The organism is Microcoleus sp. bin38.metabat.b11b12b14.051 (assembly GCF_013299165.1).
Classification (GTDB): Bacteria; Cyanobacteriota; Cyanobacteriia; order Cyanobacteriales; family Microcoleaceae; genus Microcoleus.
Window position 1 is genome coordinate 1 of sequence record NZ_JAAFKD010000002.1, and the last position, 115,343, is coordinate 115,343.

The 115,343-nt window shown below is 45.9% G+C and carries 88 protein-coding genes and 1 pseudogene (1 of these 89 running past the window's edge); 45 read left to right on the forward strand and 44 right to left on the reverse strand.

Features of this window, described 5'->3' with window-relative positions:
- Positions 1–720: 720 nt before the first annotated feature.
- Positions 721–996 (forward strand): peptidoglycan-binding domain-containing protein, encoded by a 276-nt coding sequence (locus QZW47_RS02605; protein WP_293123433.1) that lies wholly within the window; start codon positions 721–723, stop codon positions 994–996.
- Between the two features lie 344 nt (positions 997–1,340).
- Complete coding sequence (locus QZW47_RS02610; RefSeq protein WP_293123436.1) at positions 1,341–1,613, forward strand: peptidoglycan-binding domain-containing protein; 273 nt, start codon at positions 1,341–1,343, stop codon at positions 1,611–1,613.
- A gap of 259 nt (positions 1,614–1,872) precedes the next feature.
- Here QZW47_RS02610 and QZW47_RS02615 read toward each other — a convergent pair whose 3' ends face one another.
- The 3 genes from QZW47_RS02615 to QZW47_RS02625 form a co-directional block, all read right to left on the reverse strand.
- Positions 1,873–5,265 carry an ATP-binding protein gene (locus QZW47_RS02615; protein ID WP_293123439.1) on the reverse strand — a complete coding sequence of 1,131 codons (3,393 nt, stop codon included), beginning with the start codon at positions 5,263–5,265 and terminating at the stop codon, positions 1,873–1,875.
- Between the two features lie 577 nt (positions 5,266–5,842).
- Positions 5,843–9,118, reverse strand: a complete 3,276-nt coding sequence (locus QZW47_RS02620) for a response regulator (protein WP_293123442.1) — start codon at positions 9,116–9,118, stop codon at positions 5,843–5,845.
- Positions 9,119–9,316: 198 nt separating this feature from the next.
- The gene (locus tag QZW47_RS02625) at positions 9,317–10,354 is read right to left on the reverse strand and encodes an aliphatic sulfonate ABC transporter substrate-binding protein (RefSeq protein WP_293123445.1); all 1,038 of its coding nucleotides are present in this window, start codon (positions 10,352–10,354) and stop codon (positions 9,317–9,319) included.
- A gap of 318 nt (positions 10,355–10,672) precedes the next feature.
- On the opposite strand from QZW47_RS02625, the gene QZW47_RS02630 reads away from it, so the two are divergent.
- Positions 10,673–10,972 (forward strand): hypothetical protein, encoded by a 300-nt coding sequence (locus QZW47_RS02630; protein WP_293123448.1) that lies wholly within the window; start codon positions 10,673–10,675, stop codon positions 10,970–10,972.
- A 48-nt stretch (positions 10,973–11,020) separates the two neighbouring features.
- Here QZW47_RS02630 and atpC read toward each other — a convergent pair whose 3' ends face one another.
- From atpC to QZW47_RS02645, 3 genes are all read right to left on the reverse strand, one after another.
- On the reverse strand, positions 11,021–11,428 hold the full coding sequence (gene atpC / locus QZW47_RS02635; protein WP_293123451.1) for an ATP synthase F1 subunit epsilon: 408 nt from the start codon (positions 11,426–11,428) through the stop codon (positions 11,021–11,023).
- Positions 11,429–11,619: 191 nt separating this feature from the next.
- Positions 11,620–13,077: a F0F1 ATP synthase subunit beta gene (gene atpD, locus QZW47_RS02640; RefSeq protein WP_293123456.1), complete on the reverse strand. Its 1,458-nt coding sequence runs from the start codon at positions 13,075–13,077 to the stop codon at positions 11,620–11,622.
- Positions 13,078–13,209: 132 nt separating this feature from the next.
- The gene (locus QZW47_RS02645; protein WP_293123461.1) at positions 13,210–14,013 is read right to left on the reverse strand and encodes a PEP-CTERM sorting domain-containing protein; all 804 of its coding nucleotides are present in this window, start codon (positions 14,011–14,013) and stop codon (positions 13,210–13,212) included.
- Positions 14,014–15,419: 1,406 nt separating this feature from the next.
- On the opposite strand from QZW47_RS02645, the gene QZW47_RS02650 reads away from it, so the two are divergent.
- A complete protein-coding gene (locus QZW47_RS02650) occupies positions 15,420–17,540 on the forward strand; it encodes a filamentous hemagglutinin N-terminal domain-containing protein (RefSeq protein WP_293123464.1) in 2,121 nt (706 codons plus the stop codon).
- A gap of 54 nt (positions 17,541–17,594) precedes the next feature.
- On the forward strand, positions 17,595–24,131 hold the full coding sequence (locus QZW47_RS02655; protein WP_293123467.1) for a CHAT domain-containing protein: 6,537 nt from the start codon (positions 17,595–17,597) through the stop codon (positions 24,129–24,131).
- A gap of 290 nt (positions 24,132–24,421) precedes the next feature.
- On the opposite strand, the gene QZW47_RS02660 is transcribed toward QZW47_RS02655, so the two are convergent.
- From QZW47_RS02660 to QZW47_RS02670, 3 genes are all read right to left on the reverse strand, one after another.
- Positions 24,422–24,892, reverse strand: coding sequence for a hypothetical protein (locus QZW47_RS02660; protein ID WP_293123470.1), 471 nt, complete (start codon positions 24,890–24,892; stop codon positions 24,422–24,424).
- 316 nt (positions 24,893–25,208) lie between these two features.
- The gene (gene ligA, locus QZW47_RS02665) at positions 25,209–27,578 is read right to left on the reverse strand and encodes an NAD-dependent DNA ligase LigA (RefSeq protein WP_293123473.1); all 2,370 of its coding nucleotides are present in this window, start codon (positions 27,576–27,578) and stop codon (positions 25,209–25,211) included.
- A gap of 138 nt (positions 27,579–27,716) precedes the next feature.
- On the reverse strand, positions 27,717–28,697 hold the full coding sequence (locus QZW47_RS02670) for an Npun_R2479 family HD domain-containing metalloprotein (protein ID WP_293123476.1): 981 nt from the start codon (positions 28,695–28,697) through the stop codon (positions 27,717–27,719).
- 419 nt (positions 28,698–29,116) lie between these two features.
- On the opposite strand from QZW47_RS02670, the gene QZW47_RS02675 reads away from it, so the two are divergent.
- Complete coding sequence (locus tag QZW47_RS02675; RefSeq protein ID WP_293124382.1) at positions 29,117–30,865, forward strand: alpha/beta hydrolase; 1,749 nt, start codon at positions 29,117–29,119, stop codon at positions 30,863–30,865.
- 179 nt (positions 30,866–31,044) lie between these two features.
- Positions 31,045–32,127: a photosystem II q(b) protein gene (psbA, locus tag QZW47_RS02680; RefSeq protein ID WP_293123479.1), complete on the forward strand. Its 1,083-nt coding sequence runs from the start codon at positions 31,045–31,047 to the stop codon at positions 32,125–32,127.
- 274 nt (positions 32,128–32,401) lie between these two features.
- Here the strand turns inward: psbA and msrA are convergent, their stop codons facing one another.
- From msrA to tmk, 3 genes are all read right to left on the reverse strand, one after another.
- Positions 32,402–32,866 carry a peptide-methionine (S)-S-oxide reductase MsrA gene (msrA, locus tag QZW47_RS02685; protein WP_293124384.1) on the reverse strand — a complete coding sequence of 155 codons (465 nt, stop codon included), beginning with the start codon at positions 32,864–32,866 and terminating at the stop codon, positions 32,402–32,404.
- A 170-nt stretch (positions 32,867–33,036) separates the two neighbouring features.
- Positions 33,037–33,996 carry a DNA polymerase III subunit delta' gene (locus QZW47_RS02690; protein ID WP_293123482.1) on the reverse strand — a complete coding sequence of 320 codons (960 nt, stop codon included), beginning with the start codon at positions 33,994–33,996 and terminating at the stop codon, positions 33,037–33,039.
- Positions 33,997–34,320: 324 nt separating this feature from the next.
- The gene (tmk, locus tag QZW47_RS02695) at positions 34,321–34,989 is read right to left on the reverse strand and encodes a dTMP kinase (RefSeq protein WP_293123485.1); all 669 of its coding nucleotides are present in this window, start codon (positions 34,987–34,989) and stop codon (positions 34,321–34,323) included.
- Between the two features lie 105 nt (positions 34,990–35,094).
- On the opposite strand from tmk, the gene QZW47_RS02700 reads away from it, so the two are divergent.
- On the forward strand, positions 35,095–35,442 hold the full coding sequence (locus tag QZW47_RS02700) for a hypothetical protein (protein WP_293123495.1): 348 nt from the start codon (positions 35,095–35,097) through the stop codon (positions 35,440–35,442).
- Positions 35,443–35,534: 92 nt separating this feature from the next.
- Here QZW47_RS02700 and QZW47_RS02705 read toward each other — a convergent pair whose 3' ends face one another.
- Positions 35,535–38,297 carry a cation-translocating P-type ATPase gene (locus QZW47_RS02705; RefSeq protein ID WP_293123498.1) on the reverse strand — a complete coding sequence of 921 codons (2,763 nt, stop codon included), beginning with the start codon at positions 38,295–38,297 and terminating at the stop codon, positions 35,535–35,537.
- A gap of 496 nt (positions 38,298–38,793) precedes the next feature.
- Between QZW47_RS02705 and QZW47_RS02710 the strand changes: the two genes are divergently transcribed.
- Positions 38,794–38,997: a DDE transposase family protein gene (locus QZW47_RS02710; protein WP_293123501.1), complete on the forward strand. Its 204-nt coding sequence runs from the start codon at positions 38,794–38,796 to the stop codon at positions 38,995–38,997.
- Positions 38,998–39,088: 91 nt separating this feature from the next.
- On the opposite strand, the gene ctpC is transcribed toward QZW47_RS02710, so the two are convergent.
- Both ctpC and ispG read right to left on the reverse strand, forming a co-directional pair.
- On the reverse strand, positions 39,089–40,444 hold the full coding sequence (gene ctpC / locus QZW47_RS02715; protein WP_293123504.1) for a carboxyl-terminal processing protease CtpC: 1,356 nt from the start codon (positions 40,442–40,444) through the stop codon (positions 39,089–39,091).
- Between the two features lie 388 nt (positions 40,445–40,832).
- Positions 40,833–42,056, reverse strand: coding sequence for a (E)-4-hydroxy-3-methylbut-2-enyl-diphosphate synthase (gene ispG / locus QZW47_RS02720; RefSeq protein WP_293123507.1), 1,224 nt, complete (start codon positions 42,054–42,056; stop codon positions 40,833–40,835).
- 228 nt (positions 42,057–42,284) lie between these two features.
- On the opposite strand from ispG, the gene QZW47_RS02725 reads away from it, so the two are divergent.
- The 8 genes from QZW47_RS02725 (at position 42,285) to QZW47_RS02760 (ending at position 45,718) form a co-directional block, all read left to right on the forward strand.
- Positions 42,285–43,640, forward strand: coding sequence for a serine/threonine-protein kinase (locus tag QZW47_RS02725; RefSeq protein WP_293123510.1), 1,356 nt, complete (start codon positions 42,285–42,287; stop codon positions 43,638–43,640).
- 64 nt (positions 43,641–43,704) lie between these two features.
- A complete protein-coding gene (locus QZW47_RS02730) occupies positions 43,705–44,121 on the forward strand; it encodes a hypothetical protein (protein WP_293123513.1) in 417 nt (138 codons plus the stop codon).
- Complete coding sequence (locus QZW47_RS02735; RefSeq protein WP_293123516.1) at positions 44,121–44,603, forward strand: hypothetical protein; 483 nt, start codon at positions 44,121–44,123, stop codon at positions 44,601–44,603. The genes QZW47_RS02730 and QZW47_RS02735 overlap by 1 nt, the downstream gene beginning before the upstream one ends.
- On the forward strand, positions 44,536–44,694 hold the full coding sequence (locus QZW47_RS02740; RefSeq protein WP_293124386.1) for a type II toxin-antitoxin system HicB family antitoxin: 159 nt from the start codon (positions 44,536–44,538) through the stop codon (positions 44,692–44,694). Before QZW47_RS02735 ends, QZW47_RS02740 begins: the two co-directional genes overlap by 68 nt.
- Entirely contained in the window at positions 44,681–44,905 is a 225-nt protein-coding gene (locus QZW47_RS02745) for a hypothetical protein (protein WP_293123519.1), read from the forward strand. Before QZW47_RS02740 ends, QZW47_RS02745 begins: the two co-directional genes overlap by 14 nt.
- Before the next feature lie 12 nt (positions 44,906–44,917).
- Complete coding sequence (locus QZW47_RS02750) at positions 44,918–45,160, forward strand: YgiT-type zinc finger protein (RefSeq protein ID WP_293123522.1); 243 nt, start codon at positions 44,918–44,920, stop codon at positions 45,158–45,160.
- Between the two features lie 136 nt (positions 45,161–45,296).
- Complete coding sequence (locus tag QZW47_RS02755) at positions 45,297–45,545, forward strand: SpoVT/AbrB domain-containing protein (RefSeq protein WP_015174616.1); 249 nt, start codon at positions 45,297–45,299, stop codon at positions 45,543–45,545.
- A gap of 26 nt (positions 45,546–45,571) precedes the next feature.
- Entirely contained in the window at positions 45,572–45,718 is a 147-nt protein-coding gene (locus QZW47_RS02760; protein ID WP_293124388.1) for a type II toxin-antitoxin system PemK/MazF family toxin, read from the forward strand.
- Positions 45,719–45,928: 210 nt separating this feature from the next.
- On the opposite strand, the gene QZW47_RS02765 is transcribed toward QZW47_RS02760, so the two are convergent.
- Positions 45,929–46,144, reverse strand: coding sequence for a prevent-host-death protein (locus QZW47_RS02765; RefSeq protein WP_293123529.1), 216 nt, complete (start codon positions 46,142–46,144; stop codon positions 45,929–45,931).
- A 193-nt stretch (positions 46,145–46,337) separates the two neighbouring features.
- Between QZW47_RS02765 and QZW47_RS02770 the strand changes: the two genes are divergently transcribed.
- Positions 46,338–46,526 carry a hypothetical protein gene (locus tag QZW47_RS02770; RefSeq protein WP_293123532.1) on the forward strand — a complete coding sequence of 63 codons (189 nt, stop codon included), beginning with the start codon at positions 46,338–46,340 and terminating at the stop codon, positions 46,524–46,526.
- A 225-nt stretch (positions 46,527–46,751) separates the two neighbouring features.
- On the opposite strand, the gene QZW47_RS02775 is transcribed toward QZW47_RS02770, so the two are convergent.
- Positions 46,752–48,230: a bifunctional orotidine-5'-phosphate decarboxylase/orotate phosphoribosyltransferase gene (locus QZW47_RS02775; RefSeq protein ID WP_293123535.1), complete on the reverse strand. Its 1,479-nt coding sequence runs from the start codon at positions 48,228–48,230 to the stop codon at positions 46,752–46,754.
- Between the two features lie 129 nt (positions 48,231–48,359).
- Here QZW47_RS02775 and QZW47_RS02780 point away from each other — a divergent pair, with 129 nt between their 5' ends.
- From QZW47_RS02780 to QZW47_RS02805, 6 genes are all read left to right on the forward strand, one after another.
- Entirely contained in the window at positions 48,360–48,749 is a 390-nt protein-coding gene (locus QZW47_RS02780; protein WP_293123538.1) for a pentapeptide repeat-containing protein, read from the forward strand.
- Between the two features lie 144 nt (positions 48,750–48,893).
- Positions 48,894–49,598 carry a DUF547 domain-containing protein gene (locus QZW47_RS02785; RefSeq protein ID WP_293123541.1) on the forward strand — a complete coding sequence of 235 codons (705 nt, stop codon included), beginning with the start codon at positions 48,894–48,896 and terminating at the stop codon, positions 49,596–49,598.
- Positions 49,599–50,266: 668 nt separating this feature from the next.
- A complete protein-coding gene (locus tag QZW47_RS02790) occupies positions 50,267–51,670 on the forward strand; it encodes a DUF2157 domain-containing protein (RefSeq protein ID WP_293123545.1) in 1,404 nt (467 codons plus the stop codon).
- Between the two features lie 268 nt (positions 51,671–51,938).
- Entirely contained in the window at positions 51,939–52,634 is a 696-nt protein-coding gene (locus QZW47_RS02795) for a GDYXXLXY domain-containing protein (protein ID WP_293123548.1), read from the forward strand.
- Between the two features lie 280 nt (positions 52,635–52,914).
- Complete coding sequence (locus QZW47_RS02800) at positions 52,915–54,039, forward strand: hypothetical protein (protein ID WP_293123551.1); 1,125 nt, start codon at positions 52,915–52,917, stop codon at positions 54,037–54,039.
- 96 nt (positions 54,040–54,135) lie between these two features.
- Complete coding sequence (locus QZW47_RS02805; protein WP_293123554.1) at positions 54,136–54,915, forward strand: hypothetical protein; 780 nt, start codon at positions 54,136–54,138, stop codon at positions 54,913–54,915.
- A gap of 117 nt (positions 54,916–55,032) precedes the next feature.
- Here QZW47_RS02805 and QZW47_RS02810 read toward each other — a convergent pair whose 3' ends face one another.
- The gene (locus tag QZW47_RS02810) at positions 55,033–55,686 is read right to left on the reverse strand and encodes a class I SAM-dependent methyltransferase (RefSeq protein WP_293123557.1); all 654 of its coding nucleotides are present in this window, start codon (positions 55,684–55,686) and stop codon (positions 55,033–55,035) included.
- 100 nt (positions 55,687–55,786) lie between these two features.
- Here QZW47_RS02810 and hemH point away from each other — a divergent pair, with 100 nt between their 5' ends.
- The gene (gene hemH / locus QZW47_RS02815) at positions 55,787–56,950 is read left to right on the forward strand and encodes a ferrochelatase (RefSeq protein WP_293123560.1); all 1,164 of its coding nucleotides are present in this window, start codon (positions 55,787–55,789) and stop codon (positions 56,948–56,950) included.
- 209 nt (positions 56,951–57,159) lie between these two features.
- Here the strand turns inward: hemH and QZW47_RS02820 are convergent, their stop codons facing one another.
- On the reverse strand, positions 57,160–57,771 hold the full coding sequence (locus tag QZW47_RS02820) for a DUF4126 domain-containing protein (protein ID WP_293123563.1): 612 nt from the start codon (positions 57,769–57,771) through the stop codon (positions 57,160–57,162).
- Positions 57,772–58,179: 408 nt separating this feature from the next.
- Between QZW47_RS02820 and QZW47_RS02825 the strand changes: the two genes are divergently transcribed.
- The 4 genes from QZW47_RS02825 to QZW47_RS02840 all read left to right on the forward strand — a co-directional run bounded on the left by QZW47_RS02825 (position 58,180) and on the right by QZW47_RS02840 (position 63,026).
- Complete coding sequence (locus QZW47_RS02825; RefSeq protein ID WP_293123566.1) at positions 58,180–59,466, forward strand: Glu/Leu/Phe/Val dehydrogenase; 1,287 nt, start codon at positions 58,180–58,182, stop codon at positions 59,464–59,466.
- A 423-nt stretch (positions 59,467–59,889) separates the two neighbouring features.
- Complete coding sequence (locus QZW47_RS02830) at positions 59,890–60,447, forward strand: COP23 domain-containing protein (protein ID WP_293123570.1); 558 nt, start codon at positions 59,890–59,892, stop codon at positions 60,445–60,447.
- Between the two features lie 31 nt (positions 60,448–60,478).
- Positions 60,479–61,264 carry a serine protease gene (locus QZW47_RS02835; protein ID WP_293123572.1) on the forward strand — a complete coding sequence of 262 codons (786 nt, stop codon included), beginning with the start codon at positions 60,479–60,481 and terminating at the stop codon, positions 61,262–61,264.
- Between the two features lie 103 nt (positions 61,265–61,367).
- Positions 61,368–63,026 (forward strand): trypsin-like peptidase domain-containing protein, encoded by a 1,659-nt coding sequence (locus QZW47_RS02840; protein ID WP_293123576.1) that lies wholly within the window; start codon positions 61,368–61,370, stop codon positions 63,024–63,026.
- A gap of 251 nt (positions 63,027–63,277) precedes the next feature.
- On the opposite strand, the gene QZW47_RS02845 is transcribed toward QZW47_RS02840, so the two are convergent.
- Positions 63,278–64,798 (reverse strand): serine/threonine-protein kinase, encoded by a 1,521-nt coding sequence (locus QZW47_RS02845; RefSeq protein WP_293123579.1) that lies wholly within the window; start codon positions 64,796–64,798, stop codon positions 63,278–63,280.
- Positions 64,782–64,904, reverse strand: coding sequence for a hypothetical protein (locus QZW47_RS02850; RefSeq protein ID WP_293123582.1), 123 nt, complete (start codon positions 64,902–64,904; stop codon positions 64,782–64,784). Before QZW47_RS02850 ends, QZW47_RS02845 begins: the two co-directional genes overlap by 17 nt.
- 89 nt (positions 64,905–64,993) lie before the next feature.
- On the opposite strand from QZW47_RS02850, the gene QZW47_RS02855 reads away from it, so the two are divergent.
- Entirely contained in the window at positions 64,994–67,387 is a 2,394-nt protein-coding gene (locus QZW47_RS02855; RefSeq protein WP_293123585.1) for an ATP-binding cassette domain-containing protein, read from the forward strand.
- Between the two features lie 22 nt (positions 67,388–67,409).
- Here the strand turns inward: QZW47_RS02855 and QZW47_RS02860 are convergent, their stop codons facing one another.
- From QZW47_RS02860 to QZW47_RS02885, 6 genes are all read right to left on the reverse strand, one after another.
- Positions 67,410–68,504, reverse strand: coding sequence for an SUMF1/EgtB/PvdO family nonheme iron enzyme (locus tag QZW47_RS02860; protein ID WP_293123588.1), 1,095 nt, complete (start codon positions 68,502–68,504; stop codon positions 67,410–67,412).
- 4 nt (positions 68,505–68,508) lie between these two features.
- Positions 68,509–68,991 carry a hypothetical protein gene (locus QZW47_RS02865; RefSeq protein WP_293123592.1) on the reverse strand — a complete coding sequence of 161 codons (483 nt, stop codon included), beginning with the start codon at positions 68,989–68,991 and terminating at the stop codon, positions 68,509–68,511.
- A 59-nt stretch (positions 68,992–69,050) separates the two neighbouring features.
- Complete coding sequence (locus tag QZW47_RS02870) at positions 69,051–69,269, reverse strand: helix-turn-helix transcriptional regulator (RefSeq protein ID WP_366930794.1); 219 nt, start codon at positions 69,267–69,269, stop codon at positions 69,051–69,053.
- Between the two features lie 228 nt (positions 69,270–69,497).
- Entirely contained in the window at positions 69,498–72,980 is a 3,483-nt protein-coding gene (gene nrdJ, locus QZW47_RS02875) for a ribonucleoside-triphosphate reductase, adenosylcobalamin-dependent (protein ID WP_293123596.1), read from the reverse strand.
- Between the two features lie 204 nt (positions 72,981–73,184).
- Positions 73,185–73,472, reverse strand: coding sequence for a hypothetical protein (locus QZW47_RS02880; RefSeq protein WP_293123599.1), 288 nt, complete (start codon positions 73,470–73,472; stop codon positions 73,185–73,187).
- Positions 73,473–73,703: 231 nt separating this feature from the next.
- Positions 73,704–74,048 (reverse strand): DUF4394 domain-containing protein, encoded by a 345-nt coding sequence (locus QZW47_RS02885; protein ID WP_293123602.1) that lies wholly within the window; start codon positions 74,046–74,048, stop codon positions 73,704–73,706.
- A 630-nt stretch (positions 74,049–74,678) separates the two neighbouring features.
- Between QZW47_RS02885 and QZW47_RS02890 the strand changes: the two genes are divergently transcribed.
- The 4 genes from QZW47_RS02890 (at position 74,679) to QZW47_RS02905 (ending at position 80,023) form a co-directional block, all read left to right on the forward strand.
- On the forward strand, positions 74,679–75,485 hold the full coding sequence (locus QZW47_RS02890) for a sigma-70 family RNA polymerase sigma factor (protein ID WP_293123605.1): 807 nt from the start codon (positions 74,679–74,681) through the stop codon (positions 75,483–75,485).
- Positions 75,431–77,065, forward strand: a complete 1,635-nt coding sequence (locus tag QZW47_RS02895) for a tetratricopeptide repeat protein (protein ID WP_293123608.1) — start codon at positions 75,431–75,433, stop codon at positions 77,063–77,065. Before QZW47_RS02890 ends, QZW47_RS02895 begins: the two co-directional genes overlap by 55 nt.
- Positions 77,066–77,957: 892 nt before the next feature.
- Entirely contained in the window at positions 77,958–79,091 is a 1,134-nt protein-coding gene (locus tag QZW47_RS02900; RefSeq protein ID WP_293123610.1) for a carboxylesterase, read from the forward strand.
- A 473-nt stretch (positions 79,092–79,564) separates the two neighbouring features.
- On the forward strand, positions 79,565–80,023 hold the full coding sequence (locus QZW47_RS02905) for a hypothetical protein (RefSeq protein ID WP_293123613.1): 459 nt from the start codon (positions 79,565–79,567) through the stop codon (positions 80,021–80,023).
- 659 nt (positions 80,024–80,682) lie between these two features.
- Here QZW47_RS02905 and QZW47_RS02910 read toward each other — a convergent pair.
- Entirely contained in the window at positions 80,683–81,723 is a 1,041-nt protein-coding gene (locus QZW47_RS02910) for an ABC transporter permease (protein ID WP_293123617.1), read from the reverse strand.
- A gap of 357 nt (positions 81,724–82,080) precedes the next feature.
- Positions 82,081–82,593 carry an adenine phosphoribosyltransferase gene (locus tag QZW47_RS02915; RefSeq protein WP_293123619.1) on the reverse strand — a complete coding sequence of 171 codons (513 nt, stop codon included), beginning with the start codon at positions 82,591–82,593 and terminating at the stop codon, positions 82,081–82,083.
- Positions 82,594–82,789: 196 nt separating this feature from the next.
- Between QZW47_RS02915 and QZW47_RS02920 the strand changes: the two genes are divergently transcribed.
- Positions 82,790–83,956 carry a pyridoxal phosphate-dependent aminotransferase gene (locus QZW47_RS02920; protein ID WP_293123622.1) on the forward strand — a complete coding sequence of 389 codons (1,167 nt, stop codon included), beginning with the start codon at positions 82,790–82,792 and terminating at the stop codon, positions 83,954–83,956.
- Between the two features lie 252 nt (positions 83,957–84,208).
- Here QZW47_RS02920 and QZW47_RS02925 read toward each other — a convergent pair whose 3' ends face one another.
- A complete protein-coding gene (locus tag QZW47_RS02925; RefSeq protein ID WP_293123625.1) occupies positions 84,209–84,982 on the reverse strand; it encodes an RNA polymerase sigma factor SigF in 774 nt (257 codons plus the stop codon).
- A gap of 567 nt (positions 84,983–85,549) precedes the next feature.
- Positions 85,550–86,392: a photosystem II manganese-stabilizing polypeptide gene (locus QZW47_RS02930; RefSeq protein ID WP_293123628.1), complete on the reverse strand. Its 843-nt coding sequence runs from the start codon at positions 86,390–86,392 to the stop codon at positions 85,550–85,552.
- A gap of 155 nt (positions 86,393–86,547) precedes the next feature.
- Here QZW47_RS02930 and QZW47_RS30085 point away from each other — a divergent pair, with 155 nt between their 5' ends.
- Positions 86,548–87,156 (forward strand): hypothetical protein, encoded by a 609-nt coding sequence (locus QZW47_RS30085; RefSeq protein ID WP_366930795.1) that lies wholly within the window; start codon positions 86,548–86,550, stop codon positions 87,154–87,156.
- Positions 87,157–87,239: 83 nt separating this feature from the next.
- On the opposite strand, the gene QZW47_RS02940 is transcribed toward QZW47_RS30085, so the two are convergent.
- From QZW47_RS02940 to gyrA, 6 genes are all read right to left on the reverse strand, one after another.
- Positions 87,240–88,859, reverse strand: coding sequence for a calcium-binding protein (locus QZW47_RS02940; protein ID WP_293123631.1), 1,620 nt, complete (start codon positions 88,857–88,859; stop codon positions 87,240–87,242).
- A gap of 205 nt (positions 88,860–89,064) precedes the next feature.
- Entirely contained in the window at positions 89,065–89,343 is a 279-nt protein-coding gene (locus QZW47_RS02945; protein ID WP_293123634.1) for a hypothetical protein, read from the reverse strand.
- On the reverse strand, positions 89,327–94,813 hold the full coding sequence (locus QZW47_RS02950) for an ATP-binding sensor histidine kinase (RefSeq protein WP_293123637.1): 5,487 nt from the start codon (positions 94,811–94,813) through the stop codon (positions 89,327–89,329). Before QZW47_RS02950 ends, QZW47_RS02945 begins: the two co-directional genes overlap by 17 nt.
- 166 nt (positions 94,814–94,979) lie before the next feature.
- Entirely contained in the window at positions 94,980–95,963 is a 984-nt protein-coding gene (locus QZW47_RS02955) for an AEC family transporter (protein ID WP_293123640.1), read from the reverse strand.
- A gap of 277 nt (positions 95,964–96,240) precedes the next feature.
- Positions 96,241–97,536, reverse strand: a complete 1,296-nt coding sequence (locus QZW47_RS02960) for a ribonuclease D (protein WP_293123644.1) — start codon at positions 97,534–97,536, stop codon at positions 96,241–96,243.
- Positions 97,537–98,164: 628 nt separating this feature from the next.
- A complete protein-coding gene (gyrA, locus tag QZW47_RS02965; RefSeq protein WP_293123647.1) occupies positions 98,165–100,873 on the reverse strand; it encodes a DNA gyrase subunit A in 2,709 nt (902 codons plus the stop codon).
- 520 nt (positions 100,874–101,393) lie between these two features.
- On the opposite strand from gyrA, the gene QZW47_RS02970 reads away from it, so the two are divergent.
- A complete protein-coding gene (locus QZW47_RS02970; RefSeq protein ID WP_293123650.1) occupies positions 101,394–102,317 on the forward strand; it encodes a histone deacetylase in 924 nt (307 codons plus the stop codon).
- Here QZW47_RS02970 and QZW47_RS02975 read toward each other — a convergent pair.
- Positions 102,314–102,475, reverse strand: a complete 162-nt coding sequence (locus QZW47_RS02975; protein WP_293123653.1) for a hypothetical protein — start codon at positions 102,473–102,475, stop codon at positions 102,314–102,316. The genes QZW47_RS02970 and QZW47_RS02975 overlap by 4 nt on opposite strands.
- Before the next feature lie 181 nt (positions 102,476–102,656).
- Here QZW47_RS02975 and QZW47_RS02980 point away from each other — a divergent pair, with 181 nt between their 5' ends.
- The 3 genes from QZW47_RS02980 (at position 102,657) to QZW47_RS02990 (ending at position 105,282) form a co-directional block, all read left to right on the forward strand.
- Positions 102,657–102,845: a hypothetical protein gene (locus QZW47_RS02980; protein WP_293123655.1), complete on the forward strand. Its 189-nt coding sequence runs from the start codon at positions 102,657–102,659 to the stop codon at positions 102,843–102,845.
- A gap of 603 nt (positions 102,846–103,448) precedes the next feature.
- Positions 103,449–104,471, forward strand: a complete 1,023-nt coding sequence (locus QZW47_RS02985) for an ATP-binding cassette domain-containing protein (protein ID WP_293124394.1) — start codon at positions 103,449–103,451, stop codon at positions 104,469–104,471.
- 379 nt (positions 104,472–104,850) lie between these two features.
- Positions 104,851–105,282: a hypothetical protein gene (locus QZW47_RS02990; protein ID WP_293123658.1), complete on the forward strand. Its 432-nt coding sequence runs from the start codon at positions 104,851–104,853 to the stop codon at positions 105,280–105,282.
- Positions 105,283–105,468: 186 nt separating this feature from the next.
- Here the strand turns inward: QZW47_RS02990 and QZW47_RS02995 are convergent, their stop codons facing one another.
- The gene (locus QZW47_RS02995; protein ID WP_293123661.1) at positions 105,469–105,756 is read right to left on the reverse strand and encodes a YggT family protein; all 288 of its coding nucleotides are present in this window, start codon (positions 105,754–105,756) and stop codon (positions 105,469–105,471) included.
- Between the two features lie 16 nt (positions 105,757–105,772).
- Between QZW47_RS02995 and QZW47_RS03000 the strand changes: the two genes are divergently transcribed.
- Positions 105,773–105,964, forward strand: a complete 192-nt coding sequence (locus QZW47_RS03000; RefSeq protein ID WP_293123664.1) for a hypothetical protein — start codon at positions 105,773–105,775, stop codon at positions 105,962–105,964.
- A 6-nt stretch (positions 105,965–105,970) separates the two neighbouring features.
- On the opposite strand, the gene QZW47_RS03005 is transcribed toward QZW47_RS03000, so the two are convergent.
- Positions 105,971–106,294, reverse strand: a complete 324-nt coding sequence (locus tag QZW47_RS03005) for a hypothetical protein (protein ID WP_293123667.1) — start codon at positions 106,292–106,294, stop codon at positions 105,971–105,973.
- Positions 106,295–106,458: 164 nt separating this feature from the next.
- Positions 106,459–106,827: a YkgJ family cysteine cluster protein gene (locus QZW47_RS03010; RefSeq protein WP_293123670.1), complete on the reverse strand. Its 369-nt coding sequence runs from the start codon at positions 106,825–106,827 to the stop codon at positions 106,459–106,461.
- A 176-nt stretch (positions 106,828–107,003) separates the two neighbouring features.
- On the opposite strand from QZW47_RS03010, the gene QZW47_RS03015 reads away from it, so the two are divergent.
- The 3 genes from QZW47_RS03015 (at position 107,004) to QZW47_RS03025 (ending at position 108,278) form a co-directional block, all read left to right on the forward strand.
- A complete protein-coding gene (locus QZW47_RS03015) occupies positions 107,004–107,267 on the forward strand; it encodes a hypothetical protein (RefSeq protein WP_293123673.1) in 264 nt (87 codons plus the stop codon).
- Between the two features lie 34 nt (positions 107,268–107,301).
- Positions 107,302–107,955: a Uma2 family endonuclease gene (locus QZW47_RS03020; RefSeq protein WP_293123676.1), complete on the forward strand. Its 654-nt coding sequence runs from the start codon at positions 107,302–107,304 to the stop codon at positions 107,953–107,955.
- A gap of 179 nt (positions 107,956–108,134) precedes the next feature.
- Positions 108,135–108,278: a photosystem II reaction center protein Ycf12 gene (locus QZW47_RS03025; protein ID WP_293123679.1), complete on the forward strand. Its 144-nt coding sequence runs from the start codon at positions 108,135–108,137 to the stop codon at positions 108,276–108,278.
- Between the two features lie 628 nt (positions 108,279–108,906).
- On the opposite strand, the pseudogene QZW47_RS03030 reads toward QZW47_RS03025, so the two are convergent.
- Together QZW47_RS03030 and recJ are read right to left on the reverse strand one after the other, a co-directional pair.
- A pseudogene (locus tag QZW47_RS03030) lies at positions 108,907–110,275 on the reverse strand (IS4 family transposase).
- 327 nt (positions 110,276–110,602) lie between these two features.
- Positions 110,603–112,690, reverse strand: coding sequence for a single-stranded-DNA-specific exonuclease RecJ (gene recJ / locus QZW47_RS03035; RefSeq protein WP_293123681.1), 2,088 nt, complete (start codon positions 112,688–112,690; stop codon positions 110,603–110,605).
- A gap of 231 nt (positions 112,691–112,921) precedes the next feature.
- Between recJ and QZW47_RS03040 the strand changes: the two genes are divergently transcribed.
- Positions 112,922–113,827 carry a bestrophin family protein gene (locus QZW47_RS03040; protein ID WP_293124396.1) on the forward strand — a complete coding sequence of 302 codons (906 nt, stop codon included), beginning with the start codon at positions 112,922–112,924 and terminating at the stop codon, positions 113,825–113,827.
- 164 nt (positions 113,828–113,991) lie between these two features.
- Here the strand turns inward: QZW47_RS03040 and lnt are convergent, their stop codons facing one another.
- On the reverse strand, positions 113,992–115,343 hold the 3' portion of the coding sequence (lnt, locus tag QZW47_RS03045; RefSeq protein WP_293124398.1) for an apolipoprotein N-acyltransferase. Its footprint extends 295 nt past the window's final position; 1,352 of the gene's 1,647 nt are visible here — the last part of the coding sequence; its start codon lies off the right edge, out of view; the stop codon is at positions 113,992–113,994.

Here is a 115,343-nt window from a genome sequence, read left to right on the forward strand (position 1 = left end):
ACATTACGAAAGTGATGGTGTGCAGGGGTTTTGACCCATTTTAGCTGCATTGCTTGCACTTTTTGAGGATTAAAACGAGCCAACGTCTCTTGCTGTAAGGGTTTTAGGCTTTTTCAGCAAGCCCTACTTACTACTGCTAAAGTTTGCAGCACGAACGGCAGAGTCAGCGCTAAACGGAGGGGTACGCTACTGTAAAATTTGGCGATCGACCGGATATTTTTTTGCATTAATATAATAAATAATAGCTTGAGTGTTCAGGGGTGCAGCACAAATCTACTGATTCTTGCATTTGAGCGCAATTAGTAATTAGTTCCAGCTAATTGTCGATCGCGAATTCTGCTAATATTAGCTCTCCCGGATGCGTGATGTGATAAAAAGCACCGATTCAAATATGGCTCAATTCCACAATCACAAGCATTGTACCTCATGCTAAAAATCTCCGCTACACAATTCTTTCCTGCGACTTTAGGCGATCGGGCGATCTGTCCCGCAATCTTTAACTAAATCAACCCCTCATCCCTCCAGCTCCAGCATCCATTTGTTACATTCATTAAATTAGGCCAAAAATCCGCCCCCAACTTCCTTGATTCTGTCACTCATTTGAGTTACCTCAGACAAGCGTCACCAGAAAAAGCGACTGTGAAACCGCTTTCGCTCCCAGCTACAACTGGGGAATAGCAGGTTCAAACGACTTGCCAACCACTAATCCCCAACAAAATCATGCAAAGCACAAACGAAATTCAAGCTCAATTACCTCAGTGTTCTTCCTTGCCCACACTGCGACGCAATAATAATACCACCGCCAATAAAGACGTGCGCTATCTCCAACAATCGTTAGTTAAAAAAGGATATTCCCTATCAATTGATGGATTATTTGGAGCCAAAACTGAAGCAGCAGTCATCGACTTTCAAAAGAAAAAAAAGATTGCTGTTGATGGCATTGTCGGTCAGCAAACTTGGAATTACTTAGACGCTTGCGCTCCCACCGGTTGTTAAATCCAACTTAACTAATCTTGGACGCACGGCTAGCAATCACCGATTTTTTTTACAAAAATACTAGGTTCGATCTACGTAAAAACGGTAAATCACCTGGCTTTTGCTTCTCAATAGTGCGTCTGGGACAGTTAACATTTTTTGCCAACTTCTCTGCTTTCAAACGACTTGCACACCACTAATCATTCATGTTTAAAAAGCAAAAAAAGATGGTGTGGATGTTGTCGGCGAGAGAACTTGGAGTCAATTAGGAGCTTGCCACACAGGCGGATGTTAAATCACTTAACATTTTTACCTGTTACTGTGCTTTTCAACAAACTTGCAAACAACCAAGGTTAAATCAAATTATGCAAACTACAAACGCGATTAATCTCGAATTACCTTCTTGCCGCTATTTTCCCCTACTCCAACGCAACGATGCAGTCACTCAAAATGAGGATGTCCGCTACCTCCAACGACTGTTGAATGTCAGCGGAGCTTCGCTAAATACTGATGGAGCTTTCGGCGCCAAAACCCAGCGAGCAGTTATCAATTTTCAACAGGAACAAAAGATAGCTGCTGATGGCATTGTCGGTCAGAAAACTTGGAATAAATTCGGGGTTTGTAGCACTGTATTTTAAACTTTGTACAACCATATTTTGCACTTAGTAGGGCGTGCAGTGCGCGCCCTATTTTTTATAGCAAGTGCGCCAAACGTTGGGGGCGTCTTAAATTGCCAAAATTGCGATCGATTGCTTTTCTCCTCGATAACTACAACCTTCTTCCTACCATAAGAGCGACTTGTGTGGCTTCGGCTTCGCGAGCTTTATATCCTTTACATTTGTTACATCCCGTATATTGTACGTTGGCCCAACTTCCTTGTTCCTTAAAGGAAGCGACTTATTTCTCCGTCCAAGCTTCCACCCCAGACCACCCCTCCGGCGATCCGTACATTCGATATTTGCGAGCGCGTTTGAAGTAGAGCATTGCTACTCGATCATCAGGATTGATTTGTAAAATGTTTTGAAATATTTTTTGGGCAGCCACAAATTTTTGTTGGTAGTAAAAATTTAGACCTTCTTGAAAAATCTCGGCAGTTTCCTGCTTGAGTGCAATACTTTTGTCTGTTTCTGTATCGTAAATTTCAAACACCGACACAATATTGGTCTTTCCTTTCACTTTTACGCGATCGACAAATCTGTAGTTATATGTTTCTGGATCGTCGAGGCGATCGATTATTGCACCGCTAACCAAAATTCCCGCCCCGTACACTTTAGTCAATCCTTCCAAACGAGACGCCAGATTCACCGCATCAGCAATCACCGTACTTTCCATCCGCTCTCGCTCCCCAATTGTACCCAACATCAAATTGCCCGCGTGCAAACCAATGCCGATCGCGATCGGAAACAAACCGTTTTTTTCTCGCTCCAGGTTAAAAATATTCACTTGTTTTTGCATATCAATTGCCGCTCGCACACCATCGGATGGAAATGTGGGAAACAAAGCCATGACTGCATCCCCAATGTATTTGTCAATAAACCCATTATTTTTCCTAATTGCAGGACTTACCTTACCCAAGTAACTATTAATAAATGCAAAATTATCCGCAGGTTTCATCTGTTCTGAAATCGACGTAAACGAGCGAATATCAGCAAATAGCACAGTCATATCCCTTTCCTGATTGTCGCCTAGTTTTACTTCCACAATACTAGGCTTTTGCAGCAAGCTTAGAAAATCGTGCGGCACAAACCTACCGTAGGCGGCATTCAGTTTAGCCAGACGAATTTGCGTGTTAATTCTCGCGACCAATTCCTTTTTAATAAAAGGTTTAGTTACATAATCATTTGCTTCTAAGTTAAAAGCTTCCACCAAGTCGTTAGTTTGATTTTTTGCCGTCAGCATCAGAATCGGCATTTCTAAAGGCGAGTATTTTTTTCGCACTTCTCGACACACTTCATAACCAGTCATGTGCGGCATCATTACATCGAGTAAAATCAAGTCTGGCTTCAATCCTGTTTCAATCAGATTTAAAGCTTCTCTGCCGTTGCTAGCTTGAGTTATGTAATAGTTTTCTATAGAAAGATTGTTGGCGATTACTTGAATATTAATTGGTTCATCATCGACTACTAAAACATGGATTCTTTCACTTTGTTTCAAATTATTTTTGCCTAAAATAGGATAATTGATTATAGATGATTGGGGAGCGAATCCAGCAATTAAAATCGCAGATTCCTCAGTTAAACGCGGCTGTATGCTGCTAAATTCTGCTTGACTCTCAGCTACGGGCAAAGTAAACGTGAATTGCGAACCGGCGCCTACAGTTGAAGAGACTGAAAGTCTACCTCCGTGCAATTCAACTAATTGCTTGGCAACGGCTAACCCTAAACCAGTGCCGCCATATTCTCTAGAAGTGGAACCGTCGGCTTGCTCAAAAGATTCAAAAATTCGCTGTAATTTATCTTCTGGAATGCCAATGCCGGTGTCGGATACAGTAATGGCTAATTGCGAATTCAGCGGTGATTTTGGGTTTCCCGTTACTAATTCGGCTGAAATTGCAACGGTACCGCTTTCTGTAAATTTAATCGCATTGCCGATTAAATTATAAAGTATTTGTTGCAAGCGATTTTCGTCGGCTGCTATGGGGGGCAATTCCGGAGCGACTGAGTTAATCAATTGCAATTTTTTTTGAGCCACCAATGGCTGGGACAAGGTAATAATTACAGAGACTATTTCTCGGACACCGACGGACTTGATTTGCAGTTCGATAGTTTTGTGTTTTAGCTGAGAAAAGTCTAGAATATCGTTAATTAAAGAAGACAATCTTTTTCCTGACGACGCAATCAAACCCAAGTTGAAATTTGTTGTTTCTAGCAGTTCTCCCGTAGCGCCATCTATTAAAGATTCTGCAATCCCAATAATGCCGTTGAGGGGAGTGCGAAGTTCGTGAGACGTATTGGCTAAGAATTCGTCTTTGAGTTTGTCAAGTCGCTGCAATTCAGTATTTTTAGTTTCTAGGGCAGTAAAAGATGCTTGCAGTTGTGCTGCCATGCTGTTAAAAGCCGCGGCAAGTACGCCCAACTCGTCGGAGCGATCGAGCTTGACAGTTCTGTCAAATTGTCCTTCAGACAAAGCTATTGCGGCATCTTTTAGCTTTAAAATAGGTCTGATAATCCAGCGAGAAGTGAGGATTCCTAGAACTGTTGCCATTCCCAAAGCCGCCACACACAGCAGCACGGTAGTGCGGTTGTTGGCGTGAATTTGTTCCATAAAGTCGGCTTCAGGAACCACGACAACAATCAGCCAGTCTAAACTTTTGCCGTCTTTGAAAGGCAGGACTTTTAGAAATTGGGGTTTGCCGTTTATTTCAAAACTTAGCTGCTGCGGGTCTTGAATTCGGTAAAAATCCTGAAATTGAGTGGCTAAGTATTTAGCTGTAGCTTGAGTTACTGTATCGGTACTTTCTGTGACGTTAAACAGTTCTTTTTTATCGTTGCGCGATCGGAATGGTAATTCTCGACTGGAAGTTGCCAGTAGCATTCCATTCTTTTGAATAATAAATGCCTGACCTGATTTGCCAATGTTGAGGCTATTTAAAAAGAAACCGATGCTATCGAGACGCAAGGCTGCGATTAACACTCCTTCTAATTGTTTTTCGCTATCGTAAACTGGCTGGAGAGCGCTGAGGATTAATGTTGGTTCTAAGAAGGATACATACACCGAACTCCAGGTTGGTTTAGCTTCTAAAGCGGCATAGCTATAGGAAGGATGCTCTCGAATATCAAAGTTTTTGACAGTGGCTGCTACTGATGCGCGATCGCCCCGATCATTCGTATTGTAGGAATAAAAATCAAAATTTGTAGATGGCCCGGATGCGTTAATCAGTAAAGTGCCATCTGACATCTTTTCTCCGGTGCGGTATTCCCCATCCTGATTGCCTACAGACGTAAAATTTATGTAAGGATATAACTGCACTTGCCGCCACAAATACTTTTCCCACGCTGACAAATCTTTCATGTTCACAAAACCCAGTTTCACTGAATCCAGCTTGCTTTGATTGATTTGGTGCGGAGTTTCTAGATAACTTTTCAAATTTTGCTGGATGCGATTGCTCACCTCACCCATCAACTGATCCGCAAGGTCATTTACCGCTTTTTGAGAGTTCCTAAAGGATAAATATCCTACAATTCCCACCGCAGCAAATACTTGCAACACAAACGGAACTATGAGTACAGTTTGCAGCGTTGCTTTTCCTGAAAGTTTGGCAACTAAGCGCTTGATAGAAAAAGTTGACATAACATTAATTTAGGGTGAAAAACACAGTTGACACTAGATCGAATTTGCACCGCTTTGAAGTATTGTAAAGGATTTTGTACAGGCAGAAAACTTATATCCTGTCGAGCAGATTAACACCACGCCCACGGTTGGTAGTGCGTCTTGGCGTCCGCTATGCGGCTGCGGACGCCAGGACGTACTACAAACAGTTTTTGTTATTGTAATCGACCGGACATGATATTACACAGGGAATGTTTGGTGCTCGGTTCCTGGCTGAAGCCATGTCAAACCCCATATTTTTTAGATGAGCGGGCTGATTTTTGACATGGCGTTATGCAGTACATTCGAGTTGGAAGTCATAGCATTTCAAATTTGAAATTTTTCAGGGAATGACTTACTGCATAAGGGGTATAAGTTACCCCACCGCTGCATTTTTTTGAATTGGTATCAAAAGTAGCCTATTCTAGGGTGTGAGTTTCCGCGAAACTGCCAACTTTGGTACCTCATATTTCGACCTGAATATATTATGCCTGAGTCCAGTGATAAAAAACCAGATAAACAGGTAACAATTTTTGGCATCAGCTTGATGTTACTTTTATTACTTGTTGTCTAGAGCTTCTATGCCCGACCACCCCTCTGACACTCCATACATTCGATTTTTCAGAGAGCGCTGGTAGTAGAGTGCTGCTAACTTATCTTGAGGATTAGTTTCGCAAATCTTTTTGAATATTTTTTGGGCTTTACTAAAATTTTTCTCGAAATAAAGCTCCAAACCTTTTTCAAAAGCCGCGGCAGTTTCCTGCTTGAGGTCCATGCTTTGTTGTGTTTCTGCATCATAAATTTCAAACACCGAGACTACAGATTTTTTTCCTTTTACTGTGACTCTATCTACAAATCGGCACAAATATTTTTCTCGATCGCCCAAATGCTCTAAAATTGATTCGCTGACTAGAATTCCCGAGCCGTAAACCTTAGTCAATCCTTCCAAACGAGAGGCGAGATTCACCGCATCAGCAATCACCGTACTTTCCATCCGTTCTTGCTCGCCAATCGTACCCAACATTAAAGTACCGACGTGCAAACCAATGCCGATCGTAATTGGTGCGTAATTGCTTTGTTGTCGGTGCTGGTTGTAAGTAATAACTTGTTTTTGCATTTCCACTGCCGCCCGAACAGCATCATCTGCCGACTCAGGAAATAGTGCCATAATCGCATCACCAATATATTTATCAATCACACCATGGTGAGCGCGAATTACTGGACTGACTCTGCCCAGGTAACTGTTGAGAAAATTAAAATTTTCTTGGGGAGTCATCGCTTCGGAGATAGTCGTAAATGAGCGAATGTCAGAAAATAAAATTGTCATTTCTTTCTGAATTTGATCGCCGAGTTGAACATCAAGAATACTTTCGTGTCCCAAAAATCGCAGAAAGTCGTGGGGGACAAATCTACCGTAAGCTGCATTCGTTTTTGTCAGACGGATGTGAGTTTTGATTCGGGCCATCAATTCATTTTTGAGAAACGGTTTAGTTAAAAAATCATTAGCTCCTGCATTGAAACCTTGTACTAAGTCAGATACTTGATTTTTGGCGGTTAGCATCACTATTGGCAATTCGCTAGCGGCGAATTTCTCCCGAATTTTCTCGCAAACTTCGTAACCAGTCATCCGCGGCATCATGATATCTAGCAAAATTAGATCGGGCTTGTAGCCTCTGTCTATAAGCTCTAAAGCTTCTCTACCGCTGCTAGCTTCGGCGATTTCATATTTTTCTAGGAGTAAGTTGTTGGTCAATACCTGAATATTCACACTTTCGTCATCTACAATCAATATTTTTACCAAACTGTTTTGTTGGCGTTCTCGGTCGGCGCTCGTACTGTTATTATTAAAACTTACTGTAACTGTTTCATTAGTTGTTAAGTTGCGATCGTTGGCTCTAGAAAGTAAGGACTGCCGCACCGTTGCGGGCAAAGGCTGGTTATCGACATACTGATTTTGAGAAATTGGCAAACTAAATGTGAAATGCGACCCAACGCCGAGTTCTGAAGATACATGAATTTCACCACCGTGTAGTTCGACTAACTGCTTTGTCACTGCCAAACCTAAACCGGTTCCTCCGTACTCTCTGGCTGTGGAACCGTCTGCTTGTTCAAAAGATTCAAAAATGCGTTCTAATTTATCTTCAGCAATGCCAATTCCGGTGTCAAATACCGTAATTTGCAGTTTTGATCTAACAATTAAAGATTGCAGTTTACCCGTTACTGAATTTAGCTCATATGCCAAATCAGGGGATGTTAATGTGATAGCATCAGCGGAAATTTGTACAGTACCAACATCTGTAAATTTAATAGCATTTCCAATCAAATTATAAAGGATTTGTTGCAAGCGGTTTTCATCGGCATCGACTAAGGGAATATCGGCAGGAACTGCATTAATCAACTGTAGGTTTTTGGTACCAATTAGAGGTTGAGACAAAGTTACCACGATATCGACAATTTCTCTGATGCCGACGGGCTTGATTTGCAGTTCAATGTTTTTGTGCCTGAGCTTTGAAAAGTCGAGAATATCGTTGATGAGATTGGTCAGTCTCCTACCGCTAAATGCAATCATTTCTAAATTAGAAATTGTTGCTTCTGGCAATTGTCCTGTAGCGCCGTCGATCAAAGACTCAGTTAACCCGATAATTCCGTTAAGTGGGGTGCGAAGTTCGTGAGAAGTGTTGGCTAAAAATTCGTCTTTGAGTTTATCAAGTCGCTGCAATTGGGCATTTTGATGTTCTAATTTGGTAAAAGATACTTCCAACTGACTGGCCATGCTGTTAAAAGCATTTGCTAATTTTCCGAGTTCGTTAGATGCCGCAATATTTACCCGAGTTTCAAACATTCCGCTACTCATTTTAGTAGCTGCGGATGTCAGGGATTTTAAGGGATTTGTGATCGATCGCGCAAAAGCGACTCCCAAGCCCACGGCGACGAGGGCGCTGGCGGTGGTAACTGCACCCATGACGTAGATGAGCGATCGCACCGGAGCGTAAGCTTCGGCTGTAGGTAGCTCTACCACCACCATCCATTGTACCCGACGGACGATCGCACCGATCCCCATCACTTCCTCCCCGCGCCAGCCTCGATAAACCAGGGGAGATTGCGTCCCCGAAGCCACAGCTAATTTGGATAAATCTCCCACAAACGATCGCCCTTTCAAATCTTGCAGCAAATACGGATTAATCTTGGTTCCGGGTTGGGAAATCAGCACCGAGCGGCGATCGAGAACGTAGCTGTATCCAGTTTTTCCCACTTGCGCCCTAGCCGCAATTTGAATTAAAAAATTGAGACTAACTCGCGCAAATAATACGCCAGCAACTTGATTTTTACTGTCGCGAACTGGCACAGCTAAGTTAACAACATTAACCCTTGTCTTCAGATCGACATCTACGGGACTAACATAATTTTTAGCCTGCCCTAACGTCTCCCAAAATACAGGTGCATCTCCCGAAATTCCCGCTAAACTCAAGCTAGATATCGAGAAAGATTCGTAAGGAGACATCACCTGTACGACTTTACCTTTACTGTTAAAAATTCCCACCACTTCGTAGGCGCTGTTGCTGTTGATTAATCCTTCAAGAATGCTGCGCTGAGTTTCAGCATTAAATTCTGTTAAACCGCGCAATTCTGACAAATAATTGAGTTGGCGCTGCAAGTTATCCAAATAAGCGCTAATTTGGGCAGCAGCAGCTTGCGATCGCTCGTACTGAAGCTGTTTTGTCTGTTCTATTTGTGCGCGAAAGCTGAGGTAAGCTAACGTACTTCCCGCCATCAATACGCTTGCCACAACAATCGAGACAAAACCGTAACGCAGTTGATTGGCAATTGAAGACATTTGATTCTGCCACTTAACAGTTTGAACTTTTTCTCTAGAATACACCCAGTTGTATTTTGAATACTGGCGCGAGCGCCACCGCTGATTTATTGCTACCTCTGCTCGATTTCGGGTTCGAGCTCGCAACCGCCAAAAGGTTAGAAATTTTTGAATAGCCCTTTTCCCACGAGCTCGATTCCTGCTGACTTCTAACTTCAGCTATAAATCTAATTTTTGTTTCCACAGGGCATCTTCAATCCAAATGCGATCGGAAAGAATTCCCAACCGAAAGAAAATTTCAGCAATCCGCTGCTGTTCTTCAACAGCCCTGTCTTGAATTGGCAGCAAATCGTAGCTGCGGCTTTTACTTAATATTATAGCTGTGGTTCTTTTCATTCCGGTTCTAGTGGTGATAAATTCCGCTGCTCGCTCTGGATTTTGAGTTATCCAGTTACCCATCTGTCGCGTTTCTTCCATTACTGTTTTCACCAGCTCGGGAAAGTCGCTAGCAAAAGAGCGACTTGCAAAATAGAAGTTTCTGTCATTAATCACCCCCTCGCTCTCAGCCAAAAAATGAACGGGGACAGTTTCTTGTAATTTAGCTAAAAACGGCTGCCAAATTGCCCAAGCATCCACCTCCCCTCTCAGAAATGCTTCCTGAGCTTTTGGCGGAGACAAATCGACAAATTGGGCATCTTGTAACTGCAAGCCACCTTGAGTTAACGCCCGAATGAACAAATAATGAGCTGCGGTTTTTTTAGTTGCTGCTATTTTCTTGCCTTTGAGATCCGCCAGACTCCGAATAGGAGAATTGTCAGGAACTATGATCCCAATGCTTCCAGGCAAACCTGAGTCATTACCAATATAAACAAAAGGTACGCCGTCTGACTGGGCAAAAATCGGCGGCGCGACTCCCGCATAGCCCAGATCGATTTTTCCTTTTCCTATTGCTTCTAAAATTGGCGGCCCGGCGATAAATTCCGTCCATTCTACATACCAACCCATTTTTGATAAACGCGCTTCCAAAGAGCCTTTAAATTTGAGATAAAACAGCGCTCCCAAGGGCTGATGACCGATTCTGACAACTTTTGTTAAGTTTGAGGAGGAATTTTGGGTTTTTGCTGTTAAGTTATTTGTCAGCTCCAAGCCGCAACTAAAGAGAGCTAAACTCAAACAAAAAAATAGCATAAATTGCCACAGACTTGTCCGAGCAAAAGGCTTGATAATATTTTGAATTAAATGCGATAATTTAAACATATAGCCGAGTCTCAGAAAGATGAGGTACTATCCGGAAAACCGGGCATAGGGCATAGGGCATAGGGCATAGGGCATAGGGCATGAGGCTCTCCTCACTTTTTTGAGAACCCCTATAGTTTTCCTGTGGCTGTTGAAAGATAGTCAAAGTAGGTTTTGCACAAATAATTTTCCAGATTTATTTGAGATGAATTAGATTATTCGGCTAACTTCTTGGTGTTTAAAATGTCGAATTAAAAAAAAATATTCGGCAGGCTGTCCCTGAAATTAGCTGCACAATTAAGCTATATTATACCAGATTTCAGGAAAGTAAGAATTGCTATGGCTGACTCTATTGCTGATCGCTTGGAACAATACACGATAAAAAGACCTCAGGAAGTTCTAATCGTCAAGGCCCAAATTGATGGGGAATTCGACGAAATTGCTATTTTTAAAGGCTTTTCTAGCTCCCTGGTACGATCGACCGCCAGCGATCCTGAGGTTCCTGTTTTACCGTCGGGCGCAGAGATTCTGAGTGTCGATCGGCTAGAGAGTCCCTACAATCCAAATAACCCCCGCTATCTTCAGCAGGGGCTATCTTGGGAAACAATGGGATCGCTATTGTCCGAGGCCGGAGTTTAGCACTCACAGCACGAGGGACACAACATTGTTGTGTCCCTAGGGCGATCGCTACAGCGTACCGCCAGCAGCTTGGAAACGAGCTCTCGCGCGTTTGATTGCTTGCTTAGCTTGAATTTGCTCTTGCAAAGTGCCGCTAGCAGACTTGTCCAAACGAGCTTCTGCTTCGGCGTAAGCAGTACGAGCAGCTTCTTTATCAATCGTTTCGCCTATTTGGGCGCCGTTGACAAGAATAGTAACTTTGTTTTCTTGGATTTCAGCAAAGCCGCCCATCAGAGCAATAGACACCCATTCCTTACCAGGACGGACGCGCATCACTCCAGTATCCAAAGCCGTCAACATCGGAGCGTGACCGCTCAAGATACCCAATTGGCCAGTCGTGCTTGGCAGAATTACTTCTTCAGCATTAGAATCCCACACAGTTTTGTCTGGGGCCACTACGCGCACAGTTAATGTCATAAATAGCGAATTGAGAATTGGGCATTGGGCATTGGGCATTGGGCATTGGGCATTGGGCATTGGGCATTGGGCATTGGCCAAACAGGGCATTGGGCATTAGTTATTTGTTAGTTCCAATAACTCATTACCAATTACCCATTACCAATTACCCATTACCTATTACCCATTACCTATTACCCATTACCTACTTTCTACTTAGCGTCAGCCTTCATTTTTTCAGCTTTGGCGATCGCCTCACTGATATCGCCAACCAAATAGAAAGCTTGTTCCGGTAACTCATCAAGTTCGCCAGCCAAAATCATTTGGAAGCCCTTAATGGTATCAGCCAGCTTGACGTACTTACCGGGGGAACCGGTGAATACTTCCGCCACAAAGAACGGTTGAGACAAGAAACGTTCGATTTTGCGAGCGCGAGAAACGGTCAAGCGGTCATCTTCAGACAGCTCGTCCAAACCCAAAATCGCAATAATATCTTGCAATTCCTTGTAGCGTTGCAAAATAGACTGCACCTGACGCGCCACACCGTAGTGTTCTGCGCCTACAATGCTAATTTGCAACATTGTGGAGGTAGACTCCAGGGGATCAACAGCCGGATAAATACCCTTGGCAGCCAAACCGCGAGACAACAAAGTTGTAGCGTCCAAGTGAGCAAAAGTCGTAGCCGGCGCTGGATCTGTGAAGTCATCCGCAGGTACGTACACAGCTTGAACCGAAGTAATCGAACCTTCAGTAGTCGAAGTAATCCGTTCTTGCAAGTCGCCCATGTCTGTACCCAGAGTCGGCTGATATCCCACAGCCGAAGGCATCCGACCCAACAGAGCCGATACCTCAGATCCCGCTTGCACGAACCGGAAGATGTTGTCAATGAACAAGAGTACGTCTTGCTTGCTGACATCGCGGAAGTATTCGGCCATCGCCAGAGCCGACAGGCCCACGCGCATCCGAGCACCAGGTGGCTCGTTCATTTGACCGTATACTAGGGCAATTTTCGACTTGCTGCGGTCTTTTTCGTCAATAACCCCAGATTCGATCATTTCTTTGTAAAGGTCATTACCTTCACGGGTGCGCTCGCCCACACCGCCAAACACGGACACGCCGCCGTGAGCCTTAGCGATGTTGTTCACGAGTTCCATCATAATTACGGTTTTGCCGACGCCTGCGCCGCCGAACAAACCGATTTTACCGCCGCGACGGTAGGGAGCCAAGAGGTCGATGACCTTGATCCCTGTTTCAAACACCGAAGGCTTGGTTTCTAGTTCGGTGAAAGCCGGCGGGTTGCGGTGGATGGGCATACTTTCGGAAGTATTGACCGGGCCGAGGTTATCTACGGGTTCGCCGATGACGTTAAAAATGCGGCCGAGAGTCGGGATGCCGACGGGAACTTGGATCGCTTTCCCGGTATCTACTACTTCCATGCCGCGCATCAAGCCGTCGGTGGTACTCATGGAAACTGCACGCACTTGGCTGTCTCCGAGGAGTTGCTGAACTTCGCAGGTAACAGAAATGTCTTGACCTGCTTCGTTTTTGCCGGCGATCGTAATAGCGTTATAGATTTGGGGCAGTTTGCCGCCTGGGAATTTTACGTCTACAACTGGCCCGATGATTTGGGTGATGTAGCCTACGTTCGTTTTTGTTGCGGTGGATACCATGAATAGTGCCTTTGTTAGGATGCTATTTTTCCCGTTATGGAAAAAGTCTTAACATTTAGAAATGCTATTTCTCACAGTACCACTGAACTGACGCACTATTTAGATTTGTATGGAGATGCTTAAGGGTCATTTTTATGGTTGGTGATGTCGCTTTTTTTTCCCGCGAGCAGCAGCCAAAGCCCCGATCCCCATCATCGTGCCGAACACTGTGACAGGTTCGGGTGCCAACTCGGCCGACACGGTGAAGTCTTGGAAGTCTCGGTCATTTGCTCCTCCGGCATCGTCGAAGGAGACTCTTGTACCCCGAACCAGTTGGGCCATTGTGACTGATGAAAATTGCTCTGGGCCTTTACCGCCGTTGACGTTTGTAAATGAGTCGGTGGAGTTGTAGTCTAGCTTAAAGTCCCCAAATACCGCTTGCTGACATCCGGCGACGAGACAGTCATCTCTGCGGAACTGGTTGTTGGCGGCAAACCATTCGGGGCTATTCATGAAGGTGCTGCTGGAGGCGTACTGCTCGAATTGCTTGCCGGTGCCTGCGTCGCTCCACAGCAGCAGGGCATAAGTTTGATTCTGCAAAAATGTGAAGGTTTGGGTGATGGATTTGTTGTCTGAAGTGACTGCGTTGCCGAAACTTCCTTTCCATTCGTCGGCTGCGCCGTTATCTGAGGGCTTGATCTCCTGAAACAGTGGTGGCAAGATGTTGCCATAGCTAGAGCCCTTATCGTCTAACTGATATTTTGCCACCAATAAGCTGGACTGGTAACTGCCGTGAGATTGCTCGAAGGTAAAATTTATACTCGTATCTTTATCGAACTGGATGCCGCTGGTACCGAACATGAAAGCTCGCACGGGCGTGCAAATGCTCAGCAAGATTGTGGTTGCCAAGCTGGCAACTGTAAAAGATGTTTTTTTGACTAGCGTTAAAGTAGTCATAACCCTGATTCCTCCAGTATTGTTAGTTAGTAATGCGGAAAATGCCATGTTGCCGAGATAGAAATGGACGATCGCGACGATCGCGATATTTAGTACGAGCGTCAAAGTTGCAAAAGAGACTCTACACCAATAACTCTACATACGGATATCACTTAGGTCAGTCATGACAGTAAATTGAGTGCTTGTTGTTTTTTGAGATTTCACAGACACCACACTGCCACACTTTAATCTGTAACAGCAAGATATTTACCCAGATTAGACTTCCAAGCTACTACATTTATTTGTGTCCTTAACGGTCTCTAGTTGACTGCAAGACTTGCAAATATTAGCTTTCATCAAAAATATAAAAAATTTTTTTTAAAGTTTTATAAAGTTTTGATAAAGATTATCAAATAAATATAAATTTTCTGATAAGATTTGGGCTGCTGAGTCAGTTTCTACTGACAGTGAGGTGCAAGCTGCTTACCTGGCTTCGAGTGTGCGGTGGCGATCGCGAGCTAGAGATATCTCAATACGGTTCACTTAAGATAATCCGAACAAAGGAACTAAGCAAACAAGAGTGTCTATTTTTCATCGGTTTTCCGTGCTGTCATCTCTTAAGTCAACCGTATTGAGAGATAAAGCGAGTTTTTTTCCACTATAGTCAACCTGTATAACAGGCGATTTGTAACCATTTGAGATGTGAGATTAAAGAAGTCAAGAATTAGAAATGACTGATTATATACAGCAGATTCCAGATTTATTCGGTATATTCCCGAGTAGGGACAAGGCTGAGCCTTAGTCCCTACCTCTTCTGTGTACCTCACATACCTTACAAGTGATCTAATGGTTTGCAGATTGCTGAGAGCGAGTTTCTTTTTTTTAACTGGTATAACGCACTTTTGACTTATACCGATCGCGAATAAGTCTGGCTACAATTGTTATTAATATTAGATAAATTACCTTTCATTTACACGAACCATCGCCCGACAGGGCAATCCGGTTTCCCTGTCGGGCGATCGCCTCTAATTTCATCAGCATAAATATTTGCCGTAAATAGTATAATATTCTAGGTTGTTCAACGCCTAAGCGTTGCGATCGAACGCCCTATTCTCGTCACCACTCCCGGACGCATAAACCAGGTTTATTAACTAACATAATTGACTTAGGAAGTATCGGAGACTGGAAACGAGAAACTGGCGCTGCATTGCTGGCGCGATCCTGAATACAGTAGGCACAGGGGATTGCCGCGTCCGAAGCCCGAGCATCTGCACTGCAAACAGGTGTAAATATAGACTTTCTTCAGCTTATCATGTATTTTTTTATTATATAAAAAATACGGCGATCCTATTGACAGGAGAAATTTTTATGAGTAAAAATTGGAACAGATAAATACGATCGCACTTTAAGCAAAATCTTTAAACACAATGACAGCCAACAAACTACCTTTGCTCGGATGGTTATTCATAGTTGGCTGGCTGAATGCAGCAGCCTCAGCTTCCGCGCAACCCATCACCCCCGCACCAGACGGCACGAACACAGTTGTTACGCCCAACGGCAATCGCTACGACATTTCCGGGGGGTCTCTGGGCGGAGACAAGGCTAACCTGTTTCACAGTTTTACTCAGTTCGGCCTCAGTCAAGGTCAAACAGCCAACTTTTTAACCAATCCCAACATTCAAAATATTTTAGGACGGATTACTGGTGGAAATCCTTCTTTAATTAATGGCTTAATTCAAGTCACGGGCGGCAATTCCAACCTGTTTTTGATGAATCCATCGGGGATAATTTTCGGGCCGAATGCCAGTCTCAACGTGCCTGGTTCTTTTAATGCGACTGCGGCGACAGGGATCGGTTTTGGCAATAATCAGTGGTTTAGTGCGACGGGGAATAATAACTGGGCAACTTTAATCGGGAATCCGAACAGTTTTGCGTTTACCAATTTGCAAGCGGGAAGCATTGTTAATGCAGGGAATTTGACCGTGGCGCCCGGTCAAAGTTTAAGTTTGACTGGCGGCACGGTTGTCAATACCGGTCAGCTAAATGCGCCGGGAGGCAGTGTTCTGATCAGCGCTGTACCCGGTCAAAATTTGGTGCGGATTTCTCAAGCGGGAAATTTATTGAGTTTGGACGTTGTGCCGACAGCAACTCAAAGTTCGCTGCCGAATAATTGGACGCAGCCCGTGCTATCTTTACCGCAGTTGCTGACTGGAAAAGCTGTGGCGCAGGCAACGAATTTGACGGTAAATTCTAATGGCGATGTTGTGTTGACGGGGAATGCTGCTGTGCCGGTAGCTGCGGGAACTGCGATCGCCAGCGGCACTATCAACGTCTCGGGCAACACTGGCGGTAATGTTAACATATTGGGCGAGAAAGTAGGTGTTATTGCTGGCAACATCGATGCTTCGGGTACCAACGGTGGGGGGAATGTATTGATTGGTGGAGACTATCGCGGTTTGGGAAGTGTACCGAATGCTTTGCAGACTTTTGTCAGCGCAGACTCGACAATTAATGCTAATGCTATTACTAGCGGGAATGGCGGGCGAGTTATTGTTTGGGCTGATGACACTACTCGGTTTAATGGCAATATTACCGCCAGAGGTGGCTTGGTTTCGGGGAATGGCGGGTTTGTGGAGGTGTCGGGAAAGCAATCGCTAGATTTTCAAGGATTAGCGGATTTGCGATCGCCCTTGGGGATTGCTGGCACATTACTATTAGATCCGACTGATATTATTATTAGCACTGGTGCCGATGCAGGTGGCACTTTAGGAGAAGTATTTACGCCTTCGGCTGGCACTTCTACGATTAATAACGCGACGCTGCAAAATCAGCTAGGTTTGGGGAATGTGACTATTTCTACAGCGTCTACCTTGCCGAATCTCGGTGATATTACAGTCAACGCACCGATTGTTTGGAATAATAGTAAGTCGCTAACTTTGAATGCCAATAATAATATTACTCTTAATAAAGATATCACCACTCAGGGAGGCAACGTTACCCTGAATGCTGATGCCGATAATCTCAACGGTGGTAGTCTTAGCAACAATGCAGCGATTAATACAAACGGTGGCAATTTTACAGGTAGCGGTAGCGGGAATGCTACCAACCAAAATGGCATTGGTCTTCAAGGTGGCACAATTAATGTCGGTGGTGGGAACATTGACCTCAACGGTAGTGCAGGAAACACCGGAAGAACTGGTATTAGCATAGTTTCCTTTAGTGTTCAACCTAATTTAGTAACTACTGGAACGGGAAAGATTACCCTCACAGGTACTAGCGGTACCAGCCTCAATAGTTCGGGGATACTTTTGAGTAGCGGCCCTGTGATAAGTTCTGCCAATGGCGATATTACGCTGACTGGTAATGGCAGCGGGTCTGGATACGGCATTGAGATTAGCAGAAATGCCATGGTGGAATCAACAGGGACGGGACAAGTCCGCCTGACTGGTACGGGCGGCAACGGGACAAATAATAATATAGGGATATCTGTCGATCTCAACAGCACAGTTCGATCGCTCAATGGAGCTATCAGCCTCACAGGAACATGAGGTAGCGGTACTGGAACCAATAACAGCGGTATTGTCATTCAAGGTGCGTCATCAGTGGCATCAACTGGGAGCGGCACTATTACTTTCAAAGGTATCGCCGGTGCGGGCACAGACAACAACACCGGGATATTAGTTGATATAAACAGCAAAGTTACATCGCTGAATGGAACGATCAGCCTCACTGGGATAGGCGTCGGCACTGGAACAAAAAACTACGGTATTGGCATTCAAAATGTGTCATTAGTTGAATCAACAGGGAGCGGTACTATTACTTTCGTCGGTAACGCTGGTGCGGGTACAGACAACAACAGGGGGATATCGGTTGCTAACAGCACAGTTAAATCGCTCAATGGAAATATCACCATGACTGGCACAGGTGCGGGGACTGGAATCACCAAAACAAATTACGGCATTGCTCTTGACAGCAACGCGGCAGTAGAAGCGACTGCGGCAAATGTCGATATGACTGGTAAGGGGGTAGGCGGTGCGGATGCAATTAACCTGACAAATAGCTCGATTAACCTGACTCCTGGAAGTGGCAAGGATGTTACTTTGACGGGCGATGAAATTACACTGTTTGGTACGTCTAAAGTCAACGGCACTGGTACAATTCTGTTGCAACCTCTGACGCCGAATTTAGATATTAGCGTTGGTGGCATTGCCAATAATCCTAATGTTTTAAATCTCAGCACTGCTGAAATTACAAGTCCGGTTATAAATGGGTTTTCCCAAATGATTATCGGACGGGGGAACGGGGCGGGGACAATCGCAGTTGACCCGCTTGGTGTGACGTTCAATTACCCGATCGCTTTGGAAGCTCCAAACACCAGTGGGGCGATCGTTGTCAACGGCCCAATTACCGCCACAGGCAGCGCTACAGTGACGCTGAACGGAGTCACAAAACTGAATGCAAACATTACTACTCAAGACAAGAGTATCTCGTTTCTCAAGGATGTTTCTCTGGGCAATGATGTCACTCTCACCACCCAAAAAACTCTCAACGTCACCAGCGGTGGGAATATTACTTTTGGTGGCACCGTTGACGGCAACAATAAATTAACTATTAATGCTGGCACTAATACTATCAATTTTAACAAGGCTGTGGGTGGCACTACTCCTTTGGCTGAACTTGTGGTATATCAGGGTGCCAATATTACCAGCACTGGCGCTATAAATATTACAACTAAAGGTAATATTGCCTTGGACAGTATTAAAACGTCTGGAGGGGCGATCGCGCTTACCAGCATGACCGGCGATATTAGAACGTTCGGAAACATTGACCCAACTTCGATCGGTACTGCTCCTGGTGCAAATATCACCCTCAAAGCTGGCAACATAGTTGATGTATTCGGCGGACTAAATGCCGGTCAGGGAGATATTAGTTTGACAGGAATGGACGTTAACTTTCCGCTTGCTAATACTGTTAAAGGTACGGGGACTTTTTCTCTGCTTCCGTTGAATCAAAATGGCAATATTATTTTCAAAGTTGGATATATTGCCCCTGCCAATACTATTTCTCTGGGGACGGCATTTCAACAATCCATGCAAGATGGATTTAAGTCGATCGCGATCGGCAGGCCAGACGGCACTGGTACCATTACCTTTGACAGCGCTCATTTTTTCCTAGATCCGGTGACTATTCAATCTCCCAAAGGTGCGATCGTCATCAATCAACCACTCACCGGCACTGATAATGCTTCGATCGTTTTTGACGGCCCAACAACACTCAATAAAAACGTTACTACCAGCGGTCAAAATATCACTTTCCAAAGTCCTGTACTTGTCGAAAATAATGCTGCTGTCAGCACAGGTAAAGGTGCAGGAAATATTCTGTTTAACAACACAGTCAACGGCGCAGCGACGGGAACTAAAGACTTGAGTTTAACGGCAGGTACGGGCAATATTACATTTACGGGCGCTGTTGGGGCGACAAGTGCGATCGGCAATTTAACCGCTAACTCTACGGGAACAACTGCATTCAATCAAACAGTCAATGCCGCGAGTTTGACGACAGATGTGGGCGGCAAAACTACACTCAATGGCAATGTGACAACCACGGGAAGTCAAACCTACGGAGATGCAGTTACAATTACCAACATAAATCCGGTTCTCACAGGTACAGGCATTACTTTTAACAATACTGTGAACGCCAGTAACAGCGGCAGCGCTTTGACTGTGGATGGGGGTACTGGTGATGTTACGTTCAATGGTGCGATCGGCAGCAGCAACAATTCGATCGGCAATTTAACCGCTAACTCTACAGCAACAACTGCATTCAATCAAGCAGTCAATGCCGCGAGTGTGACGACAGATGCGGGCGGCACTACTCAAATCAAGGCAAATGTCACGACAACCGGCTCTCAAACCTACGCAGATGCTGTGACGATTGCCAACAATCCGATTCTCGCAGGTAGTGACGTTACTTTCAACAATGTAGATGGTAGCAGCGATTTGACGGTGAAGGCGAGTAGCGGGAATATTACATTTGGGGGTGCAGTTGGGACGGGAAGTGCGATCGGCAATTTAACCGCTAACTCTACAGGAATAACTGCATTTAATAAAACAGTCAATGCCGGGAGTGTGACAACAGATGCGGGCGGCACTACTCAAATCAAGGCAAATATCACGACAACGGGCTCTCAAACCTACGGAGATGCTGTGACGATTGCCAACAATCCGATTCTTGCAGGCAAAGATATTACTTTTAACAATAAAGTAGATGTGGCTGGCAATCTGGGCATTGCTGGTGATAATGTCGATATAAAAGGAACTGTAACAACCACCAATAAGGGCACGCTGACAATTACTAATCAGGTTAATCTCAATATTGACAAAAACCTGAACTTAGACGGTGCATTTACGCAAAAAGGCGCGGGAACTGTGGCGCTTAGCGGAAATATCGCCACAACTAATGATGACATTAGGTTTAGCGGCCCAGTGACATTAAAAGCTCCTGTAACTTTTACACTGGGAGATGCAACTATTGCTTTCGGTTCGAGTTTAGCGGCAGGAACTAACTCGCTGAGTTTAACAGCAGGTGAAATTGATTTTTCCGGGAACGTTTCTGGTACTGGGGCGCTGACGCTGCAACCCGCAACAGCAGGACAAAATATTGCAATTGGCGGTATCGCTAACAATACTCCAGCTTTGGATTTGACGGCATCGGAAATTGGTTTGATTCAAAATGGATTTAGCTCGATTGTTCTTGGGCGATCGGATGGCACGGCCAACGTTAGTATTCCCAACAATGTCCTATTTTTAGACCCCGTAACGATTCAAGGGGGAACTGGCGCGATCGCAGTTAATGGCACTCTGACAGGCAATGACAACAGCAGCATTGCTCTCAATGCTTCTACAATCAATTTGAATTCTGGCATCAATACCAATAAAAATGCGATCGCCCTTAACGGCAATGTCAAACTCGGCAACGATATCACTCTCAGTAGCGGCGGCGGAGATATTAGCATAGTTGGTGCGATCGATGGCACTCGTTTGTTAAACTTAAATGCTGGTGCAGGCAATGTGCTGGTGCAAGGAAATATCGGAGGCACAGCACCGCTTTCTGTTTTGAATGTTACGGGAACCAAGGCGGAATTTACTAGCGGTAATATTGCCAGCAATTCTGGTTTTAATATTTCTGCTGCCAATACTAGCTTGGGTGGCAATGTTACTACGAATCAGGGCAATATCAATATTAACGGTACTCTCGGGCTGACGAAAGATGTCCTGTTGATCACTGCTGGGGGGAATATTGCGTTGTCCGGTGCGATCGACAGCATCGGTGCGGCCCGCAGCCTAAATCTGGATGCAGGTAGCGGCAGCATCACTTTCAATGGAGCAGTGGGCGCCACCAGTAAGTTAGGAAATATTTTGATTAAAAATGCTGGCAATGTGATACAAAAAGCGACAATTAATGCCCAACAATTGACAGCACAGAATACGAAAAAAGTCGAGTTTTCGGAAGATGTAACCGCCAGCAAAGTCAATATTAATGCCAGCGGCGATATCGCAGTTAAAAACGTTACTACTAATGGTGGAGAAATTCTGTTTAACAGCGGTAACGTTTTCACAGCAGGTAATTTGAATACATCGGGAAGTATTGGCGCTAACATCACTGTCAAGGCGATAACTTCAATTACAGCCGGACAAATTAACTCCAGCGGTACAGTGGGTAAAGCCGGTAATGTGTTATTAGATCCGATCGGCGATATTCAAGTCGAGTCGATTAACGCCCAAGGCGGTACTGGCGGCACTGGTGCCGATGTCTCTATTTCGACGGGGAACTTTTTCCGCGCTACGGGTGGTTTTTCCACGCCACTTTCCCCGGGATTTACTAGCATTTCTACTGCTGGCGGTACGGGTGGTGGCCAAATTACGATCGCGCACGCTGGAGGAGATAAAGCAGCACCGATTCAACCGTTTGTTGTTGGAAATGCGACTACTAACGGTACGGCGGGTGCAATTAACACGGGACAATCTAGCATTACGTCGCAGTCGTTTCCGCGTTCTAGTAGTGTGGGTAATATTGCATTTTCGACTGATGATGCGATCGATCCAATTCCAACTCCAACTCCAACTCCGAGTACAACTCCAACTCCAACTCCGAGTACAACTCCAACTCCAACTCCGAGTACAACTCCCCAAATAAATCAGCCGACAATTCCGCAAATCAATCAGCCAACAATTCCGCAAATCAATCAGCCAACAATTCCGCAAATCAATCAGCCAACAATTCCGCAAATCAATCAGCCAACAATTCCGCAAATCAATCAGCCAACAATTCCGCAAATCAATCAGCCGACAATTCCCCAAATCAATCAGCCGACAATTACCCAAATAAATCAGCCGACAATTCCGCAAATCAATCAGCCGACAATTCCGCAAATCAATCAGCCGACAATTCCGCAAATAAATCAGCCAACAATTCCGCAAATAAATCAGCCGACAACAGGGGAAATCAATCCACAAATAAGGCAAATAATTGGGCAGATTATTGAGCCGAGTGCGCCGCAGGAGTCATTACCAATAACTTCGATCGACTCCTTAGCAAACCCATTATCGCCCAGGACGATCGACTCCTTAGCAAACCCATTGTCGCCCAGGACGATCGCGCCCACAGCAACACCAGCCACACCAACAACAGCAGCAACAGCCTCAACCCCCGATCCAGAAGACTTTCAACGCCGCCGCCAAATTTCACCGCTGGACACTCCCGGTGCTGCTGCGGGTCAAATTTTAAGACTGGATTCAAGTATCACCAGTAAGTTACCCCCCAGCCAACAGCCAACACCTCCCAACGAAACAACGCCATCGCTGAAGCCTACTTCTAATTTAGCGTTGGGATATGTTCCATCTCCTGATCGACTTTTTGAAGGTAACGACATCCAGAAAACAATCTGGGGAATCGAACAAACCAGGAATCAAGAATTTGGCGAATACCTGGGGGTAAAAGCCAACCTCCCAGACCCAAAAATTATGATTGCGACATTCCAACAAACATTAAGAAATATCGAACAGCAAACCGGCAAGCGCTCTGCTATCATCTACATAGTCTCGCGAATCGATCGATTAGAACTCATTTTAGTTCCTCCTGTGGGGCGGCCGATTCACTACAGCGTTCCCGAAGCCAACAGAGCAGCTCTTTTCCCCGTCGTCAAGGAGTTGCGCGATGAAATCACCAATCCCGCCAAACGCGGTACTAGCAATTATCTAGCCTCTGCCCAGCAACTGTATAAATGGGCGATCGCACCGCTAGAAAAAGACTTGCAAAACTTAGGAATTGAGACTTTGTTGCTGTCAGTCGATCCGGGATTGCGGAGTATGCCCTTTGCCGCTTTGCACGATGGTAAAGGCTTCTTGATTGAAAAATACAGTTTCAGCCTAATTCCGAGTTTCAGCCTGACTAATAACGATTATAAGCCAGTTAGAGACGCCACAGTCCTAGCAATGGGACGGTCAGAATTTGTGGACAACAAACCCTTGTTCAGCGTGCCGATCGAATTAGAGGCAATTGCTGCCGAGTGGCACGGGCCATCTTTCCTCAATTCAAACTTCACCTTAGAGAATCTCAACTCAGAACACACAAAGCGAGGGTTTCGCATCGTGCACCTAGCCACTCACGCTCACTTCAAAGCGGGCTCGCCGAGCAATTCTTACATTCAAATGTGGAATTCCAAATTGCAGCTCGATCGCATGGAGAGTTTAAATTGGCGCGATCCGCAGGTAGACTTATTAGTGTTGAGTGCTTGTCAAACAGCTTTGGGCGATCGGGAATCAGAGTTAGGTTTTGGAGGTTTAGCGGTAAAATCCGGCGCCAAATCTGCCTTAGGGAGTTTGTGGTATGTTGACGATGGAGGCACTTTAGGGCTGATGAGCGAATTTTATCACCAGCTTCGAGGAGCAGCCACCAAGGCACAAACTCTGCAACTTACTCAACAGGCGATGATTGCTCGTAAAGTTCGGATTGAAAACCGACAGTTAGTAACAACAAGCGGCAAGTTAAATTTACCTGCTCAAATACAAGAACCAAACCAAAATTTTGCTCATCCTTACTACTGGAGCGGTTTCACGCTCATCGGAAGTCCTTGGTAAGTTGCTATGTTGTAGATTGCCTTACCTAAAATCCAGCATTTCAGGTTCGTAGCGAGGACTTCAGTCCGCAAAAAATGCCGATATGAAATCCAGCATTCCAGGTTCGTAGTGAGGACTTCAGTCCGCAAAATTTTATGAGGACTCAAGTCCTCACTACCAACAGTTATTATGTATAAAATCAATTGATTTGTAAATATTAGATACAACCCCACAGATGAATCTGGGGGCTTGAACAAAAGTCCAAACTTTTTGTATCACGGCGACTATGAAGCTCTGCTTCGAGTCAAAAATTATCTCAAACCAGCAGCAGCTCTGGGCCCAAGCTGTTTCAAATTAGGCGCGGCAGTTCCATAATTGACGCGACAACCGATATTTAACAAACTAGAACTGCATTCGAGAGGGACAATTTGCTGGTCGAGGAGAGCGCTGCAACTTACATACTCGTCGTCATTAGTATCTCTTACCATACATTCGATCGCTCTAGCGCCCGATCGAGCCGACCAACTGTTCATACCTACAACTGCAATGATGTGCTGCCAGAAAAACGACAACACTAAGACGCCCAATAGCACAGTAACTCCCAATCCGGCTTTCACCTTCCAACTGTTCAGGATGTTTCCCAAGCTAAGTTTTACGTTTTCCGTCCAAGAAATAGAGCTTTCAGAAGTTGTTTCTGGAGCCGACAAATTTGTTTGTGTTTGTTCTGGAATTTCCGACATCACGTATCTCCTCTGATTGCTAAGATTTGGTTGGGCTGGCACTTGCGATCGCGCGCAACTGCAAACCCTATCAAATTTTAGCAAAACTAGCCTCTACCGACAACCAATTCTGGTACTCCGGCGAGGGAAGTATGTATATTGACGAAATGCGCTCCCATAGCTGCAAGCTTCGCTAACGCCATTTATCTGCCTTTTGAGGTATTGCGGAATTTGCAATCGGATATTTTGCACCTAGGCACTAACGTTGTTGCTGATATCTTTTGAAAATGGCTGAATGAATCAGCTTTTTTTGAACCGCAGAGGCCGCAGAGGCCGCAGAGAAAGAGCAAGGAGAGATGTATTGACTTTTCCCAATCATTTATAATTTCAATAGCAGTTCCAATAACTCAGCTTCCGAAAGTATTTCAATTCCCAAAGATTGAGCTTTTTCCAACTTTGAACCGGCATCTTCTCCCACAATCACATAATCAGTTTTAGCACTAACAGAATTAGTGACTTTCCCTCCAGCTTGTTGAATCAAATCTTTAGCTTCATCTCGTTTGAGAGTAGGCAAAGTCCCAGTTAGAACAAAGGTTTTGCCTGCAAATTGTAAATCTTGGTCTCCTAAATTCAGACTTTTTACTTCTGAGTGCAATTGCAATCCCGTAATTTTCAACCGTGCAATTAAACTTTGATTTGCTGGAACTCTAAACCACTGATAAACCGATTGAGCAATTTCCGGGCCGATGCCATAAACGCCCTCAATTGCAGCCGCCGATACCGTTGCTAAGTCTTCCACATTTGTGAACCTTTCTGTCAGCAATTGCGCGTTGACTGTGCCGACATGGCGGATTCCTAAGCCGTAAAGTACCCGCGAATAAGGTTTATTTTTCGATTGGGCGATCGCACTGACCAACTTTTCTGCTAACTTGTTACCCATGCGTTCCAAACCCATCAACCTGTCAGCAGTCAAATCGAACAAATCCGCCGCCGAATGCACCAGATTGCTATCAACCATCTGCTGCACCAACTTTTCCCCAACACCGTTAATATCGAGAGCATCCCGGCTGCAAAAATGAATCAGAGAACCCCTCAAAATCGCCGGACAAGACGTGTTGATGCAGCGAGTCACGGCCTCCCCTTTTTCGCGAACCACAGGCTGGGCGCATTCGGGACAGCAGTTAGGCATTTGGAAAATTTGAGCATTTTGCGGGCGAAGTTCCGGCAAAACTCGCACAACTTCTGGTATGATTTCCCCAGCTTTTCTGACAATCACAGTATCGCCGATGTGGAGGTTGAGTTCGGAAAGTCGATCGCTGTTGTGGAGAGAAGCCCGCGAAACCGTGGTTCCAGCCAACTGCACCGGCTTGAGTTCCGCTACAGGAGTCAAGGCGCCGGTTCTCCCGACTTGCACGGTGATTGCTTCTACAATTGTAGGGACTTCCGCCGCCGGATACTTAAGGGCGATCGCCCAACGCGGAAACCTCTGAGTAAAACCCAACTGTCGCTGTAGCAAAACCGAATTTATCTTAACAACAACCCCATCAGTCATATAAGGTAAATTACGCCGTTCAGTATCCCAATATTCGTAATAATCCCGCACCTCATCCAACGAACAGCAAATTTTGCGATTGGGATTCACCTTAAACCCCATTCGGCGCAAAAATTCCAACGATTCCCACTGGGTTTGCTCCTCATTAGCCTCATCTAAATGCAGAGTATAAGCAAAGAAATCCAACCGTCGCTTGTCCACAATTTTAGAATCCAACTGTCGTAGCGTACCCGCCGCCGCATTGCGAGGATTAGCAAACAATTGTTCCCCCGCTTTTTCCCGCTCGCGATTAATTTCCTCAAACACAGCCAAAGACAAAAAAGCCTCTCCCCGCACTTCCACCACCGGCGGTGGATTTTCTAAATTCAGCTTGAGAGGAATCGAACGAATAGTCTTGACATTTTGAGTAATATCCTCTCCCGCAATCCCGTCTCCCCGCGTCGCACCGCGAACTAAAACCCCATTTTCATAGGTTAAAGCTAAAGCAGAACCGTCAATTTTTAACTCACAAACATAGGAAACCCCCCCCGGCCCCCCCTTGCTAAGGGGGGGAGTAATTTCTGGCTTTTCGTTGTTGCTAATGGGTGAAATTCCATCTTGTCCCCCCCCTTGGTAAGGGGGGGTTAGGGGGGGTAAAATTCCATCAAGAGCGGGTGAAATTCCATCTTGTTCCCCCCCTTGGCAAGGGGGGGTTAGGGGGGGTGAAATTCCATCTTGTCCCCCCCCTTGAACGGAGGTGGTTAGGGGGGGTGAAATTCCATCAAGAGCGGGTGAAATTCCATCTTGTTCCCCCCCTTGGCAAGGGGGGGTTAGGGGGGGTAAAATTCCATCAAGAGCGGGTGAAATTGCATCTTTTTCCCCCCCTTGAACGGAGGTAGTTAAGGGGGGTGCATATCGCCGCCAGCGTTCCTGCCATTTAGCAAATTCCTCAAGATTAAAAGCATTTTCCAAACTGTAGAGAGGAATATTGTGCTTGACACTAAAAAATTGAGTAGCGGGCTTTTCTCCCACGCGCTGAGTAGGACTTTCCGCAGTAACTAACTCAGGATAATCGGATTCTAATTCTTGCAACTGGCGATAAAGTCGATCGTACACCTCATCAGCCATAATCGGCGCATCCAGAATATAATAAGCATAGCTAGCTTCCTGTAGCTGCTGCCTCAACTGTTGAATTTGCTGCTGAATCTCTGCTACCATATCAATTTGAGATTTTAAGTTTTAAATTTTAGGTTTTCAATCTCGATTTTAGCTCAAAAAAAAGAGCCAGCAACTAGAAAATAATAAAATCTCTTGATTGTGACTCGCGTTTATAGCTGAATTTTACGGGCAAATTACTCACAAATTCAGGTCGGCAAACTCGCTAAATTTTTTGCTATCCCCGGATATAGCAGGTTGCAGGTTATCAGCATCTTTGTCGCCGTTCGAGTTGCCGTTCGCGCGGGATTTGATGAATTCTTGAGCGTTGGGCTTGGTGAAAGCAAGCGGTTCAGCGTGTTCTACCTGAAACACGTTAGCGTAAAGGTTAGCAATAATTTGTTTGCCTCCTTGGGTCAATTCCAAGTAGTTCAAAGCTGCCGGAATGTATGGAAAAACTCCGTTCCAATAAAATTTGGCGTAATTTTGTCGCAAATCTCCCGGAGACTGATAGCCCAATATTTTATTAGTGCCGACTTCCTCAAATTCGTAGAACAGCGCACTGATTTTGCGGAGGTAATTGGGGTCGCTCAACTGACCGATCAAATCTGCTGCTCTAGCCAATCCAGAATAATTATTTCTGTCTTGATGGGTTTCGCTAGCAGGAACTGGAAAGCGTGTCAGTTCAATATTGCGCTTGATTTGTTCGGCATCAATTAATGTGTGGCCGCCGAAGCGTTCGTCAATTACGAGTTTTCCTCGATCGACGTGATAAGGAGTTAAACTGGCAGAAGTGGCGCCGATCGGCACAGAAACCATGCCCCCATCAATACCCGTAGCGTAGAGTCCCACAGCTTCTTGGTCTTGGCGGCAAACACCTTTCACGTAGCCGATATCGTGGCACAGCAGCGAAATCAGGTAGTGCAGCCAATCTTCTGGAGACACTCCACCTTCGCGAATATGCTTGCCCCGGAGAATTTCTTGTCCCACCAAGGCCACCAGCATCGTGTGTTCCACATTGTGGTAAAGAGCATCGCAGTTAGCGATATTTTCCAGAGCCATTGTCCCCGCCCAAGCGATAATTTCAGGGTAATCAGGCTTGTACTTGCCATAGGTGCGACGGTAGCCGGCCTGGAGCTCTTGCACAAAAGCGTCAATCAGGATAGCAGTTGCGTTGAACATGATTAATTATCTCACTCTGACTGTAGTTACAAACTCGATCGCAAATATCTTGGATAGCTGAAAAAATCATCAATGGGCGTGACCGTAGTTTGACCCATCACTCAAAGACGGATACAATTGCCCGCCGTTATGAGTATGGCTCTCCCTCAATTTTAGACGAAGGTTCAAGCTTTCAGATTCATCTGCCAAGCATTTCTCAAATCTAAAAAATGGAAAAATGGAAAATCGACTGACCCCTCGGCGTTGAATTTTAAAGTTCAGCTAGTTTTGTCCGGTCATAAAATTGCTTTTTTGGCTATGCTTCCCACCATAACCTAATTTCCGAATCAAAAGAGCGATTTTTTTGGTATTAAATATTGGTGAAACAATTTACTTGGTTTCACCGACTTAATTAATTACAAGTCCTAGGTGTGAAAGTTATGAACTGTCTGTTTCCGAGTCTCTTCACTGTTGCGCTTCGCACTCGGCGGTCGATCGCCCCAAAATACCTAGGATTGTTTGCCTTCGCCGCTGTTTGCAGCGCTGCACCTGCTTTGGGAGCAGAAAAAATTTATATCACTTACGGGCCGCTAGAAGTATCAGTGCCGATCGCATCCTTGGAACTCTTCGCCAAAGAAGGTAAAGTAGACACGAACTTGGACGGCTTCGCTCAGTACGCGAAAAAAGCACAGCTAGCTGAGATTCGCAGCGCCCTGCAAGCGAGAGCTGAAATCAGCCCCGTGACGATCGCCCAATTCCTCTACACGCCTCAAGGAGAAGTGCTGCTGGAACGCTTGGGGCGAGTAATTCAAACCAAAGCTCGGCAGCCCGGATTTTATGCGATCCGCGCCGCTTTAATTTTAGCAGCCTCAGATCCAGAAGGGCTGACAATTCTCAACGTGCTGCAAAAATTCCCCACTTACGGCATCAGAATTGACATCTCCCGCGGCTTGGGTATCGCCAGCGAGCTGACATCGCTGATCAACCGTTCCAACCGGGCGATCGCCGGAGTTGCCCAATTGTCGGAAGCACAAGCTGCCTCCGAACCGCCGGTACAGCCCGCCGAAATGCTAGAGATCCAGCTCCCGGGCTCCTATGCTTGGAAAAAATCATCGGTAACTCTGACGAGTCCAAATCGCGATCGTACATTTGATATTGACATCTACCTGCCGCTCAAAAGTCCGCAACCGGCGCCAGTCGTAGTAATTTCCCACGGTTTAGGTTCCGATCGGATTTCCTACGAGTATTTAGCCAAACACCTAGCCTCCTACGGTTTTGCCGTCGCTGTCCCCGAACACCCCGGCAGCAACGCCCAACAAATCCAAGACCTAGTAACAGGCAGAGCCAGCGAAGTATCAGAACCAGCAGAATTTGTCAACCGCCCCCTCGACATCAAAGACTTGCTCGATTATTTAACCAAACTTTCGACAACCAATCCGGCCTACCGAGGGCAGCTCGACTTGCAGCGAGTCGGCATCATCGGCCAGTCTTTCGGCGGCTATACAGCCTTAACGTTAGCCGGGGCGGGGATTAACTTTGCACAGCTAGACAAAGACTGCAAGCTGGAAAACGAAACTTGGAACATCTCGCTGCTGTTGCAGTGTCGCGCCCGCAGCCTAGAGCGCAACCAGTACAATTTCGGCGATCCGCGCATCAAAGCTGCGATCGCCATCAACCCGATCGTCAGCAGCATTCTGGGAGAAACAAATCTCAGCCAAATCCAAATCCCAGTCATGGTAATCGCAGGCACCGCCGATACCGTCGCCCCCGCTTTGCTGGAACAAATTCAACCCTTCACGTGGCTGACATCGCCCAACAAATATCTGGTACTGATGAAGAACGGCACTCACTTTTCCACGATCGACCAATCGCCTCAAAGCGTCTTTGTGCCACCAGCAGAGGCGATCGGCCCCGAACCAGCTTTAGCCCGCCGCTACCTAAACGGACTCAGCCTAGCTTTCATGGAAAGCTATTTGAACAACAAATCAAATTTCCGCCCCTATTTAGAGCCGAACTACGCTCTGGGAATCTCCCGAAACACTCTGGGACTGAGAATTTTGCGATCGCTCACCTCGCAGCAACTGCAACAGTTCAGCAGTGCTCCACCTCCTCGCACTCCGGCTCCTCCACTGCCGATCGAGCCACTGACTCCCACTTCCCCACCTTCTCCTGTTCCGGTTCCCCGTTAAGGTTAAGCTGCGTGGCGGACTCGATGTGACGACTTTTTCCCCTCGGCACCACCCCCATCAGCTTTCCTGATGAGGCTCATCAGTTAAACTGTCGTTACACCCCTTTACAAACCTTAACGAGACAGTTAATAATAGAGACATCATCCGAACATTGAAAAACCAATAGCAATCATAAACACATGACAGCAACCTTACAACAGCCCGAAAGCGCTAATATCTGGTCGCAGTTTTGCAACTGGGTCACATCGACTGACAACCGCCTCTATGTAGGCTGGTTCGGCGTCTTGATGATTCCTACCTTGCTCACTGCCACAATCTGCTACGTCATCGCCTTCATCGGTGCCCCTCCCGTGGACATCGACGGCATCCGCGAACCAGTAGCTGGTTCCTTGATGTTCGGCAACAACATCATCACTGGTGCAGTTGTTCCTTCGTCAAACGCGATCGGCTTGCACTTCTACCCAATCTGGGAAGCTGCTTCCTTGGATGAGTGGTTGTACAACGGCGGCCCTTACCAACTGGTAATTTTTCACTTCCTGATCGGCATTTTTTGCTACATGGGTCGTGAATGGGAACTTAGCTACCGCTTAGGAATGCGTCCTTGGATCTGCGTAGCATACTCTGCACCAGTTGCAGCAGCCACCGCAGTATTCTTGATCTACCCTATCGGACAAGGTTCATTCTCAGACGGTATGCCCTTGGGTATCTCCGGTACATTCAACTTCATGATCGTGTTCCAAGCCGAGCACAACATCCTGATGCACCCCTTCCACATGTTGGGAGTAGCTGGTGTCTTCGGTGGTTCTTTGTTCTCCGCCATGCACGGTTCTTTAGTTACCTCTTCTTTGGTTCGTGAAACAACCGAAACCGAATCGCAAAACTACGGTTACAAATTCGGTCAAGAAGAAGAAACCTACAACATCGTTGCAGCCCACGGCTACTTCGGTCGTTTGATCTTCCAATACGCTTCATTCAACAACAGCCGTTCCTTGCACTTCTTGTTAGGCGCATGGCCAGTAGTTGGCATTTGGTTTACCGCTTTGGGTATTTCCACAATGGCATTCAACTTGAACGGTTTCAACTTCAACCAATCGATTATCGACTCACAAGGTCGCGTCATCAACACCTGGGCTGATGTTATCAACCGCGCTAACTTGGGTATGGAAGTAATGCACGAGCGCAACGCTCACAACTTCCCACTCGACTTGGCCGCTGGCGAAACAACTCCCGTGGCTTTGGTTGCTCCTTCCATCAACGGCTAAGTTTTAGTCCTCGATAGACAAAAAGCGCTCCTAGAAATAGGGGCGCTTTTTGTTTGGGAAAAATCCTGTGTTTGTATCAGGTTCGTAGTGAGGACTTTAGTCCTTTGATTTTGGTAATGACTGAAGTCCTCACAGGTTCGTAGTGATGAATGCGAGTCCTTTGATTTGCGTAATGACTCAAGTCATGACTACGAAGTAATTTGATTCTAGTTGTTGTGGCCTGTAGAATATAACAATTAACGACTAATAATTAAGTGGATGCAAATAAATTGCTCTACGGGGAGGGCTGCCGCTTCTTCTCAATATACTGCTGGTGGTAATCCTCTGCCATGTAAAATTCCACAGCGGGTTTGATTTCGGTGGCAATATCTTTGTCGTATTTACCGGAAATTTGCAATTTTTGTTTGGAGGCGCGGGCGGCTTTTTCTTGTTCGGAGTTGTGATAAAAAATGACCGACCTGTACTGTTCGCCTCTGTCGGGGCCTTGGCGATTGATTTGGGTTGGATCGTGGCAGTTCCAGAATATATCTAGCAGTGTTTCGTAGCTCACTTGCGATCGATCGTACTCCAAGAGCACTGCTTCGGCGTGACCGGTGACTCGGGCGCAGACATCCAGGTAGCAGGGATTGGGCCAGTGACCTCCTGTGTAGCCCGCAGCAGTCGAAACCACACCCACAACGGCGCGAAATTTGTGTTCGACTCCCCAAAAACAACCGGCGGCAAATGTAGCTTTTTCCATTGTGTTACTCATGCTATTGGGATAAAACTCGGCATTAGATGATGCTTGACCCCCCGCGCAAAAACGAGTACAAGCCTCTGACACCAGCCTCTGGGTCGATTCCAAAATTTTAGACTAAGACTTACTGCTCTGTGATTTACTGCGCTGCAACTAAATCTAAAATCTAAAATCTACTGACAAATTCCCATTAGCGTGCATTCCCAGACTAATCGCGGCTGTACGTAGTTTAGCAAATATTGGCGGGCTTTTTCTAAGGGATCTAAGGGCGATCGGGTAATTCGTCCTGCCAAGAATTGCTGCCAGTAACAGTGCTGTAAATAATCTATCAACCACAACTGAGATTCAGTATCTAAAGTTTTATCAATTTCCTTAGCCAATTCCAAAGCTGACCGCAGATTTTGAGGCAACTGCTTGACTTTTTGCAGCAAATCCTCGGGTATTGATTGCAGTTGCTGCCAAATAGCAATTGCTTCTCCAGGACTTCCCTGCGCCATACCTATTACCTCGGGATGGGATAAAATCTCGGCGAATCCCGCTTGCTCCAAAACTTGTGCCATTGCTTGGGGATTCAGCCTCGAAAACTGGATTTTTTGACAGCGGGAAATCAATGTGGGTAGCAAAGCTTCCACCGTCGGTGCAATTAAGATTAGGGCGGCTTTTCCCGGTTCTTCTAAAGTCTTCAACAAGCCGTTAGCGGCTCCCTCGCCCATTGTTTCTGCTTGTTCTAAAACTACGACGGAACGCCCTGCTTCTAGCGGTGGCCTGCTCAGAAATTCACCGATTTCTCGAATTTGTTCCAGGCGAATTTGGGGCGGTGCTTTCCGCTTTAAGCCTGCTTCTTCTGCTTCTTTTGGGGACAGCCGTTTGCCTTGGTTCATGTAGGTTGGTTCTACCCAGAGCAAGTCTGGATGGTTTCGCTGTCTGACGCGATTTTGCACGGAGTCTATCGATCGCCTTTCGGGAAGATTGACTGAGAATAAAAGTTCGATGAAACACTGTGCTGCTAAGCTTTTGCCGGTGCCGTTGGAGCCGACAAATAGATAACCCGGAGCAATTCGGTTGCGATCGACTGCTTGGGTTAGCAATTCTACTGCTCGATTTTGTCCGATTAATGATGTGAAATAATCCATGTTTGTGAAGGAAGAAGGAAGAAGGAAGAAGGAAGAGGGAAGAAGGAAGGAGGAAGGAGGAAGAAGGAAGAAGGAAGTTCGGTAACGGATTCGCTCCACGGGTGTAACGGATGGATGGAATAATTTTTTAGTTATTGTGGGGTGCAACAGTGGGCTGAATTTGATGACTATTGAGCGCAGAATTTTGCCCCCTGACGCACCCTACGGTTAGTTAGCTACTACAGTTAGTTAGCTACGAACGAAGAAACCGGGTTTTTCATCAAGATTGAGGATTTTAAGCAAATATTTCCTAAAAAAACCCGGTTTCTGGCCATCTATGTAAGCCTACTTTTCAGAATGGGTATTATTTAGATATCCCCAAGCTTTTAATTTGCGAGTTACGATAGCTTGAATTTCGTGAGCGATCGCATCTTCTGGGCGATCGCCATTTATCCGGACAATTCTAGATTTATTTGACTCGGCCAAGTCGGCAAAACCTTGCTGTACCCGCTTGTGAAACTGCAAATCTGCTTGCTCGATCCGATCGCGCTCTCCCCTCGCTCTTACCCTCGCCAAACCCGCCTCAACATTAATATCCAGCCACAAAGTTAGATCGCTTTCCAAGCCGCCTGTGGCAATTTCATTCAACTGCTTAATTAAATTTAAGTTAAGATTGCGGCCGTAGCCCTGATAAGCAATCGTAGAGTCTGTAAAGCGATCGCATAAAACAATCGTTCCTTTTGATAACTCGGGTTTAATAAAAATTTCGACGTGCTGAGCGCGATCGGCCGCGTACATGAGTAATTCTGCTCGGTCGGATACAGATTCACCCGGATCTTGTTTGAGTAACAAATGCCGCAGTCCTTTTCCCAACTCAGTACCCCCGGGTTCGCGAGTAGCCACCAACCGGACTTTCTGCGGATAACTTGATTGCAGCCTATGTATCAATCGCTGCATTTGAGTAGTTTTTCCCGCACCTTCTACCCCCTCAAATACGATAAGTTTGCCCTTCATTCCGTAACTTTCCACCTCAATGAAAATAAATATAAATCGTTCTGTCTATCTGTTCTAGGTTCGGTATGATGATAAAGTCTAAGTGCCTCACAGTTGGAGTTATCTATGGCTCGTTATACTGGTTTTTTTATCGTTGCAGTTCCCATCGACCGTCTCCGTCAGTCTCTGATTGAAATTTTAGAGTCATGCAATCTTGATATTATCTACAATACAGGAGATTCGCTGATGGCCCGCGAACTTCCGGGTCAAGTTTCGATTCCGAAACTGGTCACCGCCGAAGTTCTAATCGAGAAAAACGCGGCTAGTGACTCAGAGGTTCGTATGAACTTCGTGATCAAAAATGAGGAATTGCCCTTGCAAACCAATAACCACTGCCGTCAAATGTTCGAGCTTGTCAGTCGTTCCGTCATGAAAAATAATAACTGGCGGCTTTTGGAGAGTATGGCACTGTAGCCATAAATAATTAGTCATAAGTCATCAGCGATCGGTCATTAGTTCCTAGCTAATGGCCAATCGCTGATGACTTTTATTTGGAAGGCATACATTTAAGCTCGAAACTTCTGCCGCAGCAGCAAAGAATTGGTAACAACGCTAACAGAACTAAATGCCATAAATGCGCCGGCTGCCGCAGGACTGAGTAAAATTCCAGTTGCAGGCAGCAAGAGACCGGCTGCAACAGGAATTCCCAGAATATTGTAAGCAAAAGCCCAGAATAAATTTTGGCGAATCTTATTAAAAGTAACGCGACCAAGGTCGATCGACTCAACAACATCCATCAAAGCATTTCGCATCAGCACAATTTGAGCTGTCTCAACCGCTACATCTGTGCCGCAGTGCAAACCGATACCGACATCTGCTTGAGCCAAAGCCGGCGCATCATTGATACCATCGCCGACTACAGCCACTTTACAGCCTTGGGCTTGCAAACTGGCGATCGCCCTGGCTTTTCCATCCGGCCGCACTTCAGCGAAAACATCAGCCTCCCCCAAACCTAGCTGCTGCGACACCACAGCCGCCGCCGATGCAGTATCACCAGTCAGCATGATCACCCGCAATCCCATATCCCGCAGGCGATCGACCGCCGCCTTAGCATCCGGTCTCAGACTATCTTTTAGCCCGATTACCCCCAGCAAAACGCCCCCAGAAGCCACGTAAACCGCCGTTTTGCCTGCCAAAGAATCCAAAAGTTTCGCAGCCACAGCGACGCCCTGCTGGCTCATCCACTCGACATTCCCCGCGAACACCCGCCGGCCTTCCACCAGAGCAGAAACCCCAAATCCCGGTTCCGTGTAGAAATCCTCAGCAGGTAGCAGCGGCAAACGTTGCTGTTGAGATTCCAGCAAAATCGCGGCGGCGATCGGATGACAAGCGCCTCTTTCCACCGCCGCGGCAATTTGCAGCAGTTTTGAATCAATTGTGGAACAGGCATCTTGCTTGTTGCCAGAAATATCATCAATTGCAGACATTGTAGAAATTGTGGAACAGGCATCTTGCCTGTTACCAGAAACATCATCAATTGCAGACATTGTAGAAATTGTGGAACAGGCATCTTGCCTGTTACCAGAAACATCATCAATTGCAGACATTGTAGAAATTGTGGAACAGGCATCTTGCTTGTTGCCAGAAACATCATCAATTGTGGATATTGTGGAACAGGAATCTTGGCTGTTTCCCACATTAATATCTGAGTTCAAATCCAACTCATAATTCACAAAAATCGGCAAATAATCAGTGAGTGTGAGATTTCCAGTTGTGAGAGTCCCAGTTTTGTCAAAAACCACCGTATCTAATTGATGTACCCGTTCCAAAACATCACCACCGCGAATTAACAACCCGCGCTCCGCCCCGATGCCAGAACCGACTAAAATTGCAGTTGGGGTAGCCAGTCCCAAAGCGCAAGGACAAGCGATGACTAAAACTGCGATCGCTAATTTCAAACTTAACAGCAAAGAAGATTGATAATGGGTAATGGGTAATTGGTAATCGGTAATTGATAATTGATTTCCCATGCCCAATGCCCCATGCCCCATGCCCATTGCCCCGTGATTCATATCCATTACCCCTTGTCCTAAAAGCACAGAAGGCCAAATATGAGTTCCAGCAAAATACCAAAATAAGAAAGTTAAAGCCGATATCGCCATCACGCCATAGACAAAATATCCGGCGACAGTATCTGCTAAATGTTGAATCGGCGCTTTGCGAGTTTGGGCAGCTTGCACCAAAGCCACCATTTGAGCTACAGTTGTTTCTTGACCTGTGCGAGTTGCCCGCATCACAACTGCCCCGGATTTATTGATAGTTCCGGCCGCGACTGTATCTCCTGGTTGCTTCAAAACTGGGATAGATTCGCCAGTCAGCATCGACTCATCTACGGTGGTTTTTCCCTCGCAGATTTCGCCGTCTACGGGAAATTTTTCCCCCGGTAAAACTTGCAACCATTCTCCGACTCGGACGCGATCGGCTGGAATTTCAATGTATTGTGGATTGTAGACCGCAGATGTCGAGTTTGGCGGCAATTCTGGCGAGGCAAAATCTAAAAGTGGGAGTTTAAAATCAACTAAGCGGGCTGTCGCCGGTTGTAGTGCGATTAAAGCTTGCAAAGCAGATGCAGCGCGCCGTTTGGCTTGTTGTTCGAGAGTTTTGCCCAACAAAATAAAGCCCAGCAGCATCACGGGTTCGTCAAAAAAGCACTCCCATCCCATGCGTGGAAACAGCAGCGCCGCATTGCTAGCCGTGTAAGCTGTGACTGCGCCTAAAGCTACCAAAGTGTTCATGTTTGGTGCGTTGCGCCACAAACTGCGGCAGCCGTCAACGATAATCGGGCGGCCCGGTAGCAGCAATGCGAGGGTGGCGAGTCCCCAGTGAAACCAAATGTTGCTGAGAATTGGGGCTTTTGTGCCGAGTACGTGACCTAAACCGGATAGAATAATTAGGATCAGGGCGATCGACAATTGATTGATTTGCTGTCGAATTTCTTGCCGCCGCCGTTCAATTACTGCCGCTTCCGCTTCGCGCTGATTTCCACCTAAGCGAGACAGAGAGGGAAATCCGTTATCAGTCAACTTTTTGGCTAAAACCTCTGCATCGACAGCCCCCGGTTGACACTCAATCGTTGCGACTTCTACGGCTAAGTTAACGCAAGCGGAAAGGACACCTGAATGCTGCATGAGTTGGCGTTCAACTGATGCAGCGCAACCCGCACATTTCATTCCGCTGACATCGAAAGTAACAATTTCTGGCGGGGGGGATTCTTTAATTGGGATGATTTCGGTTTGATTTTCGGGGATTGTTTTGGGGAGAAATTGCATTGTTTTTCTTGGTATTGATTAGAATATTTCGATGAGAAGAGAAAGTGTTTGATGCACGGCTTAGATAAATGTCTATATTGTTATCATAGATAAAATATCTGGCATCTTCCGAAAGTGTTAGTTTTTTTTAATTCTTATCGCAGTTTTGAACAGAAAATGGGCGGTTGAAACCGCGTCTACACAGACAAAACCGGCCTTCGTGGGTTGAAGATTAGACGGCGGTTGAAACCGCGTCTACACAGACAAAACCGGCCTTCGTGGGTTGAAGATTAGACGGCGGTTGAAACCGCGTCTACACAGACAAAACCCGCCTGCGCGGGTTGAAGATTAGACGGCGGTTGAAACCGCGTCTACACAGACAAAACCCGCCTTCGCGGGTTGAAGATTGGACGGTTATTGTCTTCAGTCCGCGGAGGCGGACATCGTTTGTGTAGACGCGGTTTCAACCGCCGTCTTATATTAGTTAGTATCGAACTTTTATCTGACGAATTTAGCTATGACAGAATCACAAAAATTTTATATTGTCAAACGTCCTGCTGGTAATTGCGAGATTTTGCCGTTGGCGGAGCCCTCGCAGACGATCGCCCAAATAGAACAAAACCCCACTATTATAGAACAGTGGGGCCCTTACAATTCTGCTGAAGATGCGATCGCCCGACGCATCGGTTTAATTCGGGCTGGTAAATGTCAACCGCAATAAACGAACGAAAGAAGGACTAAAGTCCTCACTACAAACCAGGTTCGTAGTGAGGACTTTAGTCCTTCTTTGCTGAAGTTTTTGTAACTAAAAACTACTTAGATTTAGCAGGTGCCGCACTCGGTTTAGCCTGCGTCGCAGTCGGTTTGGGAGGCGCAGCCTGCGGTTTCGCCTGGGCGTTACTATCTCCTGTTTTACCAGTAATTTTATTAGTCAAAACTTGCAAAGCTTTCGCGTACTGCGGATCGGCCGTCGTAGCAATTTTATCGCGATCGCGCCGCAACTCTTGTTTTTGAGCGTCAGTGAGTTCAACCTGAAAATCCGGTTTAATTCCCATGTGATTGATATCAGTACCGTTGGGAGTAAAATACTTGGCAATTGTCACCGCCAAACCGGCGCCATTTCCGACACCACGTACCGACTGAACCAAACCCTTACCAAACGTTTTAGTTCCCACCAAAACCGCGCGCTTGTTGTCTTGCAAAGCGCCGGATAGAATCTCGCTAGCACTTGCTGAACCGCCGTCTACGAGTACAACTAAAGGTTTGTCAGTGATCTCTCCTTTGTTTGCGGTTTGTCGATCGGCCTCACCGACGCGATCGACCGTAGAGACGATCGTACCTTCTTTGAGCCACATCCGAGCAATTTCAATACTGCCGTAGAGCAAACCGCCGGGATTGGAACGCAAGTCTAAGATATAGCCTGCCACCTTTTTCTGTTCCAAATCCTTAATTGCCGACTTCATTTCCGAAGCAGCATTCGCGCTAAACTGATTTAAGCGAATATAGCCGATTTCGCCGATCGGGCTTTTCTGCACCGACTTCCGCACCGGATGAATTTCAATTTTAGCGCGTTTCAGCTTAAAATCTATTTCCTTATTGCCCCGCAAAACAGTCAGAGTCACCTCAGTATTAGCCTGGCCGCGAATCAAACTTACTGCTTGATTCGTATCCATACCTTCGGTAGTTTTGCCATCAATCTTAGTAATGATATCTTTAGCTAGAATACCAGCAGTAAAAGCAGGAGTATCCTCAATCGGAGAAATCACCACCAACTTCTTAGTTTTCTCATCTTGAGTCAACTGAATCCCAACTCCTGTCAATTCCCCAGAAGTTTCAACCTGCATATTTTTGAACTCTTCAGGGTTCATAAACCGGGTATAAGGATCGTCCAGCTTCTTCAGCATTTCGCGAATTGCTTTATAAGCTTCCTCATCGCTAGTATAAGTCCGGTTCAAATAATCATTCCGCACCGCTTTCCAGTCAACCTGGTTAAAAGTGCCATCAACATAACTTTTGTCAATAATCTGCCAAACTTCATCAACCAATTCTTTAGGACTTCCCCTAAAAGAAGCCAGAGATTTAGAACTGCAACCAGTGTTGGCAAGAGTTACAGCAGTGAGAATCACCGCTGCTGCACTTAGAACGAGGCCTCGTTTTGTTATAACCATTTGTCTGACGCGCCGGAGGAAAAAACTTCAGAATAATCACGCCCAATCTAACACAGGCAAGCCTTGGTCGGATTTTGGATACATATTTATTCAACTTTGCCTAGTTTTGTTCCCAATGCAGAGGTTGTCACAGGCGAATGCGGGCGATGGATTAGCTAATGCTTAAAATCCTTTGTCTGCTGTGTATCCGAGGCTAGATCCCCCTAAATCCCCCTTAAGAAGGGGGACTTTGAATACTCTTGTCCCCCCCTTCTTAAGGGGGAGTAGGGGGCAAGCTAAGGGGGGATCTGGTCTCGGATCGAAGCGAGATTTTGCAACGGTTTCAGGCAATTGTTCACACCAATGGCTTCTACCAGGCCCCAAACCTCAAAACTAAATCCAGCAAAGCTTACTCAGGTTCAAACCAGCGATCGTCCGACTTAATCAAATTAATCAATTCTGCCACACCTTCCGACTCAGGAACCTTCTTAATTTCATCCCGGCCGCGGTACAGAGAAATAAAACCCGGTTGCTTCCCGACATAACCATAATCAGCATCAGCCATTTCTCCCGGCCCATTGACAATACAGCCCATAACTGCTATATCCAAACCCGTGAGATGCTTCGTCGCCTCCCTCACTTGATGCAACACTTCCTCCAAATTAAACAAAGTGCGGCCGCAGGAAGGACAAGCCACATACTCAACCATAGTTTTCCGCAATCCCAAAGCTTGCAGAATGCTGTAGCAGACAGGAATCTCCTTTTCCGGCGCCTCAGTCAGCGAGACGCGGATAGTATCGCCGATACCGTCAGCCAACAGCGGCGCGATACCAGCCGTCGATTTAATCCGGCCGTATTCGCCATCGCCAGCTTCCGTAACGCCCAAATGCAGCGGGTAATCCATGCCGAGTTCGTCCATCCGGTGCGCCATCAAGCGGTAAGCAGCCACCATCACCGGCGCGCGGGAAGCTTTCAGGGAAATCACGATATTGCGGAAGTCCAGGGACTCACAAATTTTGATAAATTCCAGCGCCGACTCCACCATACCTTCCGGGGTGTCGCCGTAGGTAAACAGCATCCGTTCCGCGAGGGAACCGTGATTAACGCCGATTCGCAAAGCTTTACCTTGATCTCGCAGGGAAATCACCAGAGGTTCGAGGGTTTCGCGGATTTTTTCGCCAATTTCGGCAAATTCCGAGTCAGTGTATTCGCTTCTGTCGGCTTTCGGCTTCTCAAAAACGTAAAGCCCCGGATTGATTCTCACTTTGTCTACGTGTTTGGCGACTTCCAGCGCAATTTTCATCCCGTTGTGGTGGACATCCGCAACCAGGGGCACAGCTTGGTAGGTTTCGTGCAATTTTTGCTTAATTTCGGCTAAAGCTTTGGCGTGGGCCATGCTGGGCACGGTAACGCGGACGATTTCGCAGCCTATCTCGTGCAATCGCCGAATTCCTGCGACCGATCCGTCGATGTCGAGGGTGTCTTCGTTAATCATCGATTGTACGACGACTGGGTTGCCTCCGCCGATCGTGATGCTGCCAACTTTGACCGGACGGGTTTTGCGGCGTTTGATGCTGGTGTCGAAGATTGGTTGAGGGTTTGGGGTTTTAGTTGGATTGGGCAGAGTTTGCATAGTTGGTTGCTAGTGTTTTGTAATTAAGTCTATAAAAATTGTGTCTGCTGTTTTTTAGGTTGCCATAGAAATGACCTGTTTGGGTAAAGAGGTTTCTCGAATTAAAAGCCAAGCATCACTGGGAAGGCGAACTGAGTTCGGCGCGTGGAACTAAACCCAACCTACAAAATACAGTTAAGATACAGGCTAGGCCGAGATAAACATTGATATGGGTTGGCGGTGAGGGGAATGGTTTGGACACCGGGACAGAAGTTAAATGGCGATCGGTATATTATTGACCGTAAGTTAGGTGAGGGTGGCTTTGGGGCCACGTACCTAGCGAAGAAAGCGCAAAACCGACAGCGGGTTGTCATCAAAACGCTGAAAGACGACTTATTGAGCGATCGAAATTTTGGCTGGTATCGGGACAAATTCCGGGATGAGGCGCTGCTGCTATCTTTGTGCAAACATCCCAATATTGTGCAAATAGACAACTATTTCATTGATGGTGATTTGCCCTGTATTGCGATGGAATATGTTGCCGGGGAAGATTTGTGGAAATGTGTGGGGAAGCGCGGAATTCTGTGGGAAACCGAAGCTTTAAACTACATCCGCAAAGTGGCAGAAGCCGTAATAGTAGTTCACGAAAAAGGTTTGCTGCATCGGGATATCAAGCCACAAAACATTATGGTACGCGACAATTTTGATGCAGTTTTGATTGACTTTGGTTTGGCGCGGGGTTTTATTCCAGATTGTACTCAGCAAATGACTATTGGATTAACACACGGTTTTGCCCCTCCCGAACAGTACGGGGAAATGGGTAGATTTGGTGAGTACACAGATGTTTATGCTCTGGCGGCAACGCTATACTATCTGCTAACGAAAACACCACCAACTGCTGCATTTATGAGGGCTTTAAATCATCCTTTAAAGCCTCCATTTCAGATCAATCCTAATATTAGCGATGCGGTGCATCGGGCAATTCTTAAAGGGATGGAAATGGATGAGACAAAGCGTCCTCAGTCGGTGGAAAAATGGTTGGCTATGCTTCCCCAATCCCCCGGCAATCGGGGGCAAAGAGGGGGTGTTTCGCCAACGATTCCTAGCCCGCAGCCAGCGCCACAACCTGTAAAATTGATTTCAGCAAAAGGAGTTGATTATCGTCAACTCGATCGGCTGTTGGCTAGCGGAAAATGGCAAGAGGCGGATGGGGAAACGGCAATAAAAATGCTGGAAGTAGCGGGGAGAACAAAGGATGGCTGGCTGAGGGGTGAAGATATCGATCGATTTCCCTGTGAAGATTTACGCACCATTGACCAACTTTGGGTAAAGTACAGTAACGGACGTTTCGGCTTTTCGGTGCAAAAACGCATCTATGAAAGTCTGGGGGGAACCAGGGAATATGATGGTAAAATTTGGGAAGCTTTTGGCGATCGGGTAGGTTGGCGTGTGAATAGTAGTAAATGGTTGCACTATAATGATCTAAAATTCAACACCAAAGCACCTATAGGACACCTCCCGTGTGTGAAGGGAAAGTTAACTGATGGGGTGGTTGGTGGGGGGCTTGTTGTGGGGCGTTCTCTTCTCTCGCGTCGAGACTTGTAGACTGTAACATCTAAGCGTTTCAGAACTTTGTTAACTGCGGATAGATTAAAGCCACTCGAATAAAATGATAGAAAAAGGTGCAAAAAGTGGCAGACCCTTCAATCCCTCGAAAGCTGGTGGAAACATTCTCAACTTATCTTATCAAAATGTTAAAATTACTGATAAAGGCGTTGCCTTAGTTGAAGCTCATGTTCGCAGATTTAATCCTGTTGGTGAAGCTGAGCTAAGAATGGTTGAAAGGTTAAGAGGTATCACCACCCAAACCCTTGTAGCTGAGCCTGTTGATTTACGCTTTTATACTCACGAGTTACGCGAGTATCTCAGGTATAAAAAGCTTGGCTACCCAACTGGACAACCCGCTGACCCGGATGAGGCTTATGAACTTTGGAACAATGCTCACACAGCTACTCTTGAAGATTATAAATTAAAAGAAGGATTCGGCGTTTTATTTCATCCGAGCGTAAGCGTAGAGGAATTTTGATGAAAAACCTAACTCAATTAACCCAGCTTGAATTAGTGCTGCTGGAATTAGTAGCTAAAAGTCAAGGAAAGTGGAGTTGGTACGAACTCGCGAATGCACTTTCCCGTCGAGATGTACCGCGAGAACCTGACATGATGGTTGTCTTAAAAAAACTGGCTGCTGATGGCTTGGTTAAACGATATGTAGAAACAAATTCGCCTCGCGACAGATGGGAATTGACGCCAAAAGGGTTTATGGTGTTGGCACACCCAAAAGCAGATAGTCAAAGCAGAATTAGAATTTATTTAATTCCCCTCCGGAAAGCAGAAAGCTATTCTTTTGCTTATGTGGCCCGAGGTACCCAGATGCCTAGCAACAGGAACAACAATCGAGATTTAATTCCCCTCCGGAAATCAGAAAGCAATTCTTCTGATTATTTTACCAGAGTTCCCCCGATCCCTAGGGACAGGAACAACTCTCGAGGAAGTCGAACACCAAATTAAAGCAGCCATAGTTTTTCATTTAGAAGAGTTGCGTCAATCTGGTTCGTCTATTCCTGAAGCCAGGACTTTATGCAAATATGTTGAGGTTTAACTTAGAAACCAGATTTGTAGTTTGCATTAACAATCAAGACTATCAAGCATCATTGGAAGTACGAAAAATCTACCAAATAATACCGGATAATCGCGCTGCGGAACATCAATTTATCCGAGTTATTGATGAATCCGGCGAAGATTATTTGTATCCAGTCGCGTATTTCGTGCCGATAGAATTGCCGAAAGCCGTAGCAGCAGTATTTGCCTAGGAGAAATTAACAATGCTATCAGTAGAAAAATGCCCGATTTGCAGCGGTGAAATAGTTATCAAAGAAGTCGATAAACTTTTACGGGGTGGCAATCATACTGCTATCTTAAAAGTATCCGCTGAAGTTTGCATAAGCTGTGGAGAACGGTTGTATTCTGTGGAAACAGTTAGGAAGTTTGCTAAAATTAGACAGCAATTGCAGCGAGAAGAGACTCAAGAATTTCAAGCGATGGGGCAATCTTTTCGAGTTGGGTAAGTCACACTCGTAGGGTGTGTCGCCTCGAAAAATCCCCAACAAAAATCGACTATCTCATAGCGACGCACCTTACAAAATACTCGAGGAAACAAATTGTGTTATGATAAATAAACCTGAGTGTTAAAATCGCAAATGTATGACAGCCAAAATACACATCAGCAAATTAGGTAACTCCTTGGCTTTACCAATACCAGACTACATAGTAAAGTTTCTCAATCTTAAAGCCGAAGATTCAGTAATTTGCAGCATAGAAAATGGGAAACTGGTCATAGAGCCTGTAAATAATAAAATATCCAAATATACCCTAGATGAATTATTGGCAGGCGAAATAGAATCTAGCGAAGAAGTCTCTTGGGGAAAACCAGAAGGAGAAGAAGTTTGGTAAACTATATCCCCCAATGAGGTCATTTTATTCGCCTCAATTTTGACCCTCAAGCAGGACACGAACAAATGGGGACTAGACCTGCGCTGGTTGTGAGTCAAACTAAATTTAACATAAAAATGGGGTTCGATCGCCATGACATACAAAATCGCAGTGAATTAGGGTGCGTCAGGTAGGGAGATTTTCGCCATAAACTCACAATCTCAAAACTGACGCACCACGGAATAAATGGTGCGTCAGAATTAGATTTTCGATGATGATTGAGAATTACTAAACTGACGCACCCTACTGCTTTTCGCGTTGGGTAAGTCGTAGGGTGCGTCGCCTCGAAAAATCCTCAACAAAAACCGACTATCTCATAGCGACGCACCTTACAAAATACTCGATCAAACAAATGTTGGCGCAGTTAAATCTTCAAAATATTTGACTTTCCCCCGCATATCCTTAAATAATTCTTCAGTTGAAAGAGTTTTTTCATACGGAGAAATTCTCACAACAGGTTTAGTTCCATCCATTACTACAATTTCTTCGCCTTCAATCTCGACAAGTTGCAATAATTCTAGTAATTGAGCTATTAATTGACTTTTATCAACGGTTTTCATAGGGCAATGATTGGTGTTGTGCTAAAACTAAATTATATCTTGTAGGGTGCGTCAGCTAGGGAGATTGTCGCTACAAACTCACAATTTTAAAACTGACGCACGCCCGGAATAAATGGTGCGTCAGAATGAGATTTTCGGTAATGATTGAGAATTATCACACTGACGCACCCTACGACTATTAATTTATCCGAATATGAAGTTTAACTTAGAAAGCAAATTTGTAGTCTGCATTAACAATCTAGATTATCAAGCATCCTTGGAAGTGCGAAAAATATATCGAATCATACCAGATAATCGGTCTGCTGAACATCAATTTGTCCGAGTTATTGATGAATCCGGCGAAGATTATTTGTATCCAGTCGCGTATTTTGTGCCGAGATAATTTACGAACTAATACCAATTATCAAAAATATTGCTACTACCGAAATGATTGTATCTCATCTGTAGGGAAACGGCACTGCCGTGTCCGGCGGGGAGTTCTGTTGATGACAGATATTTTATCTATAATCAATGATTGTAGCAAGTATTTTGAAAACTGGTATAGTTTTATTGCGATCGCACGCACGCGCGCGAGTTCAAACACTATTTTCCTGTCCAGGATTCGGGTTTAAGTTTCGGCTGTCAACATATTGAATTGCGAAGTATCTATGCGGTTTGCTTGATACAAAGTTTGAGCGATTTCGGAAAGCGCTAGCACGGAATGCGCGCGATAACCGTTGGCTTGCAATTTATCTTTGACTCCTTGTTCGTGGTCGATTAATACTACGATATCTTCCACGTTTAACCCGGCAGATTTTAGCTTGGCGGCACCTTCCATCACGCTTTTGCCGCTAATCAAAATATCATCGACTACTACAATCGTTTCTCCGGCCTGAAAATGCCCTTCTATTAACTTACCCGCGCCGTAGGTTTTCACCTCCTTGCGCGGGAAAATCATCGGGCGTTCCATCCGCAATGCTAAGCCGGTTGCTGTTGGTAAAGAACCGTAGGGAATTCCCGCAATGCGATCGAATTTTAAGTCTTTGAGAATGTCTGCATAGGCGCTGACAATTTGATGGAAGATTTGCGGGGTTGAGATGATTTTTCGCAAGTCGATGTAATATGGAAATACGGCGCCGGATGCTTGTACGTGGTCGCCAAATACTACGCAGCCAATGTCATAAAGTTGTAAGATTAAGTCGCGGTTGGGTTCCGGTTTCAAAAAGCAAACATCCGGTAGCCACAATTCGCAAGTCGGACTTCCTTCGATCGCACGCAACCTCTCTTTGTTAATATTATCGCGCAATTTCTCAATTTCTCGGCGAGGTTCTGGTCGCGCTAATAACCTTGGGGGCAGTGGCAGCAATAAACCCTCACCATTCTTGCTTAAACCCGCCGCCAGCAGTTGTGCGAGGTCGTTTTCTTCTGTCAGGTCATTTTCGGCGGCGATGTCTCCTTCGACTAAAATCAGCCGTTCGGGAGCCAATTGGCGGATGCGTGCCAACATATCTGGCATTACTCCTACTTCCAAACCGAGTTTTTCGGGAGTTCCCCAAGTTTGCGAGAGTCGGACTAATTGCAAGTACAAAGGGTTTTCTGCTGTCGGATATTCCTGCAATGCGGCGGCTGACGGGTTGGCTGTGGCACAAAGCACAAAAACTGTTTTTCCGGGATATAATAAAAATGGCGCTACTTCGTCGAATCCGGCATAGGGACTGAGAGTAATCGCGTCAAATTGCCAGTCTTGAAATACGGTTTTCGCAAACAAGGCGCTGCTGTTGAAATCGCTGTGTTTCGCATCTAAAATTACTGGCAGATGCTGGGGAATAATTGTTAATATTTGTTGCAGCAGTTGCCAGCCGGGGATGCCGAGAGATTGGTAAAAACCGAGGGTGATTTTGCAAGCACAGATTAAATCGGCTGTTTGGTCGATCGCACTTTTAAGCCTTTTCAACAAATCAGTTACAAAAATTTGAGTTTCCTCAACAGTCATCGAAACCAGCGCGGGTAAGGTTTCTGGGTCTGGATCTAGGGCTAAATACAGCAGGCTTTGATTGCTTTCTACCGCAGCTAAGAGTCGGTCAAAAAAGTTAGTTTTATTGCTCATATTTGGTGAGGGAGATCAAGGGGAATTACCCACTTGTATCTGAAAGAGGGATTGGTATGGTGCCGGAATCAATCGAGGGCCGTTGAAGTTTAAATTAAGAATCTTTTCTAATTGTAGAAGGTAAAGACCATGAAATCTGTAACTTTGGGAGCAGTTTCATTCGGAATGATATTCGGGTTAGCTACATCGGTGATTGCGGCGAACCCCCAGCAAATTAACCAGTTGCGACAAACTAACCAATGTCCGGGATGCGATTTGAGAAGCATTCCCCTTCAGCAAACGAGTTTAGCAAATGCCGATTTGAGAGGCGCAGATTTGAGAGGTTCAAATCTCAGGGAAGCTAATTTATCTGGAGCAAATTTGAGCGGGGCTTTTCTCGGTGGGGCTTCTTTGCGGCAAGCTAATTTAGCAGGTGCTGATTTGACTGAGGCCAATTTAATCGGGGCAGATTTGACCGGGGCAAATTTGAATAATGCTAAGCTGAAAGGGGCTACTTGGGTTGACGGTACTATTAAATAAGCTGTACTGTATTATTGACTTTTTGTGTGCTGCTCGGAGCATCGCCCACAAAAATTTCAATAAAATAAGCGTACAAGTTAAATGCGCGACAACTGAAGATTAGTCGTTAAAGCAATGCCCGTCTTAGAATGTGGATAGTAATGAATGCTAAATTCGATCGACTTTTCAACCTGGGATGAGTTGCTACAACGCTACGTTGACGCTAGGGGGCGCGTGGATTACCGGCGCTGGAAAGCTGAAGGAGCGGATGTTTTGAGCAATTGGCTGGGAACTTTGGCGGATGTCGATTTGGCTGCTGTTACCGATGCGGATGCGCGGCTGGCGCTGTGGCTGAATGCGTACAATGCGATCGCAATTTCCCAAGTTCTCGAAGTATACCCGATCGCGTCCATCCGTCCCAAAGTTTTGGGAATTCCCAACTGGCTAGCTTTTTTGGATTTCTTCACCCGTTCCAACTCGATTATTGGTGGTAAAAAGTATAGCCTCAATCAAATCGAACACGCAATTTTGCGTCCAGAATTTGCCGAACCGCGCATCCATTTTGCCTTAGTTTGTGCTTCCGTCGGGTGCCCGCTGCTGCGCCGCGGCGCTTATTTCCCCGAATCTGTGCGGACTCAACTGGAGGCGGAAGCGAGTAGTTTTATCAACAATCCCGATAAGGTGCGCTACGATGCTGGGAAAAAGACGCTTTATTTGAGCAAGATTTTTCAGTGGTACGCCGAGGATTTTGTCAAGGCGGCGGGTTCCGTTGTTGGGTATGCGGGCGGTTATTTGGGGCCGTCGCGGGCTGTTAGCGATGAATGGGCGATCGTTTTTTTGCCCTATGATTGGAATTTAAATCAAGTTTAGAGTCACCGCAGATGTAAAGCGGATAAACACAGATAAACGCAGATAATTTCCAGAGAGTTTTCCCGCTCTTTAAATTATAGGCATCATCTGTAGGGAAACGGCATTGCCGTGTCCGACTTGTTTGAAAATTACTATCAACCAATAATAGACTGGGATTGCAAAAATCGAAAACAATCTTACTTTAAAAAAATATCTGCGTTTATCTGTGTTTATCTGTCTGATACCATTTTTCTAAAGATGTAATAGAGATAAACGATCGTTGGACATTGTAATTATCTCCTTGATCTTTGCATAAAACTATATCATAAGTTAAAAAAAATGGTATAAGGTTCGTAGTGTGGACTTTAGTCCGCTCTTATTGCGGACTAAAGTCCACACTACGAACCATTTTTGTTATGGTCATACCATTTTTTAAAGATATGGTGGAGATACAGGACAATTGGGCTTTGTAATTATTTACTTTACCTTTTCATGAAAGTTTATCATAACTTAAAAAAAATGGTATGACATCTGCGGTGACTCTATCAATCAAAAATTTAGCCTATTCAAGTCTAACACCCTAAAACACTCCTGTGCAAGTTCAGCAGGTGTCCCAACATCCACGGACAATCGACCGACAAGTGACATTATGATAACAATCACAGTTAAAACACTCTGGAATATTCAACATGATTTCAGACAAATTTCGGCGCGAGTTGCGCGCAGAAGCCAAACTCTGGGAAGCAGAAGGACTTATCGACTCTTCCCTTTACCAACAACTTTCGGAACGCTATCAATTTTACACCATCGAAACATCTTCTCGAAATCAATTTTTGAGCATTCTCATCGGTTTGGGTAGCATACTTCTGGGAATAGGAGTTATCACTTTTGTAGCAGCCAACTGGCAAGTTTGGTCGCGCGAAATTAGAGTCGCAATGCTGCTGAGCGTTTTTGTCGCAGTCAATGCGGCGGGGTTTTATTTGTGGCGCATTCCACCATCCCAAAACAAAAACTTAAATCAAAGTATTTTACCTCTAACAAAAGGGCGAAACCAACTTCTCGGTGAAGGATTGTTGCTGTTAGGAGCTTTGATTTTAGGAGCAAATATGGCTTTGATGGCGCAAATGTTCCACATCGGCGGTTCTGCTTTTGGGCTTTTCCTAGTTTGGGGAATCGGCGTGTTGGGAATGGCTTACAGTTTGCGGTTGACTTCGTTGGGCGTTTTATCGGCACTTTTAATCGGTTTTGGCTATTGGCTGGCTGTGTTAGATTGGTCTTCTCAAGTTGAGTTTTCTTGGTTGCAGGTTTTGGTGCGCCAAATGCCAATTGCTGCGAGTTTGATGTTTGTGCCGATCGCCTATTGGTGTCGATCGCGTGTTATTTTTGTGATCGGTGCGATCGCGATAATTTTTTCATTACAAGTTTCAATTGCCCAAGGAGCCGATGGCGGCTGGGGCGCAGCAATATTTTGTGCCCTACCGCCCGCTTTGCTGTGGGGATATGACGATGTGATGTGGCCGAAAGTACACAGCAGGCTGTTTCAACCTACCGCCCGCAGTTTAGCATTGTTGTACTTTGCCGGTTTGTTTTACTTTCTGTCTTTCCACTGGTTTTGGCAAGATTCGCCGACACCTAGGGAAACCGGGCCTGATTGGGTTTTGTTGGCAAATACGGCGGTTTTGGGTGCTTTAGCGGTGTTTGAGTGGCTGCATTTGGGACGTTTGGAACTGCGGCGTCGCACGCGAAAACCAGGGGATTTGACCTCAGGTGCGATCGCATTTTTCATCCTCGCGGCCGCCTTCATACCGTTTTTTCACCTGACTTTTACTCCTCTTCCTGTATTAGCAACTTTTCTGTTTAATGTTTTATCATTTCTGCTCGCAGTCGGCTTAGTCCGAGAAGGTTTAGCTTTAGGAAACCGCCAGAGCTTTTGGGGAGGAATGGTATTAATAACGTTGCAAATTATCAGTCGCTTGTTTGAATACAATACAGAACTATTGCTCAAATCCTTTGTATTTGTCTTGTGCGGAATTGGCGTAATTGCAGCAGGTATATGGTTCGAGCGACACTTCGCTAAAATTAACGACAATTAGGGTTATCGCAAGCATCCACCCTTGTTGATCTCTCTCGCGAGCGAAGACAGCACTCGAAAAATCATGATTCCAATCAGAAGCTAAACGATCTCATTCTGCGAATCAATCATCCATTCCCAATTCCCCATTCCCAATCATCCATTCCCAATTCCCAATCATCCATTCCCAATCATCCATTCCCAATTCCCAATTCCCCATGCCCCATGCCCCATGCCCCACCCTTCGACTTCGCTCAGGGCGAGATGCCCCATGCCCAATCATTATTAATATGAAGACCGAAAACCCAGAAACAACCAATACTTTAATTCAGCCTCCATCCTTCACCCTTCCCGCTGCTTTTAAATGTCTTCCCGCGTGGCGGCTGTGGATTCCATTGATTCTACAAATTGGACTGATTGCCGCAGTTCCCGCCCAAGCAGTTTACACTTTTATTACTGGTAAAACAGTTGTCCTGCAAACTGCACCAGTAGACCCTTACGACTTTTTGCGCGGATATTACCAAGTTTTGAGCTATGATATTTCCGATCGCACAAATCTCGAAAAGCTCCCCGGCTGGAAAGATTTACCTGCCGACAAAACAGCTTGTCTGCCAGGAAAAGTTTGCACACAAAAAACGCATTATGTCAAGCAAAACACCAGTTTTTATGTAATCTTAGAATCTCCCAAAAATCTAGATAAGCCAGGCCGCCCCCAAGCTTGGAAACCCACCCGCGTCAGCCTGGAAAATCCCGCAAATTTGCCCGCCAATCAAATCGCAATTCAAGGCAAATATAACGGTTCGCGGATGGAATACGGCTTAGAAACTTATTATATGCCGGAGCACGAGCGGGAAAAAGTCAATCAGGAGATTAGCGAAGCTCAACGGAAGCAGCGGCAGTCTTTTGTCGTAGAAGTAAAGGTTGACAAAACAGGCCATGCTGTGCCTGTGAGTTTGTGGGTGCGCGATCGCAATTATCGATTTTAGCCGGTTTCGCCGCCCGGTCGTTAAGCATAGGTCTCCTGAGTTGGAATCGACACAGCGACCGGGATTTGGGTATTTTTGCTTAGAAATCGGTGGGTAGCGGGGGAGTCGCTCACAGGTCAAATCTGGTGAACTCAACATATCTCGGACAATATCGGTTACAATTGGCGATCGGATTTGAATTCGATTGCCGACAAGTCAAAAGAATCCATTAAGATATATAAGGACTTGCATAAATCTTGCGAATTCAAGGTTGCAAGTTCAGACTCTACTGGAGCTTCTCATGTTAGCCGAGCTAATCTCTTCCAGACCCATACTCAAAGCCCAACTCCTCGACTTCTTAGGACTTCCCGACAATTGCCAAGATCGAACAGATAGCATCGTCAGCACAATTGTATCAGTGCTCGAAGTAAATGCAGCCGAACAAGAAAGATTTTGGGAGACTTTCAAAAGTGAATTAGCCGTCGATCCGGTAGAATTAGAAAAAATGCTCAAGTGTTCGGCAGCAGAACGCCAGCAGTGGATCGAACAAGGCAAGCTCCCCATCTTAGAATACCGCTCTTTTCGTAAATCTGGAATTCATTTAGAATATCCCGTTCACGACAGAAGATTCATCTTAAGTCTGACACCAACAGACATTGATAACTGGCGCAAAGAACCCAAAGGGCTGATTAAAAATAATCATCCCAGAGCCGACTCAATCAATACTGAAAACTCAGAGCAAAACGAACAATCGCGATTAGCTTTTAGTGCAGCGTGGGAAAAAATTATTGCAGACTGGAAAGAACAAGGCTCGGCAGAAATTTCAGCAACTTTCCAGTTAGCTTACTGGACAGTCTGGGCCTCGCGGTGGGCAAAAGAACATCAGATTAACAGCTTTAAAGCAATTAATAGTAACGAAATATACGACGAAACTCACCAACAAAAATGGTACGCTCGCAAAAATCAAGCAGTCAAGTTACTGATTGAGATGCCCTATGCGATGCTTTACTTTTACCGTCCTCCCGACGCTGACAAATTATATCTCGAACTGTGCGATGACCACCAGGACATGATGAAAGATGACTACTATTGGGACAAGTGGGATTTTTTCTATCAGAACCGGAAGCTGGTAAATAAGTGCCGCGAATGCGTGTACAGCGAAACCAAAGATTATTATTCGCTTTACTACCTCGAAATCAAAAGTGACAAGTTTCCCGATTTTAGTTTTTCTTACCACACGCCGTACACGATCGGCAGAAAATTTTTGCCGCATCCCGAAACGATTCCTGCTGTAGACCACGTAGAACAAGACGGCATTTTTCGTTTTGGTCGCCCGCTGCTGGAACAAGAGAAAGTTATTCACACAGAAAAGGATGTATTGCTTAAGTTTGAAGCGGCTTTGATTGAAGCGAAAAAGTTTGTTTAGTCATTGGTCATTTGTCATTAGTCATTAGTCATTGGTCATTTGTCATCTCGCCCGAAGAGCGAAGTCGAAGGGTGGTCATTTGTCCTTGGTCATTAGTTGAAAAGTATAGTAGCCCGCGCGTGCCGAGTTCAGAAACCGGGTTTCTGCCGAGATTTATCGTCACTCAACCAAAAACTTGTAGAAACCCGGTTTCTTTCCCACCCGCGCCGAGTTCAGAAACCGGGTTTCTGCCCAGATTTGTCGTCACTCAACCGAAAAATCGTAGAAACCCGGTTTCTTTCCCACCCGCGTCGAGTTCAGAAACCGGGTTTCTGCCGAGATTTATCGTCACTCAACCAAAAACTTGTAGAAACCCGGTTTCTTTCCCACTCGCGTCGAGTTCAGAAACCGGGTTTCTGCCGAGATTTATCGTCACTCAACCAAAAACTTGTAGAAACCCGGTTTCTTTCCCACTCGCGTCGAGTTCAGAAACCGGGTTTCTGCCGAGATTTATCGTCACTCAACCAAAAACTTGTAGAAACCCGGTTTCTTTCCCACTCGCGTCGAGTTCAGAAACCGGGTTTCTGCCGAGATTTATCGTCACTCAACCAAAAACTTGTAGAAACCCGGTTTCTTTCCCACTCGCGTCGAGTTCAGAAACCGGGTTTCTGCCGAGATTTATCGTCACTCAACCAAAAACTTGTAGAAACCCGGTTTCTTTCCCACCCGCGCCGAGTTCAGAAACCGGGTTTCTGCCGAGATTTATCGTCACTCAACCGAAAAATCGTAGAAACCCGGTTTCTTTCCCACCCGCGCCGAGTTCAGAAACCGGGTTTCTGCCGAGATTTATCATCACTCAACCGAAAAATCGTAGAAACCCGGTTTCTTTCCCACTAACTCACTGATGACAAATGACCAATGACAACTGTCAACTGTCAACCCCTCGACTCCGCTCGGGGCTCTTCTGTCAACTGTCAACCCCTCGACTCCGCGGGCGGGCTCTTCTGTCAACTGTCAACTGTCAACTGACTTTTGAACTTGAATTACTTGAATGCTGCCGCCAGCATAAAGTTTAGGTTGTTGACTTCCTTTGGAATTGTACTGTTTAAATCCTATCTCTGCCAACAAAATCTTCAGGTCAGTTTCAATTAATTTCCAAGCAGTTTCAGTTTCAAACAACCACAAAAATACAGCCAATCCTGGCCAAAATAGCGGATTTGTGGGTCGATGAAAATCTACCAAAATGAATAGACCCCCCGGCTTCAGCACGCGGTGTACCTCTTGAAAGATTTGCTTCAACTGTGCGGGCTGCATTTCGTGCATCGCAACACTACTGTGTACCAAATCAAAATCACCGCCGCCAAAAGGCATCGACTCGGCAAAAGCTTCTACATAATTAGCAGACGGCACATTTTTTCTGGCGCGTTGCAGCGACAATGGCGAAGCGTCCAGTCCTGTGACATCCTGGGAATATTGCGCCAGAAACTGCGTAGTTTGACCGCTACCGCAACAAAGGTCTAAAATCTTAGTTTCCTCGCTGACGGTCAAATTTTGCAGCGCTAGTTGCCGAAAACGAGCTTCGCCGCCTACGCTCAAAGCAGCCAGACGGGCGATCGCATCGTACAGCCATTGATACCGATAACTTAAATCTCTAAAAATTGTTGCCATATTCAAAATTATGTATATCTTGCTATCGACTTAAGATATTATGAAGCTATATTATTAAAATAAGTAACAGAACTGAGACGATGGGAGAGCTGTAACCGCTATGGGCCGTTTGGGAGTATTGCTATTAAACTTGGGCGGGCCAGATAAAATCGAGGATGTCCGTCCTTTCCTGTTCAACTTGTTTGCTGACCCGGAAATCATTCGCATTCCGTTTCCGTGGATGCAGAAACCGCTCGCCTGGTTGATTTCGACCCTGCGTTTTAAAAAATCCCAGGAAAACTACCGCCAAATCGGGGGCGGCTCTCCTTTGCTACGGATTACCGAAGAACAAGCCGCTTCCCTGGAAGAAGTCTTGCGAGAAAAGGGACAAGATGCTCGAGTATATGTGGGGATGCGCTACTGGCATCCTTTTACTGAAGAGGCGATCGCCAAAATTAAGCGCGATCGCATCGAACACTTGGCAATCTTGCCATTGTATCCTCAATTTTCTATCAGCACCAGCGGTTCTAGCTTCCGACAGTTAGAAGAAATCTGGGGTCAAGATCCCGACCTCAACCAGATAGAATATACCGCGATTCCTTCTTGGTATCACCGACCGGGCTACATTCAGGCCATGTCGGAATTGATCGCCCAAGAATTAGATCACAATCCAAATCCCGATCGAGTTCACATCTTTTTCAGCGCCCACGGCGTCCCCCTCAGCTACGTAGAAGAGGCTGGAGACCCATATCAGCGCGAGATTCAAGATTGCACTCGCCTGATTATGGAACATTTGAATCGATCGAACGAACACACTCTCGCCTACCAAAGTCGGGTTGGCCCGGTGGAATGGCTGAAGCCTTACACCGAAGAAGCGATTACCGAATTGGCAGAAAGTGGAGTTCAAGATTTGTTGGTAGTTCCAATTAGTTTTGTTTCCGAACACATCGAAACTCTGCAAGAAATTGACATGGAGTATCGAGAATTAGCAGAAGAGTCGGGGATTGAAAATTTCTACCGAGTCCCTGCATTGAATACTCATCCGGTATTTATTGAAGCTTTGGCAGATTTAGTTATCGAGTCGATAGAATCTCCCAGCGTTAAATTCTTGGATGTGATACGCCCTTCCAAGAAAGTTAAAATGTACCCTCAAGAGCAATGGGAGTGGGGTTTGACGACGGGGGCGGAAGTCTGGAACGGTCGTGTAGCAATGATTGGTTTTATCGCATTAGTGATTGAGTTAATTACGGGTCAAGGCCCGTTACACTCGATCGGCTTGCTTTAAATTGACAGTTGACAGTTGACAGTTGACTGTTGACTGTTGACTGTTCACTGTTGTTACAAATGACTAATGATATAAAATCCGTTGGTATCGGAATTATTCATCTCTCTCTTCTCTTCCTCAGCGTCCTCTGCGGTCTCTGCGGTTAAATCATTCCGAAACAACCGTAAACGATATGACAAATAACAGATAACAAATAACAAATAACTAAACTAATCGGGATCGCGCTTGCCGCGGCGGGGATTTCCCCCATCGCCCGGTATTCCCTGACTTCGGTACCAACGATACCACTCCTTAGAACTGCGAATAGCCATCCACAGCAGCAGCATCGCAATTAACGCACCCTCTTTCGGCGCGTCAAAAGCAAACAACACCAAGGAAATACACAGAACATCTTGCAGGAAAATCACCCAAATCGGTAAAATCTGTAGTCTGTAAAGCCATCCTGCTTGTACCAGTTGCAGCACCAAAGCCAGCAAACCTCCGACAATACCAATAATCCACAGCATCCAAGGGTGAACAATAACTTCGTCGATCGCACTTACCTGAGCGATCGCAATTCCCATAATTGCTCCTACAATGGGACTGAAAATAATTTGCACAACTTGCAGCACCCGCTGTCCCACAAATGTTTTAGAAGCAAACACCTCTAACAGCGACCAACTCACCAAGATCGATATCGCCACTTGCGGGTGAACCCGAGACAATAGAGGTATTTCTGACCAAAGTTTGTCTATCCGCAACAAACCAATTAACAGCAGGGGCAGGGCAATTCTCATACCCCCCGCCGCAGACGCAGAGAGCGCGGCTAGGAGTCCAACCATAATAATAATTCACTTGATAACGTTTGCTCAAGCTTCGATCCGATCTATTTCAGAATTGAATTCCCCTGGTGGCTGGCGGTGATTTGAGCGATCGAACTCAAATTACCCCTTGAGCTTGAAATATATCTCTTTATTTTAAGTGTATTTGCCGAATCCCTGCTGGGGACTGTCACCCAAGTCGATCGACAGAAAGTAGAAGGCGCTTGTGCAGAACTAAAGCGCGATCGTGATTAAATTAGAAAGTATGTTATGGAAAAACCAGCAGTTAAGCCGAAATAATTAAATTTTCAATACCACCTAACCCAGAGATTTCCAGCCAATTATTCTCCTATCTTCCCTCTTCCCTCTTCCCTCTTCCCTCTTCCTTCTTCCTTCTTCCTTCTTCCTTCTTCCTTCTTCCTTCCTCTTATGTCTGAATCATTATTTACCGATGCCAGCCGCCGACTAGAACGAGCCTTAAAATATGTATCCCTGTCAGAGGATACGATCGAGCGGCTCAAATATCCCAAATCCAGCTTAATAGTATCAATTCCCGTGCGGATGGACGACGGTTCCCTGCGAATTTTCCAAGGGTATCGGGTGCGCTACGACGATACCAGAGGCCCGTCGAAAGGAGGAGTGCGCTACCACCCGAAAGTATCCCTCGATGAAGTGCAATCCTTGGCATTTTGGATGACATTTAAATGTGCAGTGCTCAACATACCCTTTGGAGGAGCCAAGGGCGGAATTACCGTCAATCCTAAAGAATTGTCCAAACTAGAATTAGAAAGGTTGAGCCGGGGTTACGTGGATGCGATCGCAGATTTCATCGGCCCGGATGTCGATATTCCCGCACCGGATGTCTACACCAATCCGATGATTATGGGTTGGATGATGGATCAGTACAGTATTATTAAAAGGCAGCTCAGTCCGGCGGTGGTGACAGGTAAACCAGTCACAATCGGCGGTAGTTTGGGTAGAGATACCGCCACCGCCACCGGCGCTTTTTTTGTGATTCAAAATCTCCTACCCAAATTTAACCGAAGTCCGGGGGAGACAACGGTAGCCGTCCAAGGTTTCGGCAATGCCGGGGCCGAATTAGCAGAATTGCTCTGGAGGGCCGGTTACAAAGTTGTGGCTGTCAGCGATTCCCAAGGGGGAATTTATGCGAAACAAGGGCTAGATATTCCCAGCATCCGCCGTTTCAAGGAAGCTAACAAAGGTATCAAAGCTATTTACTGCGAAGGTTCGGTTTGCAATATTGTCGAACACGAAATCTTGACAAACGAGCAACTTTTAGCCTTAGATGTTGACGTGCTGGTTCCAGCAGCTTTGGAGAATCAAATTACTGCACAAAATGCTAATGATGTCAAGGCTAAATTTATTTTTGAAGTAGCGAACGGGCCGATTGATTCTGCTGCTGATTTGATTTTGGAATCGCGGGGAATTCAGGTAATCCCGGATATTTTAGCCAATGCTGGCGGGGTGACGGTGAGTTATTTTGAGTGGGTGCAAAATCGCAGCGGACTTTATTGGACTCTGGAGGAAGTCAATCAGCGGTTGCAGCACAAAATGGTTGAGGAAACTGAGGCAATTTGGAAAAAATCTCAGGAGTTGTCGGTTTGTATGAGAACGGCGGCTTACGTGTACGGTTTGCACCGACTCGGAGAAGCGATGAATGCGAAGGGAACGCGGGATTATTACCTGAACGGTTGACGGAAGTTGGAACGATGGAACAGCGTCGAAGCCTGTGCCACAAATGAACAGGCAAGATGACTGTGCCACAAATGAACAGGCAAGATGCCTGTTCCACAAATGAACAGGCAAGATGCCTGTTCCACAAAAGAAAGATTAAATATGATTGTGGGGCAGGCTGGGAACAGCGTCGAAGCCTGTTCCACAAAAAAAGATTAAATATAATTGTGCGGCGGGCTTCGGCGCAGCCGACAACAGGCAGCTAGTTATCAAAAAGTTGCTGGGCAGCGATTGACTAATATTATTTCATACTGTAAAGTTAAATGCTAATGGTCGCAAGATTTTATAACTAAATGCGACAAGGGGTCTCCTTTGAACTCGATCGAGTTTAACGGGAGAGAACGTAAAAAAACTTTCAATCATTAAAACTATATAGGCTACCCAATGAGACAACCGTTATTTGGCACTGCCGCGGCCGCGCTGGTCATAGGTACATCGGCTGTTTTCTCGCAGCCGGCTCAAGCTCAAAGCAGAAATCAATTCTACTGCGGGATTAGCGAAGGCAAACCCGCAACCATCGTCCGCACCGCTAGAGGCAACGTACCGCTGATAGTTTGGAGCAATGAAGCTTTTTCAGCTTCCGGATGGACTCCCAAGCGACGCTGTGAAGATGTATCGGCTAGATTTCAACGGTTTAACGACAACGGACAGCTCAGATTCATGAGAGCAGGGACTTTTAACTCTCAACAAGTATTGTGCATCGATCGAGCCAGAGGTAGCGGCAATTGTTCGAGTGCTGAAGCAGTAGTGGTGACAGTACCACAACGCAGCAATGCCAACCTGATTCTCGAACAAATGCTCGATACCCGCAACCGCGCGTCCAAACAACCCCTTTACTTGAGCGGAGAAAAGCAACTGGTAACCTATGAAAACGGCGCTGCTAATGTCAATCTGAACCTATTGTTTGACAACGAACCGGCAGATAACGAGCGTTTGTGGTAAAAGTAGCAAAGAAACTGCGAGCTAAACAAACATGGATTGGCGTTCACTAATCTTGGCAACTTGTATCAGCGGCATCTCGATGATGCTACCTGCACAACTTCCGCCTGCCAAAAATTCCTTAAAACAACTGCCAGTTGAAATGTCGCAACAGCGATTGCAGCAGCAAGCTGAATCGATAGCTGTCAGGGTGCGATCGTCTGGACAAGTTGCAGGAACGGGAATCGCCATCCGCAAGCAGGGCTCGCAGTACACCGTGCTGACAAACGAACACGTCCTCAAAGCCGGGACAGCGCCCTACCAAATCCAAACTCCAGATAATAAAATTTACCCTGCAACCTTTGTCAAAGACACTAATTTTAAAGGCAACGATTTAGCATTGTTGCGCTTTACTAGCAGCGTTGAATACAGCACCGCTAAGCCTGGTGCTGTGCCCAAAGTTGACGATCAAGTCTTTGCAGGTGGGTTTCCTTTTACAGAAGAAGGTGAAAAAGACCGAGGATTTGTTTTCAAAACTGGCAAAGTTTGGCTGGTGCTTGACAAAGCTTTGGAAGGCGGCTATCAAATTGGCTACACCAACGATATTGAAAAAGGCATGAGCGGCGGGCCGCTGCTGAACGCTCGGGGCGAGCTGGTGGGCGTTAACGGCGTCCATGCTTACCCGTTGTGGGGAGACCCCTATCAGTATAAAGACGGCACTGAACCGAATGCAGCACTGCGGGAGCAGATGAGCAAGTACAGTTGGGGAATTCCGATCGACACTTTCAAGCAGCTAGCACCTTCAGCCTTGGAAATGACAACCAATTCTCTGACAAAATAGGCGCGATTCAGCGTGCGATCGTGCTTGGCTTTGGGGGGACGATCGCACGAACATATCTATCAAGGCGCCCTAATATTACTTAAACTAAACTAATATTTGGAAAATGACGAAATACTATAGCATAATTCCAGCAGCACTAATCGGGACGATCGCGATATCGTCATTTCAAATACTCCCAGCAACTGCCTTAGAACCAACACAAATCAGTGAAATTGCCCAGAAGTTTACAGTAATGATCGCCAAGGACTGTCAAGGATCGGGAGCGATAATTGAGCGTCAAGGCGAAAATTACACCGTCCTCACAGCCAACCACGTTGTAGCAACAACTGGCGAATGCTTTATCCAAACCCCCGACGGGATGAGCTACAAAATCTACGAGGCCCGCGCTATACCCGGAACTGATTTAGCTTTGTTGCAGTTCCAGAGCCGCAATAACTATACCGTTGCCCAACAGGGAAATTCCACAAACTTGCTACCGGGATCAACAATTTATTATGCAGGTTATCCCAGTCCCGGACAAGTAGACACCAAACGCAGTTACCGTTTCTACGAAGTCCGCGTTACGGGTCGATCGCCCGGATCGAATGAAGGTTACGAGCTATCTTACACCGGCGACGCTCTCCCCGGCATGAGCGGCGGGCCGGTGCTCGACAGCAACGGCCGTTTGGTGGGAATTCACGGCAAAGCTGACGTGCGCGCAGTTCAAGGTGCTGTCGGCAATTACGGCGTTCCTTTTGAGATATTTCTGGCGAGACGGAACCAAATAAGTGGCGACGCACGATCGACCCAAGCCCAGAATCCGCCCGTGCAAATAGCACCCCCACCGCCCATAACGCCAGCGCCAGTCCCCACACCAGCACCAGCGCCAACACCTGCACCCGCACCAGCCCCCGCACCAGCGCCAGCGCCAGCACCGCAGGCGGAAGCACCAGCGCCAGAACCAGAACGCATTGCAGCTAGGGAACCGCAATCACCTGCGGAGTCGGCAATTAGTTCGATGGTGCGCGGCCAGCAAACCTATGTTGTTCGCAACCGCGATTTTCTCAATTCTGTGCCGTCGATCGCCAAAAGCTTTAGTATTTTATTGCCACAGGATTACAACTTTGCGATTCGCACCACCACCAGAGGCGCTTTTCACTACGCAATACCTAAGTCTGCCGACATGAAAGCTTATGTGGGAGCAATTTTCCTAGAGGAAAACGCCAGTTTAAGCAATCCAACGACTGTCTCGATAGTCTGCGAAGCCACAACAGCAATCAATGTTCGCCCTTCCGATCCGACTTACGGCAGAAATAATTTAGCTTGCGGTGTGGGTACCGAGCGCAAGAGTGCCAGCAGTCTGCCCCAGCAAAACAACCTAGTAACCCAGCCTGCACCTGCGCCAAGGCCTGCACCTACTCCCGCAGCCAGAGTAAATCCACCTCAAACTAGAGCCGCAGGGCCGATCGGGTTTTTGAGCCTAGTGAATGTTTGCAACACTTACGACCTCAGCGGTCAAACTCCCCACCAAGAGAGAGCATTAGAGTGGTTGCAGGGCAGAATTTCCGCCCAAACCATGGAAAAATTCGCCCAAGAGTGGCGCACTCAATTGATAGCAAGAGCCGGTAACAAACCGATAAACTTGGTGGATGTCTGCAAAGTGTACGATCGCACCGGCCTCCACCCCCACCAAAATCGTGCCCTGGAATGGTTGCAACAGCAAATTCCCAAGGAAACGCTCACAGATTTCGGCAAAAAGTGGCAAAATCAAGCCGGTTCGTAGTGAGGACTTCAGTCCTTCTTAAAGTTCGTAGTGAGGACTTCAGTCCTTCTTAAAGTTCGTAGTGAGGACTTCAGTCCTTCTTAAAGTTCGTAGTGAGGACTTCAGTCCTTCTTAAAGTTCGTAGTGAGGACTTCAGTCCTTCTTAAAGTTCGTAGTGAGGACTTCAGTCCTTCTTAAGGTTCGTAGTGAGGACTTCAGTCCTCTCTCATCTGATAAAATAAGGACTAAAGTCCTTACTACAAACAACAAAATTAGTTAATTTCAAACGAATTCATCATATTTTCAGCAGTTTTCAAATATTGCGAATACTCTGATTTTTCCGCAGTGTAAGTAATCACGTAAGCTTTATTATTCATCAACGTCCAAGTTTGCATTTTTTTAGTATTTGTCTGTCCGTCTTTATCATCAAAAACAACAGTATAGCCTCGATGATTAGCAATTGTTTTAGGATTTTCTTCTAAAATTTTAACATCAGTAAAATTACTTTTAATTTGTTTGAGAGACGACTGATTGTATTCATCGAGAGACATGGGCTTCGGCAAATCTTCAATGCTGATAGTAATTTGTTCTTGATAAGCATCAGCGGTATTCTTTTTGGGGGCGATGAATACAACCACATCGTTAATTACTGGGTTTTGCAACTCTTGTTTTTCCCACTTTTCAGGATACTTGATTTTAAAATTATGGGCGGAACTTTGATAACTTAATAAATTTTCAAATTGAGTTTTAGAGAAATTTTGGATTGCGAAAGTGGAAGCTGCGATCGCCCCTGCAACTCCCAGCCCGACTAAAGCCGGCTTCCACCCCAAAGCAAATGCAGGAGTTTTCTGAGAGGAAGATGGCGATGGCGGGCTATTCCCTACGGGATAGCTTGGCTTCACGACCATTTTACCTAGTCGCTGCAACAAAATTTGCGTATCTTTCGGGCGCCCGTTTGGGAAATGAGCCATTAAATCGTCAACCAAGTCGGCTACCGGCTTCGATACTTGAGTCGCCAAAGTCCGCCAAATCAATTTACCCGATCGCGGATCTTCCTGCAAATTTCTCGGTTCTTGAGCCGTCAGCAAATACACAAAAGTCCGGCCCAAAGCAAAAAAATCCGATCGCGGCTCAGCCTTGCCATTTTTCTGTTCCGGCGGAGTGTAACCCATCGAAGAAATTCTTGTCACCTCTCCACTGGTTCTTTGAACAGTTTCTGTGAATTCCCGCACCGCCCCAAAATCAATCAAAGTTAATTTATCGTTCGAGCGGCACATAATATTCGGCGGCTTAATATCCCGGTGAAAATAATTTTGATTGTGAACGAGATTCAAGATTTCAGTCAGTTGCGTCAACCAGTCTATAGCTAGTTCCGAGGAAATAGGTTGGTGGTTCCGCTCCGCCAACCATTGCAGCAAATTCTTACCTTCAATCTTCTCCATTACCAGACAGTGCAACAAATTGCTCGTATCGTTAGGTTTGAAAGTAAAATAGGCGTCGGGTTCTACTTTCGGAAGTCCTGGATGCTTCAGCCGCTGCAAAACATGAGCTTCTCTCTGAAACAGTTCCACCGCCAAAGGATCGTTGTTAATCAGAACTTTTAAAACTTTCCGACTCTCGTCTCTATCTCTGACTTCAAAAGTTTTGCCAAAGCCTCCTTGTCCCAAAACACTAATTACCCGATAGCGTTCGTCTATCAACAACTTTGAGCCGCAGCTTTGGCAAAACTTGATATTCTCCTGATTTTGTGGATTTTCTGGATAGCGGCAGTTGGGATTAATGCAGTAGCTCATGGTAGGGAGGAATTAGCTTGGTAGAAATATTATCTAGTGCCAAAGCAGCTTCCTGAAAGCTACCCGAATTGGGATAGCTGGGAATTAGTGAGGTGCTGGTCAGCATTGATTATTAAACATGATATAACATTACTCATGTTTTGAATACTGAATTATCGTCGAATCTAAAATCAAAAATCTAAAACCTAAAATCCTATGACCGGTCACACCCAGAAAAAAACAAACTTAATCGCCAACCCCTATTTAGAAATCGACTATCAAGGCGAAGTGGTACGCTTGGAACTGACAAAGACTGAACACGTACTGGGGCGAGCTCCCGACAAAGCTGACTTGCTAGTTCCTCAAGACTGGGAGAAACTGTCGAGATGTCAAGCTATTTTGCGCCAAGAAGGAGACGACTATCGCATCTATGACGGCGATGGCGTCAAACCCAGCAGTGGCGGGTTATTTGTACTTCCTGCTGAAACTGCTATAACTCCGAATCAAGGCTGCGTTTTGCAGCACGGAATCGAGTTGCGCGTCGGTAAAGATTTGAGAAATCCGGTGCGGGTAAGTTATTTCAATCCCGGAAGTCCGGCGCTGGCCGTTTTGGGTTCGCGGGAGTCTGTGTCTCTGAGAAATCGATCGGTCGTCTTGGGACGCGATCGCACTTCTACGCTAGAGTTAAATTCGCCGATCGTCTCCCGCACCCATTGTACGATCGATGCGAACAAACGCGGAGAATACATCCTCACAGACACCAGCGTTAACGGCGTGTTTGTTAACGGTAAACGCATCAAAAAAACAGCGGTTTTAACCGAAGGTGCAAAAATTCGGATCGGCCCTTTTCTGCTAATTTATCAAAATGAAGAAATCACCGTCCTCGATCCGGGAAATCCGATCCGCTTGGAAGCAATTAACTTAGTTCGACCTTTCGTCAACGATATTTCCCTAACAATCGAGCCCGGACAGTTAGTGGCGTTAGTCGGAGGAAGCGGTGCGGGAAAATCCACATTAATGCGGACTTTGCTGGGGATTGAAACCACAACTCGCGGCGCAGTTTACGTCAACGGCGAGGAACTGCGAAAAAACTTTGCATCCTACAGTTCTTTAATCGGTTACGTGCCGCAAGATGATGTAGTTCACGGCGAATTGACGGTGGAAGAAGCCCTGACTTATGCAATTAAATTGCGACTGCCGCCGGATACGGATGTCGAGCAAGCTTTGACAAAGACTCTGGCAGATATTGATATGTCTCACAAGCGGAACATTCCGATCGCCAAACTCAGTGGCGGCCAGAGAAAGCGGGTGAGCATCGGCGTCGAGTTGTTGGCAGATCCGAAGTTGTTTTTCTTGGACGAACCGACTTCCGGACTCGATCCCGGGTTGGACAAAACGATGATGGAACTGCTGCGAAAGTTGGCAAATAAAGGGCGGACGGTGGTTTTAGTGACGCACGCTACGGCAAATGTCAATTTGTGCGATCGGCTAGTGTTTCTCGGCCGCAACGGCTACCTTTGCTACTTCGGCCCGCCAGCAGATGCCACCAACTTTTTTGGAGTAGGTCAAGCCGACTTTTCCCAAATCTACAACCAACTAGAAACCAGCGAAACAGTTATCAAAGAATGGGCGAACAAATATCGCAATTCCGCCTATTACCAGCGCTATGTTGCCGCGCCCCTGAGTCCCAAAGCACCGCAAAAACAAGCCCCACCCGCGCAACTTCCCCAACCCGCCAGAGTCTCCCCAATTAAACAACTTTTATTGCTCGCCGATCGCTATTTTCAGCTAACTTTACGCGATCCGGTTAACGTGGGTTTAGGACTGTTAACTGCTGCCGTTTGCCCGATTTTGCTAGCCGGAATCAAAGATATAGAACCGCTGGTAACAGGCACAGCAGATGACCCAGCCCTCGCTTTTTTAGCGCTGCGAATTGTGTTTGTATTTACATCAGCAGCTATTTGGGTAGGTTTGTCAAGTTCTTTGCAAGAAATTGTCAAAGAATCAGCAGTTTACCAGCGAGAAAGATTGGTAAATTTAGGTTTATTGCCCTATGTTGGTTCCAAGTTTGTAGTGCTAGCGGGATTGGCATTGCTGCAAACATTGCTGATGACAGGAGTAATTTTAATTGGCTTTAAACAGCCGTCACCGGATACAATCTCTTGGGCGCTGGGCTTAGCTATTACCACATTTTTAACGCTGCTGGCCAGCATGAGTTTGGGATTGATGGTATCGGCATTTGTCAAGAATGGCAGTCAGGCGAACAGTGCTTTACCTTTGCTGTTAGTGCCGCAGATTATTTTTTCAGGAGTCCTGTTCAGTCTGGGAAGTCTGTTTAAAATCGAGAAAATCGGTCAGTATATTTCGTGGTTGACGGTCAGTCGGTGGTCTGTGGGCGCTTACGGCAGCTTGGTTAACGTGAACGCGATGGTGCCAAAGCCGATCGAATTACCCGATCGAACAATCCTACCGCAATTATTCGAGAAAAGCGCCGTCTACGAGCCAACTTGGCAAAACTTGGCTTTGAATTGGGGAATTTTAGGATTGCACGCAGCAGTTTATTTAACCGCAACTTTGCTATTGCAGAAGCGGAAAGATATTATTAAATAAGTAGGTCATCTAGCTACGGAGATTACGCGAAAACCAGAGCCACGCGAAAACCGGCGAACGGGGAGCGAAGGCCCACAAAACTCATGGCACGATAGGCACTGCGGCAAGTGAGCGCAGTCTCGAACCAGGAACTGCCACGCACCACTCGACCATCCCTTATGCCGCCAGTTTCCCAGGAACTTCCGTCAGTTGGTCCACCGTTACAGTCTTCGTGCCACGTATCGCTGCACCACTCCCAAACATTGCCGTGCATATCGCACAGTCCAAAGGCATTGGGGGGAAAACTCCCGACATCAGTTGTTTGTTTACGGGAAAGTCCTGTGGGGGCGTTTGCGTAGGGCCCGTATCCGTTATAGTTGACTAATTGCGGGGTAATGGTTTCCCCAAAATGAAATGGGGTTGTTGTACCCGCACGACAGGCGTATTCCCATTCTGCTTCACTCAGGAGGCGATATTTTTTCCCGGTTTGTAGCGAGAGTTTGCCGCAGAATTCTACCGCATCATCCCACGATACATTTTCTACAGGACGTTTTTCACCTTGGAAATGGGATGGGTTGTTTCCCATCACTGCTTGCCACTGTGCTTGGGTGATGGAGTATTTGCCTGCAAAAAAAGCTGGTACTGTGACTTGATGCTGGTGACTTTGCTGATAATTTACTCCCTCTTCGTCGTTGGGGCAACCCATCATAAATGTGCCGCCGGGGATGTAAACCATTTCCAGTACAATTGAGTTACCTAAGTCTTCAGAAAAGAAGTGAGAAAACGACTTTCTGCGGCTGTTTTCTTTTCCATACGCATCGACTGTGATGACATCAAATTCAAAATAGTTACGTAAATGTTGCTTTATCTTCTCCTCATTTCTATCTTTCAGCAGTGAATAGGCAGCAAATTTTACCTGCATTGACTCATCTTGCAATGCTCGAATTATCAAATCTAAGCCTGCTTCTCCATATTTCAGCGCTTCGGAGAGTGTGGCGATTCTAACTTCGACAGCGGGCGAGGCCAAGCGGCTTTTAAGGCCAGGAATGCCTCCAAGCACCGCAGCATTGACAGGAATTAAATTTTGACCGCCCTTGACTGCATCGTATTCTCTAGGTTCATTTTGATGGTCTGACATGATTTCAACCAGGGATTTTTGCTAGTCGAGCCGGCTGCAATGGAGGCATCGCGAGCAATTCCTCAACTGAGAAAGGTTGGGGTTGAGGAATTTCAGATTCAGCGTCCATGAGTTCTTTGATTTTATCACAAATCAAAACTGCTTCTGTTTCTCCGTCAGTTAGTTTTTCGTAAAAATAAGGTATGGAGAACCAATGCTCAAAAGCAATTTCTAACAAACCGTTAGTGGCTAATTGCACTTGCCAGTACCGAGAAAATCTGGCATCTACTATCTCAAATAACGGGGCTGGATTGTGTATGGGATAATAAGTATAGCGTTCATCGCAAATATAGTACGATAAATTCCCTTGCCATTCAGAGATAGCATAGACAATATACTCTTTACCTACGATAAGTTTGAATTCAGTTTCTTTCGTGATGTCTAACGGTGGATTTAGGTAATTTTCCGGTAGATAAGCTCCTTTGTTGGCAATACAGCGAATCTTCATAGTATATTGACCTCACTGGTTTTTAGGTGCTATTTTTTACTTACAAATTTAAAAAATATTTAATCTACCAAATCGTCTAGGGAAAGCTTCAGGAGGTCGCACAATGCTTTCGTCTGTTCCACATAAAGCTTTGGAATATGTCGGCCCGCTTCCCAATTTTTCACAGTGGTTACAGTCACGCCCAATTCATCAGCAACTTGCTGCTGTGTCAAAGACAGCAATTGCCGTCGCTGTTTTAGTTTTTCCCCCACACTACTCATGCACTGTACCGATTTCATAATTTCTATACTGGGCGGTTGAAACCGCGTCTATACAAACAAAGTCGGCCTGCGCCGACTTGAAGAATCAACGGGGTCGAAAACCCAGATTTGCTATGACGCATTCTACTTAATTATGACAGTTGCGCCTAGGACTGTCCAGAACGGCATCGATCGAGAGTTTAGCATTTTTTTACAAAAAAAATCCCCAAAAGCAGGGGATTTCTCATATTAAAGCTAAAGCTAAATCTACTTAGTCTCAGGCATCAAACACTTATCAGAATCGCAGCCCGCAGGCCCGGAATCCATCATTTCACCCATGTCATAACGCCTTAAAGCTATGTGGAAAACCTCTGTTTCGCGACGCGATAAAGCCTCTGCAACCATTTTGGTGTAAGTTTCCTTATTTATCGGTTCAAAGGGCAAACGCGGGAAAGTTTCGAGAGCATCAAACCGGGCTAACAGGGCTGCGGAAATATAGCCTTCGTCATCGCGAATCGCTTCGTAAATCCGAGTTCCCAAGCTTTCAACTTCATTTTCCCGCAGTTCAATTGTGGCTGAAGTGTTGTGTCTGACATAGAACTTTTGCACTTGCATATAAAAGTCCATTTGCGCGGCCGCCGAGAACTTGTTAATGTCAATTTCATCAGCACCGGGTAAGTCAGCCCAACTTACAGCAACTGGTATTTCTACCAGCCATTCCGTGCAGCGTTCATCGAAAGGATTGTTGAGCAAATTGCCGTTTTCATCTTTGTCAGATTGCGACGGAATCACGTTGTATCCGTAGTCGATGCAGGCGAGGGCTACGGGGTCGTTCTTGCGGAAAGTGATTCGGCGAATAAAACGCTGGGCTTTGGGCGGATGCCACCCCGGAGAAGCGCCTGTGAGCAGAGATTTGGTGCCGGATGGTTGCACGGTTGTGCAGCGATTGGGGCGTTTCAAGGAATGGCGATCGCAATAATCCCATACTACCCGATTCACAATCTCCCGCCAACCAGTCAAATACTCTTCTTCCCGCTGTTTAAACGCAATTCCCTGGGGAGTTTGCGGGCGGCCTTCTACCCACCAGCGCAGCCACTCAACACCGAAAGCGTGAACGAAGAAATCGAACAATCCAGTAAAAGATACGCCGACAATCGGGTCTAATTCGCGGCTGTATTGGTAGCGGGGTTCGAGAAATTTGTGATTGAGAAGTACCGCAACAGATAGAGCTCCTGCTTTGAAAGCTTCCTCTTGTTCTTTGAAATTGTAAGGGTCAATTTGATTGAGGTGGATCTCAGACAAATTGCAGAAAAAATTCGAGCCGATTATTTCACCACAGGGGTTTAAACCTACACGAACTAACCGATGATCTAATTCTTCATCAGTCAGTTTTGGATAGCATTTCTGTAACCAATCTTTAGCTTTTCCTTCGTTGTAAGCTTTCAAGAACTCAACTTTAAGACTAGGTGTAGAAAGTAAGTCAACGTTCGATCGAGCTACAGCTTCGCCGGCCCATTGAATCGCACCTTCGCCCGAATAATACTGTTTGCGGACGGCATCAATACATTCTTCTAGTGTAGGTTTGGTATGAAAAACTCGCGTATGATTTGCCATACGAAGGGCATCGCGTTCTGGATCGATTCTCCAGTTGCCACTTTCATCTTGTTGCCACAAATTGTTTTTAGCATTTGCTCCTAGTTCATCACCAGATTCAAACTGACGCATTCCGGCGCTGTTGTGCACTAGCAAGCCATCAGCAATAAATTCGTGATCACCTTCGACTTCAATATCGAAAGTTTCAGCTTCACCCGCCGGTGCTACAAACAGAACTTCTATTGGCAACCAGTGAGGATTTACTAAGTCTTCAGCTAAAAGAGTGTCAAAGTTAGCATCTCGGAAATATCCCGGTCTCCCTTTGGCATCGCTCCAGAGTACATCAGCCCTACAAATAGTTTCAGGTTTCCATCCTGTTGCTGCTAACTCTTTAGCAAATTGATAGGGTAAAGTCAGCCCATTCTTTTTAGCTAACTTGAGCGTGAAATCATCCCGCACTGCAAACTGATTAATTAAAGCTACAGCTACAGCTTGGGATTGCAAACCTCGAATGTGAATGCAGTGGCAACCGTCATAGATTTTGTCTCTACCTTTCAAAGTTTTAGGTTCGCGCTCGTACAAGGTAGTAGCAATTCCTAACGAGAGAGCTAGCTTTTGCACTTCTCGTAAAAACTCTAACTTGCTAGAGTTGACCAAAACATTTCGGGAAGGAGTGCCATCTGCATCGCTCAATCCTGCGATAAAAGCAGCTCTAATTTCAGGAGTACCTTTCCAAATTATTTCTGGAATTACTGGAACTCCCCAAGGCTGTTTGTATTTTAAAAGTTCTTCAGCTAGATCTTTCCGATAAACCTTGATGAAGCCACAATTTCCCTTGCTCCCACAAGCAACAGTAGGAGTATATCCTAGATTGCGGAGGATACGAAGGCATTTTTCACCTAGTTTTCCCTCAAGTCGGGATTTAGAAAAAGCAAAGACAACTTCAGACTGTCCAGTTTTTCGCCGATTGGCATAGCCATCTCCAATATAAAAGCCTACCAGCCAAGCATAATCAGTGCTAGCACAATCAGCACCTTTATTATGAGGGACGGATATGAGACGATCGCCCTTTTGCAATTCGCCTGCATATTTCCAAGTGTAAGACCGCAGTCCGTCATAGACAGCAACGCGATGATTAGCAGTACAGCGAATCGAAGTCACTGGGGTACGGATTTCTACAACATCCTGAGTACCTTGGATAAATTTATTAACAACAGGACGATATTCACCGGATGAAGTTAACACCAACTCCCCAACCTGAATATCTTGGATCGGCTTCATGCCAGAAATCGCTGAAACCTTTGTCCCGTAAGCGATACATCTGCGTATGTTGCCCGCCACGATTGTGACCGCAGCTTCGTCAATCAATACACAACATTCAACTGAATTTAACTGCCGCCCTTGAGCCTTATTTAAAATTGCCGCACACCGCTGATAAAGTTCCGGCAATTTCACCGGATTTGCGACTCCGCCAAAGCCTTTTAAAGGTTCTCCTACCGGGCGAACGTCGCTTAAGTCGATGAAGATTTCAGCTTCTCCTGCAAATCTTTCATCTGTGGATAATTCCAGCAGAGTTTGATAGGATTTTACCCAGCCTTGGCGGGAATCTCCGACATAGATAGTGGCGGTTTTTTCGTCTATTTTTACTTCGGTTTCTTGGCGGCGGGATGCAGCGGGTGTTGAGCCGATCGCACCTTGCACTGTTACGGTTAAGCGGTTGCGAATGGGCGGCAGTCGATCGATATATTTTGGTTCCAAGACTGCACCGGTGCCGCAGCCCATCATTGCCAAATCCATCAACAAGCCAAAGGCGCGCCAGTCAAGAATGTTGGTTGAGGAACAGTTATAAGCGCCGGAAAAGTTCTCTGGCTGTTCGATCCATTTGCTGCCACCTACCCACAGCCAGCGCCCTGAAGCGAGGGTTTTGAGCTCGTTTTGCATCCGGTGCAGCAGTTGTGTTTCTTCGGAGGTGAGGTTTCCCAGCTTCTGTAAACCCTTGACGGTTCGATCGCACACTTCGGCCCAAGTCTCCCGCCCTGTCTCGGTACGGCGGCTGTAAGTCCTGAAAAATACTGGATTGGCTGCGGGTGCTGTTTCGGGAAAATCGGACAGGTTGCGTTTTTCGCTGGCACTCGATCGCTCTAATTCTCGAACCATAGGTTGTGTACTGACGTGTCGGAATATATCAAACTACGAATATACAACAGGATTCAGATTTAGGGTAAAAGCTTGACAAATTTGACAATTTGCACTAAATATGGGGCCTCGGACTCGGGAAGCTCGATCGGGCGATCGGTCAAAAACTTCAGCAAAAACCCGATTTCTACCAGAAACCGGGTAATGCACAAACCTTGTCAATTGTCAATTCTTTGTCAATAAAAACTCAATATTGGGTAACAGCGGGTCTTGAACAACCCCCACACCATTAAATCCCCAACGTTCCAGTAGCTTTTTCACCGACGAACCGGAGATAGATTCTACTGCAAATCGATCGGCAACCTCGGCCGCGTGAGCGTTGAGATAGCTCAAAGCATCATAGTCTTCGCGAAACATCAGCAAGTAACTAACTGCCGAATCTGGATTGGGATTAGCGGAGAGATATTTGCCATCCGCGCGAGAACGTAGCAAGTAAAAAACTTGGGATAACATTTTATCTTTTTTGTCAAAATAATATGTTACCTCAAATTGGGAATTGGGAATTGGGAATTGCCCAAACGATTAGACTTGCATTGCATCTTTGATAGAGCCGGTCAACCGCAGATGCAAGGTAGATCAACGCAGATGGACGCAGATATTTTCAAGATAAGAGAGCGAATAAATGCAATCCAAGTCGATTTTAGATTGCCCTAAAGTCAATCTAAAATCGCTGGAATTTAGCATTTAAATCAAAGTCAGTGCCAAACCTTTAATCGATCGCCCGTCGCCAATTTGACCGACGATCGAAGCCCGACCAGTCGTCAGATTAATATTGTACAGGCTCGAAACTCCGCCAACATCGATCGCAGCCAAAGCCGTTTCGTTGCCGCCAACACTCCTGATATCAAAGCCAAGGACGGTAGAAGCGTCAATTCCCAAAGATCCGATCGTATTCAACACTCCATTATTCGGCGGATCTTGCCGCACCAAAACATCCGAATTGCTGTCAATTACAAACAGCGTTGTCGAAGTCGCCCCGGCAAAGTTATTCACATAGGTAGCCCCCGCGCCGGCGGCTACGGTGTACACACAAGTCGAGTTGGAAATCAAATGACGCAAAAAAACGGAAATTTATTTTTTAAATCCTTGATTTCCCGTCAGCCATTATCAATAAATTAAAACTATTGATAATAGGATCGAGCGTCTAAAAACCTTGTCTAAATGCGGGTTGTGTCAGACACAGCAAGGTTTTGGCAAGTTGTGTGTACGCGGTAGCTCAATAAATCGGGGTAGGCTACCGTGTTGGGAACGATTTTGCGATGTTTGAGACTTATCAGTGAGCGATTTCCCCCGATTTATTGAGCGGATACATATTAACTTTGTCAAGTTAAAGCGTTTGCAGCCTCAAAAAACTCAAATGGGTTCTATATAAAATCGCTTCCTGTCGCCTGATTCAGTTTAAGAAAAACAAGAAATGTAAAGTTTTGATACAACCATACCAGCCCCATAAATTTTATGCAAGACTTGGATTGTCAAGAAGTGGGCGGTATATTTAATTCAGAAAGTAGAACTTTTTTTAACTAATACTACATGACTTAATAGCCCAGTAGAAATGCTAGATTAGCAGATTAGTTATTATTGCAAAAACTCAAAACATTTTTGTAAATCTCCTTTAGTTATCTCATGAAAAATCCAGTGTATTTAGAAAATCGAATAAAAGTGAAAGATTTTCGGGTTAAGAAGGATGAGAGGGATGACACCGACTTTTGGCAGTTGTGGTTGCAGCATCAAGACTATCTCTATAAGCGCTGCCTGAGTTGGATGAAAGGCAATCACGAGCAAGCTGAAGAAGCGCTCAGTCGAGCCAGAATCAAAGCTTGGGAAAAATGGCTTGAAGTTGCAAGTAAAGTTACTAATCCCAAAGCGTGGCTGACTAAACTAACTCACAACCTCTGCATGGATATGCACCGAGAACGTGTTAAAGCAGCCATAAGAATCGATAGATTTGAAAAAATTGCTGCTACAGAAGACTCGTCTGTTTTTGCTAGCATGACATCTCCAGAAGCAATAATTATAAACCGTGAATTGGATGCTTGCATCCGCAATGCTGTGGATGCTTTACCAACAAAACTCCGTACTGCTTTTCTCCTGCGCTGCTACCAAGAAATGCCGTACCAAGAAATTGCCAAACAACTGGCAATCTCCAACGACAGCGCGCGAAAAAGGGTGCAACAAGCACGAATAATTCTGCAAAAAAAGTTGCACAGCTATGTTTTAGGCTTAGATAACTCCCAATTGCAAGAACCAACTTGTTCGAGCGAAACGGAAGTAAGAAAAATAGATACAAAACCTGGATTTTCTATTGTAAAAAACAATAAAAAACAGGTTAGTTGCGACAAATTGCCAACTACAAAAATATTGATAAATACAAGGTGTACTTCAGGATTAATTAATTACAAAATTACTGCAATATGTCTGGAAAAACTCCCGCATATATGGTACAGCTCGTCCAGCTTTCTGGATTAGAAATGAATGCTTACCTCGTTTTAGAAGAGAAGCCTAACCGACAAGAACAGAAACTGAAAACCTTAAGCAATTACGTGCAGCAGTATCCTTCGGGATGGAAGAAACGTTTAGAATTAGCCGATCGCCTTTACAGTTCGGGACAGTGGCAACAAGCCGTTCAGGAATACCGCCAAGTGCTCGTTCGCCAGCCCCGTTTGATGGATGTGTGTCTGCAACTGGGGAAAATTTTGCATCTCATGGGAAACAATACAGAGGCGATCGCAGCTTATCAAAATGCTTTGCCGTTGTCGCACCATATTTCAACTCAACAGCATATCAATGGCTTAATTGAAGCTTGTCGCGATCGCCCTTTCACAGCCGTTCAACTCTTCTCCTGTGCCGCCTCCGCAGAACCCGACAACCCCGCCCACTGGTACGCCCTAGCGCAGGTTCACTTGGATGCAGAATCCCCTGTGGCAGCGCTGCGTGCCTTTGAAGCCGTCTTATCCCTCAACCCAGATGATGCTGTTGCTTTAAGCCAGAGTTGCCCTCTGTTGTTAGTTAGCGGCAACTTTCAAGAAGCCGAGAGGCGTTTGGAAAGAACGATCGAATTAGCTCCCAATGATTGTCGCGCGATCGAATTGCTAGCGACTTATCGCTGCCACCGAGGGTTAATTTCCGGCGATGAGGGCAAACACACCAAGCAATTGATAAAAGCTGCCTTAGCTTTGACTCCTAATTCTGCCAGCGCTCATCAGGTTTTGTCATTTTACCATCTGTGCCGGGGCGAGCGGGACAAAGCAATTGCACTGTTGCTCGAGTTTACGCAGGCACACCCCAAAAGTCCTAATGGCTGGTATCACTATGCCCGGTGTCTCTTCCACACTAGCAATTCCCAGGCAGCAGCCGATGCAATTTTGAAAGCTTATGCGCTGTATCAGAAAGACAGTGAAATCTATCGCGCACTGTGCGAGATTTTGCCTGCTGCCGGCAGATTGGAGGAATTTCGCATCAATTCCCCCGATGCCTCCTTCAACAAGGGGGGGCAAGAACATCAACCGATCGAAACTACTTCCCCTTCCCTCATAGAAGAAATGCTAGAACGCTTTCCCCATCGGTGGAGTATTTGGGTGACAGCAGGGAGGGTATTGGTGGAAACATTTAAGGATTGCGATCGCGGTTGCGTACTTTCTGCCAAGGGGCCGCAACTTCAGCCGGATCTAGCCGACGCTTGGTTTCGACACGGGCGGGTGTTGGCTTTAGCGGGGAGACACCAAGAAGCAGTTGAAGTGATGCTGCGGGGGTGGGAATGCTTGTCAGAAGGGGGTTACGTGCGATCGCTCCCTGCGGTGGCATGGCTGGCAGAAAGTTATCGGGAATTGGGAGAAGAGGCAAAAAGTCGGCGATGGTGGGAAGCAGCCTTGCATCTGGCCAAAACATTAAAGGAGTTTAACCCGGTGACGGCTGATTACTGGCAAGGGAAAGTATTGCTGGCATTGGGCGATCGATCGGGTGCCAAACAAGCTTACCGCAAGGCACTGTCCGAGCAATTGTTTTACCCCGCACGTTCTGAAGTTAAAGACGTTTTAAAACATTTGTGAACTTTTATTTCTATCAATACTTCGGACAGTTTTAGATGCGATAGAGTGTCCGAAACCCTTGCTGGCTATATGGTAGACTATGTTTTTAAGGTTTAAGTCCAGCCCTAAGTTTCCTAAAATGCGTTAATAATGGCAGGGCTTCCTCCGCAAGGCTTACAGGGTCGTTAAAAAACTGTCCGAACTATTGTCAGAGGGCAGTTTGTGAAATTTTTCGAGTTAGAGGCAATTTTTTCAAAATAGGTGGGTAAGTCGAAAAAAGCCTCAAAAGTAGAACAAAATAGTAACAAAACTTCATAAGTCTAGCTAAACCTGTTTCACCTACCCTCGTGCTGGGTAGAGTAACTATCTAGACAAGTCGATGCAGTAAGCCTTACCCCCACCGCTGGAGTATTTGGGTGATAGCAGGGCGGGTACTGGTGGAAACATTTAAAGATCGCGATCGCGGGTGCGCGCTTTCTGCTGTAAGGTTTTGCTGCAAAAAAGCAGATTTTTTTCGACTTTTGCGCCTATTTTGCCAAAAATGCTCGTAACTCAAAAAATTCCCAAATCGATCTGCGCGAGCGTCTTATAGATCAATACGGTTTACTTAAGGATTTTTGACGAATTTCTTAAGCCAACCATATTGCGGTAGGGGTGGGTTTAGCGAATAATTCATGAAATAATCGACTGTATTAAGGCAAAACCCACCCAATACAAGTAAACCGTATTGTCTTATAGATAGAGCAAGCAAAAGCGAGAGCGATCGAGCGTTTGTTTGCTGAGGCTTGTCAGAGATACAAGCTCTGATTAACAAGTCTCAAATGTGCAAAAACTTTTCAAACTAACAATTGAGAGGAAAAAACAATGAAAGCAACAATCAACCAGATGATAAAAGCAGGGAGATGACTCATCTATGTCCAGCGTAACTTTACATTCTCGCAAGCCTCAGCCACCAACAGAACCTGATTATTCTTACATTTCACCAACCTATCAAACTTCGATCGCGGGAAGCCACCAGCAGGGTAATTACATTAAATCCTACGTACCTGACACGCCCTACCGCGATCCCAAAACCAATAATTTTAAAGCTGTAGTTTACCTGCACGGGTTTTCTTTAGGTATACCAGCTCTTTACGAAACCCACTTAGAACATCTCGTAAAACAAGGATATTTTGTCTTTTTCCCAGATTATCAAAAAGACAGTTATAAAGACGAGGGTCAATGTCAAATTGAACATGAGATTGAACTGATATCGGCGGTAGTAGAAAGCTTGCATTCCAGTCCCAAAGATTGGATAAAAGCTGCTATAAAGAGTACCTCAGGCGCATTCGATCGCGTAACAATACCGCAAACTCAGCCAGCGCAAAAGCTGAGCGATGCCAATATAGATGTTTATTTTTTCGGTCATTCTATGGGAGGTTTGTTCGCTCTTAGCTGGCCTTACTACCTTTCTCAAGAGCAACAAAAACTGATGCCGCTGCAAGTGGTTGCCGCCGATCCAGTACCAGATTCTCTATCCAATCTTCCGGCTTTTGTTCGAGACTTGCTCGATCGATATTTTAAGGGTTCTCCCTTTGTCAAAAACCCGATGAAGATTGAAGATACTGGCAAAAGCTTAACCGTGCCCGTGGCAATCCTTCACGGAAAGCAAGATACGATCGTCTCTCCATGTTCTTGGAAACATCCTTTTGAGGCAATAGCCAGCAAACATAAGAAAATTTACTTTTCTAACAGCGATGATACTGGCAACCCGAGTTTATCTGCGAATCACAATCAATCTGTAACCGATACGAAAGCTTTGTTGCCTGACTTTTTGGCTAAAGCATTAGGAGGTGCTAAGTCCCAAGCGGACGACTTGAACTGGCGTTATATATGGTTTGCGCTCGATCGAGCGATCCAAGGTACAGCAGTTGATACCTTGCAGTTCGATATGGGAAAATGGTCAAATAATACACCTGTCAAGCCGATAGATGAGTCTTGGCCTAAAAAATGTGAAAGCTTAGAAGCTACCACCGCGTCTTTAAGACAGTCATCAGTGATAAGTTAAAGCTGTATGCCAGTTGTCAAGATTTTTTAAGGCAATTAAAAACAGAGTGCTCTCTCTTTGTTGAAAAAGAGAGCGCTATTTGCTGGCAGTGAAACTGCGCGATCGCTCTTCATAATTTATACCTTTGTGTAGTTGATGAATTGACCTTTGTCTTCAAGTTTTGAGCCAATCTTGTAAAAAAAGTACCTAAGTCAAAAAATCACAAATTCCCTCCTTAGATCGTCTTACTTATAGCGGTTCTCAAAAAAGCGAGGTATGCCCGGTTTGGACTATGCCCTATGCCCGGTTTGGACTATGCCCTATGCCCTATGCCCTATGCCCTATGCCCTATGCCCTATGCCCTATGCCCTATGCCCTATGCCGTCGGATAGTACCTCATCTTTCTGAGAAAGGCTATATATGCGAAGCAATTCAATATTCGCGCATTAACTGACAAGAAACCCAATCATTTGCATTAACTAGAAGGAGAAAAAATGAAAAAAAATTATGCAGTCTTTTTGAGCTGTATTTTGGCAATGACGGTCTTTTTTACTGGTGGAATCGCCCTAGCAGCCTCCTCGGGAGATTATCGCGTTTCATTTGCAGTTCCAGATGATATCACGGAAACAATTTACATTACTGGAGGCAAGTTTACCGTTGACCTCAAAGCCATTCCTGTTCCCAACAATCTGACTGTTCGTTCTGCTGTGGTTACTTTACCTGCGCGTGAAATTGGAATCTTGAATTCGATTTCAATTATCGGACCTGATGGATCTAGTGAATTCGGCTGTGTAAATACCAGAGTCAGGAATGGTACTGACTTAATTAAAGCTTGTGGTGGACCTGCTGTTTTAAAAGCTGGAAATACGCAGTATACAGCAGAAGGAAGTGATTTTAGACCAAACCCAGATGTTCCTTTTTCGATTACTTTAAGCCCTGATTTCCCGGATTAAGGCACAACCAGCAATAATATAGATCCCTGTAGGGACGCGGCAATGCCGCGTCCCTACCTCTGATATATAGCAAGGGACTAGGGCGTGTTTTCAAACTCTAAGATCCCCCGGCCCCCCTTAAAAAGGCTACTGTGTACACACAAGTCGAGTAGAAAATCAAATGATGGAAAAAAACGGATATTTATTTTTTTAATCCTTGATTTCCCGTTAACTATTATCAATAAGCCAGAACTATTGACAATAGTCTTGATAATCTAAAAACCTTGCCTAAATGCCGCTTGTGTCAGACACAGCAAGGTTTTGGCAAGTTGTGTGTACACGGTAGCTTAAAAAGGGGGGAGAAAGGCTCTTAAAGTCCCCCTTTTTAAGGGGGATGCGAGGGGGATCGGGGCCTCAAGGAGTAGTTTGAAAACACTCCCTAGGGTCTCTCTTACTGGGGACTAGGGGAAGAAGGGAATAGAATCAAGGGTTTCAGTAGTTCAGAATGTCCTAACCACCTTGGCGGTTTCTATAATATTGTGTCCTGTCGATCGACCGCAATCAATCAGGTTTGTAGTGCGGACTTCAGTCTGCAGCATGGAAGCGGACTAAAGTCCACACTACAAATGGTTTTTGTTAGAGTAATCGATCGGACATGATAATATAATTCCGCGATCGCACTATTTAAGATTTTCCAGCTTAATCCGAGGATCGACCGCCTTCAACAGCAAATCCGCAAACAAATTACCAACAATCAACATGGTAGCGCCCATCATCAAACTCGCCATGACTAAATACAAGTCTTGATTGTTCACCGCATCCAAAGTCAGCTTTCCCAAACCAGGCCAATTAAAGAAAAATTCAGCAATAAACGCACCGCTCAACAAACTCGCAAACTCAAAACCCAACAGCGTCACTAAGGGATTAATCGCATTCCGCAGAGCGTGAATGTAAATTACTCGATTGTCCGGCAAACCTTTAGCCCGTGCTGTGCGGATATAATCTTGACGCAGCACGTCTAATAATTGTCCGCGCATCAATCTTTGCAAACCAGCAAAACCTGTAACGCTGAGGGCGACTGTTGGCAAGATTAAGTGCCAGCAGTAATCGAGGATTTGACCCCACCAAGGTAAGTCTGCATGATCGATGCTTGTCATTCCTCCAACTGGGAAAAGAGGCGAGGTATTCTGAGCAAAAAATAGCAGCAGCAAGGCTGTGATAAAGCTGGGAAATCCTTGTCCCGTGTAGCTGACTACTTGCAAAACCCGATCGACTGTACGGTTTTGATTGACAGCCGCGACAATTCCCAAAGGCAGTGCGATCGCCCAAGTTACCAATAAAGAGGCGATCGCCATCAATAACGTCGCCGGTACCCGTTCCCACAGCAGCGACGCTACGGATCGCTGATACACAAAACTCGTGCCAAAATTCCCCTGTGTCAGAATTTGTTTCAGCCACAGCCCATATTGCACAATCGCTGGTTTATCTAAGCCGAATTGCTGTTCGAGTTGCTTGAGTGTCTCCGGCGAAATCTTGGGATTTTGGCTTAAAGTATCTAAGTAATTTCCCGGTGCTAGTTCAATAATTGCAAAACAAAGAGCCGATGCTAAAAATAGGGTTAAAAGTGCTTGCAACAGTCGCTTGACAACATAGCTAAATGTCTCGTTGCCAAATATATAACTCAAGATTCGCCCATTTCGATTTACTTTAACAGAAGTCATACAATTTTAGATTTTAGATTTTAGATTTTAGATTGGAAATTTGGGATGCTTGATTGATGAATTGTTTGTGAAGCATCGATCGCGGCTCATAGGATTGCTATATGTTTGTAGTGATGGCGGAAGTCCTTGCTTGCGGGTTTAAGCCAAATGCGGACTAAAGTCCTCACTACAAACCTCTTTTATTATGGTTAATCGATCGGACGCGATCGGACTAATGACAACTGACAACTGACAACTGACGACTGACTTCTGTCAACTCTTCGACTCCCCTCGACTTCGCGGGCGGGCAAGTCGCGAGCGCGCAAGCTGTCAACCCCTCGACTCCGCGGGCGGGCTCTTCTGTCAACTGTCAACTGACTAATATTCAACCAAGCTGACGATCGGCACATCCGGCAATTTCTGCCGCCCGCCCAAAGCCTGCAATTCAATCACAAAAGCAAAACCGACAAGTTCGCAGCCCGCTTGCTGCAACAACTGAACCGTCGCCGCCGCTGTGCCGCCAGTGGCGATTAAATCGTCCACAACCAGCACCCGGCTGCCGGGTTTCATGGCATCTTTGTGCATTTCCAGTCGATCGACACCATACTCCAACTCGTACTCAGCAAAATAAACTTCTCCTGGTAGTTTCCCCGGTTTGCGAACAGGAATAAAGCCCACTCCCATTTTATAAGCCAAAGGCGTGCCAAAGATGAAGCCCCGCGATTCCATGCCGACCACATAGTCAGCAGACATTGCAGAGCATTTTTCGGCTAAAGTGTCAATAGTGTAGCTCAGTCCTTGGGGGTTGCAGAGCAAAGTTGTAATGTCTCGAAACATAATTCCCGGCTTGGGGAAATCAGGAATGTCGCGAATCAGAGATTTGAGATCCATAAGCTTGCAGATCGGGGTTGAGGGTAACGAGGCATCAAAAATGCTACAATCATAACCTCAATCGATTTTAAATTTTAGATTTTAGATTTTAGATTCACTATACGTAAACAAATGTCATAATTTCCTAACGACAGGGTTGAATATCAAGATTTGTCAACCTATGATCTAAAGTCAAAAATATAATATCTAAAATCCAATGATCAAGTTGGCAGCACGAGTGGGTGAGGTTCCTCCTTCGATAACCTTGGCGATCGCAGCTAAGGCTAAAGCCATGAGGGCCGAAGGGATTGATGTTTGTAGTTTGAGTACGGGAGAACCCGACTTTGATACCCCCGAACACATTAAAACAGCGGCTAAGCAAGCTTTGGACGCGGGGAAGACTAAGTACGGCCCTGTGGCTGGGGAACCGCAGTTAAAAGCTGCGATCGCCCGCAAACTCCGCGACGACAACAATCTCAACTATCAACCGGAAAATATCCTTGTTACCAACGGTGGCAAGCATTCGCTCTACAATCTGATGATGGCTCTGATCGAGCCGGGAGATGAAGTCATTATCCCCGCTCCGTACTGGCTGAGCTATCCCGAAATGGTCAAACTCGCTAGCGGTAAGCCCGTAATTGTACGGACAGATGCTTCGACAGGATATAAAATTACACCGGAACAACTAAATCGAGCGATCACTCCCAAAACCAAGTTATTTGTGCTGAATACGCCTTCTAACCCGACGGGAATGGTGTACACTCCCGCAGAAATCAAAGCGCTCGCCGAGGTGATAGTCGATCGAGATATCTTAGTCGTTTCTGACGAAATTTACGAAAAAATTATATATGAGGGCGCCCAACACGTCAGCATCGGTTCCCTGGGTAAAGAAATATTCGATCGCACCATAATCAGCAGCGGTTTTGCTAAGGGTTATGCGATGACAGGTTGGCGCATTGGCTATTTGGCCGGCTCGCTTGAATTAATCAAAGCCACCAGCACCATTCAAGGTCACAGTACCTCAAACGTGTGTACTTTTGCACAGTACGGGGCGATCGCAGCTTTGGAAAGCAGCCAAGAGTCTGTGGAAAAAATGCGCTTAGCTTTTGCCGATCGGCGTGAGGTAATATTTGAATTGCTCGATGCCATCCCCGGAATTAGCTGCATCAAACCAGACGGCGCTTTCTATATGTTTGTCAATATCAGTAAAACTGGAATGACTTCTCTGCAATTTTGCGATGCTTTCTTAGAACAGCATCAAGTCGCAGTTATTCCAGGGATTGCATTTGGTGCAGACGATCATATTCGCTTGTCTTACGCCACCGATTTAGGCACAATTAAAAAAGCTGTAGAAAGGCTCGATAAATTTGTTCGCAGTATCTAAAAATTAGTCATATCGTGTCCGATCAATTAACAGCAATAACATTCGTTTGTAGTGCGGACTTCAGTCCGCAGCTTTAGAGCGGACTGAAGTCCGCACTACGAACCCTTTTTGTTATCCTAATCGACCGGACATGATATCATTGGTCATTGATAGTAACTGACCAACTGTCAACTGTCAACTGTCAACTGTCAACTGTCAACTGTCAACTGCCAACTGTCAACTGTCAACTGTCAACTGTCAACTGTCAACTGTCTAAAGCTGTTTAGTCATAATTTCCTTCAGCAAATCCAGTCCTTTCTTAACTCGCCGAGAAACCGTCACCGCGCTGATACCCAAGCGTTCGGCTGTTTCCTTCTGCGTCAAATCGTATAGAAAAACAAACTCCAATATCTCCCGAGTCCGTTGTTCCAACATCGCCAAAGCTTGCTGTACGCGAATTTGATCTTCTTGGGCCAACTGAAAACTCCGATACTTGCTATCGGGCACCAATTCTCCCAGACTTGTCGCCCCCTCATCCTCGTCCTGCACCGGCGCGTCTAAACTTAAAGGCGATCGGTTGAGATGGGCCAACTTAATTTCTTGCCATTCTGCTACAGACACCTCAAGCACCGCTGCTACTTCAGCATCTGTAGGTTTGCGGTTGAACTGTACCTGCAAATCCTTGATTGCTGCGACTGATTTGCGTTCCAGGGCCAGCCAGTGGCGGGGAACTCGCACTGAAGGGCTTTTGTCCCGCAAGTAGTGCTGAATTTCGCCCCGAATGTAGGGAATTGCAAAGGAACTAAAAGCGTGTCCCTTCGAGATATCAAATCGCTCGATCGCCCCGATCAGCCCAATGCACCCCACTTGCAGCAAATCGTCGTAGCTTTCACCGCACTGGTTGATCCAGTGATAAACTTCTTTTCTCACAAGTCCAATATTCAGTTGAACTAACTGATTGCGGACTTCATTCGATCCAGAATGTTGGTACTGGCGCAACAATTGCAAATTTTCGCTTTTTAGGTCGTTCGGGACTGTGGTAGACATGGTGGCATAAGGGTTGGTAGAGCAGGGGACTGATGTTGCTTTAGACAAGGTGTTTAATCTAGTCTAAAAAAAATATCTTGAGGCGGTGTAATCCTAGCACTTGATAGATGTGACCAAGCACACGCCTGTTTAACTTTGGGGCTGCGCTGCGATTTTTTTGGGGGGTCAGTGGAGCTGAGATTTTCTATTTTTCGATTTGAGATTTACTCGCATTGATTGACTTGAGAGCTTCAACACCCGCCTCAAATTTGGAAATCGACCATCAATATCGTCAGGGCTTGTATCACTTTTTGGTCTGGGTCATCGGCAAGTGTTCCGCAACATCCGTATTTTTACTGATGTTTATTTTTCACACCATATTATAGTCCGAAAGTTGTTGAACCGCAATACTTTAACTAATTAAAAATCGTTGTTTAATAACTGGCAACGTAATAACACTGTAATCATAAATTTAGTCATTAGTCAACAGTCTTCAGTTATAGTGCTCAAGACTGTTGGCTAATGAAGGGCGAGCAGTAGCTTTAGGACAAAAAACTGCTCAAGTTCGATCGATCCACAAAGCCAATGTTAGGACACAGAAGGCTCAATGCGAGCGTAAAACAAACCGCGGATTTTCACGTCAAGAGCAGGTCTAGCTCCCAAATCAGTATCAGAAGGCTGCGTACTCTCAAAAATCCCGCCAATTTCGCCAGTGGCGCTGTTGACTTTAGCAACTTGGAGAGAAATTTTGCCCGCCTTGGTGCGGGTGTCAGCCAGCTTAACGTTAGAGCGTTTCAGCTTGGAATTGTCAGTAGCCGGAAGCGCGACAGCATTGTCGTAGCCCGTGGATACACCGCGACCTTTAGGGTCTAAAAAGCCTGCGCTGCGGTAAGAAGGAACGTTAAAGTCGCCTTTGAGATCCGTAGAAGTATTGATAGCAACGACTCCCGGATCGGAAGTAGCCACCAACTCTTTAATGGTGAACAAGAAAGGTACTTGCTCTCCGCCCGGTAACTGAATCGTAATTGCTTGAAAGTCCAAGCCGTCCTCTTCTTTAAAAGTCAGAGTGCCGTCATTACCAACCTTGAGGGTACCTTGAACTTGGTCAATGCTCGACGTGAACCGCGTCAGCAATTTACCAGGCACAAATTCTGCTTCTTGGCGTTTGTTTGCAGGTTCTTCCTTCACAAAATAAGTTGTGGGCTGCAAACACATACCAGCCAGTTTATAGGTGCCGCCCGCTTCGATGGGGATCGAGCCGCGAGAAGTTTCTGCCAAGCTAGGGCAGTTATTAGCCAATCCGGTACCCCTAATCTCGTCGTAGGTGAGCAACTCGGTAGTAGCCACCGTCGTGTCAGAAGCAGAAGAACAAGCAACCAGCGCACTCATGCAAAATGCTAAAAGTGCAACAATTAAAGCACGATATTTCATTGCCAACCTCAATATCCAACATCGGATTATATTAAGAAAAAGCCCTAGTTCGAGCAAAATATAATTGCCCGCTGGCAGGCTAGGCCAGCGCCTCGGGTAGCATTTAGATCCTGATCCCTCACTTCACCGACACCGGCATTGACTACAAAAATCTTGTGCAGTGCAGTGAAAATAAGCAAGAACTTTTGATTTCTCAAAAGGGAAGGATCGCAGCCCAATACACATCCTACGACGGGTTGTGCTCTTTTCTTGGCTTAGACTGCAAATTAATATTGCGATCGTCAACCTACTTAAGTTACTTTGCTTATTGCCCCCGAATGACGATCGCCACTACCTTGATTAGTCGGCTGACACCAGCGGCCGGGCACTTCGGCTTTGTAGATTTCACAGGAAGCAGCGGTATGGACAACGGCAAAGATTTAGAGTCAGAACAGTTGGAGTCTCAACTGCAATCTCTGACAGAGGCGATTCGGACTTTAGCCGAAAATTGTCAGGGAGACAGCGTGCTGCTTTTGGGTTTGCTGCGGGCGTTGGAAGCTTTGCACCGGGAAATTCGGGACGGTTTGTTCCAAGCGTCTTTTCCCGACAACCGCCAAGCACTTTACAAATTGCTCAGGAATATTGAAGGCAATGGCGGCTGGCCTTACATCCATCGCATGAAACTTCGATCGCTCTTGGGGTACGCCCAACAATTATCTCCCCTAGAAGACAATCGGGCCGATTCACCTGAACCCTCGGCTCAGACTGAGGAAGGCATTAAATAGTTTTGAGCGCTCCAGTTATGAGCTGCGAGTTAATTCACTAACTCGCAACTCATAACTGGTAGCGAAAGCTCCTGCGATCGTACCTAGAACCCGAAAGGTGTAGGAGGTACCGGTATCGGGAAGATCGGCGTCTGGCCGGGCATTGGCAACAGTCCGGGAGTCGGCGTCGGGGCGATCGAACTAATTGACACCATCGAAGCAGGTATGGTAATTGTCGGCGCCGTCGGAATCCTCGAAGCCGTCGGAGTTGGAGTCGCAGTCGTCGGAGTCGGAGTCGTTGTCGTCGGAGTCGGAGTCGTTGTCGCAGTCGTCGGAGTCGGAGTCGTTGTCGTCGGAGTTGGAGTCGTTGTCGTCGGAGTCGGAGTCGTAGTCGTCGGAGTCGGAGTCGTTGTCGTCGGAGTTGGAGTTGTTGTCGTCGGAGTTGGAGTCGTTGTCGTCGGAGTTGGAGTCGTTGTCGTCGGAGTTGGAGTCGTTGTCGTCGGAGTTGGAGTCGTAGCCGTCGGAGTTGTTTCCGTCGTAGTCGTAGTCGTAGTCGTAGTCGTAGTCGTAGTCGTTGGTCTGGGGGAAAACGTCCCAGTCACACTGATAAAATCAGTAGCATCAATCAGCGCCGACGGAGTGTTAACCAAAATTGCTAACAGCTTGCCGTCAAGTGTAATTACTGTATCTCTGAGATTTGCACCGTTACCTTGGCGGACTTGCAATTGACTGAAAGATAAATTGCTCGGCAGTCCAAAGAAATCCTCAGCCTCATTGTAATCAGTAATTAAAACCAAACTTCCCGGCCCAGATCCCAATCCAAAAATATCGCTGCCGCTGCCGCCCGTCAGAGTATCCGAACCCTCACCTCCGATCAGAGAATCATTACCCTCTGCCCCAAATAAATTGTCATTGCCGAAACTGCCCAAAATTGTATCGTCACCGAGACCTCCGGCCAAGGAATCATCGGCAAAACCGCCATCGAGAACATCATTACCCTTGCCACCAAACAGGAAGTCATTACCTTCATCTCCCATCAAGCAGTCATCGCCTTCATCGCCGCGAATCGTATCCAAACCGCTGCCGCCAGACGCTGTATCGTTAGCCTTGCCGCCGAATATTTGGTCGTTGCCAGATTCTCCCAAGAGCGAATCAGTGCCAGCATTGCCGTACAAAGTGTCATCGCCATCGCCCGCGGCAAAGTAGTCGTTGCCGTCACCGCCAAACAGTTGATCCCTGCCGAGACCGCCGTTAAGAGAATCGTTCCCCACATCTCCGTACAGATAGTCGTCATCACCATTCCCAAACACGGAATCGTCGCCGTCACCGCCTCTGAGGGTGTCGTTCCCAGTACCGCCGGCAATCACATCATTGCCCGCATTGCCACGAAGCAAGTCGTCCCCTGCATCTCCCAACAAACTGTCTAACCCGTCGTTGCCGTCGAGGGTATCGTTGCCCAAACCGCCTTGGATCGAGTCGTCCCCATTGCCACCAGAAAGAAAATCGCGGCCTTGGTTGCCAATGAGTTCGTCATTTCCTTCACCCCCAAACAGCGAATCTGCTCCGTCGCCTCCCAGAAGCTGGTCCTTGCCTGCGTCTCCTTCTAGGGTGTCATCTCCTCCGGCACCCGAGAGCGTGTCATCGCCATCTAAACCACGAATTCGATCGCCCTGGGTCGTACCTAGAATAAAGTCGTTGCTGTCTGTGCCGATCAGGTTTGCCATAGGGAATACACCGCTCCTCAATAAAATAAATTGTTTTAAAGTATGTCAATCGCCTGCGTGACAAGGCATTGCTGCTTGCCTACGTTAGCATAGTTGAGATTTTGCTAATTTGCTTTATGAGCGGGGGAAATTGTGCGAGTGTCGGGAGGTGCGATCGGCAAATAGGTTAGTAGTGAGGACTTTAGTCCGCATCCATCCCAGGACTTTAGTTCGATCGCAAAGCAGAAGAGTTTAAAACCGCTGGGTGCATCTCAGTTTTACTGTATATCGTCAAATAGGTTAGTAGTGAGGACTTTAGTCCGCATCCATCCCAGGACTTTAGTTTGATCGCAAAGCACAAGAGTTTAAAACCGCTATCATCACTATTGACCAATTCCCAATTCCCAATTCCCAATTCCCAATTCCCAATTCCCAATTCCCAATTCCCAATTCCCAATTCCCAATTCCCAATTCCCAATTCCCAATGACTAATAACTTTGTTCATTAACAGGCAACACGATCGCAAATTCAGTTCCATTTCCCTGATGGGAATTCACCTCAATGGTGCCGCCATGTTTCTCGACAACTATTTGGCGGGCGATCGCCAATCCCAATCCTGTACCTTTTCCTACCGCCTTCGTGGTGAACAAATGGTCGAATATCCGCTGTTTTAATTCTTCTGTCATCCCCGCACCGTTATCGGCAATTGTAATGACAATGTGGCGATCGCCCTCCCAACCGCTGTAAATCTTGATACAGTTAGGATTAGCTTCAATTTCGGCAAAACTGCGGCCTTGACTTGACTCTTCCAAGGCATCGATCGCATTTGCCAGCAAGTTCATAAAAACTTGATTTAACTGACCGGGAAAGCATTCGATTTTCGGGATATTTCCGTACTCTGTAACGACTTCAATCGCCGGACGGTGTTCGTTAGCTTTCAGCCGGTGTTTCAAAATTAAGATGGTGCTGTCAATCCCTTCATGGACATTAAAGGGCACTTTATAGTCTTTGTCGGCCCTGGAGAAGGTGCGGAGGCTGGTGCTGATGCCGCGAATGCGATCGCATCCCACCTTCATCGATGACAGCATCTTGGGCAAATCTTCCACCAGATAATCTAAATCAATATCCTCAGCATTCTGCTCGATTTCTGTTCCGGCATTCGGGAATATTTTCTGATACAATTGCAACTGACCAATGATATCTTTAAACCCAGCAGTTGCTTCTGTCAGATTGCCGCTGATAAAGCCGACAGGATTGTTAATTTCGTGGGCGACACCCGCTACGAGATTGCCCAAGGCGGACATTTTTTCACTTTGTACGAGTTGTAACTGGGCTTGCTGTAAGTCCAAGAGCGATCGTTCTAATTCTTGGGCATAAGTTTGAGATTGTTGGTACAAGCGGGCATTTTCTAGCGAGATTGCCGCTTGGGCGCACAACAGTTGGATGACTTGAGTGCGATCTTGTGTAAATGCCCCGATTGTCAAGTTATTTTCTAGATACAGCAACCCGATTAATTTACCCTGATGCAAAATCGGCGCGCACAGCACACTTTTGGGCTTTTGCTCCATCAAATACGGCTCTGCCATAAAATCGTTTTGTGCTGCTGCATTATCCAAAATTACAGTTTCCAAAGTGCGCTTAACATAGTTGACTACAGCAGCAGGAATCTCCTTTCTATCTGACAGCGGTACAGACATTGAGATGACATCTTCATCCAGAGATGCTACGGCTTCGATCGCCATATTCTCATCCTTAATCAACAGCAAAACTGATTTTGTTGCCCCGGCATTTTCTAGCAACACAGACATGAGTGAAGCAAGCAATTTTTCTAATTCTATTTCACTAGACAGAGCTTGGGAAGCTTTGAAAATCGTGTGGAAATCGATGGCTTCCGAAATACTGCTGCTCGATGATTTAGTTGTTTGGAATGTTTGATGTAATACTGAGGATGTATTGATGGTTTGTCGGCTCCTTTCGCTGATGGCAGAACGGTTGTGTTTTGCCTGCAATATGGGAGCCAGAAGTTGCGGATAGCGTTTTTCTAAGTCATCGATTTTGGCTTTAGCACCCCAGCGGGCGTAGCAGTAGTATGCTTCTTGCATATAGGATTGGGCGACTTTTTCTTTGCCCCAATCGAGGTAGAATTTTGCTGCTAGTTCGTTGGCTAGGGCTTCTTCTTGGATGTATTCGTTTTGTTTGGCACCAGCGATCGCGCGATCGTATAAATCGATAGCTTCAGCTTTGTTACCTAAAAATCGGTATTTTTGTGCTTCTACCAATTGCCACTTATGCAAATAATTCATCGGGGCGTGTTCTGCCCAATGCTGCAACTGCATTTGATTTTCCTCAACTCGTTGCTGCTGCATTTCTAAGTCACCCTCGGAGTCAAGAGTTGCAGCAAAGGCGATGAGTGAGTCATAGAAATAGAGACCAGCTTCGTAAGTATATCCTAAGCCTCCGGCGATATAGTCTCTTGTTGTAGCGATATCTTCTGCTGCCCCAGCAATATTTCCCAGCAGAAATTTCACCATCGCCCTGTACGCATAGAAGCTGAAGAGGCGGTAGAAATCGTTAGAGGCGATCGCCTGAGAAACCAGCTTTTCCTCATACCTGCTGTCTGCAAACGAAATTTCAGCTTGGTCGGCATTACCCAATAAACATAGCGTTGTTGCCAAATAAATCGAACAATAATTTGCCGCCGTTTGTTGGTTGATATCTATTAATTGCTGGCGGTATGCCCGAATTTGGAACTCTAGTTCTGGTAAAGGTACACCGCACCAGTAAGCATTTGCACAAAAGCCATGCCCGTTATACCCAACAAACTCTAGATTCCCTGTTTCTAATCCAGCTTGATAGCCGGCGTGAACAATGGGGAGGGTTCCCCGCAAATGCGATTTCCGGTGGTACAAAGACAGTCCGATCACCAGAAAAGTTGGAGGGCGAATATTTTTAGCATCAGCAAACATGGCAAGACGGTAAGCTAATTGACAAAACCGATCGGCTCCCGCTACATCTTGTAAAAAGTTGTTGAGAAAAACGCCATAGCAACTATAGCTATAAGCTGAAATACGACTGTTGCCATATTGAATAGATAAATTTACCTGTAAGGCAATCACCAGCCCAAACAGAGGCGAACCAGCTATGTAACAAGCTGGCGAAATACTTGCCGCCACTTGCATCGCGGCCAACATTTCGGGATTTGCCATCGCTGGCAGATCGAATAACTCTTCTATTGGTCGATCGCCGATCGAGCGATTAATTTCCTCCATTGCTTGTTGAATATCTTCTAATTTAGGAGAGTCGGGAAACTCAAATCCTAATTCTTTAAGAATCAACAGCCCGATAGAAATTGCTGCTAATAACTCTTTTTGGGATGATAATGCCTGAATTTTGATGGTGTAAATGCCCACTTGCTCTAGAGGAGTCTTGATCTGACGAATCGCAGTGTCAATCCACTGATTCATCTGGTCAAATTCGCCACATAGTGAAGCTACTTCGGCTGCTAGCTCGTGCAAGGTCAATGTCATCTGGTAGTGTCGCTGCCAAGCATCGTCTGACAGCAAATTTAGCCCGATCTCAGCATACTCGCGAGCAGCTTGATAGGCAGTAGCAGCTCTGGCTTTGCGAGCTGCCGTAAGATTAAGTTGCGCTAAATTATCGCGTTCTGTTTGGCCTTCAATCAGCGCAATCCCATAATTCAACTGATTGACTACTGAAAATATTTGCTCTTCTATAGCTGCGGGTGAAATTTGCTGGAGCAGCAATTGTCCAATGTGATAGTGAGCGCGCGCTCGCTCTTGTTCGGGAATTAGTGAATAGGCGGCTTGCTGAACGCGATCGTGCAAAAACTTGTAATTAACCACCTCATAATTTTCTGCCTCATCTCGTATTTCCCGCCCCACATAAAATTTATAGATTTCAGTTTCAGGCAGGATTAAACCTTCTTGCAATGCCTTCCACAAATTTGCGGCTGTTTCCGTTGTTAATTGCTCAGAGATCACGGCCAGAGTCGCCAAATCAAACTGATTACCCATGCACGCCGCTAATTTCAACACATTCTGCGTGGCTTCCGGTAACTTCTGCAACTGCAACGCTATAAACTCCACCACATCATCCGTCAGTGCCGCTTCCCGTACTCGAACAATATCGCACTGCCAGCCCCCCGTAGCCCTGCCTTGCTCAGGGGGGGTGGGCGGGGTCAAACTAATGAACCCATCTTGATGCAGTGCCTTAAGAAACTGCGTCGCAAAAAATGGATTACATTGAGTTTTTTGTGCCACCAAATCAGTCAAAGGTTTTGCCAAATCTGGAACACAATTGAGCGTATCAGCAACCAAATCATTTAGATTTTCTGCACTCAAAGGTTTCAGTGTAATCGTATTCACCGTTGCCCCAGCTTTGATTACTCCATCCAGTGTCAGCATCAACGGATGTGCGGGCGATACTTCATTATCTCGGTAGGCACCAATTACCAATAAATAACCAGTTTCCGATTCTGACATCAGCAGTTGCATTAACTGTAAGGATGCGGAATCTGCCCACTGCAAGTCATCCAAAAATATCACCAGCGGATGTTCAGCTTTTGCGAACACCTGAATAAAGTTTTGCAACAGCAAATTAAACCGATTCTGTGCCGCATTTCCCGAAAGTTCGGTGGCTGGTGGTTGTGGCCCAATGATTTTTTCGAGTTCCGGAATTACTTCAATAATGACTTGCGTGTTATCGCCCAATGTTTGCAATATTTGAGTTTGCCATTTTTGCAACTCTTCGTCACTTTCGCCCAGCAATTGTCCCATTAAATCTTGAAACGCTTGCACAAATGCTTTCAAGGGAATATTCCGGTTAAATTGGTCGAATTTACCTTTGATGAAATAACCCCGTTGCCGTACAATTGGTTTGTGAACTTCATTGACAATTGCAGTTTTCCCAATTCCTGAAAAACCTGCCACTAACATCATTTCGACCCCCCTGTGTCCCCCCTTGGTAAGGGGGGATGAAAGGGGGGTCGCAACGCGCTCAAAGGCTTCTAGTAGGGTTTGTACTTCGGTTTCTCTCCCGTAGAGTTTCTCTGGTATGCTGAAGCGATCGCACAAATCCCTCTGACCTATTTCAAAGCCTTGTATTTTACCACTTTCTTGTAATTGACGCCAACACAATTGTAAGTCAAATTTCAGCCCCAAAGCACTCTGATAGCGGTTTTCAGCATTCTTAGCCATTAATTTGCTGACAATATCCGAGAGTACCTGCGGGATTTGCGGATTGATGTGGTGCAGCGGTGGCGGCTGCTTGGCAATATGACAGTGTACCAATTCCATCGCATCGTTGCTTTGAAACGGCAACTCTCCCGCCAGCAATTCGTAAAAAGTCACACCCAAAGAATAGAAATCTGTGCGGTAGTCAATACCGCGATTCATCCTTCCCGTTTGTTCGGGTGACAAATAGCCGAGTGTGCCTTCGAGCACGTTAGGATTTATGAGGGTTTGAGTTTCCCTCGGTAGCAAAGATGCGATGCTAAAGTCAATCAGTTTGACTTCTTTGGTTTGGGGATTAATTAAAATATTGGCTGGCTTAATATCTTTATGAATGATGCGGTGGCGGCAAAGTATATCTAATGTACTGCTGATGTCGATCGCCATTGGCAACAATTCACTCAAATTCGGCGCATTTTCCCCTTGTTCTCTCCATTCCTTGAGAGAGATTCCCCCGAAGTCTTCCATTACCAGCGCATAGCTATTTTGGTATGCTTCTAAGCTGTAGGTTTGGATGATTCCGGGTAAATTCAGGTTTTTGGCGATCGTATATTGATTGCGAAATTGCACCAGTTCGCTGAAGCTGGGATACTCGCTGTGCAAGACTTTGATGGCTACCGGCTGTTTGTCGCAGAGGCGAATTCCGCGGTAAACTAGGGTGCGCGTTCCTGAGTAAATGCGATCGAGGGTTTCATAACCTGTTAATGTAAAATTTTGAGTTGTCATATTTTTATTATTTGCCTCATCCGTGGGCTATATGTAGCTTAACAGAAGCAAATTGAATTTCCAGTCACAGTGATTGTTAAGTAAAATGAACATGACATAGATCGCTCAACGATTGTGATACCAGTCACTGATACAATAGCCTTTTTAAGATTAATAAATTATATTTTTATGGAAAATTGAATAGCCACATCCAGATCGGAATAGTGAACAATAAACTAACGCAGCCCATGCCGATCGCAGTTACGGTCAATTCGCGATCGAGATTGAAAACTTCTGCCAGCAAAGTAGTACCAAAAGCCGGAGGCATCGCCATTTGCAGCACCAGCGAAAGGCGCGGCACACCTCCCATCCCAAACAAAGTTAAACCCGTGCCAAATATCAAAGGAACTAACAGCATTTTAATCGCCAGACAAGCCAAAACTTGTTTGAGATTGTGCAAAGAATTCAAATTGCTCAACTGCATTCCGATCGTCATCAAAGATAAACTAATCACAGCCCAAGCAGCAGTTGTTAACAATCCTGCCATTTGTGCCGGTAGCGGCAAGCTGCGCGAGACAAATCCCATACCGAGAGCCCACAGTGCCGGATTCTGAAAAATTGCCCCCAGGAGAGTCAACCAATCCTGATGCAAACTGCTGTTACCGCAGTAAGAGGCGATCGCAATTCCGAGTAAATTGATGGCGATACCAGTACCCAGCAAATCGTAAAACAATGCCCAGGCGAAGTGTTCCGAGCCCAATAAAGACAAGCTGATGGGAATTCCTAAAAAACCCGTATTCCCAAACATCGCCGCTAACAAAAAGCTGCCTTGAGTCGGCAAATTCCAGGTGGTTTTGCACTCCGAGGTATTTTTGCCCGGATCGAGAATGTTGAGACGTTTTTCGCTGACGAAATTGACCGCAATCCAAGCAAGTCCGCCACCTGCTAGAGTAGCCACACCAGCTATCAGCGGTGCAATCAAAATAGCGCCAGATAAATTGGCGCCACGGATGAAAGCAACAATACTCAACGGAGTGCCAAAGTAGAAAAGAAACTTGGCTAAATATGTAGAAGAGATTCTCGGTAGGAGGCGGCCGAGAATAAATCCGACTGCTACCCATCCGATTAAATTTAGATATAGTTTGAGCAGCGGATTGTCTAAATTTAGCATAATTAATTAAATATTTTAGGACTTGTGCGGGTGGTCAGAAACCGGGTTTTTTTACGAAAATATTTTTTTCCCCCCGCAGATTCGGTAAAAAACCCGGTTTTTTTGGTCTTAATGTGCGAATTAAAAGAGAGCGATACACCCTACAAATACACTTATATCATTTTTGAATAATTGTATAATGTTCGATCGTGCGGACTTCAGTTATCTTCCGAATTGAGCGGACTGAAGTCCTCACTACGAACCATTTTTTCGTGTAACTTACAGAAAAATATATTACTTAAAACGGAATTTCCTCATCTTCATCTTCCACAGTCTTAGCCGTCATCCGCCAACTGGTAATATACTCAATTTGCACATCAATTTTATTGATCGCATCGCCTAACTGCTTTTGAATATATTGAGTCAACGTCACCATAAAATCTAACTCAACTCCCACAGACTGCACAAGTTTAGCCAATCTAGCAAAATCCACCTTCAAAATCGAGGAACTCGATAACTTAAAATGAGAAGTATTGCTCTTATTTTGCACGAACATTGCTTTTTTTATCCGCTCTTTCAGATGCTCAACTTCCGAATCCAGCAACTTCCACTCGGGCAAAATTTCTTGATACCTATTTCCCAATACTGTTAAATCTTCACTCTCCGGTTCCGGGACAATTTTCTTAGTAGTAGATTTTCGCCGTTGCTGTACAATAGAATTCAACCGCCAACTAGCAATATCCTCAACTTGTAAAGATGGATGACTAATAAGTTCCCCTAACTGTTTTTGAATTTCTTTCGTCAGCGTCACTGGAAAATTTAACTCAATTCCCTGAGTTTGTGTCAGTCTCGCCAGTGTCATAAAATCAACTTTCATCGTGATCGAACTGGAAAGCTGAAAACAAGAGCTATCTTTGAGCTTTTGCGCCATCATCGCTGCTTTAAATCGTTCTTTAACTTCAGCTATTTCTGAGTCAAGTGGCTTCCACTGAGATTCTATTTTCTGATATTTTTCCCCCAATGCTGCCAAGTTTTCCGTTGCTGGTTCGGGATAAGATTGGGCAAGGATTTCTAGCAGGCGTTGATGCACTCTGGCTAAATACACTGCGTCCATTTTGGCATATTCTAGCTGCTTCTCTGTCAGGGGACGCTTTGCCCAATCGCCACTTTGTTCTGTTTTATTTACATAAGTAATGCCACAAAGTGTTTCGATTAATGTTTTGAGTTGTCGGTTGGGTAATGGCAGAATGTAAGCTGGAATCTGTCTCGACATTTTTAATGTGCAAGTGACATTCTGGGCGTCGTCATTTCCCAAAAATCTGATGTCATAGCTGGCGCTGTGGAAGACTTTTTCAATATCTGGATTTACCATGATTTGGTTGATAAAATCTTTGGCTAATTCAGGTTGATCTAAGACATCTAGTATAAAAATAGCATCTCCTGTCGCATCGGTGGAGTCTGCTAATACTTGAATTAGTGATAATCTGGGGTTGGATTTATAGTCTGCTATTTCTGTGTCAACCCACAGGATTTTAGCTTGGGAAAATTTATCGATGAGTGCTTTGATGTCGTTGGGTGCTGTTAAATAAGGCATTTTTACAGACTTTTACTATTGATTTTATGCTTATATTATGCTATAGTAATTATAGTGTCAATTATCAACAAGCAAAATCGCAAACACACGCACAACTAGGGCTATTTCATTCTCGAAAAAACGAGGGTTTTGTAGGGGTAGTGCCCCCGTGCCTACCCCCCCACCGAAGAATTATCGTTCATTTCAGGCATCGGGGCAACCACGGGGGGATGGCCCCTACAAAGAATGAAATAGCCCTGCACAACTCAGAAACCCGGTTTCTACGAATTTTGTCAACAGGAACTAGAAATCTACGAAGAAACCGGGTTTCTGGCCTCCAGTTAAAAAAGAATGTACTCGATCGCACTATTGAACATTCCCGCGAACTTCATCTAAAAACCAGTTCCCTACTTCTGTGTTGTCCGTCTGGCGACTGCGGCGCAAACCTTCTTCTAACAAAGCAACTTTTAGTCCCGGCAAAACTTGAGATTGCCTGGGTAAGCAGATCAGGAGGCTCTGCCTCCAATTTTCCTAGTCACAAGCGCAATCGAGGCAGAGCAAGAGTGACATCTGTTCCCAGGCAGAGCCTGGAAGCCAGTTAGATTTAAGCAGTAAGGTACGCAGCGCGCACCTTACAAACCATTAACCTTTACTCTTCTGTCGCTTCCTCGGATGCCGCTTCTTCTGCCGATTCTTCACCCGCAGGTGGCACCAAAGCCACAGCTACGATCGAATCATCCTCATCCAAGCGCTGCACTCGCACGCCGGTTGCAGTGCGCGATTGCGTTGAAATTGCACTCACAGCCTGACGGATAATAATCCCTCGGTTGGTAATAATCATCAACTCATCGTCGTCATTGACAATTCGTAGTGCAGCTACCTCATCTTTACCTTTTTTAGACTTGAATTTAGTAGCAGTCAATCCCTTGCCAGCCCGTCTTTGCAGGCGGAATTGAGAAACAGGAACTCGCTTACCGTAGCCGTTAGTTGTGATTACCAACACCGAAGGAACTTCGCTGCCAACTGTGGGAATTTCTTCGGCATCTTCGCCTTCAGTTTCCTCAGCTTCCACATCTACTTCTTCGTCTTCCAATTCCACATCTTCTGTTTCTAATTCGGCAATTTCTGCGCCTTCCAATTCCGAATCTTCAGTGTCTAACAGAGCAATATCTGTTCCTTCCAATTCCGCATCTTCAGTGTCAGCAATTTCGGCAACAATTGAACTCGGCAAGATGTCCATGCTGATCAACTCATCGGTCGATCGCAATTTCATTGATTTTACACCCCGCGTCGCCCTACCAACCGGGCGCAACTGCTCGTGATTTGTGCGGAAGTGAATCGCCATCCCTTGGCGCGTACCGATGATAATGCTATCACCAACTTTTGCTCTCCGCACCCAGCGCAATTGATCGCCTTCTTCTAGGGAAATCGCGATTAATCCGTTAGTGCGGATATTCGCAAAAGCTGAAAGTGCGGTTTTTTTGATGTAACCGCTGCGAGTGAGCATCACCAAGTATTCTTCGCTGGTGAATTCTGTAACTGACACCATAGAAGTGATTTTTTCTTCTATGGGAATCGGCAGCAATTGCACTACGGGAGTACCGCGAGCAGTCCGGGAACTGACAGGTATTTGATAAGCTTTGAGAGAGTAAACTACGCCCCTATCGCTGAAGAACAAAACGCTGTCGTGATCGCAACAAGAAAGGAAATGTTCTACTCCGTCATCTTCCTTCATTTTCGCGCCTGCTTTGCCGCGAGTAGCTCGACTTTGGGCCTCAAAAGTGCTGACCGGCATTCGCTTGATGTAGCCTTGCTCTGTGATCAGAATAATTGCTTGTTCGTTGGCAATTAAATCTCTTTCATCGATTTCTCCTTCGGCGTGTTCGATGATGCTGCGTCTGGGAGTGGCGATTTTAGTTTTAATTTCTACTGCTTCAACTTCGGCGATTTCTAAGATGCGTTCCCGGCGCGCTAAGATATCTTCTAAGTCGGCGATTTTAGTTCGCAGTTCTTCGTGTTCTTGCTGGATTTTTTGCGCTTCCAAGGCTGTCAAGCGCCGGAGCTGCATTTGCAGAATTGCGTCGGATTGCTGTTCGGACAAACCGTAATTATCGATCAATTCTTGTTTGGCTGCTGCGGAGTCGGCAGCGGCGCGAATTAAATGAATAATTCCATCTAAGTTGTCGAGGGCAATTAATAAGCCTTGCAGCAGATGGTCGCGTTCTTCTGCTTTGCGGAGTTCGTATTGAGTCCGGCGAGTAATTGTCTCAATGCGGAAGTCTAGGAAGACATTGAGGAATTGCGAGAGCGTCAGTAGTTGGGGTTCCCCGTTTACTAGCGCTAACATATTGGCTCCAAAATTTGATTGGAGTGGTGTTTGTTTGTAGAGGTTGTTGAGGACAACGCGGGGATAGGCGTCGCGTTTGAGTTCGATCACGATCCGCATTCCGTCTCTGTCGCTTTCGTCGCGAATGTCGGAAATCCCATCTAATCTTTTGTCGTTTACGAGTTCGGCAATTTTCTCAATTAGTGCTGCCTTGTTTGTTTGGTAAGGCAATTCCGTGATAATGATTGCTTCTTTGTCGGGGCGGCCGACGTGTTCGATCGTTTCAATGTTGGCGACTCCGCGCATGGTAATCGAGCCGCGCCCGGTGGTGTAAGCATCGCGAATGCCACCTTTGCCGAGAATTTGCCCGCCGGTGGGAAAGTCCGGGCCGGGGATGTACTGCATCAATTCCAGGTCAGTCATTCCTGGATTGTGGATGAGTGCTACCAAACCGTCAATTATTTCGCCCAAGTTGTGTGGCGGAATGTTGGTTGCCATCCCTACGGCAATCCCGGAGGAACCGTTGAGCAAAATTTGGGGGATGCGTGCGGGGAGGACGAGGGGTTCTTGTTGGGAACCGTCGAAGTTGTCGCCGAAATCTACGGTTTCGCAGTCGATGTCGCGCAGCATTGAGTCGCTAGTCAGGGCTGTGAGGCGACATTCGGTGTACCGCATGGCAGCGGGCGGGTCGTTGTCAACGGAGCCGAAGTTGCCGTGGCCGTTGATCAGGCGTTCCCGCATGGAGAAATCTTGAGCCATCCGCACCAGGGCGTCGTAAACCGCTGTATCTCCGTGCGGGTGATACTTGCCCAGCACCTCCCCGACGACGCGGGCGCATTTGCGGAATGGTCGATCGGGAGTCAAGCCCAATTCGTTCATGGCGTAGAGAATGCGTCGGTGAACGGGCTTGAGACCGTCCCTCGCATCTGGTAGCGCCCGACCGACAATTACGCTCATGGCGTATTCCAAGTACGATCGGGACATCTCACCACCCAGATCCGTCGGGATTATCCGCGACTCAGAGATACTCATAGGTTGAAAAACTCCGTTAAAACTTTAAATTTGACCGCTATAAATCCCAAAAATGCGATAAAATCGATTGGGATTCAGTAGAGCTGCCAAATATTGCAAATTACTCCTAAAATTATATCACAATTTGCCTTTGAATTGAGCGAAAATTCGCCGGAAAAATTGACCGACGGAACCAGGACAATTTGTGATTTGGCAGTTGGTGATTTAGTCATCAAGTGACCAAAGCTAGAAATGTTTTTTTATGCCGTCGGTTTTGCTGCTTGGGTGAGTTTTTTTGAGTTATATAAAAAATCGAAGGATCGTCAAGCACGCCAGCTTTAATGCCCGCTCTCCCCGCTCGCTTGTTTTTATAACCTCTGCGATCGGGCACAGCACGTATTAAAAAAAATGCTGTTTACAAAAATGAGATCCTCCCAGTTACAAGAGTGGCGCGATCGATTTTTAAATTTCACACAGCAGAATGGTGTCCAGAAGCAAATTGAAAATCTAAAATCTAAAATATTAACTCTAAAATCTGCCGATGCTACCCGTCATCTACTCCCCCGATTTCTTGCTGCACAAAACTGGAATGCTTCACCCCGAGCGACCAGAACGTTTGACGGCGATCGTCAATGCTCTAAAAGCTGCTCCCTGGGCCGATCGCCTTGAGTGGCAACTGCCCACTCCGGTAGCGCAGCGCGAACCAGAACTGTTGTCGGCGATCAAAAGAGTTCACGCGCCAAGATACATCAAAGAAGTCGAATATTTGGCCCATCGAGGAGGCGGCTACCTCGATGGCGACACGCCGATTTCTGCGGAAAGTTACGATGTAGCGCTGCTGGCGGCGAGTGCTTGGCTTGATGGGGTCGATCGAGTCCTAGCCAAAAATGCACCTGCTTTTGTGCTGGCCAGACCCCCGGGACACCACGCCGAAAACAACCGCGCCATGGGTTTTTGCTTGTTTTCCAACGCTGCGATCGCGGCGAACTACGCCCTAGAACAGCCGGGAGTCAACCGCGTCGCCGTCCTCGACTGGGACGTGCACCACGGTAACGGCACTCAATCTTTAGTGGAAAACAACCGACAAATTGCCTACTGTTCCCTGCACCAATCTCCGTGCTATCCGGGAACCGGAGATGCTGACGAACACGGCGCCTACAACAACGTGCTCAACATTCCCCTGTATCCGGGCGGTGGCATCGCTGAATACCTGAGCGCCTTTGAATCTCTTGTGGTGCCGTTTTTGTCAAACTTTGAACCGGATTTGTTGATTGTCAGCGCTGGTTACGACGCTACTGCGTCCGATCCGCTGGCGAGCATGAATCTGGCGCCGTCAGATTACGGTACTTTTACCGGATACTGCTTGCAAATTACTCGCCGCATCGTCTTTGGTTTGGAGGGGGGCTACGCGCTCCCAGAGTTGGCAGAGTCGGTGGTGGCTACTATTGACCGCTGCCTCCATTAGCCATGAAAGTTGGCAGAATCGTCAGGAACAGAAGCCGTTAGAAGCGGATTGAGGGCTGTTGCGGGCGATCGACTTTTATCAGAAAAGCCGATCGGGCGATCGGCCCTCTTCCTTGTTCGCTCTGACTTCTGACTTCTGACTTCCGACCTGAGTGACAATCATCACAAATCTCAAAGATCCGAGTCACTCGACATCAAAGTATCCGTCACAGATCCTTAGCTCAAAAATCACACACTGTCAATGTTTTCGATCGCTTAAACAGTCACTCGCAGGCAGCATACTAGAATTACAATCAGCCTGTTAAATTTTTATCTATCTCAATCAATTAGGAGGTTTATCATGTCAGTATCCCACATGACACTCGAAGAGTTATTCGGTCAAGTGATGTTTTCCAGCGTCGTGACCCGCCACGACCGCAGACAGCTTAGAGCCGCACTTTTAGAAAGAACGCTGAATGAAGATGAGTATGCCATCATCAACCGACTGCTGTACAACGTGCGCCGCGGTTGGGTAAAAATTGTTGATTAAAGAAGCTCCAGCCCGCTGCCGACAGGCAGTTAATACCGTTGAGGATTGGAGATTGACGTTCAATAAGTAAGTGTGAATGACTCAAGACGATCGGCGTTGAGAACGCACACCACCAGTTGCATTGTTTTTGGAACTGGTTAAAAGTAGAACTTGCCACTTCGGGAAGTTTTTTGTGTTTCATGCTTGACCCGACTGTTGAGGTGTTTGACAGTGCTACTAATGATTTAAATCGCGAGAAACATCAGCCTATAGGTAGAGATAATTATAAAATAACAGGTTTCGGGTGCATCTCTACTTGTTGAAAAAAATGTGAGTTTTGAGTTGCTAACCGCAAAGTTATAGTCAACTCAAAACTCATAATTTTGGGGAGGTGAAATCAGAGTTTAGAGATTGGGAAAAACTGAGGGCGATCGTCCAAAAAAAGCGATCGAGAGTTGAAAGTTGTGTCAGCACACACCGAAAGTCGCTCGCTACAAGCCGTTTGCCGCGATCGCCATCGTGGTACCACCGAAAGCACAGCGAGTCGCAGAGGTCGATCGCGCGATCGGGCAAATTGAACCCAGAAGTGTCAAAATATTAACAACCAGTTCACCCCAAAAATATATGGCTCCCGCCGTTTTAATTGAAAATCTTCAGAAACGCTACGGCAATGTAGAAGCCGTTAAAGATGTTTCCTTCAAAGTAGAACCGGGGGAAATATTTGGTTTGCTAGGCCCCAACGGTGCAGGCAAAACCACAACCCTGCGGGTACTTTGTACGTTGAGCGCTCCCGATAGCGGACGTATTGAAGTATCCGGCATTTCTGCTGTGAGCCAGCCGAGAATGGCCAGACAGAAACTCGGCTACGTGGCCCAAGAAGTCGCGCTCGATAAGGTGCTGACAGGGCGCGAACTCCTGCAACTGCAAGCCGCGCTTTACCATTTGCCGCGCCCTACGATTAAAGGACGGATTGACAAAATGGTGCAACTCCTAGGTTTGGAGGAGTGGGAAAATAAAAAAACAGGCACCTATTCAGGGGGTATTCGCAAGCGCCTCGACTTAGCAGCAGGATTGCTGCACCAGCCTGATGTTTTGGTATTAGACGAACCGACAGTCGGACTCGATATTGAAAGTCGGGTAGTGGTGTGGGATTTCCTGCGCCGCTTGCGGGAAGAAGGGACTACGGTGTTGATCACCAGCCACTATCTCGAAGAAGTAGATGCTTTGGCCGATCGCGTGGCGATTATTGACAAGGGTACAGTAATTGCAGAGGGGACGCCGGAGGAGTTGAAAAATCGGGTTGGGGGCGATCGGGTGACTCTGCGGATTCGGGAGTTTTCGCCGATCGAAGAAGCCCAAAAAGCCCAAGCTTTAATGCAATCTCTGCCTTTCGTGCAAGAAGTAATTATCAACAGCGCCCAAGGCAATTCTCTCAATTTGGTGGTGGGCGCACAAAGCGACGCCTTGGTGACGATTCAGCAAGCCTTGAAAGATGCGGGACTTCCTACTTTTGGGATTGCTCAATCTCGCCCGAGTTTGGACGACGTTTATTTGGCTGCTACGGGCAAAACTTTGTTGGATGCGGAGTTGGCTGCTGCGAGCAACCGCGATTTAAAAGCGGAACAAAAACAGGCTATGCGGTCTTAAACTATACTAATTGCTGAAAGTATAGCAGTTCTCAGAAAGATGAGGTATTGACTAATTAATCCGTCAATCCCTCAATCCCCCAATCCCCCAATCTAAAATCTAAAATCTAAAATCAGAAACTGTACCTCACCACGCTTGAGACTCGGCTATAACACCTGTAGGGACAGGGCCAGAAAGGCTTGTCCCTCTGGGTTTCCGGTGCAATCGAGATCGGACTCCTAGGATTTTCCCTTAGAGAATTGCCGATCGGATCACGTGCGATCTCGATTACCATAACAAAACGGTTTGTAGTTCTTCCTTCTTCCTTCTACTTATAAGTAGGAATTTTTAACTAAATTCGCGCTAAGCTGAGAATTAAAATATACTTGCCCTGCCATTTATGAAATTTCGAGCTATCAGCCTTTTTTTTGCTACTTGCGCGATCGGAATTTTTAGTTTGGTATTCACTCCACCTGCTTGGGCCCTGACGCAGATTAAACTTTCCGACCTTTCTTATCGCGAATGTCCGGCCGAAATGGCAGAAGGAACAGTCACCAGCGGCAGTTCTATGGAAGCTAACTGCTTTTTGATTACAGGGAAAGCTGAAAATAGCACCGGCAAACCTGTTGTTAATGCTGATATTTTCGGTCGTATTTATGATGCAGATGAAAATCCGGTGATGCAAAACCGCACTCGCTTGGGTTCTATCGAAGAAGTCCCTCCCGGAGTTAGCGATTTTCAGCTCAGAATTTCCGTCGCCGCCAACCAACGAACTCCTTTGAAGCTCAAGCAATTTAAAGCTACAGGTTTTACTGGCGTGGTTCGCCGCTAAGGAAACAGTCTGAGATTTGAAATTTTAGGTGGTTGAGTTGCTGTGAATTTCTCAACTCTCATCTACGACAAACTCCCCGGCAAAAAAGCCGGGGAGTTCGTGTAAAAATATCAAATCTCAAATTTAGTGGCCGGCAATATCTGCCAGCAGTTGAGGCTAGATGCTGAAAAAATTAAGCTTTTTTAACTAAAAAGCGGTTTGCAAGTTACCCAAAAGACCGATCAGAAATTCCGAGCCAAACTGAAGTACAAAAAACGCAATCAGTGGAGAAAAGTCAATCCCTCCTAAGGGGGGGATAATTGAGCGAAAAAGATTCAGGTAAGGATCTGTTAACTGAGTCAAAATCGAAAACGGAGGCTCGTACAAATTGATGTTGGGGAACCAAGTTAACAGTACCCTAATAATCATCAGCACTAGATAGATTTGCAGAAATGTCGCTAGCGTGTTTGCCAAAAGGCCTATTGAATAACTCATAAATTTTGGTGATCGTTTGAGTAAAGTTTACAGACTCTTTAGCTTTAAGTTTAGCATAGCTGCGGGAGGGGGAGAGGGGGAGCATTGGGAGCATCCTCTGGAGTTTACGTTTTTTAGAAGTGCGAGTTCGCTGCGCGATCTGGGGCTGGCACTTTGGTGTGAAAGTCGATCGCCCGCATCCATCTACCAAGCTAATCTACAATCTTAAATGGATTCAGGAATCTTCGCCGATCGCACGATCGCTGCTGTGGGCCTGCGCGTTACCGTTTACGTCACCCAGTTGCAGCCGCACCTCATCAATCGCCTGATTTAGCTGGGCAATTTTATCTTCCAAACTCAGTCTTGCTACTTCCATCCCTTCGGCTTCGAGTTGGGTGGCTTTTCTCTGGCGCATCTTTCTGGCTTTGGCATCTGAAGGTTCGCTAAGTAAAGCTTCAGCAGCGCGCCGCGACAGCACCGCACCCAAAACTGCACCCACCAATCCCCCAACTGCGGCTCCCGCAATAAATCCGCCTGTAAAACCCTCTCGATTGCTCATGGCTCAACTCAACTGCACGATATTTCCTAGATTTGTCTATTTTGACACTCTCTGGAGCGATCGACCTGGATCGGATTTTAGATTTTAGATTTTAGATTTTAGATTGATCTACCGCTCCAACAATGCGCTTCCCAAACACAAAGCCCACAGGTGCATCAAGTCGGTTAGTTGTCGGGTAAGGCGATAATTCCGACTTCAGAGTGGAAGCGAATCATCTCCAAAGATCGATCGCCATACATATCTTCAATGTGCTCCAAACAGCAGTCGATCGCAAAATCGTTCAACTCCGTCGGCCGGGTCCCGTACATATCCTGAAACACTTCCTCGTCTACCCGACAAAAGCGCGGGCGATCGGCATAAATTCCGCATTCCCTCGTTTTTTTGTCAAAGTTTATACACCAACCGTCATCTCCCACTAAGGTCAAGTAGAGAGCTAATTCGTCTGTAGATAAATACTCGTCTAAGTCAGGGCGTTCTGTTGGGTCTAGGTAACAACAAGCACCGCACTGCTTTACGCAACGCCAAGTAGCCATAATTCGATTTTAGATTTTAGATTTTAGATTTTAGATTTGGAGCATGATCTCGAAAATGCCCAACTTTAAGAGATTAAAGCCTTTCAAGTATACCAAGTGCCAGCGACGCAGATGGTAAATTGAAGCCTCGGTAGACAGTCGCGGATAATGTTGATATGTATAGATAACCGCGCGATATGGCTACCAAGCGACCAAGAACTACCATCAGCTTTGACTTTGACGAGTACAAGGAGTTAAAAATTTGGGCTGATTCTGAATTTCGTTCTATTCCTCAACTGGTTCTTGTCTTGGTCAAGAAAGCCTTGATAGAGAGAAATAAACGATCGTCAGCTCAAGTCAGCACACCTCCGAGTGAACCTGATAGCTCCAAACTCACAGAAACCCAACCTCCGCCAACTACCAAAGCTAAGCGGGGTAAGGAAAGTAACGAAGCTGGCTAATGTCTATGATATCTAGCAAAGGAGGAACAACACCATGATGCAAGCCCAAACAATCCCCAAAACAGTCACTTTTGACGAGTTCGCGACCTGGTATCCAGAGAACTCAGTTCATCGCTACGAACTACACAATGGAGTAATTGTCGAAATGCCTCTAGGAACTGGCCGCCATTCTCGTGTTACAGGTTTTATCAGCTTAAAAGTAGGAGTTGAAATTGACCGACGCGAATTACCCTACTCCATCCCTGGTGACTGCCTGCTTAAACCCACTCGTGATGAGGCAGGTTATCAGCCCGATGTGATTGTCCTAGACCAAGCATCTCTGGCAAACGAACCGCGCTGGGAAAGGGAATCCATCATCATGATGGGTTCTTCGGTACGGCTGGCTGTAGAGGTCGTCAGCACGAACTGGCGCGATGATTATTTTTTCAAAGCTTCTGACTATGAAGAAATGGGCATCCCTGAATATTGGATTGTGGACTATTTGGGTTTAGGCGGCCGCAAGTTCATTGGCAATCCCAAACAACCGACTCTCTCGGTTTGCCAGTTAGTAGATGGGGAGTACCAGATCAAGCAGTTTCGCGGCGATGACAGAGTTGAATCGCTGGCTTTTCCAGAATTGAGGTTGACTGCTGAGTTGATTTTTCGGGCGGGCTTGCCTCCCAGCAGCGACAGCGATGAACCGGGTTAATTGCGGCCAGAAGTGAGGGTTTTTCAGCCGAATTTACGATCGCTGGCAGGTCGATCGTTCTTTACATTTTGTTGATTTTTGTAAACTTTCTTAAAAAATAGGGTCGATCGCCCGGTAAAATCAGAAGCGGATTTTCTCATTCAACAATCTAGACTTACTCACTACAGTCAGGAGGACACATGGACTTTTTAACGGATTTTTTAAGCGGCAGCGTCGGCGGTGTCAACCTCCAACTGATTATTCAGGTAGCTTTACTTGCCGCAGTCGTGCTTTCTGGCCCGATCGTGATTTTTCTGTTGGCAGCTAAAGGCGGCGACTTGTAATTATACCACGGCTGGCGATCGACCTTTGGGAGTTTTGAGTTTTAGTTTTACATTATGATGCAAAATTCCCAAAGGTCGATCGACAGTCAAGTTGATTTTAGATTTTAGATTTAGGATTTTAGATTTGGGATTTACTGCACAGCTTGTGTCTGCGAGTATATGCAAGATTGAACAGGAGTCTAATATTGTGTCCAGTCGATTACGATAACAGGTTCGTAGTGAGGACTTCAGTCCGCATTTATAGAAGGACTAAAGTCCTTACTACAAACCCAGGTTCGTAGTGAGGACTTCAGTCCGCATTTATAGAAGGACTAAAGTCCTTACTACAAACCCAGGTTCGTAGTGAGGACTTCAGTCCGCATTTATAGAAGGACTAAAGTCCTTACTACAAACCCAGGTTCGTAGTGAGGACTTCAGTCCGCATTTATAGAAGGACTAAAGTCCTTACTACAAACCCAGGTTCGTAGTGAGGACTTCAGTCCGCATTTATAGAAGGACTAAAGTCCTTACTACAAACCCAGGTTCGTAGTGAGGACTTCAGTCCGCATCTATAGAAGGACTAAAGTCCTTACTACAAACCCAGGTTCGTAGTGAGGACTTCAGTCAAATGGCACTGAAAAAGGCTTAATCACCCCCGCAGTTTAGCTTTCAAGACAGAGCGAGGTTCCTGCATTCGACGATAGGGTTTCGGTCTGAGTTTCAAAACTCTAGGTTCCGAACGCCCGGGTCGAATCGTGAGTAAATTAGTTGCCACCTGTTCCAAAAGTAATTGACGCCATTGTCGCTGTTGACGTTTGACCGTAGTTGCCAACAGCGTCAATAACAGATTAAACTGCTGCCTCGTTGATTGGAATGAGAGTTGAAAAACTGTATTTTCTGACGAAGATACAGCCTGCCACATAATGGTACGCAATAAAGTGTAAGCTAATAAGTGTGTCCAGATTTCTTTTCTCACCATCACCGGAGTTTTAGCTGTTAACATCTCCATTTTTAATGTGGTTTTAAGATAGCGTAAATTCACTTCGGCAGCCGACCAACGAAGTCCATATAAACAAGTCAACTTTTCAACAGTATACCGTTTGGCATCCATCAATGTTGTCACTATAATTATACGCTCGTCTCTGAAACCACGGCGTTTAATTCGTAAGCATACTTCCCGGACGATAAAACTAGATGGTAATGCCTCGAATTCCTCACTGGTCATGTGGTTAGGAGACTGCCGGGGTCGATTCCAGACGACTGTGTGATCGCCAATTCCCAACTTTTTCCCCCGCCCTTAAGTCCGTTTTACGGAGATGATTTTTACGAAAAACAGCGTCTGCCCCTTGCTCTTTTACTAAGACTAAATCGACATAATTACCATAAGCTTGATCTGCTAATATCACATCATCGGCAACTAAATTGGCATACAGCAAACGGCTCATCACAATCTCACTGGTCGCCAAAGAATCTATGCCAGCGAATACCACGGCTCCAGTAAGCAATGAAAAAAGCACCACTATTTTAGCGATGGGAAATCCACACCCTGGTTTTTGATTGCTGTGTTGCGGATACTCGGCTTGATTAGCAGCAGTATCACTCATCAACACTGTTGTCCCATCTAATACCCGCACCCGTCGTCCACACCATTGTTGTTCTATGGGAACTTGCTTTTCTAGAGATTCTGCGACTATGGGTACTAACTGTTGAACGAGTTTTTCTGGTAGTCGCTTACGAGCTTTACAGTATGCCCCCGTGTCAGAAGAAGGAGGCTTGAGTCCGGCTGCACTTAGCCATGTACTCATCCGCTTCACGGCTTGACTCAAGCTTTTGTCGGGATCGAGTACCTGGGATACCATCGCCCACAAGGTGACTATCGGTGTGTAGATGCTTTGGTAGTAGGTGATCTTCTCATTCGCTAGAAGCTCCAGGACTAAGGAATCTGGCAGCAGCTTCTCCCAAGGTGAGGCAACGCTCTGCAAAAATTGTTGTTTGAGAATAGACGCACGATTTGACATAATAGAGATAGATTTTTGTGTTTGTAAGGCAATGATCTATATATATATTGCCTTACAGATTTTTTTTTGCTCACTTTTTCAGTGCCATTTGACTTCAGTCCGCATCTATAGAAGGACTAAAGTCCTTACTACAAACCCAGGTTCGTAGTGAGGAATTCAGTCCGCATTTATAGAAGGACTAAAGTCATTACTACAAGCCCAGGTTCGTAGTGAGGACTTCAGTCCGCATCTATAGAAGGACTAAAGTCCTCACTACAAACCCAGGTTCGATATTGTAGCTAGTCTTCGGTAGGCAAATTTTTGCTAGCTAATTTTCACTGCGCTGCATTAGATTTGCGATCGAATACCGAGGGCGTGTTTAGCCGTTTGAATCAAATTCTCAAAAAAAGGTAGAGATACATCAACTTCCTTAGCATCTTGGCGGGAGTTACCCAACAAACCGATGCTTTGTCCCGGTGCGACAGCCAAAACTTGCCCTTGAGAGTTGCGAATTCTTAATTCCTCTTGAGAACCGGTGGGAGACAGACTGCAAGAATAAGTGCGATCGCAATAATCAAACTCAACTTTTCCAAACATCGACGGTCTCGAACTAGCAGCACTTGCCGGTAAGCGGACACCCAACAATTCTAACTCAACCGATATCTTACCATTAAAACTATTTTCCCGCAAGCGGTAAGCAATATCAACCCGCCGAGGCAACGGAAAATATTCGCCCCAACGCCACGCAATCCCCTTTACGCTAGCCGAACCTTTTTCATCTTGAGTTGCAGTTAGTTTAACATGACCTCCCTTACCAACAATTTTCTGCTCAGTTATGCAAACATTAGGCGTCCAAAATACCGGAGCCTTATTTTCAATTCCGCAAGGTTCCAGAGCATCAATTTGTCGGTAAAGGTCAAGATTAATTTCAGCCAAATCCGCTCGCACATCTACTGAAACCAGCGGCTTGAGGTGTTCCGGCTGCAAACATTGATTCGCAAAAATTGACAGTTGCTTGCGAAATTGTTCTAGATTCTTGGCGGGCATAGAAAAGCCTCCAGCCGCCTTATGTCCGCCAAATTTAGTTAATAAATCAGCGCAAAAATTCAGTCCGTCAAATACATTAAATTCAGGAATTCCCCTCGCCGAACCCCGGATGATATTACCCGTTTCGCCAGCCTCATCCTCAAAAGTACCGATAAAAACGGGTACGCCGTAACGTTCGAGCAACCGAGATGCTACAATCCCGATTACCCCGTGATGCCAACCGGGCTGCACTACAACTAACACCCGTTGCTGCTGTAAGTTAATGGCACTTTGCTCACACCAAGCGATCGCTTCCTGCTCAATTTCCTGACATAACTCTTGACGGCGCTGATTGATTTGTTCGCACTGCATCGCATTTTTGAGTGCCAATTCGCGATCGTCCGTTGTCAGCAACTCTATCACAATTTGAGGGTCAGCCAGCCGTCCCACAGCATTAATCCGCGGCCCCAGCCGAAAACCAATATCTTCCGGCTTTAAGGTATTATTACTTTGACTTTTTGAATGGAGCAGAGGTAAAGTTTCCCCATTTGCCGCCTGCACTCCCGCTACCTGAATCAAAGCTTGAACACCAGCTAATTGAGAGTGAGGTAAAAGTCGCAAACCCCGCTTTACCCAGCGGCGGTTAACTCCAGTCAAAGGCGCTAAATCTGCAATAGTTCCCAAGGTAAATAATTCCAGCAGCGGATTCACCAAGCCGCCAACTTTATTCAAGTCTTGAGCCAAAGTAATCGCCAAAACATAAGCAACGCCCACTCCAGCCAAACCGCGATAAGGCGAAGATTCCGCAATTAATTTTGGGTTAAGAATAGCATCAGCCGGCGGCAGTTTTGGCGGCAAATCGTGGTGGTCTGTAATAATAACTTTTACACCAAGTTCTCGCGCTCTGGCAACTGGGCCATAGGCTGCAATCCCGTTGTCAACCGTCAGAATCAGAGCCACACCTTCGGCGTGAAATTCTTCTACAATGCGATCGTTAATCCCGTAACCTTCGTGCATCCGGCTGGGAATAGCATAATCGACATTCGCGCCCAAAGCCCTGAGAGCTCGCAGCAACAAAGCCGTGCTCGTCATCCCGTCAGCATCATAATCGCCGCAAATCGCAATTTTTTGCCCTGCTGAAATCGCCTCCCGCAACAATTTGACACTCGCAGCCAAATCGGGAAACTCATCCAGTGGCGCCGGCAAAATCAGAGATTCCGGTTCGATAAACCCTTGCACTTCTTCCATAGAATCTATGCCGCGATTAACGAGTACCTGTGCTAGCAAGCATGACAAACCGATTTCATTGGCAAACTGTTCCGCTTGCTGTGGTTGAGGCGAATAAATCTGCCACCGTTGGTTCGGCAATCGCGGAGAATTCGGGGGTATAGATGTGGGTAGCTCTGGCACGGAAGCTGAGGTTTAAAGATACATAACTAATATTACCGAATAAAGTGTCTCATGAAATCAATATTAGATTGGCGATCGATCGCAAAGATGAGTTTTTTCGGTAAAATCCAAAGGTTATTCGGATCGGGCAGTGTTCTGAAAGTGCGATCGTATCTGAAAACAAAGTCTATCAGGCACTTGTCCAGTCCGTATAGTCCTCAGTGGTGGATTTTATTTCAACAGGAGATTGTAATGATTGCAGAAAAGCGCCCCTGGTTTAAAGTTGCCTTCCAGTTGCAAGGGTCGATTCTTTTTTTTATCTGGCCCCGCGTCATGCTGTGCGCTGGTTTTGGGTTCTTGATTTCGGTGCTGCACTTTTTACAGTTTCCAGTATCCTTGCCCATCTTATCAAGCATTGTCCCCAGCATTGTCCTCGGCTTATTGTTAGTTTTTCGGACAAATACGGCTTACGATCGATTTTGGGAAGGCAGGAGGTGCTGGGGAACCTTAATTATTGCAGTCCGAAATTTAGCGCGTCAAATTTGGGTATCTATTAGCGATCGAGAACCAGATGATTTAGCGAAAAAAAAGTCTGCTTTACGATTATTAGTGGCTTTTGCCATAGCCATGAAATTGCACTTGCGCCAAGAGCCAATTGGCCCAGAAATAGAGCCTTACGTACCGCCACAACAGTATGAAAACCTCAAGAAAATGAACAATCCTCCCCTAGAAATTGCTTTTTGGATCGGGGATTATTTGAGCATACAGTACGAGGCAAATAACCTTGATGTCTATCGGCTAACTGCGATGAATCAGTTGGTAAATAACATGATTGAGGCATTGAGCGGTTGCGAGCGAATTTTGAGAACTCCGATGCCTCTTGCTTACGCGATTCATCTCAAACAGCTACTCTTGCTTTACTGTTTGGCGCTGCCTTTTCAGATGGTAAAAGAGTTAACTTGGGGAACAGGCCCTGTGGTAGCTTTAATTAGTTTTGCTTTGTTTGGTATCGAAGAAATCGGCATTGAAATCGAAAATCCTTTCGGGCACGATGCCAATGATTTGCCTTTGAATAATATCTGTGCTACTATGCAGCGCAATATTGAAGATTTAATTACTTTATCTCCTAGTGTTCACGCTCGCATAAAAGATCATTAGAATGATTGGTCATTGGTCATTGGTCATTGGTCATTGGTCATTGGTCATTGATCATTGGTCATTGGTCATTGGTCATTGATCATTGGTCATTAGTTAACTGTAGGAGCGCGTTCGCTAATAACCTTGACAGTAGATACATACAGATTGAATTAACCAGCTTCCGCCTAACGTTCAATTTTAGCAATCAACCACATTAACCCAGCTAAAACCAACAATAAAGGCGTCAGCCAATCTCCCCACTCCACATACAAAGTCCGAGTTTGCCGCCGATAAATAGTAGCATCTTGGACTTCATAGGTATTAATTCCAGACTTCCAAATTGTCTCGCCGCGAGGGTTGACAAAAGCAGAATAACCTGTATTAGTTGCGATCGCAGCCCAGCGATCGATTTCAATGGCCCGCATCACATCCAAAGCGTGATGCTGAGCCAGCATCGGCGGTTTGTAATGGGCATTGTTGGAAGCTGTGAGCATAAATTCGCCTCCCTGCGCCGCCTGAGAGCGAAAAACTTCAGCAAAGGCTGAATCGTAACAAATTCCTACAATAGCGCGGCCAAACGGCGTATCAAACAATTGTTTTGAGTTACCTGGTACTAAATGAACATCCAAGGGAGACAGCCGATTGATAATGCTGCCTAAGATTTCGTAAAAAGGGATGTATTCGCCTAAAGGTACTAACTTAATTTTATTGTAGCGGCTGATAATCTCTCCCGTGCGATCGATCGCCAATAAGCTATTAGTGATACTGTTCTCTTGCTGTGCGAATCCTCCAACCCAAGCCAAAACGCCACGTTTGAGAATAGCTTGGTAAAAGGAAAGAGTAGAACGTTGATAGTCGTTTGTCCAGACAAAAGGCAAAGCCGTCTCTGGAAGTAACACAGCATCAACTTTTCTATCTGCTAACTGTTTGTACCCGGCCGTGTAACCTTCCAAAGCGCGCCGCCACCCACCTGAGTCAAACTTAATTTCATTGGGAATATTGCCTTGAATAATCCCAATTTTTAATGCTGTTCCTGGCTCTTCAATTAAGGGGCGATTGTACAAACTCCAGCCTCCAAGATGTAAAACTAAAAACAAACTCGCAGGCAAAATATAAGCAATCCAATTCTTCCCTCTTGCTTCTTCCTTCTCTCCTCTTCCCTCTTCCCTCTTCCTTCTTCCTTCTTCCTTCTTCCTTCTTCCTTCGATAAAAGCTTCAGCAATTAAGCCATTTACTGCTACGATCGCCGCTGTTACTGCGCTGGGCCCGGAGAGCTGACCGAGCTGCAATATTGCTAAGTTGTGGGGGCTTTGGGTGTATGATAGTGATGTCCACCACAGCGCACTTGTACTCCAAATACTTTCTAAGGCACACCACAAAGCTGTACCAATTAACACGCGAGTTAACGCTGATAATTGAGTTTTACCCCCCGCTGCCCCCGCTTGTAAAGGCGAGTTAAGAATAAGAGTAGGATTTTTGATTGGTACAGTGAGGGAGTTGAAAATTACAAATAGCCACGCCCAAAGGGTGACTAATG

Excerpts from the sequence above, each read along its gene's own strand:
- QZW47_RS02605 (WP_293123433.1), top strand. The coding sequence starts at position 721 with ATGCAAAGCACAAACGAAATTCAAGCTCAATTACCTCAGTGTTCTTCC.
- QZW47_RS02610 (WP_293123436.1), top strand. The coding sequence starts at position 1,341 with ATGCAAACTACAAACGCGATTAATCTCGAATTACCTTCTTGCCGCTAT.
- QZW47_RS02615 (WP_293123439.1), bottom strand. The coding sequence starts at position 5,265 with ATGTCAACTTTTTCTATCAAGCGCTTAGTTGCCAAACTTTCAGGAAAA.
- QZW47_RS02620 (WP_293123442.1), bottom strand. The coding sequence starts at position 9,118 with ATGTCTTCAATTGCCAATCAACTGCGTTACGGTTTTGTCTCGATTGTT.
- QZW47_RS02625 (WP_293123445.1), bottom strand. The coding sequence starts at position 10,354 with ATGTTTAAATTATCGCATTTAATTCAAAATATTATCAAGCCTTTTGCT.
- QZW47_RS02630 (WP_293123448.1), top strand. The coding sequence starts at position 10,673 with ATGGCTGACTCTATTGCTGATCGCTTGGAACAATACACGATAAAAAGA.
- atpC (WP_293123451.1), bottom strand. The coding sequence starts at position 11,428 with ATGACATTAACTGTGCGCGTAGTGGCCCCAGACAAAACTGTGTGGGAT.
- atpD (WP_293123456.1), bottom strand. The coding sequence starts at position 13,077 with ATGGTATCCACCGCAACAAAAACGAACGTAGGCTACATCACCCAAATC.
- QZW47_RS02645 (WP_293123461.1), bottom strand. The coding sequence starts at position 14,013 with ATGACTACTTTAACGCTAGTCAAAAAAACATCTTTTACAGTTGCCAGC.
- QZW47_RS02650 (WP_293123464.1), top strand. The coding sequence starts at position 15,420 with ATGACAGCCAACAAACTACCTTTGCTCGGATGGTTATTCATAGTTGGC.
- ligA (WP_293123473.1), bottom strand. The coding sequence starts at position 27,578 with ATGGTAGCAGAGATTCAGCAGCAAATTCAACAGTTGAGGCAGCAGCTA.
- QZW47_RS02670 (WP_293123476.1), bottom strand. The coding sequence starts at position 28,697 with ATGTTCAACGCAACTGCTATCCTGATTGACGCTTTTGTGCAAGAGCTC.
- QZW47_RS02675 (WP_293124382.1), top strand. The coding sequence starts at position 29,117 with ATGAACTGTCTGTTTCCGAGTCTCTTCACTGTTGCGCTTCGCACTCGG.
- psbA (WP_293123479.1), top strand. The coding sequence starts at position 31,045 with ATGACAGCAACCTTACAACAGCCCGAAAGCGCTAATATCTGGTCGCAG.
- msrA (WP_293124384.1), bottom strand. The coding sequence starts at position 32,866 with ATGGAAAAAGCTACATTTGCCGCCGGTTGTTTTTGGGGAGTCGAACAC.
- QZW47_RS02690 (WP_293123482.1), bottom strand. The coding sequence starts at position 33,996 with ATGGATTATTTCACATCATTAATCGGACAAAATCGAGCAGTAGAATTG.
- tmk (WP_293123485.1), bottom strand. The coding sequence starts at position 34,989 with ATGAAGGGCAAACTTATCGTATTTGAGGGGGTAGAAGGTGCGGGAAAA.
- QZW47_RS02700 (WP_293123495.1), top strand. The coding sequence starts at position 35,095 with ATGGCTCGTTATACTGGTTTTTTTATCGTTGCAGTTCCCATCGACCGT.
- QZW47_RS02705 (WP_293123498.1), bottom strand. The coding sequence starts at position 38,297 with ATGCAATTTCTCCCCAAAACAATCCCCGAAAATCAAACCGAAATCATC.
- QZW47_RS02710 (WP_293123501.1), top strand. The coding sequence starts at position 38,794 with ATGACAGAATCACAAAAATTTTATATTGTCAAACGTCCTGCTGGTAAT.
- ctpC (WP_293123504.1), bottom strand. The coding sequence starts at position 40,444 with ATGGTTATAACAAAACGAGGCCTCGTTCTAAGTGCAGCAGCGGTGATT.
- ispG (WP_293123507.1), bottom strand. The coding sequence starts at position 42,056 with ATGCAAACTCTGCCCAATCCAACTAAAACCCCAAACCCTCAACCAATC.
- QZW47_RS02725 (WP_293123510.1), top strand. The coding sequence starts at position 42,285 with ATGGTTTGGACACCGGGACAGAAGTTAAATGGCGATCGGTATATTATT.
- QZW47_RS02730 (WP_293123513.1), top strand. The coding sequence starts at position 43,705 with ATGATAGAAAAAGGTGCAAAAAGTGGCAGACCCTTCAATCCCTCGAAA.
- QZW47_RS02735 (WP_293123516.1), top strand. The coding sequence starts at position 44,121 with ATGAAAAACCTAACTCAATTAACCCAGCTTGAATTAGTGCTGCTGGAA.
- QZW47_RS02745 (WP_293123519.1), top strand. The coding sequence starts at position 44,681 with ATGTTGAGGTTTAACTTAGAAACCAGATTTGTAGTTTGCATTAACAAT.
- QZW47_RS02750 (WP_293123522.1), top strand. The coding sequence starts at position 44,918 with ATGCTATCAGTAGAAAAATGCCCGATTTGCAGCGGTGAAATAGTTATC.
- QZW47_RS02755 (WP_015174616.1), top strand. The coding sequence starts at position 45,297 with ATGACAGCCAAAATACACATCAGCAAATTAGGTAACTCCTTGGCTTTA.
- QZW47_RS02765 (WP_293123529.1), bottom strand. The coding sequence starts at position 46,144 with ATGAAAACCGTTGATAAAAGTCAATTAATAGCTCAATTACTAGAATTA.
- QZW47_RS02770 (WP_293123532.1), top strand. The coding sequence starts at position 46,338 with ATGAAGTTTAACTTAGAAAGCAAATTTGTAGTCTGCATTAACAATCTA.
- QZW47_RS02775 (WP_293123535.1), bottom strand. The coding sequence starts at position 48,230 with ATGAGCAATAAAACTAACTTTTTTGACCGACTCTTAGCTGCGGTAGAA.
- QZW47_RS02780 (WP_293123538.1), top strand. The coding sequence starts at position 48,360 with ATGAAATCTGTAACTTTGGGAGCAGTTTCATTCGGAATGATATTCGGG.
- QZW47_RS02785 (WP_293123541.1), top strand. The coding sequence starts at position 48,894 with ATGCTAAATTCGATCGACTTTTCAACCTGGGATGAGTTGCTACAACGC.
- QZW47_RS02790 (WP_293123545.1), top strand. The coding sequence starts at position 50,267 with ATGATTTCAGACAAATTTCGGCGCGAGTTGCGCGCAGAAGCCAAACTC.
- QZW47_RS02795 (WP_293123548.1), top strand. The coding sequence starts at position 51,939 with ATGAAGACCGAAAACCCAGAAACAACCAATACTTTAATTCAGCCTCCA.
- QZW47_RS02800 (WP_293123551.1), top strand. The coding sequence starts at position 52,915 with ATGTTAGCCGAGCTAATCTCTTCCAGACCCATACTCAAAGCCCAACTC.
- QZW47_RS02810 (WP_293123557.1), bottom strand. The coding sequence starts at position 55,686 with ATGGCAACAATTTTTAGAGATTTAAGTTATCGGTATCAATGGCTGTAC.
- hemH (WP_293123560.1), top strand. The coding sequence starts at position 55,787 with ATGGGCCGTTTGGGAGTATTGCTATTAAACTTGGGCGGGCCAGATAAA.
- QZW47_RS02820 (WP_293123563.1), bottom strand. The coding sequence starts at position 57,771 with ATGGTTGGACTCCTAGCCGCGCTCTCTGCGTCTGCGGCGGGGGGTATG.
- QZW47_RS02825 (WP_293123566.1), top strand. The coding sequence starts at position 58,180 with ATGTCTGAATCATTATTTACCGATGCCAGCCGCCGACTAGAACGAGCC.
- QZW47_RS02830 (WP_293123570.1), top strand. The coding sequence starts at position 59,890 with ATGAGACAACCGTTATTTGGCACTGCCGCGGCCGCGCTGGTCATAGGT.
- QZW47_RS02835 (WP_293123572.1), top strand. The coding sequence starts at position 60,479 with ATGGATTGGCGTTCACTAATCTTGGCAACTTGTATCAGCGGCATCTCG.
- QZW47_RS02840 (WP_293123576.1), top strand. The coding sequence starts at position 61,368 with ATGACGAAATACTATAGCATAATTCCAGCAGCACTAATCGGGACGATC.
- QZW47_RS02845 (WP_293123579.1), bottom strand. The coding sequence starts at position 64,798 with ATGAGCTACTGCATTAATCCCAACTGCCGCTATCCAGAAAATCCACAA.
- QZW47_RS02850 (WP_293123582.1), bottom strand. The coding sequence starts at position 64,904 with ATGCTGACCAGCACCTCACTAATTCCCAGCTATCCCAATTCGGGTAGC.
- QZW47_RS02855 (WP_293123585.1), top strand. The coding sequence starts at position 64,994 with ATGACCGGTCACACCCAGAAAAAAACAAACTTAATCGCCAACCCCTAT.
- QZW47_RS02860 (WP_293123588.1), bottom strand. The coding sequence starts at position 68,504 with ATGTCAGACCATCAAAATGAACCTAGAGAATACGATGCAGTCAAGGGC.
- QZW47_RS02865 (WP_293123592.1), bottom strand. The coding sequence starts at position 68,991 with ATGAAGATTCGCTGTATTGCCAACAAAGGAGCTTATCTACCGGAAAAT.
- QZW47_RS02870 (WP_366930794.1), bottom strand. The coding sequence starts at position 69,269 with ATGAAATCGGTACAGTGCATGAGTAGTGTGGGGGAAAAACTAAAACAG.
- nrdJ (WP_293123596.1), bottom strand. The coding sequence starts at position 72,980 with ATGGTTCGAGAATTAGAGCGATCGAGTGCCAGCGAAAAACGCAACCTG.
- QZW47_RS02880 (WP_293123599.1), bottom strand. The coding sequence starts at position 73,472 with ATGTTATCCCAAGTTTTTTACTTGCTACGTTCTCGCGCGGATGGCAAA.
- QZW47_RS02895 (WP_293123608.1), top strand. The coding sequence starts at position 75,431 with ATGTCTGGAAAAACTCCCGCATATATGGTACAGCTCGTCCAGCTTTCT.
- QZW47_RS02900 (WP_293123610.1), top strand. The coding sequence starts at position 77,958 with ATGTCCAGCGTAACTTTACATTCTCGCAAGCCTCAGCCACCAACAGAA.
- QZW47_RS02905 (WP_293123613.1), top strand. The coding sequence starts at position 79,565 with ATGAAAAAAAATTATGCAGTCTTTTTGAGCTGTATTTTGGCAATGACG.
- QZW47_RS02910 (WP_293123617.1), bottom strand. The coding sequence starts at position 81,723 with ATGACTTCTGTTAAAGTAAATCGAAATGGGCGAATCTTGAGTTATATA.
- QZW47_RS02915 (WP_293123619.1), bottom strand. The coding sequence starts at position 82,593 with ATGGATCTCAAATCTCTGATTCGCGACATTCCTGATTTCCCCAAGCCG.
- QZW47_RS02920 (WP_293123622.1), top strand. The coding sequence starts at position 82,790 with ATGATCAAGTTGGCAGCACGAGTGGGTGAGGTTCCTCCTTCGATAACC.
- QZW47_RS02925 (WP_293123625.1), bottom strand. The coding sequence starts at position 84,982 with ATGTCTACCACAGTCCCGAACGACCTAAAAAGCGAAAATTTGCAATTG.
- QZW47_RS02930 (WP_293123628.1), bottom strand. The coding sequence starts at position 86,392 with ATGAAATATCGTGCTTTAATTGTTGCACTTTTAGCATTTTGCATGAGT.
- QZW47_RS02940 (WP_293123631.1), bottom strand. The coding sequence starts at position 88,859 with ATGGCAAACCTGATCGGCACAGACAGCAACGACTTTATTCTAGGTACG.
- QZW47_RS02945 (WP_293123634.1), bottom strand. The coding sequence starts at position 89,343 with ATGAACAAAGTTATTAGTCATTGGGAATTGGGAATTGGGAATTGGGAA.
- QZW47_RS02950 (WP_293123637.1), bottom strand. The coding sequence starts at position 94,813 with ATGACAACTCAAAATTTTACATTAACAGGTTATGAAACCCTCGATCGC.
- QZW47_RS02955 (WP_293123640.1), bottom strand. The coding sequence starts at position 95,963 with ATGCTAAATTTAGACAATCCGCTGCTCAAACTATATCTAAATTTAATC.
- QZW47_RS02960 (WP_293123644.1), bottom strand. The coding sequence starts at position 97,536 with ATGCCTTATTTAACAGCACCCAACGACATCAAAGCACTCATCGATAAA.
- gyrA (WP_293123647.1), bottom strand. The coding sequence starts at position 100,873 with ATGAGTATCTCTGAGTCGCGGATAATCCCGACGGATCTGGGTGGTGAG.
- QZW47_RS02970 (WP_293123650.1), top strand. The coding sequence starts at position 101,394 with ATGCTACCCGTCATCTACTCCCCCGATTTCTTGCTGCACAAAACTGGA.
- QZW47_RS02980 (WP_293123655.1), top strand. The coding sequence starts at position 102,657 with ATGTCAGTATCCCACATGACACTCGAAGAGTTATTCGGTCAAGTGATG.
- QZW47_RS02985 (WP_293124394.1), top strand. The coding sequence starts at position 103,449 with ATGGCTCCCGCCGTTTTAATTGAAAATCTTCAGAAACGCTACGGCAAT.
- QZW47_RS02990 (WP_293123658.1), top strand. The coding sequence starts at position 104,851 with ATGAAATTTCGAGCTATCAGCCTTTTTTTTGCTACTTGCGCGATCGGA.
- QZW47_RS02995 (WP_293123661.1), bottom strand. The coding sequence starts at position 105,756 with ATGAGTTATTCAATAGGCCTTTTGGCAAACACGCTAGCGACATTTCTG.
- QZW47_RS03005 (WP_293123667.1), bottom strand. The coding sequence starts at position 106,294 with ATGAGCAATCGAGAGGGTTTTACAGGCGGATTTATTGCGGGAGCCGCA.
- QZW47_RS03010 (WP_293123670.1), bottom strand. The coding sequence starts at position 106,827 with ATGGCTACTTGGCGTTGCGTAAAGCAGTGCGGTGCTTGTTGTTACCTA.
- QZW47_RS03015 (WP_293123673.1), top strand. The coding sequence starts at position 107,004 with ATGGCTACCAAGCGACCAAGAACTACCATCAGCTTTGACTTTGACGAG.
- QZW47_RS03020 (WP_293123676.1), top strand. The coding sequence starts at position 107,302 with ATGATGCAAGCCCAAACAATCCCCAAAACAGTCACTTTTGACGAGTTC.
- QZW47_RS03025 (WP_293123679.1), top strand. The coding sequence starts at position 108,135 with ATGGACTTTTTAACGGATTTTTTAAGCGGCAGCGTCGGCGGTGTCAAC.
- QZW47_RS03040 (WP_293124396.1), top strand. The coding sequence starts at position 112,922 with ATGATTGCAGAAAAGCGCCCCTGGTTTAAAGTTGCCTTCCAGTTGCAA.